The organism is Chitinophaga ginsengisoli (genome assembly GCF_003014595.1).
Taxonomy (GTDB): domain Bacteria; phylum Bacteroidota; class Bacteroidia; order Chitinophagales; family Chitinophagaceae; genus Chitinophaga; species Chitinophaga ginsengisoli.
Genome location: NZ_PYGK01000004.1, coordinates 1 through 115343, shown reverse-complemented (window position 1 = coordinate 115343; position 115343 = coordinate 1). Strand labels below are relative to the sequence as shown.

The following is a 115343-nucleotide window of genomic DNA, read 5'->3' as shown; positions in this document are numbered from 1 at the left end:
TAGTCTCCACCTGGGATTTTGGCCGCGCGGCCAATGAAGCTGCCTGGGACGTACTAAAGAGTGGCGGCCGTGCTCTCGACGCCGTTGAAGCCGGCGTAAAAGTACCGGAGGCAGACCCTAACAACCATACCGTAGGATACAGCGGATTTCCCGACCGTGATGGCCGTGTTACCCTGGATGCCTGTATTATGGATGAACTGGGCAACTGTGGCTCCGTAGCGGCGCTGGAACATGTTGTACACGCTATTTCCGTAGCGCGCGCCGTGATGGAAAAAACACCGCACGTAATGCTCGTAGGCGATGGCGCCCTGCAGTTCGCTTTAGCCAATGGCTTCAAAAAAGAGAACCTGCTCACACCTGAATCTGAGAAGGCATGGCGCGAATGGCTGAAAAAGTCCGAATACAAGCCCATTATGAACATAGAGAACAGTTCCTATGGTCCTGAGAAGGGAACGGCTTTTAACCCGCTTAAACTGCCTGGAAACGTGTATAACCACGATACCATTGGTATGATCGCCATGGATGCCAACGGCAACCTCTCCGGCGCCTGCACTACCAGTGGTATGGCCTTTAAACTACATGGCCGCGTGGGCGACTCCCCTATCATCGGCGCTGGTCTCTACGTAGACAACGAAATAGGCGCTGCCACGTCTACCGGCGTAGGTGAAGAAGTGATCCGCGTAGTGGGCAGCTTCCTGGTGGTAGAACTGATGCGCCAGGGCTATTCCCCTGAAGCAGCCTGTAAGGAAGCCGTAACACGCATCGTAAAGAAGAATAAACAAAGGGCCCAGGGCTTACAGGTAGGTTTCCTTGCCATCAACAAAAAAGGTGAGCATGGTGCGTACTGCCTGCAGAAAGGATTTAACTATGCTGTAAAGTCTGAAAAGGATAATAACATCCTGATAGACGGCAAGCATTATTTCTGATAAACATAGAATGGATAAAAAGATCACACTTGAAATCTGTGCTACCTCCATAGCTTCCTGCATTGCTGCAGAAGAAGGCGGGGCACAGCGAATAGAACTATGCGATAACCTGCTGGAAGGCGGCACTACACCCAGTTATGCCACCATTGCAGTAGCACGTGAAAAGGTGCAGATCGACCTCTACCCTATCATCCGCCCCCGCGGTGGAGATTTTTTGTATGACGACCTGGAGTTCTTACTCATGCAGAAAGACATCAAACTGTGTAAGACGCTGGGATGTGATGGTGTGGTGATCGGCCTGTTAACTGCTGATGGCAAAGTGGACGTAGTCCGTACAAAGGAACTGGTGAAACTGGCCTGGCCAATGGGCGTTACCTTCCACCGTGCTTTTGATATGACAGAAGATCCGTTGCAGGCATTGGAAGATATCATTGAAACCGGCTGTGAACGTATCCTAACCTCCGGGCAACGGAATACCGCTACCGAAGGCATTCCCCTGTTGAAAACACTGGTGGAAAAAGCTGCAGGACGTATCGCTATTATGGTGGGTTCCGGCGTACGCTCGCACAACATTGCCGAACTGGTAAAAGAAACCGGCGCGGCCGAGTTTCACACCACTGCTAAAGCGTATGAGGAAAGCGGTATGCAGTACCGTAATCCGAACGTCAGCATGGGCGGCATTCCCGGCGTACCAGAATATGGCATCTCCAAAACACAGGTAAGTGAGGTAAAGAAGATCCTGGCAGCAGCCAGGGAAGCGGCAGGTATTTAAAACCGTCAACAAGCTTATTCATAGCAAAAGGGCGTCGCGCTAAATGCGGACGCCCTTTTTTTATCGGTTTAGATCTGTTGATTATCGTTATATCGGGTTCTGCTGGATGGCCTTGTTGGCATTGATCTCATCCTGCGGGAACAGGAACTCCCAGCGGATATCATCAATAGGTACTTCCATCACACCCGCTGTCAACGCAATTGTATGATTAGCGCCTGTTCTGTTCAACGGCAGGTGCAGGCGTTTCAGGTCATAAAAACGGAAGCCTTCTCCCCACAGTTCTACACGACGCTGCGTCAGGATTTCCTGCAGCAATGCATCGCCGGTAGCGGTGCTCTTTGTATACTGCGGATCACGGTTCACTGCCAGCGTATACAATGCATCTGCTGCGGCCGCATCCTGGTGAAGATGCGCCCTCGCCTCTGCTTCTATCAGGTACATTTCAGCGGCACGCATTAAAGGAACATCGCCTATGCTGGACGCTGTAGCCACCAGGAATTTCTTATTGATGAAAGGGAACCTTACACCGCCTGTAGGTACAGGTACATCCTGCCCGTCATTACTCCATACCTGTTTCCGTATGTCCGTGTTGGTGATTTTACCATACAATACTGAGTTAATCGCTTTCGGATTGGTCCTGATATTGGAAGAGTTATAATTCGCTGACATAAAGGCGAAGAAAGAGTAAAAATAAGTGGTCTGCTCAGAGATCTGGTGACTGCCCCACATCCACTCTTTATTACCCACATCATTGAAGCCGGTCTTGTAATCGGCATTGCTCATCAACGCCACTCCTGCCCTGGCTTCTGCCGCATAAGTCGCTGCAACCTCCCAGTTCTGCATAGTCAGCGCGATACGTGCTTTAATACCCTTTGCTACGTTAATGCTGATATGTGATTTTGGCTTTTTATTGAATCCTTCCAGGTTTACAATCGCATCATCAATATCTTTCACTATCTGTGTATACACCTGTGCTACTGTCGCTCTTGGCAAACCTTCTGTAGTACTTGTCAGCACCAGCGGTACCCCCCACTGTGAGTTATCGGTAGTAGCATCATAACGCTTGCCATACATCTGCACCAGGTTCCAGTAAGCCCATGCACGATAAGCCTGTGCCTGTCCTTTGATCACTTTCCTGTCGCCGTCATCACCTACTGCCTTGTCAATATTATCAATGATCATGTTGGCATTGGCGATGATCTTGTAATAGAACAGGTAAGTGAATTTCAGGAATGTCGCAGAAGCATTGCGGTGTGTCAACCACTGGTAGTTGGAGTTGAACCAGCCATTACCAGCAGCCGTCATTACCAGGTCATCCCCCAGCATATCGTTGTTGATCATGATACTGCCCTGGCCACCCTGGTCCTGGGCATCATACTGGATGTACAATGCACGGTGAATACCATTGATGGCTGACCAGGCATTTTGTACAGTTGTAAATACAGACTCTGAAGGATAAGAATCCGTCGGATTAGTATCTAAATAGTCCTTGCTACAGGCACTGAAAACTAAAACAGGTATTGCTATGAGTGTGTATAATAATTTCTTCGTCATCTTTTTTCCATTTTTTAGAGTGTAACATTAATACCGAGGGTTACCACGCGGGCAGGCACATATACGTTTGAAGTAACACCAGTGAAAGACTGTGTCACGTTCATTCCTTTACGCGCTGTTTTCAGGAACAGGTTTTCTCCGCTCGCAAAAATGTTGGCACTTGCCAGATGTAATAAGGAAGTATATGCCTTCGGCAGATTGTATCCCAGGCTCACACGTCTCAGGTTCAGGAAAGACGCATCCGTCAGCCAGCGGTCAGACGTACCGGAAGCCAGGTTGGTCGGATTGGCGAAGTTCATTTTAGGAACGTTCGTTACATCTCCAGCCTTCTGCCAGCGCTGCAGCGCATCTTTGTGTAACGCTGTACCATATACGCCACCGAGCATCAGGTTCTGATAGGTCTGATCATATACTTTACCACCTATCTGGTAACTTACCAGGATGGATAATTCGAAGTTCTTATAGTTGAATGTATTGGTGATACCACCATATACATCAGGTATCGCACTACCTGAATAATGATAACGGGCATTGGACAATAACGTAGTGACAGTATCGCCGCCCTTGGTGATACGAGTGGTATTGTTGGCATTAGATGCGGTGTTCAGCGCCCTGTACAGTGGAGAACCATCCGCTTCATCCACACCCATATATTCCCTTACCCAATAGTCATACTGTGAGTGACCTACCATTAGCTTCTTGGTACCGTTTATGATCTCTTCCTTAGGCAGTTTGGTCACCTGGTTCTTGTATGTAGTAGCATTCACATTTACATTCCACTTGAACTCCTTATTACGGATCACATCAACACCTACCTGTAATTCGAAACCCTTATTCCACATAGAGCCTACGTTTGCGTTCTGTTCTTTCAGACCGCTGGACAATGGCAACGGTACACGGAAAAGCAGGTTGTCGGATTGACGGTGGAAGTATTCGATGCTACCACTTACGCGTTCATGTAAAAAGCTGAAGTCAACACCCAGATCAAAACTTTTGTTCTGCTCCCATACCAGGTTGCTGGTGAGTGAGCTCTGTAACATACCAGGTTCGTCAGCATTGGCATAAGGATCATACAATGCCTGCCATGCATAATAGATATCGTTGGCAGATGCATTCAGCAATGCATCATTACCTACAGAACCATAGGAAGAACGTAGCTTTAACAGATCTATCCAGCGGATATCTTTCATGAAATCTTCACCGTTGATCTTCCATGCACCACCTATAGACCAGAAGTTACCCCAGCGCAGGTCTTTAGAGAAACGGCTGGTTCCATCACGACGATAGGAAGCAGAAGCAAAGTACTTCTCATTGTAGCTATAGTTTGCACGGGAGAAGAAGCCTTCTGTGCGGTATTTATCTGTACGGGATGTCAGGCTGTTGGTAGTCGTAAAATTACCCAGCTCAGAGTTACCATTATCGAGGATGATCTGCTGCCTTGAACCATAGAAATAATTGTAGGTCATATCATAGTTCTCATGACCTGCCAATATCTCTACATGATGCAAACCAAAGGCATGACTGTAATTGAGCAACTGGTTGAAGGTAAAGCCTGTCCTCACACGGTTGGTGCGGCTGGCGCGGCCTGCAGGAGCGCCGTCACCGATGCTGGTATTATCAAAAGTAGCTACCAGGTCGTTAGTAACATCCGCACTGATGTTGGTAGTGAATTTGAAGTCACGCAGGAAGGATACCTCACCGAATGTACGTGCAGACAGCGTATTACGTTTGAAGCTGTTGTCATTCAGTTCTGTCTCCATGATCACGTGACGGCCCGCATTGGCGCCCGCAGGTCTTGCGGCCTGTCCGCCCTGTGAACCATCACCGCGATCATAGAGTTGGTTGCCATACTGGTCTAACACAAAAGCTCCTGTAGTGGCATCATGCACATGAATGGGATAAATAGGCCCCATTCCCCTTGTGAAATTAAACGGGTTTATATAGGACGAGCTGTTATCAACAGTATTTCCCTGGTTTGATTTCACATAAGACCCATTCACGTTAATACCGGTCTTGAACCATTTCAGCGGAGTCGTATTGACATTTACACGACCTGTGATCCTTTCGAAATCAGATTTCATTACAAACCCTTTCTCCTTCACATAACCCAGGGAGATGAAATAATCACTCTTGTCTGAACCACCATTGAAACTAATGCCATAGTCACCACGGCTACCAGTACGCTGGATGGCTTTTGTCCAGTCGAGGTCATCTTCATACAGCAGTTTAGCATTATGGTTCAGCGTACCATCAGTACGTACGATGTCATTGTTGGCAACATTAAATGGATTGTATCCCAGACGGGATTTGATGTTGGCGGTAGCAGTCTGGCTGGCCTGCTCCAGCGTTACGGTAGGGGATATTAAACTGTTCCTGTAAGATTCCCACATCAGCGGATAATACTCGTAAGCATTTACGCGATCATATTCGGGAATAGCACGTGAACTAACACCCTGCATGGCTTTGAACTGAATGTGGTTCCCGTTGCGTTTACCTTTTTTGGTAGTGATGATCACTACACCATTGGCAGCGCGGGCACCGTATAGGGCGGAAGAAGAAGCGTCTTTTAACAGGGACATACTCTCTACGTCGTCTGTATTGATACTGGAAATATTACCGGTGAAAGGCACCCCATCCACTACATACAGCGGTTCACTGGATGCGTTAATAGAACCGACACCACGGATGCGGATAGAGGGACCATCACCCGGCTGACCACTACCGGAGTTCACCTGTATACCGGCAGCAGCACCTTCCAGTGCGTTGAACACGTTTGTAACAGGGCGTGTCTGCAGTGATTTTGAATCGATCTGTGTCAGGGAGCCGGTAAAAGTCTTACGGTTGGCGGTACCATAAGCGATCACCACTACCTCGTTCAGGCCCTTGGTATCTGTCTGTAATACCACATTCAGGGCGGAACGGCCGTTAACAGCTACCTCCTGGTCAATATGACCGATATAACTGAATACAAGTGTAGCGGTAGATGGCGCTTCGATCTCGTATTCACCTTTCATATTGGTAACAGTGCCTTTACTGCCTTTTGCAATACGCACGCTTACACCTACCAGCGGAGCGCCCGCAGCATCTGTTACGCGGCCTTTGATATTGATATCTGCTATGACTTCATTCTTGAGAGCAATGCCTACCAGTTTGTCGGACATGACGCGAAACGTAAGCCCGGTGGTGCTTAGCGCCTTGTCTAATACCTGCTCTACAGTCTTATCTGTTACTGCTACCGTCACCTTCGTATCAGCAGCAATTACATCGTTGCTGTACACGAAACGATAATCGCTTTGCTTTTCAATGATTTTAAGCAATTTAGCCAGCTTTACACCTTCCAGGTCAAGGGTGAACCTTTTCTGTGAGTATACACTGGCAGACACCTGCATGCAGGTCACGAGCGTCAGCAAAAAGGCCAGTTTCATCAATAGAATTGCTTTTAGGAAAGACTTCGGTTTAGGTAAAAGAAACAGATTAAGTCTGGTTTTTTCCATACTTTTAGATTGTTTAAGGTCAATAAAATGCCAGACAGGTCTCATCGCCAAATGAAACACCTGTCTCTCGCTGATCTTGGTTGAGGGGGAATGTTGCCACATTTCCCCTTACTTTTTGTGTTTGTTAAATTTTAATAGTTCAATAGTTAAAGTTCAAAAGGTCCCATAGTTTACTTCATAAGTTCAATTATGGACGGTTTATCGCGTTAATGATGATCTTCTTTTTGTCAATGCGGTACTGAAATGGAGATGTAAACCGTAGCGCTTCTAATGTCTGATCGACTGTTTCGTTAATAAAAGTTCCTGTGAAGCGGTAATCTTCTACCTGCTTGTCTTTAAAAATGATCTGTACATCGTACCATCTTTCCATTTTAAGTGCTATGTCGGCAAAGCGCTCATTGTTAAACACAAGACAATTCTCTTTCCAGGCTGTTTCTGCTACAAGGCTGTCGTGCGGATTTACCGTCACTTCTTCCAGCCGGTATGCTTCCCTGTCCGGATTTCCGGGAACAGGTGCTGAAACCACCTTTGGTTGCTGTTCTCCGTTAAATAATACAATCTTTTGGTTGGGGGATAAAATGACCTTCTCCGGTACCTCCCCTTTTATTGTTACTTCTACTTTCCCCTGTATTAATGAGGTTTCTACTGTTTTATCCTCATCATAAGCCCTGACGTTAAAAGTCGTCCCTAATACTGTAATGTCCATCTTTTTCGTATGGATGATAAAAGGTCTTTGTTCGTCTTTAAATACATCAAAAAACGCCTCTCCTTCCAGCACTACCTGCCTGCTGTCGTCTTTTCCGTAATCATAGGTCAGCTTACTGCTTACATTAAGGAAAACAACGGATCCGTCGGGCAATGTAACCGTCGTACGGGACCCATGCCGGGTAGCTATTTCGCTTACCAGTTCTTTATTGTCGGTGTTCGTCTTTTTATGGTCACGCAGGCTCCACCATCCGGCCACCATCACCAGTAGCAGCGAAGCTGCCACCGCCATCACACGGATACCATTCCTTCTCAGCCAGGACCTGTTCTCCGGTATGACCGGAAGTATGGCAGATGGCGTTGCAGTGACCTGGAAATCTTCCGGGTACAGTTCCTGCATACGCTGCATATGCTTTTCCAGCGCGGTTTCCGTTTCCCCCGTATTGTCAGGTGTACGCAGCTCCAGTTCCCTGATCAGGGATGCCTGATAACTCAGTTGTGCATCCTCTTTTAACAACATCTCCAGCTCCCTCAGTTCATCTAACGTGGCTTCACCTGATATCTTTCTTCCCAGCAATATCCAGGTTCTGTCTTGACTCATAAAATTTTTTATGGGCTTTACACTTAATAAGACAAGAGATTTGCAGACATCTACTAAGTCTTTTGAAAAAAAATTTAAAAAAAGTACCGCTAACGTTTGGGCAGGTATAAACGGAGGGATTCACTGATCTTTTTACAGGCAATAGCCATCTGCACATCGATCGTGTTGACAGAGATTTCCAGTATGCTGGCCACTTCTTTATACTTAAGGCCATCTTCCCTGATCAGTTTATAGATGATCTTACAGCGGGGTGGCAGGTTATTGACCGCTTCTGCCATTTTCCGGGCCATTTCACCGGATATCATCAGTTGTTCGGGCGTATTGTCAGCAACAGTCAGTTCTACAGATAGTTCGTCGAGGCTAAAATGCTGTAACTGTTGTTTATTCAGGTAGTTAAGAGCAGTGTTACGGGTAGATACATAGAGGTATATCTTCAGGTTGCCGACTTGTAAGAGCCGTTCCCTGTTCTTCCAGATGTTTACGAAAACGTCTGAAGCTATTTCCTCTGCTGGTTCGCTGGATTTTACGATGGAAGAAGCAAACTGGCACAGCGGCTTGTAGAAAAGCCTGAATAACTGCCTGTATGCATTTTCGTCCCCTGTTGCAATCCTCCCGGCGAGCATCTGTATAGTGGCATGATCTGGCTGCACTACGAAATTGGTTGATATTAGTTGATTGACCCCTGCGTTTACTACTAATTAATGATTCTCTACTGGTGGCGGATAAAGTTAAAATAAAAAATGCTTAATACTAAACACATGTTCAATATTAAGCATTCAAAATAATTTGAAATAAATGGATACTGTCAGGTTATAACATTTCCATACCTGTTACCCAGACAGTCCAGTCTTTATCGAATTTATACCATTCATTTTTGGGGCCTTCCCATTTCCATTCCGGCACTTCTGACCAGCTCGTGCCTTTATCAGCGCTCCACATCAGTTTACTATCGTTTATTTTCAGGCAGTTCCCATCTTTATCGCACCATATACCGTCGTCCACGGCAGTCCATTTCTTGCCATTGGTGCTCGACCAGAGCTTCCCGTCTTTATCTAACTTATACCAGTAGTTTTTCTTGTCTTTCACCCCACTCCAGATACCGTCTTTAGCTTTAGACCATTCCTCGGCAGCATATTTACTGTATACCGGCCGGGGAGTTGCTGCATTTGTGTTTACACTGGCAGCCAGGAAGAGGCAGATGCAAAGCATCGTTAAAGGTGACCTTTTCATAAACATGTAGATTTTAAAGATTGAACTGACCGGGTACGTGACAACAGGGCTGCTTGTAGCGCCCCGGGCGGAATAGCGGAATATTTGAGGTTGGGCAGCGGTTATGCCCTTATAACCGCTTTATTTTTGCAAGGTTCCGATAGTTTCTATCAATAATTAACGCGTTTTAACCACTGATGGTTTTATCTCATTTCCGTGTAGTATGTTAAGGGTATTCTGTACGTTTATCGAAATCTTATGAATATAACTTAAACAAAACCCCGAAATCCTATGTGGATAGAGAGATTTTTTTTAATTTTCCGTCTCGTTTTTAAACCGCATCTAATCCAAAACATAGATCATGACGCTTAATCATCAGGAAATTGAACTGATCGACAGTTTCGAACAAATAGCCGTGGATATATATCCTACTGCTAAAGACGGTTCCAAAGCAGTTGCGCAGGAAATAGCAGCACTGATTAAAGAAAGGCAGGGTTCTAACAAACCAGTTGTACTGGGCCTTGCAACCGGTTCAACTCCCAAATACCTGTATGCAGAACTGGTAAGACTGCATAAAGAGGAAGGGCTTAGCTTTAAAAATGTAATCACTTTCAACCTGGATGAATATTATCCGCTGGAAGCAGATGCACTTCAGAGCTACAACAGGTTCATGAAAGAGCAGCTCTTTAATCACATTGATATTCCTGCAGAGAATTGTCATGTTCCGGACGGCACTCTGCCTAAGGAAAAAGTGAAAGAATATGCCGCTGAATATGAGCGCCGCATAGAAGCAGCCGGTGGTATTGATCTCCAGATCCTGGGCATCGGCACAAACGGTCATATCGGTTTCAACGAGCCTGGTTCTACCCTGACCTCACATACTCGCCTGGTTACCCTGGATAACGCTACCAGACAGGCTAACGCATTCGAGTTTGCCAATATGAGCCAGGTACCTCGTCTGGCCATCACCATGGGTCTGAGCACAATTTTCAAAGCAAAACGCATTATACTGCTGGCATGGGGTACACACAAAGCCAAGATCGTACGCAGGTCTGTAGAAGGCCATAGCACCGATCAGGTTCCTGCATCCCTGCTGCAACAGCATCCTGACTGTAAATTCGTGATCGACGAACAGGCAGCTGAAGAGCTGACCCGCTTCAAAGAGCCTTGGCTCACCGGCGACTGCGAATGGACACCTAAACTCCGTCGTAAAGCAGTAACCAACCTGGCTTTAAAACTGAACAAGCCGATCCTGATGCTCACAGACAGAGACTACAACGAAAACGGTCTGAACGACCTGATCGTACAGTATGGTTCTGCCTATGAACTGAACATCGAAGAGTTCAACGGTATCCGCGACACCATCACTGGATGGCCAGGTGGTAAACCAGGCGCACAGCTGCCTAGCCATCCTGAACGTTCAGAGCCGCTGCACAAACGCGTACTGATCTTCTCCCCTCACCCCGACGATGATATCATCTCCATGGGAGGTACCTTCATCCGCCTGCACGAACAGGGACACGATGTACACGTAGCGTACCAGACTTCCGGTAACATCGCTGTTACAGATGAATTCGTACTACGTTTCATCGACTTCGCCGTAGGTTTCGAAGGTATGTTCGACATCGACCGTAGCAAGAGCTCCCAGATCCTGGAAGATGCGAAAGCATTCCTCCGCGTGAAGAAGCCTAGCCAGAAAGATACACCTGAGATCCGCGCCATCAAAGGCCTGATCCGTCGTGGTGAAGCAAAGGCTACCTGCCGCTATGTAGGTATCCCTGAAACGAATATTCACTACCAGAACCTGCCTTTCTATGAAACAGGTACGATAGAGAAAAAACCAATGGGTGAAGAAGATATCCAGATGACGGTAGACCTGCTCCGCGAAGTAAAACCTCAGCAGATCTTCTGCGCAGGCGACCTCGCTGACCCACACGGTACCCACAAGGTATGTCTGGACATCATCTTTGCAGCATTGGAAAGACTGAAACACGAAGACTTCATGAAAGACTGCTGGGTATGGCTGTATAAAGGTGCATGGCAGGAATGGAACATCCATGAGATCGAAATGGCTGTACCAATGAGCCCTGACCAGGTATTACAGAAACGCCTGGGTATCTTCATCCACCAGAGCCAGAAAGACGTGGTACCTTTCCAGGGTACTGACCTCCGTGAGTTCTGGGAAAGAGCGGAAGACCGTAACGCAAATACCGCTAACCTGTACGATCAGTTAGGTTTGCAGAAATATGCGGCTATGGAGGCTTTCGTGAGATATCATTTCATGTAATCGCCAGCTTTAAAAATACATTTGACCCTCGTTCGGAAACGAACGGGGGTTTTTTATTTGTTTTCCGTAGCTTTATTACATGACACTCGCTACAGCCATATCGATTGCAGTGGAGGCCCATGCCGGCCAGCTGGACAAATACGGAGCCCCTTATCTCAAACATGTGATGCGGGTAATGGAACTCGGTAAAACAGAAGACGAAAAGGTCGTTGGTGTGCTGCATGATGTAGTAGAAGATACCTCCTGGACCTTCGAACAGCTGGTGGAGAAAGGCCTGACGTCCTATCAGCTGGAAGCCTTGCGCTGTGTGACCAAGTTGTCTGAAGATGAAGACTATGATCACTTCATTAACCGTACTATCACCAACCGGCTTGCCTGCGCGGTGAAAATAAATGACCTGACAGACAATATGGATATCAGGCGTATTCCAGAAATATCAGAAAAGGATATCCCCCGCTTAAACAAATACCTCAGGGCTTACAATAAAATTGCCGCTGTCATTTCCGGTAAATAAATATTTGCTACATTTAGACGACATAAATTTTAAACCAATATCTGTCTTAGTTAGTAATGCATTGCTAAACCTATTATGTTTGTAATCTGCATATCCAAATTAAAAACTAGAAGACGTTATGAATCTGGTTCCTGCCGGCAAGGCTGCGACCTATTTGGCCTTATTACGTGCTATTGAATCGAACCGCCCTGAAAATAAGCGCTTATTTTATGATCCTTTTGCGAAACTTTTCCTGCCATCCTCTCTCAGACTGGTTGAAAAACTGTCTCATGTCCCTTTTCTGAATAGCTTCATTGCCTGGTTTATAGACAGGAACTGGAAGGGTGCGCTCACCTGCTGCTCTGCCAGAACAAGACTGGTTGATGTGATGATCGAGAACACCATTCACGATGAAGGCGTGAACCAGGTGATCGTATTCGGCGCCGGCTATGATTCCAGGGCCTTACGCCTGAAAACAAAGAAACGTATACAGTTCGTCGAAATAGACCACCCCAGCTTCCAGGCTGAAAAAAGGGAGATACTGGACAGGAACTGGCGCAGGAATGGCCGGGAAGCAATGGTCAATTATGTGCCCGTAGACTTCGAAACCCAGGACCTGGATAATGTGATCACCCAGATCTTCCAGCAGGGCCACTATAAAACCATGTTCGTCTGGGAAGGGGTAACCAACAACCTGACAGCCCCTTTCGCTACCCGGGCCTTTGACTACTTCAAAAGCTTCCGCCCCGGTACCATCATTGTTTTCACCTATGTAGACAAAGAGATGCTTGACAAGCCCGAAAAGTTCACCGGCGCAGTGAGCGTTACAAAGCTTTTACGCCGCAATAACGAGTTCTGGAACTTCGGTATCGATCCTGCCGGTATAAAGGAATTTCTGGCCTCCTACAACATGGAACTGCTATATAACCTCGATACACCCGCCTTCCGCCGCATGTACTTTGGCGATGACGCCGCTGACATGAAAGGCTATGAATTTTACCGTGTAGCCATGGCACGGGTCAGATAACCATAAGGCTTCCTCTTAATCATCTCCCGATACAGCGCAGACGTCAAATCCTGCGCAGGCTGTCAGCGCCCTTAAACCGGTGTCTGCTATCCCTGCTATCCCTGTCTGCTATTTACTATATCCCACATATAAACTATCTGATACCCACATATGACCCATATATAACCCATATCTTTATAGATATGGATTAAATATGGGTCATATATGGCTTATATATGGGTTATATATGGGTTATCTCAGGGAATGCACTGGGATAGCGGCTTTACAAAGACTGTTTAAAAACATTATTATATACTGATTTTACTACCATTAGATTTTACAGTAACAGAATATTATATATTATGCACATTCACATTTTTCAACATGTCTCTTTTGAGGGTCCGGGGTGCATTTTAGACTGGGCTCATACACATCACCATACGGTTACTTATACCAGGTGGTATGAACATCCGATGCGGACGGATATGGCAAGAGTTGATCTGCTGGTCATTATGGGAGGGCCCATGAGCGTACACGATGAAGCAGCACACCCCTGGTTGCAAGCAGAAAAACAATGCATCCTGGAGGCCATCCAGGCAGGTAAAAAGGTACTGGGCATCTGCCTTGGGGCACAACTCATTGCCACCGCCCTGGGGGCCAATGTATATGCCAACACACAGAAAGAGATCGGCTGGTTCCCGGTGGTGTACGCTACCGCCCTGCTGCCACCTGCCCTGGCGGTAGAACTGCCTGAAGCCCAGACCGTTTTTCACTGGCATGGAGATACGTTTGACCTGCCCGAAGGGGCCATAGGTTTTGCCGCCTCACCGGTTACCCGTAATCAGGCCTTCCTGATAGGGCATAATGTGATAGGGTTGCAATATCATTTTGAGGCAACCCCGGAATCGCTCAGCGCCATGGTGCAGCATGGCATAGAAGAACTCGTCCCTGCGGCTTATGTGCAGGATGCAGATACGATTAAAAGCGAACAGCGATATATAGAGGGAGGTAACATAACGATGTTCCGTTTACTGGATTTCCTGACTAGCAATTACGAATGATCATTCGTAATTTTAAACTCTTATGGACACATACGATATACTCATAGTAGGGGCCGGCCCTATTGGCATAGCATGCGGGCTGGCGGCACAAAAGGCAGGATTAAGTTATGTTATTGCAGAAAAAGGATGCCTTACCAACTCCCTCTACAATTATCCGCTATACATGACCTTCTTTTCCACTTCGGAAAGGCTGGAAGTCGGCGGTATCCCCTTTGTCTCGATCAGCGCCAAACCGATGCGCCCTGAGGCGCTGGAATACTATCGCAGGGTCACTATCTCCAATCACCTGAATGTGCGCTTATTCGAGCCCGTAGAGGACATTAAACGCACGGGGGATGATTATACCATCACCACCGATAAAACGACCTATAAAGCCCGGCATGTGATCATTGCCACAGGCTTTTATGATATTCCCAATATGCTGAACATACCGGGTGAACACCTGGCCAAGGTCAATCACTACTACAAAGACCCTCATTTCTATGCGGCGCAGAAAGTAGTCGTGATAGGCGCCAACAACTCTTCTGTGGATGCTGCCCTGGAAACCTACCGGAAAGGCGCCGACGTTACCATGGTGATCAGGGAAGAAGGGATCGGGAAACGGGTGAAATACTGGGTGAAACCGGATATAGAAAACCGTATTAAAGAAGGTAGTATCAAGGCTTATTTCCACTCCCACGTAAAAGCCGTCAGGGAAAATGAAGTGGATATCTTAACGCCGGAAGGTATGGTTACCATACAGAATGATTTTGTGCTGGCACTGACAGGCTATCAACCTAATTTCAACTTCCTGGAAAAAGTGGGTATTACCCTGAGCCGTGATGCGAAGAAATATCCTACTTACAATCCGGATACCATGGAGACGAATATGCCTGATGTTTACCTGGCAGGTGTGGTTTGCGGCGGGATGGATACGCATGTATGGTTCATTGAGAACTCAAGAGATCATGCAGATAAGATCATTACGCATATAGCAGGGAAGATGCGAGAATAACAGACACCCCGCATGGGCTACAAACAGTCAGCCCGCCTAAATGAGGCGGGCTGACTGAAGCAATTGAGCGCATCGAGGCTCTCTGTAATATGTTCCTGCTGAATAATCAGACGATATTCACTTCTCTTTCCAGCTCCACACCGAACTTCTCCTCCACGCTGTCGAGCACCCGCTGCGATAAACGATAGATCTCATCGCCGCTAGCATTACCATAATTTACCAGCACCAGGGCCTGACGGGCGTGTACACCTGCATCTCCTTCCCTGAAACCTTTCCAGCCACACTGTTCTATCATCCAGCCTGCTGCCAGCTTATAATCGCCGTCAGCTACGGGATAGGCAACGATATTCGGGAATGATGCTTTCAAGGCTGCATGCTTTGCCGCATCTACTGTCGGGTTCTTGAAGAAGCTACCAGCATTACCTATTTCCGCCGGATTAGGCAGTTTGGAACTACGGATATTGATCACCGCCTGACTGATGGCTTTTATACTCAACTCCTGCACACCCATATGTTTCAGTTCTTCTTCGATGGCACCATAGCTGGTGTTGAACTGCGGATGTTTGGATAAACGATAGGTCACAGAAATAATCGCAAACTGTCCCTTGTATTTGCGTTTGAAAACACTTTCACGGTATCCGAACTGACAATCGGCGTTATTGAAGGTAACGAGCGTATGGTCCTGCAAATGATAGGCTTCCAGCTCATGGAAGCAATCCCTGATCTCCACACCATAAGCACCGATATTCTGCATAGGGCTGGCGCCTACATTACCAGGTATGAGCGACAGGTTTTCGAGTCCTGCGCGGTTATGTTGGATGCAATCCATCACAAAGCCATGCCAGTTCTCTCCTGCCCCTACTTTCACATATACGTACTGGTCATCTTCACGTACTACTTCGATGCCTTTTACTTCATTCTTTAAGATGATCCCTTCAAAAAAATTGCGGACAAAGAGGATATTACTACCACCTCCCAGTATCATATGAGGCAACTCCGGTAAAGGCGGATTTTCCAGCAGTTGCTTCAACTCATCTATGGATGTAAAAGTTGCGAAGAAACGTGCCTGGCCACCAATGCCAAACGAATTATAAGACCTGAGCGAAACATTTTCGGATATGCGCATATGATCGTAAATTTAGTATAAAGCTGCGCTGCAGCATTCAACAACCGACAAATATAATAAAACCATGCCTCAAACTGCTGTTGTAATAGGCGCTACCGGACTCACAGGCACGACGCTGGTCACTTTACTGCTGCATGATCCTAACTTCAGTAAGGTAAAGGTGCTGTTGCGCAGCCCTTCTTTCAAACAGCGGCCTGGCCTGGAAGTCGTGCTGGTTGATTTTAATGATGAGGAAGGCCTCTCTGAGGCTTTGCAGGGCGATGTACTCTTTTGCTGCATTGGCACCACCATCCGTCAGGCAGGCTCCAAAGAACGGTTCCGCGAAGTGGATTTCGAAATACCCGTACGCTGTGCTACCCTTGCCCGCAGGCATGGTATACAACAGTTCCTGCTGATCTCTGCCATCGGCGCCAACGCCCATTCCCGCAATTTCTACCTCCGCACAAAAGGAGAAGTAGAGCAGGCGGTGGAAAGGTTGGGCTTCCCCTCATTGCATATCTTCCGTCCCTCTATCCTGATCGGTATACGCAAAGTATTCCGACTCAAAGAATGGCTGGGAATAGTGCTTTCGATGGTATTCTATTTTCTGTGGCAGGGACGCTGGCGGAAATATCGTCCTGTTAAAGCGGCCAATGTTGCCCGTGCGATGCTCACCGCATCAAAGAAAGCACCCGATGGTACACACGTGTATGAATATGATGCCATTAAGGAACTGGCGGCGCAGGGAAGATAAAGATCATGTACAATCCACATCCGGTACAATGATCACCGAACGGAACTGCTTTTCTGCCAGCAGCCTGATAAAATGCTCCTGTAACAGCCGTTTGGTATTGGCGATAACTTTTGAATCGCGGGGTAACTTAATCAGCATTTCCTGCAGGTAATTATTGCGTACACGCCCTACCAATGGTACGGCAGGTCCCACCAGTCTTGGCCCTATATGCGGCCGCAACCAGTTGCCTAATACCTGTGCAGCCTGTTCTACGGTCTGCTGATTCTTATGTTTGAGGGTAATCTTCAGCAAGCGGTAAAAAGGTGGATAGCCAAAACGCTCCCGCTCTGCAATTTCCGCAGCATACATCGCTTTGTAGTCATGGCTGGTGACATAATGCAAGATTGGATGGCGTGTATTGCTGGCCTGTATAATTACTTTCCCTTTTCCATGTTTTCTACCGGCACGTCCACTCACCTGTTCCATCAGCTGAAAAGCCCTTTCATTCACACGGAAGTCGGGGAAGCTCAGTAAACTATCTGCACTTAATATTCCCACCAGGTTCACATTCTCAAAGTCCAGTCCTTTCACCACCATCTGCGTGCCTACCAGGATGTCTATACCGCGCTGTTCCAGCAGCTGGATCATCTTGTTATGACTATCCTTGTTGCGCACAGCATCCATATCCATACGGGCTATACGTGCCTTCGGAAACAGCTGCTGCAGATCGTCTTCTATCTTCTCGGTACCAAAACTTTTCGGAATGAGCGTCTGACTGCCACAGGCCGCACAGGTCTGCGGATAAGGATAGCGGGTACCGCAATAGTGACAATGCAGTTTATCCTGGTTACGGTGATAGGTCAGGGACACGTCACAGTTCTTACAATTGGGTATCCAGCCGCAGGTAGTACACATCAGGAAGGGCGCATATCCACGCCTGTTCTGGAAAAGGATCACCTGTTTATCGGCTGCCATACTGTTGCTGATGGCGGCATTGAGCTGTGGCGTGAAGTTCTCCTGCATATTCTTTTCTGCACGTTCCTTCTTTACATCCACAATTTCTATTTCCGGCATTTCCAGTCCGCCGAAACGCTCCATCAACTCCACCAGTCCGTATTTCCCCTGCTGTGCATTGAAATAGGATTCCAGGGAAGGCGTAGCGGAACCCAGTAATACCTTGGCGCTGAACAATCCGGCGTAATAGATAGCCGCATCTCTGGCGTGATAACGGGGGGCAGGGTCCTGCTGTTTGTAGGAGGTATCGTGTTCCTCATCCAGGATGATCATGCCCAGGTCACGGAAAGGCAGTAATAAGCTGGAACGTGCGCCCAGCAATATCTGCAGTTCGCCGGTCTTTACCTTATTCCAGATCTCTACCCTTTCGTTGTTATTAAAACGGGAATGATAGATTCCGATCTTCTTACCAAAATGTTTCTGCAGGCGACGCACGATCTGTGCTGTCAGGGCTATTTCCGGCAGGAGATATAATACCTGTTTACCACTGGCCACATATTCCTCGATCAGTTTTACATACAACTGTGTTTTACCGCTGGATGTAACGCCATGCAGTAAGGTGACCTGTCTGGCCGCAAAGCTGCTACGTACTTCCGCCAGGGCTTTCTCCTGTGCAGGACTGAGTTCAAAGTCGATCTGTACTTCTGCTTTACCATTGCCAGGCACACGGTCTACCACCCGCTGCTCTATCCACACCACGTTTTTGTCTACCAGTCCTTTCAGCTGTGCGGTGGTAGCGCCTGATTTTTTCAGTAGTTCACTCTGCAGTACACTGCCCTGTGTTTTTACCAGGTGGAGATAAGCCAGCAGCAGTTCCATCTGCTTAGGTGCCCGGGATAGTTCATTGAAGAGCGGCGCCAGTAGTTCTTCGTCTTCGTATTGCGCATGCAGCTGCACATAGTTCTCCTTCTTCTCCTTATAGACCTCTTTCAGCTCTTCATACACCAGCAATACCTTCTTTTCTATCAGCTTCTTGATGGTAGAGTATACGTCTGCCTTATCGAGAATCAGCTGTACTTCTTCTATTCTCAGTTCTTTTCGTATATGCAGGGCTTCTGCCACCATGTATTCATCATCATCGAGGGCAGTGAAATCATCGCCATAGGCGTCGTTAAACAGCAGCAAGGTCTCGCTGGAGAGCTTCAGGTGGGCGGGCAAGGCGGCATTCAGCACTTCCCCTTCACTGCACATATAATAAGACGACAACCATTGCCAGAATGACAGTTGTGTAGGATATACTACCGGATCTTTATCCAGCATATCCAGGAGAGGCTTGGTCCTGTAATCGGCCGGGGCCTGTTCATGGATGGCCTTTACAATACCTGCATATTTCTTCTGTTTGCCCAGTTGTACGGCCACACGGCTGCCTACCTTCAGGGTTTCCTCCATATGGGGAGGCACCGAGTAAGTGTAATTCTTTGGCAGGGCCAATGGCAGTATGACGTCAGCAAACTTCATTTGAAATTGTTATACACTAGCTTTCAATTCCCGTTCCATAATATCAAACACCTGCTGTTTCAGGGTTGGCAGGTCGTCCATTGTCAGTCCGGCAACAGGTACAGGAGGCAGGTATACCACCCGGCAGCGACCAGGATTCAGGTTGAATCCCTGGGCGTGGAGGCGGTCTCCATTATCGAGATACAGGACAGGCTGAATGGGCGTCTGCGTTTCAATGGCTATACGGAAAGCACCGTTATGGAATGGTTGTAGCGGTTGATCGGTGTGATTGGTAGTTCCTTCAGGGAAGATCAGGATAGAGACACCTTCTTTGAGAACGGCTATCATCTCTCTTACGCTACGCGATCGGGCTTTGGCGTCCTTGCGGTCTACCAGTACAACCGACTGTTTATAGATAAACCCGAAAAAAGGGATCTTTTTCATTTCAATCTTTCCCAGCGGACGGAAAGGCAGGCGCATGACCTGTACGGCCAGTGCAGCATCGAGATAGGAACGGTGATTCACCACAAACAGGTAAGGGGTTTTATCCTTCCTGTCATGCTTATAAATTCTTTTCACCCTTATACCTACTGCAGGAAACCAGGTATGAGACCAGAAGCGAAGGAAATAGAAGATGATGTTCCCTCCTTTCACTCTTCCAAAGAATGAAGCCACGAAAATAGGTGGTAGGATGAGGAACATGATAGCAAGAAAAACAATTACAGCGTATATAATATACACTACATGCAACGGTTTGAGCAGTAACTTCATAATAATGCCAGTCTCTTTATTAGTCGGATCGAAGCCGGAAAATTACTGCTTACAGATGGAAATACCTAATTACAGCTGCAAGTCCAGTCCTTGTCCAGATCAATACAGGTAACGACGCTGGTCGTATCTTCACAGGGAGCGAAGACCACCCGGAGGTGCTGTCCTTCTTCAGAATAGCCTTCCAATGCATAGGTAGGGCAAGGCTCATCGTGGGGATTGGATTTCTCTGTATTTACACGCCCTGTTTCCAGGATTTCGATCACCTCGGCTTCAGTGACATGGCGGCAGGCCATCCGGCATCTGGCGTGACGGGTATATTTCAGTGGCGCGTGCCGGTCGAGGATTGCCGGGTAGCTGCCAGTATTAGCTGTGTTTTTGCGGTTTGCCCTGGCGATACTTGTGTTACCGGAAGCAGACACACGCGGAGGCCGCTGAGGTCCTTTCCACCATTGTTGCTGCCAGGCCAGCCACAACAATAGTGCTAATAACAACATAGGTACATACTTGCCCTTAGATTTCATGGTTACGCTCTGTTACAAAATATTTCAGCATTTGCTCTGCCGGGCGGCAATCTATACAATTTTGGCAATATAACCAGTATAAAAAAAAAGGTGGTACCTTTGCCGTCCTTATGACAACAGGTAAAAAAGTAGCATTTCATACCCTCGGCTGTAAGCTGAACTTTTCAGAAACCTCCTCCCTGAGCAGGCTGCTGGAACAGGATGGATTTGTGAAGACCGATTTTGAGGAACAGGCCGATGTATATGTGATTAATACCTGCTCTGTTACCGACAATGCGGATAAGGAGTGCCGGCACCTGGTACGCCGTATCCAGCGGAGGGCCCCTGAAAGCATGATCGTCATTACCGGCTGTTATGCGCAGCTGAAACCGAAAGAGATCGCTGAAATTGAAGGCGTTGACCTGGTACTGGGGGCGGCAGAGAAGTTCAATATTGTCGATCATCTGAAAACACTCACCAAAGGCGATAGCGCAAAGATCTGCTCCTGCGATATCGAAGACGTGAACACCTTCCATGCTTCTTATTCACTGAACGACCGTACCCGTACCTTCCTCAAGGTACAGGATGGCTGTGACTATACCTGCGCTTTCTGTACCATTCCTATGGCACGTGGTAAAAGCCGTAGCGACAGTGTGGCCAGCGTGGTGCAACATGCCCATTCCCTGGCAGCCAGCGGCGTGAAAGAGATCGTACTGACCGGCATTAACCTGGGCGACTTTGGTAAAGGCCTGGAAGGCGGTAAGAAAAGAGAAGAAACCTTCTTTGAACTGATACAGGAACTGGATAAAGTGGAAGGCATCGAGCGTTACCGCATCTCTTCCATTGAACCTAACCTGCTGAGCAATGAGATCATTGAATTTGTAGCCAACAGCAAAAAGTTCATGCCTCATTTCCACATTCCCCTTCAGAGTGGCAGTAATGATATACTCGGCCTGATGCGTCGCCGTTACCGCCGTGAACTGTATGCAGAAAAGGTCGCACTTATCAAACAGTTCATGCCGCATTGCGCCATTGGCGTGGATGTGATAGTAGGCTTCCCCGCAGAATCTGATGCCCACTTCCAGGAAACATATGATTTCCTGCATTCACTGGACATCAGCTACCTGCACGTATTCACCTATTCTGAACGTGCCAATACCGCTGCGCTTGATATTACACCTGTAGTACCTGTGCACGTAAGGAATGAACGCAACAAGATGTTGCGTAACCTGAGCCATAAGAAACAACAGTATTTCAATGAACAACATCTTGGTGAAACAAGAAAGGTACTGTTTGAAAAACATGGCAAGGATGGAATGATGGAAGGATACACGGATAACTACATCAAGGTGACAACACCTTATCGTCTTGAATGGACAAATCAGCTGATAGATTGGGAACTGAAATAGTGTGAGAGAAAATATCTGTTAATAAATTCAGTCGTCTCAAATCCTTTGCAGTAAGGTGTTCTAGCATAATACAAATTGAGAGGTCACTTACTTTTTTCAAAATCTTCTCAAAAAAATTTGGTAGAATAAAAATAGTTTATACCTTTGCAATCCCATCAGACGAAAGGCCTGACGGTAACGAAGAAAAAAAGAGGGAGTTTAGCTCAGCTGGTTCAGAGCATCTGCCTTACAAGCAGAGGGTCGACGGTTCGAATCCGCCAACTCCCACTCTTAAATTTTTCACTGATTTTTTTCTTCAAGGGAGTTTAGCTCAGCTGGTTCAGAGCATCTGCCTTACAAGCAGAGGGTCGATGGTTCGAATCCGTCAACTCCCACATATGAAAGGTCCATCTATATAGATGGACCTTTTTTTTTGCGGATCCCGGGGTTGCACCCCGCGCTACAAACAAAACAACCCCTAAAGGGGTTGATTGATGTTTTGTTATGATTACCGGATTCTCCGATTGTTATTTTCCCCCCTCTTTTTTAAGAATTCCCCCCCCTCCCGATCCGGAATAGCTGGTAATTTTAAGTATTAACGATTAAAACCCACGTGTTATGAAAAAATTACTGAATGTACTGTACATATCAGGGGCTATCCTTGTTGCTGGTAGCTGCACTAAAACAAATAATCAGATAGTTGAAACGCCCAACGCCCCTAATACAAACGTAGTATCCACTGAATCTGTAGGCGCAGCAGGTATCTCCGGATTAAACTGGGCCGATGGAAGAGATAATTTTGTAGATGGCTGGGTGATCCCCTCTGGTTTAACGGCCAGTGACAGCTATAGCACAGTAGCTGCCAAAACAGATGCCATTCTTAACGGTTTTTCCAATGCGGTGAACGGCGTAAATACGATACGTATTCCGGTTAATCCACCTTCCGTAGCCGAAAGTTGGTGGGGAAGTTATACGGCGGCTATTGATAAAGCTACCAGTAAAGGCTGGAAAGTTATTATCGCCTGCTGGGAAAGCGCGTCCTCGAAGGATGGTCTGATTGATAACACCACCGACTTCTGGAATATGTGGACCACTATTGTCAATAAATACCAGGGTAACGGCAACGTATATTTTGAGCCGTTCAATGAACCGCATGGATACACGCTGAGTCAATTGACTGGTATATATGCACAGTTCCTTTCAAATTTCCCTAATGTTCCCAAAGGCAGAATCATATTGGATGGTCAGGGCTATTCTGAAAATGTTACCGGTGTCGGTGCAGATAGCCGGTTCAGCAGCTGTTTGCTGGGCCTTCATAACTATGCTTACTGGGCCACCCATAGTGCCGCTGACTGGAGGACTGACTGGAGGAACCGTATAGGCAGTTATGGAAGCCGCACGGTCATAACTGAATTCGGCGCCACTATGAATTCAGGTAAAGATTATCAAAATGGTCCACAATCTGATAATGAAATTGCCTATATCGTTTCAACCAGCGACGTTTGCAGGAACGATAAAATTGCAAGCGTTTACTGGCCAGGTTTACGCGACAACGATTCCTATAGCTTGCTAAAGCGCGGGGGCAGTGGTACCAATATTACTATTTCTACAGTGAACTCCTCCGGCGTTTTCAGGTTGCGTTACGGTTGGGGTTTATAAATGGCAGGAACGCCATCGTCCGCTTTCACCCAACAAACATAAACATTCCGTTAAAGAATAGAAGCCATCTCAATTACTTTTGAGACGGCTTCCTTCTTTTTTTTGCCATCATCCCGGGATTGCGCCCCGAGCGGTTATCTCATCTCTTTCTGTTAATTCTTTTAATCGCCCCTTTAAAAGCCAACATAATGGTACTTGCCCCGTATCCCAATGCGGCGTAAGTTTTATTATTTAAACGGTCATAAATGTAATATCTGAAAATCGGCTGATGGTGTGTCGATCCCTCATTGCCACTGAAAAATTGGGTTTCCATACGTTGGCTACGCTTTACCAAAGAAATCACCAATGCATATTGATAAACAGTTTTATTACTATACTTTGCTTTTGACCCATATATTTCACTCTGTGCGGCAAATTCATATTTAGATGGATAGTTTTCCTTAAGATACGCTATCATCCTTTTTTTGTTTCTCGTCACAAAATTATTAACATAATCATCTGTTTGATAACTTACATAAACTGAGTTCTTAACTACTGACCTATCCTGATCAGCCCAGTCTTCAATCAATAAAATTCCATCAGATGGATTAAAAGCATCGGGAATGGGTTTATTACCGGCACTTTCGGAATCCAGTTGACTTCTGTACCGTTGTGTACTCCCAGGCACGCTACATCCCCAGATAAAAAGCAGTATGACACACAAAACAGAGAAGAAATTTTTCATGGTTTGAATTTAAAAAGGTTTAGGGGTAGATGTTGTGGGGCGACGATTATATACCCTGGATTTTAAAATACCAGGGTGAAGCTAAATTATTAGTTCCGGGTGCAAACTGACAACAGTGATTGAAATTTCAAGAAAATAATAAGCCACAGGCACCAATGACCTGTGGCTTATCTATTTTAAACGATGGCTCAACGTTTCCATTACTGCGCAACTGCACTCTTAGCATGTGCCGCTATCAGCTGGGCAACATAACCGGTGCTTGTTTCAATCGCATTGTAGATATTTATTTCATCCGCCAACCGGGAGACGTGCGCTTTATAACTACTGTCTGCAAGCACCTTATTCACTGCATCCTTCACCAGCTCTGCTGTAGGCGTATCCGTAGCCAGGTTAAGACCCAGATTAAAGTAACCGATACGGGCACATACTTCACTCTTTCCTTCATGTATACCGGCAGCGACCATCGGTAACTTATGTTTAATGCTCAACAGCGTACCGCCATAGCCTCCATTTGTTACATAAACGCTGGCGTAAGGCATGATCTCATCAAATGGAATATAATCCGACACAATGATGTTATCAAACGGATATCGGGCCCGTAATGCGGCTGTCTGGTTGTTGCCGGTGGCAACCACTACCAGTACATCCGTATCTTTGAAGGCGTCCAGTGTCGGAATGATCAGTTTATTGATGTCTTTCTCTACAGTGCCTTGTGTCAGCAGCACGACTTTCTTATATTTTGTCAGGCGTTCATCAAACCAGGGTGTAGTCTGCTCTCCGGAATATGCCATCAGTGCACCCACAAAACGGACATTCTTTCCAATATCGCTGCGTTCATATTCGAAAGAAGGCGTTCCTATCTGGAGATATAAGGAAGCTTCCCGTATCAGCAGATCAAAGAGGAAACCCCTCTGGTGAGGGATGTTATACCCATTCAGCATATCATCAAAGGTATCAGTTGACTTTTTGAACACAACGGCCGTCATCAGCTCGTGCAACTCTGCATACTTTGCTTTTTCCGCTTCACTGGTAGCAGGAGGTAATGCCATCCCATAAGGTGCAAGATCAACAGAGTTCTCTGCCAGTGGAACGATACCTATTGATAGTACAGGTATGTTCATCCCGGATTTAACAAATGGGGTCGCAGTAAATAGCGAATCTGCAATCAGTATATCAAAAGGGAAAGAGGGATAGATTTCTTTGAGATCTTCATAATACTCCGGTGCCCTTTTAGCGAAAAACTCTATCATGTCAAAGTCCAGCTTTGCTCCCGGATCGTCGATCGACGCCCTTTCAGGAAATATAGTATTAACATTGTCCTGGTTCACGTCCAGGGCTCTTACGAAAGGGTAATGCTGAATGCCCAGCTTCTCCAGTTTCTTTGTAAAGAGAGGGGAAGTATACCATCGTACATCACAGCCAGATGCCTGTAAATGTTTTGCCAGTCCGGTCAGCGGGTTAAAATGTCCGTCGGCAGGTACAGTTCCAAAAAGGACTTTTTTGCCTTTCAATTGTTGGTTGTGCTTTGTCATTACTGAAAAGTTGTTTGCTGATTAAATGAGGTCTGTATATACTAGACAGTTATACCTTATCCGTATCCTGTTTTTGGGGGAATGGGTATGTGCGCAAAGTTATGCTGGGGGCTGCGAAGCGCTTATCCCCGAATGCGGTTAAAAGGCATCCCCTAATTCAGGGCAGATTCACTATCTTATTCCTGATCTTAGTACTACTATATCTATGGGAGAATGAGTAATGGAGGGAATGTAATGGTTGTGGGATGCGAGAGATCTATCCCCTTTCGGTGAAGGGAATGCATTTATTCACATGGAAAGGATGCGTAAATTATTTCTTTCCCCGGAGGATGCGTTTTACTGCTTTACCCAGTTTATTCAGATTAGCCAGCTGTTCCTGTATAGGCGCCAGCGTAAGGTCTTCGGGTTGCACACCTGCTTCAATGTAATCCATCTCCGTCTGTTCAGGATAGATCAGCACTATGCTGTTGGCGGGAAAATGCTTACTTAAACGTCCGGGCATGCCGTCGAGATAAGGATGATGAGAAAGTGTTCCTTTACGGGCAGCTACAACCATGAGGAGATCATTCTTTGTGATGTCCTTCTCAAGCTTTAAAAGTTCTTCAATATTGCTGAACGGTTTGAATGTGATCTCTATATTCAGTTTAAACTGTTGCAGATAAGCTTCCACAGCAGCCTGTGTTTTGGCACAACAGCACAGCAGCAATCTTGCCCCTATCTGTTTACTGAGCAGAAAAACCTTTTGTATATAGTGAAGAAATCCTATTTCATATTCAGCATTCTTAGGCATGACGAGCACCAGTTTACGGGTGGTGTTCAACGGATAGTGGAAATCGCATACATAGACATTCTCCCACACACTCTGTAGTACGTTATCGAATGTGGTACCGAAGATAGAGCCGAAGAGGCGCTCTGTGGTAGTGGTTTTATCCGGCCAGCCCAATACCACATCTGTGATCATCAGTTCTTTTGCAGCACGTGCAATACCATCAGAAACGTTGAGATCAACACGTGTCACTGCCTGTACTTTACTTTCAGTAGCGCCGGCATACATCACAGCGGCATCCATGATCTTGCCCGTCAACGCTACCTTCTGCTTTGCCTCCGCATCATCCTGTACTACAGCCAGCGGATAAATAGGCGTACTCGCATCAGGGTCCTTGATCATTAAAGCAAAGTCCAGCAGTGATTCCATATGCCCCTGCCGGGAAATAGGCACCAGTACTCTTTCCGGCGTCTCTTCTTCTGCAGGTTTACGATCAGCTTCCACAATAGCCAGTTTACGGCCTGCACTCTCTGTCACGAAAGAACTTACCAGGCAGGTAACCAGGATCAGCACCACAGTCCCATTCAGTACATTCTCGTTGATGATACCCATGTTGAAGCCAATGAGTATGACAGCGATCGTAGCAGCCGCATGCGAGCCGCTCAATCCGAAGATAACATTGCGTTGTGTGGGTGTATAACCAAATGAAAGTTGCGTAAAGAAGGCTGCGCACCATTTGCTGGTCAAGGCCATCGTAGTGAGCACACCGGCTATCATCAGGGCTTCAGGGCCTTTCAGCAATACCCGCAGATCGACCAGCATTCCTACACTGATCAGGAAGAAGGGAATGAACAAAGCGTTGCCTGTGAATTCTATCCTGTTCATGAGCGGAGACGTATGCGGTATCAGCTGGTTCAGGGCAAGACCTGCCAGGAACGCGCCGATGATGCCTTCCACACCTGCCAGTTCGGCCAGGAAGGCGGCCAGGAATACCAGCGCCAGTACGAATATGAAGTGGGATGTTTTGTCGTCTTTGATCTTTTTGAAGAACCAGCGTCCTATCATCGGGAATATCCAGAGTATGATAGCACCAAACACAATGAGGGATACGGATAAACGGATCCAGAAATGTGTGTTGAGGTTACCTGCTGCTGCACCGGTGATGATCGCCAGGATCACCAGCACGGCCGTATCAGTAATGATAGTACCTCCTACAGCAACAGTGACCGCTTCATTTTTGGTAATACCCAGGCGGCTGGCCAGCGGATAAGCTACCAGTGTGTGGGTCGCAAACATGCTGGATACCAGCAGCGTGGCCATGAAATTGAAGTGCAGCAGGTAAGTGCAGACAAAATATCCGGAGATAAGCGGAATAAAAAAAGTAAATGCGCCAAAGACGAGACTGCGGTGGCGGTTCTTTCTGAACTCAGTCATATCCAGCTCCAGGCCGGCAAGGAACATAATGTAGAGCAGGCCGGCCTTTCCAAACAGGTCAATACTCCCCTTCTCAATGATCTTGAATCCATGATCACCTATTGCCATCCCCGCTATTATCAGCCCTATTATGCTCGGAATACGGAATTTACGGAGTATGATGGGAGCTAACAGGATGATAAACAATACCAATGAGAAAATCGGAACCGGATCTTTTAATGGTAAGCTGATGTCCATCAATAATTTAGTGCCGTTCAATACATTCATAACCTACGCTTCTAGTGACCACAATAATAATAATTATCATCCAATGCTTACCGATTATGTTAACCCCATGATTCTCAAAATCATTGCTGTAGCGTCGGTTTAAAACTTTCCTATTTAATTTAACGATTATTAGCTGTAGTTTTGTGTAAAGTTTTTACCGGATTATGAGCCAGCGTAAGCAAACAGGCACGCAAACAAAAGAATGGGAAGATGTATTGGTGGCTGAGGATGAGCAGTTCCCTTTCAGCCTCATTGTATGGAATGATGAGGTTAACACCTTCGACTGGGTGATCCAATCTTTGATTGAAGTGTGCGATCATTCCCCGGAACAGGCTGAACAATGTGCTTTGATCATTCATCACAATGGCAAATATGCCGTAAAACAGGGTGAATTCTCCCGCCTTCGCCCTATGTGCGAAGCACTGCTTGACAGGGGCATCAGCGCTACTCTTGAAGAAGCAGTTGAAAGCTAATGCCGGTATTCCAGCTTACCAATGATCTGATTTTCCCACCTGTTGATCTGGCCGAGCCGGATGGACTGTTGGCCTATGGTGGGGATTTGTCGCCCGACAGATTACTGCTGGCTTACAGTGAAGGTATTTTCCCCTGGTATAATGAACCTCCTGCTCTCTGGTGGTGCCCCGATCCAAGATTCGTATTATTTCCCAATGAGTTGAAGATTTCCGCCAGCATGAAACAGGTGCTGAAGAAGGGCATATTCACTTTTACCATCAACAAAGATTTCCGGGGAGTGATCAGGGGCTGTAAAGAGGCGCCCAGGCCTGGTCAGGATGGCACCTGGATCACTAATGAGGTGGAAAACGCCTATACGGTGCTGCATGAAACCGGCTATGCACATTCCATAGAATGCTGGCAGGGTGATGAGCTGGTGGGCGGCTTCTACGGCATACAACTCGGCGACTGCTTCTTTGGCGAGTCTATGTTTGCCCGTGTCAGCAATGCCTCCAAAGCGGCCTTTATCACCTTTGTACAATACGCAGCGCAACAGGGCCTGGAAATGATCGACTGCCAGGTGTATACAGATCATCTGGCCTCGCTGGGCGCAAGAATGATATCCCGCGAAGACTTCCTCCACATCATCAAAAAATCCCAATAAAAAAACTCCGCCCCATTGTACATGAAGCGGAGTCTGTTTTTATACTGATCGTACTTACTTCTTCTTACTATAAGTTCCCTCAAAGAAACAACGCACTCCCCTATAAGCGCCACAGCCGCCTATTTCCCTGATGCTTACCTTACCGGAAGCAAACTGGAAAGCAATACCACAGGATGTTTCCTTGTCTTTGTATTCGCCTTTGTTAGCGCCTGTATAATGTCCTGTTCCAGACAGTTCGCCTTTACAACCTGTCTTTTCTTTTGTGAAGGAAATGAAGAACAGGAATGATTTCGGATCTTCTCCGTCACGAATAGATACGATCGCAGTTTCGCCGGAAAGGTAATCGCCCGACAGTTTATGCTTAGCTGCCAATGTATCGATCGGGTTGAAGATCTGACCAGCAGCGGCTTCTCCGTTGCTGTTGGTCATGATCAGTGTGGTCTTCCCATCTTCTGCAACACCATAGAAGTCTTCCCTGGTGGCAGTATGGCCCGGGCTCAGTTCTTTTTCGTTGGTGATCTTGATCACCTGACGGGTATCTATAGAGAAATAATGCTGATCTGCTTTGTCGTCCACTTTGGCAACGGTCAGGCGGTTCAGGTAATGCCCTTTTTTATCGAGGAAGCATACGTACGCTGTGTTTGTTGCTTTACCCACTGCCTTTACTACAAAATAGTTCACGTTAGCGCCATCTATGGCCGCCAGCGGATAGAACTTAATAACAGTGCCTTCAGGAAAGTCTGATTTACCCAGGGTATCAATCAGGAACTGTTTCATTAATTCCGGCGAAATAATCGTGGAATCAGATGATTTTTCCCGTAATGCTTCCGGGGTCAGTTTGTAAGGTAGTTTGGCCGGAGTAAATAATTGGCGGAAATCTTCAAACGTCAATGCCTCTTTTCCTGAATGCTTCTTTTTTGATCCACAACCGGCCAGTAAACCGATAGTCAACAGCGCTAACACGAGCTTATTCATGCGTATATGCTTGTTTATTACGGCCGAAAAGTTAGAGAAAAAAATGATATGATCAAAATAAGGGTCCTGCTCTGCCCGTTGTATTTGTAATTCTCACACCTTTTATTTAGATTTACCTAAACTTTATTTTAAGGAATGATGAATTTGTCGATAGCAGAGGAGAATTACATTAAGTCAATTTATAAACTGGAAGAAGAGGGACAGGAAGCGGTTTCAACCAATGCACTAGCCGGTGAACTGGATACCAAGCCGGCGTCGGTTACTGACATGGCTAAAAAACTCAAAGAGAAAAAACTCATCGAATACGAAAAATACCAGGGTATCAATCTGACTGCCGAAGGGAAAAAGGCGGCACTATCCATCATCCGCAGGCATCGCCTGTGGGAATGTTTCCTGGTAGATAAATTGTTATTCAGCTGGGAGGAGGTACATGAGCTGGCGGAAGAGCTGGAGCATGTACGGAGCGAAAAGATGACCAATCGTCTCAGCGAATTCCTGGGTAACCCACAGATAGATCCTCATGGCGATCCTATTCCTGACGCCCAGGGTAAAATGGGCAAGCCCCGTACACATACGCCTTTGCATAAAGCCAAAGCGAAAAGACTGGAAGTGGTAGCCGTTTCTGACAAGTCAACCGCGCTACTTGAATTCCTGAATGCCAAAGGTATCAGGTTAGGGACACAACTGGATGTCATAGAACGGTATGAGTTTGACAACTCTATCGAACTGAAGATCCGTAATCAACCTGCCTTTACTATCAGTGAGCAGGTCTCAAAAAATATAATGGTCAAACCGATATAAAGCAGTCAGCAGACGATAACATCCGGCCATTAACACGCATACAGGTCACTCCTGACACATTGTACAAGGAACAACCGGCAGAGGTCTGCGACTGCATAACAGCTAACATATGAATCATCAGCACACAACCTCGTTAGGCGAAGTTCATCAGAGTGTAGATACTACTGTGCCCAGCACCAGCCGCTGGCGTAAACTGCTGTCATTTTTTGGTCCTGCCTATCTCGTCAGCGTAGGCTATATGGACCCGGGCAACTGGGCTACCGACCTGGCAGGCGGCAGCCAATATGGTTATACATTGCTGTGGGTGCTCTTAATGAGTAATCTCATGGCCCTCCTGCTGCAATCGTTGAGCGCCCGTCTCGGCATCGTTCGAGGAAGAGACCTGGCGCAGGCCAACCGCGAAACCTATCCCGCCAGCGTTAATTTCACCTTATACATACTGGCCGAAGTGGCCATTGCAGCCACCGACCTGGCAGAAGTGCTGGGTATGGCCATCGGCATACAACTGCTGACAGGCCTGCCCCTGCAATGGGGCGTAAGCATCACCGTACTGGATACCTTCCTGCTGCTGATATTACAGCGCTATGGTATCCGGAAGATGGAAGCCTTTATCATTACCCTGGTGGCGATTGTAGGCGTATCCTTCCTGGCAGAACTGGTAATGGCCAAACCTGTCATGAGTGAAGTGGTGACAGGCTTTATACCCACCATTCCCGACAATACCGCTTTATACATCGCTATTGGCATCATCGGGGCGACTGTGATGCCACACAACCTGTACCTGCATTCAGCGCTGGTACAGACCCGTAAGATCCAGCGGGATGAAAAGGGTATCCGGCAGGCACTGAAACTCAACTTTATAGACAGCGCTGTAGCCCTGAACCTGGCCTTCTTCGTGAATGCCGCCATCCTGATACTGGCGGCGGCGGTATTCTTCAAAACCGGCCGTACAGATATTGCCGAGATACAGGATGCACACCGTTTGCTGGAAGGGCTGCTGGGCAGTAAATGGGCCCCTGCCCTCTTTGCCATTGCACTGATTGCTGCCGGACAAAGCTCCACCGTTACAGGTACACTGGCGGGGCAGATCGTTATGGAAGGTTACCTGCGACTGCGTATCAATCCCTGGCTGCGCCGCCTCCTTACGCGATTGCTGGCTATCATCCCGGCCCTTTTCGTAATACTGATCGCCGGTCCGGAGAAAGTAGGCGAACTGCTGGTATTCAGCCAGGTACTGTTAAGTTTACAACTCGGCTTTGCCATCATTCCTCTCATACATTTTGTAAGCGATAAAAAAACCATGGGCAGTTATGCCGTGGGACCGCTGGTGAAAATCATCAGCTGGATCATCACAGCCGTACTGGTGTACCTCAATACCCGCATGGTGTATACTGAAGCAGCAAAGTATATCAGCAATAACGGTAATATCTGGGTGGATATCCTGATCATTGCAGTTGGTGTGGGTTTCCTGGCACTTATCGCTGTTACGATAGCCTACCCGCTTATCAGCCGTTATCAGCAGAAGGCATCTTCACGTATTCATACTACACCTGATTTCTCACTGGGAGATATTCAGCCACCTGTATATAACCGCATTGCGCTGGCGCTGGACTTCAGCAGAGACGATGAAAGGATCATCTCTAATGCACTGGCCCATGGAAATCCGATGACGGAATACCTGCTTATACATGTAGTGGAAAGCGCCTCTGCGAGATACCTGGGAAGAGAGTCTGACGACTTTGAAACGAGGAAGGATAAAGAGCAGATGCAGGCTTATATCACGCTGCTGCAAGCAAAGAATATCAGGGCTAAAGGACTATTGGGTTACCGGCACCGTGCGGAAGAAATTGTGAGGATCGTAAAAGAAGAGCGGGCTGATTTCCTGGTACTTGGCGGCCATGGACATACCGGTATCAAAGATTGGATCTATGGTGAAACCACCAACCAGGTGAGGCATAAAGTAAGAATACCTGTATTGGTAGTACAATAAAAAAGAAAGGGAAAGATGGTAAACATCTCTCCCTTGTCTCCTGAAAAAAGCAATATATCTTATAATCCTAATGCTGCTTTCAGCCTCGGATATCCTGTCTTGCTCACCGGTACTTTGGCGCCGGTCTTTAAAATGGCCAGGTGGTTTTCCTTTTCATAAGGTTCAATACGCGTCACCTGGTTAATGTTCAGCATGTAGGAACGATGTACACGCGCAAACTGCTGCGGGTCCAGCGAAGTCTCGAAGAACTGCATAGTCTTGTTCTTCAGGAAAGTTCCTTCCGGCGTTACTATTTTCACATAATCATCCGCCGCTTCCAGGTAGTGAATATCCTGTACGGGAATGATCTTGATCTTACCACTGATCTTCACCACTACTCTATTACTCTGCAATGGTGATGCAGCTGCTGTTTCCAGCACAGCGGCCGTTTGCTGCAGTTCATCTGCTACACGACGGTCCAGCCATTTCTGTACTGCCTTATCAAAACGTTCTTTTGAAAATGGTTTCAGCAGATAGTCTACTGCATTCACTTCGAAGGCACGGATAGCATGTTCTTCGAAGGCAGTAGTGAATATAACAGCGGGCAGTTCTTCCACCAGTTCCAGCATTTCAAAGCCATTAATTTTAGGCATCTGTACATCAAGGAAGATAATATCCGGCTGTTGTTGTTGTATCGCCTTTAACCCTTCAAATCCATCTCCGCATTCCTGCATCAGTTGTACCTGCGGAAAGGATAGCAGGTATTCCTTTACAATCTCACGCGCCAGGGGTTCATCATCAATTATTACTGCTTTTATCATATAGTTGCGGCACTTTAATCAGGGTAGTAAAAATGTTTCCGTCTGCGGTTGCTTCCAGCAGGTCTCTTCTGGCAAATAACAGGTAGAGCCGCCGTTCGATAGACGAGAGCCCAAAGCCTGTACCTCTGTGTGTTTGCAGTTCAGGATCAAAAGGGTTCTGCACCTGTATATAGAGCATGTCATCTGTCTGCCATGCGGTAATTGAAATCGTAATAGATTCTGTTGTATCATACAGTCCGTACTTGATGGCATTTTCCACAACAGGCTGCAGGAGCATTGGTGGAAGCATCAAACGTTCTGTATCATCATCCGCAGTAATTTCCGTAGCTAAACGGTGACCAAAACGCACTTTTTCTATGTCAAGATATAACTGCAGATACTGTAGTTCTTCCGGCAGGAAGATCCATTGCTGATCTTCACGTTTGAGTGTGCCGCGCAGGAAATCGCTCAGCTTCAGTACCATTTCCCTTGCCTGCTGTGGGCGTAAAGCGATCAGCGCATTGATGGAGTTCAGACTGTTGAACAGGAAGTGGGGTTGCAGCTGCTGTCTCAGTTTATACAACTCTGCCTCTCTTGCCAGTCGCTCCGTAGCTTCCTTACGTGCCAGCTCTTCCCGCTGATCTTCCATACTGTACCACATCATGTTTTTAAAACCCAGCGCCACAATCACCAGCCAACCTATGATGAAACGTATGGGGAGCGCAACGATCAGCCAGTGCTGATAATAAGTTACTGAATCAAAGATGTGATACAGGGTACAATAGCTGAAGGTTTCCCATGCGATTGTAAGTCCTGTACAATAGGCCAGCAGAAAAATGTATTTACCTTTTGCCGGCCGGTAATGCGACATACTGAAACAAACAGCTACACCTGTTAAGCCCAGCATCACATTATGCACTACGCTGTCCGTCCATGCTATACTGTCGCTGATGTTAAACCAGCATATCAACAGATAGGCATGCAGGATGGTAAACACGTAGGTAGTACCTATTAAAGCCCATCTGAAAGATTTGTTTGCCAGTAGTGGATTTGCCAAAGAGTCTGAATAAAGATGAATAATGAATTAGGCGCGTACGTCCAGCAGTTGCTGTCCTTTCAGGTGATTCGCCTTTACCTGTAACCAGGAAATATAAGCCTTGGCATCTCCTGGTTCTTCAATGCGTGAATAGAGTTCCATACCATCGCCCAGGTTATCCAGCACATTCACTTCCGGTACGCTGATGAAGCGCCATTCTACCAGTTCCTGTCTTTGATTTCTGAAAGCATATTGTTCCTGAACGCCTATCTCGCTGGCACGTTTCCATGCTTCATCACGGGTATTAGCACTAATCAGTCGTAATTGTTCGTCAAACTGTGGGTGATGATCTCCATTTCCGGTGATGATCTGGTAAACGATCTTCGCTACAAACCATTGCATAAGATATGATTATTAGAGGATGAAATAAAGTTGATCAGATATAGTTTTTAATCTCAATTCCGCCGAAAATGCAGGTGCCTTTGATCACGAAGATCTTGTCGGAATTGTTGGCCAGTAGTTCTACCGGGCGTTTGTCGGTTACGCCACCCATGATGGTGTGCATATCCAGGCGTACGTCCCAGTTGGCCGGCACGATCAGTTCAATACCACCGAAGATGCAGGTGGCATCAAATTCGATCCTGTCCTCGAAATCGGCCTGTATCAGGTTAAAGTCGGCGCCTCCGAAGATGGCTACTACCTTTCCGCCTTTAAACTGTTTGGATACCACGACCCTGTTCTCGCCGCTGAAAATAACGGAAGAGTCAACATAATCTTCTACCGTAGTACCCGGGGGCAATACCCGTCTGTCCTTCATGGTAGATTCCTGTCTTTTCCCGAAGATCAGCGCCAGGCCGACTACAGTAAAGATAGCAGGCCATATGAACCGTGTAACATCGTATGAGAGATACACATATTCTTTTATCATAAAAATGGTGCCCACGAGTATCATGATCAAACCGCCCCAGTTCTTGAAATTGCTCATTACCAGCACAATGACGCCTATCGTCATCAGCAATGTCTGCCAGGAAAATACCCACTCAGGGACATTTGGATCAAGGGTCCTTACGAAGAGGAAAATACCGATCAGTAAAAAGATGATGCCTTTGCCGAATTTATAGCCCTCGTTTCTCTCAGTTCTTCTTAACTCTCTCCCGGCTCTTCTTTCAGCTATCCTTTTCGCCCGCCTTTCGTCTTTCGTATATTCTTGGTTATCCATAGATATTTAACATTTACGATACAAACTTAGGAAGAGCGCGTGGGTTATGAAAGCCTATTTAGGCTAACAGGATGCTCATTCCCGGTAAACGACATGAAAAAGACGGTAAAAATGATCAGTGTAAGATGGCGGCCATTATACCGGCTAATTTACCGGCCCAGATGGCCATTTCCTTACCGGAGTAATGTAGTCCGTCGCTGGCCACCAGGCTGGGATCTGTGGCGGCTTCCCGGCTATCGGCGGTAATATCGAGATAGTGCACCCGGAACTTCTTGGCAATACTCTTATTAGCAGCGTTAAAAGCGTCTATTTCCTCGCCGATCTGTTGTCTGTCGCGACCTTCGGCGAAGGGTACCACCCCCCAATCTGGTATAGACAGGACCACTACCCTGTCGGAGTGATCTCCGGCAAACCGGATGGCTTGTTTCAGCAGGCGGGTGAACTCTGTCTTGTATTCTGCTACACTACGGCCACGGTATTGATTGTTCACCCCAATGAGCAGGGTCACAATACTGAAGGTATCGGTAATGGCCGCCTCATTGACAGCAGCTTCCAGTTCATCGGTGGTCCAGCCTGTTTTAGCGATAATGCGGGGAGCAGCAACGTGAATACCTTTTGCCCCCAGCAGCCCGGCCGCCTGTACGGGAAAACGGTGCTCTTCAGGCACACTTTCTCCGATTGTATAGCTATCTCCCAGGGCCAGATAGGTAAAATTGCTGACAGCAGTGTCCTGGGAATGTTGATTACCCGGTATCATAGGGATCTCTTCTTTTTTAGTAGCTAAAAATAAGAAAAAGACCATAGAACATATATAGTAGCCCATAAGATGTGTGGATTCCGTACCTTTGCGCTCGATTAATATAATTACGAAACTCGTAAAGAAACTGTTTTATGCCGGCAGAAAAAATATCAATGACCAATGGCCAGTTACAGGTGCCTAATCATCCCATTATTCCTTTCATTGAAGGTGACGGAATAGGACCTGATATCTGGCGGGCGAGTGTGCGTGTATTTGACGCAGCTGTTGAAAAAGCCTATGGTGGAAAAAGAAAGATAGAATGGAAAGAAGTGCTGGCTGGGGAGAAAGCCTTTCAGCAAACAGGTGAGTGGCTGCCAAAAGCAACACTGGATGCGTTTAAAGAGTACCTGGTATCCATCAAAGGACCGTTGTCCACACCAGTAGGTGGCGGTATCCGCTCCCTGAACGTGGCAATGCGCCAGGAACTGGACCTCTATGCATGTGTACGCCCTGTACGTTGGTTTGATAAAGTACCTTCTCCGGTGAAACATCCTGAAAAGGTAGACATGGTGATCTTCCGCGAGAATACGGAAGATATCTATGCCGGTATAGAATATATGTACGGAACGCCGGAGGCTGAAAAGCTCCTGAACTTCCTGCAGAACGAAATGGGCGTGAAGAAGATCCGCTTCCCGGAAACTTCCTCCCTGGGTATCAAACCGGTGTCCAAAGAAGGTACTGAAAGGCTGGTACGTGCCGCCCTGAAGTATGCGCTGGAAAAGAAACTGCCTTCCGTGACCCTGGTACATAAAGGGAATATCATGAAATTCACCGAAGGCGGCTTCAAGAACTGGGGTTATGAACTGGCGGTACGTGAGTTCGGTGACCAGGTATATACCTGGGAACAGTGGGAAGCTACCAAAAAAGCCAGCGGTGAAGAAGAGGCTAACAAAGAACTGAATGTAGCCATCGCACATAAAAAACTGATCGTGAAAGACGTTATCGCAGATAACTTCCTTCAGCAGATCCTCCTGGCGCCACAGGACTACTCCGTAGTAGCTACTCTGAACCTGAACGGCGACTACATTTCTGATGCACTTGCTGCTGCAGTAGGTGGTATCGGTATCGCCCCAGGCGCTAATATCAACTACCTGACCGGTCATGCTGTATTTGAAGCTACCCACGGTACTGCACCGCGCTTCGCCAATACAGACACTATGAACCCTAGCTCCGTTATCCTCAGCGGCGTAATGATGCTGGAATATATGGGCTGGAAAGAAGCTGCAGACATCATCACGCACGGCCTCAGCACTGCGATTGCACGTAAACGTGTGACCGTAGATTTCTATAAGCTGATGGACGATGCTACCCTGGTAAAAACCAGTGAATTTGCAGATGAAGTGATCAAGCACCTGTAACCCTACAGGTTAGATAAAATATAGAGTTCCGCTTTTCAAGGTGTAGGTTAGACAGCAATAATTCATTTTTTTGTCAAAGAATTGTTGCAATGCCACCCTGTGAAAAGCGGAACTTGTAAATTATACCCGGTTATCGTATATTTCACGATTATCAAATGAACACTCGTATCTAATTAAAAATCAAAGTCGAAATGGCAGAAAAAATCAAAGTCGCCAACCCGGTCGTTGAACTGGATGGAGATGAGATGACGCGGATCATCTGGAAATTCATTAAAGATAAACTGATCCTTCCTTACCTGGATGTTGATATCAAATACTTTGACCTTGGCATGGAACATCGTGATGCTACCAATGACCAGGTGACCATTGATGCTGCTAATGCTATCAAGGAAGTAGGTGTTGGTATCAAATGCGCTACCATCACCCCTGATGAAGAGCGTGTGAAGGAATTCAAGCTGAAACAGATGTGGAAGTCTCCAAACGGAACTATCCGTAACATCCTTGACGGTACTGTATTCCGTGAGCCAATCGTAACCAGCAACGTACCACGCCTGGTGCCTAACTGGACAGCTCCTATCTGCATTGGCCGTCACGCTTTCGGCGACCAGTACCGTGCTACTGACTTCGTAACTAAAGGTAAAGGTAAACTGACCATCAAGTTCGAAGGCGAGAACGGTGAAGTGATCGAGCATGAAGTGTTCAACTTCAAAGGCGACGGCGTTGCCCTGGCAATGTACAACACTGACGAGTCTATCAAAGGCTTTGCACGTGCTTGTTTCAACCAGGCGCTGATGAAAAAATGGCCGCTGTACCTGAGTACCAAGAACACCATCCTGAAGAAATACGATGGCCGTTTCAAAGACATTTTCGAAGAGATCTACCAGAACGAATTCAAAGCTGAATTCCAGAAAGCAGGCCTGACCTATGAGCACCGTCTGATCGATGACATGGTGGCAAGCGCACTGAAATGGAATGGTAACTTCGTATGGGCTTGTAAGAACTACGATGGCGACGTTCAGTCTGATACTGTTGCACAGGGCTTCGGTTCACTGGGTCTGATGACTTCTACCCTGATCACTCCTGATGGTAGTGTAATGGAAGCAGAAGCTGCACACGGTACTGTAACCCGTCACTACCGCGACCACCAGGCTGGTAAACCAACTTCTACCAACCCTATCGCGTCCATCTTCGCATGGACCCGTGGTCTGGAATTCCGTGGCCGCCTGGACAAAAACCAGGAACTGATCAACTTCTGTCATGCACTGGAAGCTGTTTGTGTTGAAACAGTAGAAAGCGGTAAAATGACAAAAGACCTGGCTGTATGTATCCACGGTAACAAAGTTGAGCACGGAAAGCACTATCTGTACACTGAAGAATTCCTCCAGGAACTGGATAACGCACTGAAGGCGAAACTGAAGAAGTAAACCACGTACGTCATACTGATATAGAAAAGAGGTTGTATCAATGATACAACCTCTTTTTATTTACGCCGGTTTCGGTATGGATTCTCTTAGTGTTTTTTACGCTAAGTAGCTCCGGTTTCAGCATGGGATGGCGGTCGGCGCCTCTCTGGAAGACTATCGGGCGTTGTCAAGCGAATCAGGGTTTGAATATCTATTGGGCAGCATCTGTCGTATCACCGGAGAGCCGAAGGCCCGCCATTCCCATCTGAAACCGCTTGCTACTTCCGCTGTCGCTCTTACTGATTATACGGTTAACTTATCAGATGTCTTTTTTATTTATTCCTCCAATTTTTATCTATTCCTCCAATTGAAAATCCAGTTGGGATATTCAACCGGTAGTTTGCTCACTTCGTCCAATTGTTGTAGTTCTTGTTCTGTGAACTGAACATCTGTAGATTGCAGGTTATCATTCAGCTGGGATAACTTGTTTGCGCCTATTATTACACTGGTCACAGCTGATTGATGTAAGAGCCAGGCCAGTGAAAGCTGGGCAACAGTGACGCCTTTCTCTGCAGCCATCGTGTGTAACACATCCAGGATATTAAAAGCACGTGCTGTATCCACAGGGATGAAGGAATATTGTTTATAACGACCTGCATCCGTTGCTTCACCATTCCGCTTGTATTTGCCGCTCAATAAGCCTGCGCATAAAGGACTCCATACCATCAAACCTACGTGCTGGTCTGTCAGTGCCGGGATTATTTCACGCTCTAGTTCACGCGTAGCGATGGAATAGTGGGACTGCATAGAGATATATGGATGCAGGTTATGTTTTTCTGCACAAGCCAATGCCTTCATCAGATGCCAGGCTCCGTTGTTGCTTGCGCCGATATAACGCACCTTGCCACTGGTCACCAGGTCATCAAAGGCCCTTAATGTCTCTTCCAATGGCGTTATTGGATCATAGGCATGCGCCTGGTAAAGGTCAATGTAGTCCGTATTCAGGCGCTTTAAACTTGCTTCCACCTGTTGCATGATATGCTTGCGGGACAGTCCCTTGTCATTGACGCCAGGCCCCATTGCGGCGCAAACCTTGGTGGCGATCACCAGGTCGTCCCGCTTTAAGCCCAGGTTCCGGATGGCCTGTCCGGTCAGTTCTTCCGACATTCCTTCGGAGTATATGTTAGCGGTATCTATGAAGTTGATGCCCGCTTCTACTGCACGTTTGAACAATTCATTCACTGCCGCCTGTCCCAGCGTACCTACTACCTGGTATATCCCCTTTCCACCAAATGTCATGGTGCCAAGGCATAAGGTGGATACCGACAGTCCTGTGTTTCCTAATACTTTATACTTCATGCGATCTGTTAAATTATTTATCGCACAAAAGTATCCGGCAAAGGCTCTGGAAAAGAGCCGTGATCAAAGGAAAAAGTACAAAAATCAAATAAGTTGTAATGGAGGAGCTACTATGAATGGCGATTCATTTCCTGAATGCGAGCGGGGTGGTGTTGGTGTTTTTTTTAAAGAAATTGTTGAAGTGGTTAGGATATTCAAAGCCAAGACTGTAAGCTATATCCGCTATGGTCCAATCAGTATGTTTCAGCAGCGCCTTTGCTTCATTTAGTAACCTGTCTTTGATATGTGTGGTCGTGGACTTACCCGTGATCTCCTTTACGGCGAAGTTCAGGTGATTCACATGTACGGAAAGCGTCGCTGCATAATCGCCCGCCCTTCTAAGCACCAGTGTACGCTGTGGAGACTCAATGGGAAACTGTCTTTCCAACAGTTCTATGAACAGGGAGGCGATCCGTTCGCTGGCATTCCTATGCCTGGCAGCATTCATTGCAGGCTGCATCTTCATCGCCTCATGGATGATGAGATTGATATAACTTCTGACCATGTCGTATTTATGGACATAATCAGCATTCACTTCGGCGATCATCCTGTCGAATAAATGACGGAATGTAGCCAGTTGTGTTTCATCCGGGTAGTAAACGTTGTCCCCTCCTACCCTGAACAAGGGAGATTCCTGCAGGCTTTCATTCCGTTCTTTGGTCCTGAAGAATTCTTCCGTGAAAACACACCAGTATCCGCGACGTTCGTCGTCTTCCGTTTCAAAGGAATAAGGCACTAAAGGATTAGAGAATACGATGGCTGGTCTGTTTCTTTCAATATTAATAGTCTTGTCGGCAAAGTGTAATCTGCTATCACCAATGATGATCCAGATCTTGAAATAGTCGCGCCGGTGATAAGGCAGAGAGATGGGCACACTCTTCACTTCGTAGTACGCGGCATTAAAATCAGGCGGTGTATTATTATAGAAAACAGGTATCCCTGCTTTCACCCTTTCAGCTACGGTTAGATTGCCAGACATGAGGCGAAGGTACGAAAATCAAATAGCTCTTACATCCCCATTATCTTCCGCAGCACCTTGTCTTCCCCATAGATATCCTCATGGAATACAATGCGGCCGTCCCTTCCCTCTGCGGTAAAGTATCGCAGGTAAATAGGCACTGAACGCTGGATATCGATCTGTTTCTTATTGCCGTTTGCCAGCCACATACGCATACTGTCGCGCGGGTGACGGGCGTCGCCCTTAGTGAGGTACATCGCCAGGCTATCCCATTGCTGTACCCTTACACAGCCATGGCTGAGCGCCCGGTAAGCATTGGAGAAAAGGCCCCTGTTATTTGTATCGTGAAGATATACCGCATATTTGTTCATAAAGTTGAACTTCATGATACCCAGGGAGTTTTCCAATCCGTCCATCTGCCGGAGTACGTAAGGAAAATAATTTTTACTCATACGGCTCCAGTTCACGCTGTCGGGATTGATAGCATTCCCGTCCCTGTCAATGATCTCCAGGCTCTTTTTGGCCAGGTAGGCCCTGTCTCTCTTGATGGCAGGCAGCATTTCCTTGATAGTGATGCTGAAAGGCACCCGCCAGTAGGGATACATGATGAAATTGGTCATACGGGAATTGAGCAGTGGCGTACGTGTACGCGGCGCTCCTACGATGATCTTCGAGGTGAGTGCTACAGACCCGCTATCCCATAGTTCCATCCTGTACCCGGGAACGTTCACCATGATGAAGCGCTCAGGAAGAGTATCCGGCAGTTTACGCCAGCGGTCCATATTCACAGCCACCTGCGCACTCCAGTCGCGGAAGGTCTTATTCAGTGCCTGGACAGTCTTTTTACCGGCCTGGCCATCTTCATACATGTTAAATTCTTTCTGAAAAGCACGGATGCCCTTCTTCAGTATAGCCGTATCAGCACCATGGCCACCGGAAGTATCCAAGTGACCGCTTTGTGCCAGGCGATTGATCAACTGCTGCCGGAAGGCCGGCGTATCGGTGTATGAGACAGGCAGGGAATCCCATTTCATCTCACTATATTTTCCTTTAAAGTTGATCCAGGCTGATTTCAGCTGTTCATAACCCTTCTGCTGCGGCTCCTGACTTCGCAAAGTGGCGCCAACGATATGCTGATGTAGAGCGGTTGTCAGGTAGTTGGCCAGTAGCGTGTCTGAATAAACGGAATCCCTGCGTAAGGTGATACTATCCCTCGGCGCGATACCAAAACGCAGATGAGAGGCCATCTTCATAAAAGCGTCTGTCATCAATACGTCTACCTGTGCCCAGAGCGCGGCATCCTTCCTGGCTGCATCATCTTCTTTAAGGCGTTTCATGGCCTGTGCCAACGCCGCATTGTGATAGATAGCCGGATTCAGCCCCGATTCATCGGCATGAGATACATAAAAGAGCAGGGAATCTGCCTGGGGGTCCAACACTCCTTCTGAAGACCATACGGGATTGTTACTGGTCTGCTGGTAGAAATAAGTCAATGCCCCGCCGCGCAGCGCAGGCACACTATCCTCCATGACATCTTCATTGTCCACTATATATTCGAGACGTTCTGCTATGTTTTCCGGAATTACTTCACTTAGTTGCCGTACATCCTTTACTATTTCTTTTTCCCGGAGCACCCGCTTTCTGTGGCAGGCAAACAATGAAAACAATACAAGTGCAATAGTTAAATTGTCCCTTAGAAACCTATACTTCATTGGCGATTAAAACAATGGGGTAAAGATAGGCATTTGCTATTTGCTATATACAAATTTTGAAAAATATATTGTTTAGCGTTAGAAAGGGGTAAATAATAAAAGGTGTATCGAAAATACGATACACCTTTTTCAGTCTCCTCACGGAAACCTCGGAAGAACAACAATTTACTAATAGATTGGAATAGTTATTTACAACAATTCTTCTTCACAAACAGTGACTGGATAAACCGGAGTACTGTCATCAGTGCCTGCTTCATTTTCTTTTTGTTGAAATATTAAAAATATTGTGCTCGAACCGTAATGTAAAGGTATTAAATACATTGCGAGTCATATCACCAAATAATTGTGTACGGTAAGAAAAATCCAAACGGGTCACACTATTAAAGATGAACTGGATAGCCGGAGCGATATCCAGGTACTGGCTGCGGCTCATTGCGTCTGTATTTGCCTTACCCAGGAATTCCACATAGAGGTTCAGATTGGTCTGCTCATAACTGCGGTAAGTCCGGGGTAATAGTAAATAACCCGCTGATAAACTATAATTTACAGCATTGCCGGGCATATCAGGCGGACGATTGTCTTTGGTATTGTTCATAAATCTGTTGTACCCCAGCGTTGCAGAAAGTGCCAGTTTATGCAGCAATTGGGTGGCTATCAGCCCACCTGCCACACCCGAAGCGCCTCCTTCCAGGTCTAGTTCCTGGTTAGTGTATGGTTTACTGATATGATCCCGCATTACCGGCACAAAAGGATTATTAATAACAGCGCCTTTGACATAGGCTGCCATACGGAAATGGGAATGCACATCATCTTTTGACAGGAAACGGTATTTGGCATAGACGCTTGCGCCCTCCCATTCAATAGAAGGCTGCATCTGGTTGGATGCCAGTCCGGCTACATGTACCATCAGCTTTTTAGAGATTCCCCACATTAGTTCCGGTTCTATACGCATTCCCGTTACTCCTTCAGCTTCCATTTTAAAGAAGCGGTTGGTGACCCGCAAACCCAGGGAATTGGCCGGCATATTACTGGCTGGTTCTGTAGAGACATATAACTCCTGCGCATGCAGCCATGCAGGCATAAGGAAGATGATAAAGAATAAGGTTCTTTTCATTTACTAGTATTACTGTAGCTAAGTGCCGGTGAATCAGATGATAACATGGTAAATACGCGCCGGAGCAGCTTGTCCGCCGGTCTTACAGCAACCCGCCATTTTACCTGTCTGGTAACAAGGCATGGTGGTTTGTGTACTGAACTGCTTAAACTGTTTCGCAGATACGAAGTCCTTGTCAATGACAGTCAGCTGTCGATCACCTGATAGTACCTGCTGTTTGGCATTCACGAAATGAAAAGTAGCACCGGCATACTGGATATGAGCATCCTTCTCCACCGCTACTTTATCAAATGAGGCAGTTAATACCAGTTTGGCTACAGAGAAACCGGCATCTTCCACTTTTGCCTTGATCTGGTCTATGTTCACGGTAGCGCCGGGTTTAAAAGACAGGAGGAACGTGGTGCTGTTCAGGTCTGTATCTATCTTATCAACAAAAGGGAGCGTTTTCAGTGCTTCCAGGGTAGCCCGGGAACACATGGCACAGGTTAAGCCCGAGGCTTGTAAGGACGCTTTGCTGATCTGTGCGGAAGAAGTGAAATTGAGGCCTATAGCCAGGAATATAATTGCCAGGAATGATTTCATGATCTGATAATTTGTACTTGATAATAAGCATATTGTACTGCTTACGCTTGCGGCGCAGCAACTAATAATTCACTCAATGTACATTCAGATCAAATAAGTGCAGTATTGTATATACAGGGGAATACATTCACAGTCAGGTGGACCATGATTATTAATAACAATACGATGGGAAATGGTCAATGCAGACACAGGCACAATGATCACCGGCAGACTGAGTGCCTTGACGGATGGCTCACTGTTTTGCTGCACTTTGCCAACTTCATGAAAAGAAACGTCTGCCTTACAGTATTTGTATTCGTCTTTACAGCATTTACCCTTCTTTCCGGATTTGCTGCACATATTACAAATATCATCGGCATGAGATTTAAAATCTACCGCAGCCAGCTTACCCATGCAGTAATGTGCGTTCACCGTGAACCCACTGGTGAGCGTGACATACAGGAAAGCTAGTAATATGGTTATAAATCTCTTCATGATAGCGGAGGCAAATTTAGCAATTTACTGCCAGATTTGCTTAAACTCCTACGTTCTCTTCGATTTTATCTGCCAGACCCAGTAATAATGACATGCTGGCCGCTTTAGTAGCTTCGGCCCTGACGTGGCCGTCTCCATCATTTTCAAATAGTACGTCCTGCCCGTTTACGTTCACGAGAAAGCGGGGGGAGTGACCGTTCAAAGGTTTCACTACATACCTGTCTGTGTTGATAACTACTGTAAAGGCCTTCATGTTAAAATGCTTTATACAAACTTAAACAAAGAGCACGCCAGAAGGTTGCAGTCGTTATCTGACTGCAACCATTTGACAGTAGTAAAACGGTTTACTTGTTACAGACTTAATGTCTTGATTTAAAGAAGTTTACGGTATCCGATAAACGTAATTTCAGGCAGTTGTTAACGTTTTGTTAGTTAATGAACCACCAGCGGATTCCCAGTCTGAACGTGAAGTTATTGTATGGATAGGCCGGCGCAGCAAAGTTATTTGTCGCAAAAAATGTATTCAGGTTCTCTCCTCTGATAAATGCAGATAAAGACTTGATCCTGAAGTGTACAAATGCCGCCAGATCAGGTGCATAATACTTCACCCGTTGTGTAGTCTGATACACAAATTGACCGGTTACGGGAGAGTAATCGTCTGCATAATAAGCCGTATTATATTTCGCTTCGATACCTGCCATCAGGTTCAGGTTATTAAATAACCTGTTTTCATAGGCCAGCCTGTGACGGGTCCAGATGGTAGGCACATTGATCCTGCCATCGCCGTGTACCTGCTGGAAGGCGAAATCCATATACCAGTTATAATGTTTATACTTGAAATGTTTACTGAAGATAACCTGCAACAGGTTGAACAGTGCTGGCGCTTGTTTACTGGTATAGTAATTTTCGAAGTAAGTATAGTTCTCGATCAGGAAATAATTCACTGCCAGGTTATACTTTAATTTTTTGTTGTCGGCAGCAAACTGCAATTGTGTAATATTCTCCTTTCCAAGCGTGCTGTTATACCAGCTATCGTAAGTACTGCTGAAATATTTGTAGACATACGAGGCCTCACGGTTGGTATTACTGAAGAAGAGATGCACATTTCCCAGTGTTTCATTCAGGTAGCGGCTCAGCATACCGGTGACGTTGTAGTCCCCGGAATTTTGTCCTGCCAGATAGAGTTCACCTTTGGCAGAGAGATCCCATTTCTGGTTACGCGTTTTATTCCGGTATTCACCGTGTACCACAAAGTTGTTGAAGTTGATACCGGCATCCAGGAAGGTACCCCTGATATTTTCATACCTGGCCCCCGCACTGATAAAATGCGCCTGGTTACCCCTCACCGGGAATTGTATGATGGAGAAATCATTGGAGATAATACGCCAGTCGTGCTGTGCTCTGACGGTATCACCAGTGAATCCCCATTTATAGCGGTTGGTATAATAGAACGTATCTGGCTGCCCATCCAGGTAGGATGCGCTGTTGTTATCTACCTTGAAACTATATTGTACGCGGAAGAAAGGGTCAAATTTATAATAGTCCGTAGTATCGTTTACGTGAATCGTATCTCCTTTACCCCAGTCATACTGCTGCACCAGCAGGATACCCGACTGCCTCTGCGATGTTTTCACTGGCAGCGTGGTGCTGAACAGGCCTGTGGTAGCAGAAGAGTAGTTACCCAGGTTCACGTCAATGGTCTTACGGTTATTGTAACGGGGATTATCCAATACGGTATCGCCCTTGCGCAAACCACCGTTTTCACCGTTGTTAAACTTGTTGTAGTAATAGCTGAGGTATGCATTATACCGTTTGTTCCTGCTATTGAAGCGACCTGTAATGCGATATACGTCGTGATTAGTGGATTGAGATCTGAAATAACCAGGGGCATAGATCTTATTGTATTCAAAACCGAAGTTAAAATGGTCTGTACGATTTTGGGTATGCAATACACCTATTTGTTGTTCCTGCTGACTACCAACCATATACAACAGCTCCGAGTACGGACGGTTGGTATTATAAATACGCGCATTTTCATGGGTAAATGCGTAAGGATCAAAGATATGGAAGCCTGCATCAAAACCTGGTTTCATGAAAGGCGTAAACATTACGTTACGGGCAGGAGCGCCATTATTTCCCAGGAACACGAAGCTGCCCGGAATGCGCAGAAAGGTGCTGTTAAAATCAGCTATAGAGGAATCCAGCCTGAAGTCGGTAGGTTCTCCCAGTCTGCGGTAGGTGATGGTAAGTGTATCCAGGTCATGCTTGTGGCTGCCGGTATCTTTTTGCATGGAGGAAGAACCACCGCCGCCCATATTGCCGAAACGCTGGCCTATCTGTGCCTGCAGTTGCTGCGTACCTACCAGCAAACAACATATTAAAATAAATGACCTCATCCTTTGATATATTTCCTGCTTCGTTCTTCTTTTGACTTAGATTACCTTGATCAGTTCCCTGAAAATAAGCGTTAATTTCGGTTCAGCCGCATTAGCAGCTTCCAGCACCTCTTCGTGTGTGATCACATTTTCCTCTTCCCGGATGCCAATATCAGTGATAACACTCATCGCGAATACTTTTAAGCCGCTATGAATGCCCACTATTACTTCAGGTACCGTACTCATACCCACCGCGTCTCCGCCAATGATATGCATATACATATATTCTGCCCTGGTTTCAAAAGTAGGCCCCTGTACGCCTACATACACGCCTGTATGCACATGAATTTCGTTGGCCTGTGCTATTTCTTTTGCTTTGGTAATCAGTGCCTTTGAATAAGGCTCACTCATGTCCGGGAAACGGGGCCCCAGGGTATTGTTATTCGGGCCGCGTAGCGGATGTTCCGGCTGCAGGTTAATATGGTCCCGGATAATCATCAGGTCACCCACTTTAAAAGCCCTGTTCATCCCACCGGCTGCATTGGAAATCAGCAGGGTATGTACGCCAAGTGCCTTCATCACCCTTACCGGGAAGGTTACCTGCTGCATGGATAGGCCTTCATAATAGTGAAATCTGCCTGCCATAGCTATTACCGGACGCCCGTTCATTTTTCCCAGTATGAGACGGCCCTTATGACCTTCTACGGAAGAAGAGGGAAAATGGGGGATATTTTCGTAGGGGATTTCCGTACTGTCGGTAATATCATTCGCCAGGTTACCCAACCCGCTGCCCAGTATGATGCCCACTTCCGGGGTCCCGGACCATGATTTTCTGATGTAGTCCGCGGCAGCAGCTATTTGTTGCAAGAGATCACTCATTATATTATGTCTTTAAAACAGGTTGCCGCAAAGTTATTTTTAATTCACAAAACACTACGGTTTTATATTTAAATCATAATGACCTATTTTAGCGGCAAATTTTTCTCAGATGAACTTACATGAATACCAGGCTAAAGAACTGTTGAAGAAATATAATGTACCGGTACAGGAAGGGATTCCGGTAGATACCCCTGAAGCGGCGGCAGAAGCTTACAAGCAATTAAAAGTGCAATATGGTAATGAGTTTGCTGTGGTAAAGGCGCAGATCCATGCCGGTGGACGTGGTAAAGGTACCATTCGTGGTAAAGAGCAGAGAGGTGTGGCCGTGGGTAAGAATGCCGAAGATGTAAAAACCATTGCCGGTAACATCCTTGGCGGTGTACTGGTAACCATCCAGACCGGTGAGGCCGGAAAATTAGTTAACAAGGTGCTGGTAGCGCAAGACGTGTACTACCCTGGCCCTAACCCCATAAAAGAATTATACCTGTCCATCCTGCTGGACCGTGCAAAAGGTCAGAACGTGATCATGTACTCTACAGAAGGTGGTATGGATATCGAAGAAGTAGCGCACAATACTCCGGAGAAGATCTTCAAGGAGTTAGTACAGCCGAACACTACCCTGCAGCCATTCCAGGCCAGGAAAATAGCGTTCAACTTCGGCCTGAGTGGTGAGGCTTTCAAAAACATGGTGAAATTCGTGACCAACCTGTATAACGCTTACGTAGGTCTGGATGCAGCTATGCTGGAAATCAACCCATTATTCAAAACCAGCGACGACAAGATCATTGCTGTTGACTGTAAACTGAACCTGGACGACAACGCGCTGATGCGTCATCCTGACCTGGAAGCACTCCGCGATATCTCTGAAGAAGATCCAACTGAAGTAGAAGCAGGTAAATACAACCTGAACTACGTAAAACTGGATGGTAACGTAGGTTGTATGGTAAACGGCGCCGGTCTGGCAATGGCTACCATGGATATGATCAAACTGAGTGGTGGTGAGCCGGCTAACTTCCTGGACGTAGGTGGTACTGCCAACGCACAGACTGTAGAAGCAGGTTTCCGCATCATCCTGAAAGATCCTAAGGTAAAAGCGATCCTGATCAACATCTTCGGTGGTATCGTTCGTTGCGACCGTGTTGCACAGGGTGTGATCGACGCTTACAAATCTATCGGTAACATTACTGTTCCGATCATTGTACGTCTGCAGGGTACCAACGCTGAAGAAGCTAAAAAACTGATCGAAGAAAGCGGTCTGACCGTTCAATCAGCTATCCTGCTCAGCGAAGCTGCTGCACTGGTGAACAAAGCGGTTACAGCTTAATAACATGAAGTAGCGATTGACTAAAAAATAGAATAAATAATCCCTGGACGATGTCCGGGGATTTATTTTTTATGCTTCCCCGGTTTTGGTATGTTCCTCTCTCTTGTATTTCTATCACATTTTTTCCGCTTTTGATCACTTAATGGCTCACTGCCGGCGAAAAATCGTACCTTCATAATCCATCCTTAACTATATACCTGCGTCCTGCAGGCGTTGATTTCTTTTTTATATATACCAAATTGTACAATTATCATGAAGCGCTTCCGCGACTTTTTCCTGTTTTGTTCAGGCGCCCATGTGCCTATGTTGAAACGGGCACCATCAGAAACCAATAAGTATGGCGGTATTGGTGCTACGATTTTCTTTACCGGATTACTGGCAGCTTTTTCGGGAGGGTACGCCCTTTGGACAGTATTCAGTTCTCCCTGGGGAGCCGTCGTGTTTGGGCTTGTCTGGGGATTGATGATCTTTAACCTGGACCGTTATATCGTGTCCGGCATGAAAAAACGTAACAATTTCTGGAGTGAGTTTGGTATGGCATTACCCAGGCTTATACTGGCTGTCCTGATTGCCATTGTCATCTCCAAACCACTGGAACTGAAAGTGTTCGAGAAAGAGATCAACCAGGAACTGATTGTCATGGAACAGCAGGTATTCAAAACACAGGAAGACAAGGTAAAAGACCGCTTCCAACAGCGGATCAACGTGTTGAACGCGGAGATCACGCAGCTGAATACAGCTATCCAGCAGCAGGCTACGAAACTTGACACGCTGCAGATCATCGCACAGCAGGAAGCCGATGGTACAGGTGGTTCACGCAAACAAAACCTGGGGCCCATCTACAAGGCAAAAAAAGCTGATGCCGATACTGCAGCCGCCATGTTAAAGCGGATCACAGACCAGAACGGCGCCCTCATTGCACAAAAGAGGCAGGAACTCCTGTCCATTGACTCCACCCAGAAAGCGACGGTAGGAGGACTTAACCGGAGCAGTATAGATGGACTGGCATCCAGGCTGGATGCGCTGGGACATCTGACAGACCGCAGTGTACCCGTACGCTGGGCAAACTGGTTCATTATCCTGCTGTTCATTACTATTGAAACTGCGCCGGTATTTGTGAAACTCATTTCTCCCCGCGGACCGTATGATGACCTGCTGGAGGCTCACGAGCATGCTTATATCATCTTCCGAAAGGAAACGATAGAAAAGCGGGAAAGGGAACACAATAAACGAATGATGATCGGACAACCAGCCGTCAATTCGTAGCCATCCAACTAAGCGAGGGTTTTCGGGTCAGGTGGGTTATAACTGGGTGCCAGTCCCGGGTATAATCCATCCTGACCCATTTTATTTGTAGGAGAATAAGCAGAGAAGATAGTCCCCGTCCATAACAACATAACTTGATAGGATTCCGTCAGAAGTCCCCCTTGTTTGTAGCCGGGTTGATAACCCCGGGGACGGCGAAGCGTCGAACAAGCATCGAACAAGCGTCGAACAAGAAACAGACACAGGTCCACATCTGGTACAGGAAAAATGTTACGCCGCCACCAGTTCCACCTCGTAAACGGGACTAAACAGATACATCCTTTTCGTCGCGACCTCTTCACACCTGTACCGTTTACGTATACGCTCGCCCCGACGAAAAATACGGCCGTCTTTTGTACGGAACAACTGATTGGGCGCCAGTTGTTCTACCAGGAAATGATTTTCCTTCTGCGTATCATAGCGTTTCAGTACACGCATAAGATCATCATCCGCGCAGGAACTGGCTGCCGGGTTCTGAATACTTTGCCGTAAAGCCATTTCCACATCCGGTGGAAGATACCCTTTGCCGACGAACTGTTTCAGTATATTGGAAAAATGCTGTTTCCACTCCTTCCCATGTGAAGCTACCGAATTGGCATACTGCATATAGGTGGTCAGGTGTGAGATTTCGTGCAGGAGCGTGATCAGGAAAGCATATTTGTTAAGATTCCCGTTGATGCTGATCCGGTGTCCTCCCCTACGGTCAGGATGTCGGTAGTCCCCCAGGATGCTTTGCCGTTCACGCGTCACCGTCAGGTGTACCTTATAATCTGTGAGGTAGGCCATTACCTGCTCGAAGGTTCCTTCGGGCAGGTATGCAGCTAATGCATGTAAAGGAGCCTCCTGCTTCACGAATCTTTAATTTTTCTTTCTGGTAATTTTTTGCAGACTGATGTTCTCGCATATAGCGTATACAATGTAGAAGAACATCAATATAAAAATAGTGATTCTGCTTGTATTTGCCCTGTTCGCTACGGCATAAATAGTAATACCGGCCAGGCATAACATCATTCTGCTGATCATGGAGCCATATACCCTTAGCATAAAGATGCTGTTGTTTTCGGATTGTACCCCTTTGCGGCTCATATTGTAGGTGATGCCGGAGATTGTAGCTAAAGCCAGGTTGCCGAAGAGCAGCACATTATGGTGGGCTCCCTTATCCAACAACCAGGCTTTTGATAATAATAAAGCGCCGTTCATTATGATGAATACGCCAATAACTCTAAAGTAAAACCTGTCACTCATTCCTACTGGTATCTTTGATAATTTGGCGCAAAATTAAGACTAAAGCTAATAAAGACAAAATGATCAGAAAGAAGGGGAATGACCATCCTGTCCGCTGGTCTATTTTATAACCAGCAAATACCGCTAAGCCTAATGTGGCCATCATCTGAAAAGCCAGCCCAGTGTACCGTAAAATCAGCCTGTTATCAGGCTTCTTCCGTGGCTTCTTCTGTGAAAACGGGTCTTCCATTTTTTTCTTTCAGGTTTGCGTTTGCACTTGTGCTTGCACTTGCATTTGCAGCTGCCACCTCTTCAGGTTCCATGTAGCAACGACCGTTGAATTTCGCTGTTGGCTCCATTTCAAAATGGGCTGTATACAGATCTCCTTTTACCAGGGCATTGCCTTTCAGGAAAAGCAGATCTTCAACTTTGACAATACCAGTTACTTTACCCAGGATGTCAGCGCTCTGACATACCAGATCACCGATAATCTCCCCTTCAGGACCTACCACAATTTTAGCTTTTGTTGATACCAGGCCTGTCACCTGTCCGTCAATGCGAATATCGCCTTCGCACACGATGTCTCCCTGGATGGAAGTTCCACTGCCGATAATGTTCACATTGGAAGAAGGCATTACTGATTTGCTCTCGCTTCTGGCATTACGATTGTTGTTGCTAAACATAGGATTTTAGGTTTTTCAGCTTTTAGTGTGATGTAAGATAGTATTATTTATTAACATATTATTACATATTGACAATCACTTCTTTTAAGAAGTTATCCACATTACCCCCTTAACGGTGATTCGGACCCTTGGCGTATCTGCTGACAATATATTTTTTAGTCTCAATTATGTTGTGCCCCCTTAATAAGTGCTGTTATCTACTTTAGGAACTTTAATAGTGGTCGTGTCCAGTTTACTGGTAGAAAAATCTCCGTTGATAACCTGCTTGATGTTTTCCAGGTATTTGTCGCGTGCATTAATGGCAGACTCCAGGGAATCGGTACGCATCTTCAGGCGGATGAACTCCCTCCGCTGTTTCAGGTCGCCATACCCGGGAATGTAATACCGCAATGGAGTAAATACCACTGTTGCAACGGTGATCGTTACCAATAGTACAAATAAAGTACTCAGAGCAACATACACACTCATACGGGATAATTTGAACGAAGTTACCTCTTCATAGGTATTGTCATTCATAATTACCAGGCGGTACCTGTTCCCTATCCGCCCCACATTTCTACCTTTTCTATCGCGCTTCTTAGCCATAGCCGCTATAAAACTTGAATAATTTTTCTGATTATCAACCGGCTAAAGTTAAACATTTATATTATTTCGTATTTAAAAAATTAAGTGTTATCCCTTTTTATTCCGGCGGCCCACTTTGCCCCCCTCAAAAAAATTATCCTATCTTTAAAAAATAATTTCCTGACATATAAGTTATATAGGTAAGCCTATACACACCCTGGCATCCATGAATTATCACAGATCAGTTCGCATATATCTACCATATACCTGTTTAGTAGTTTTGTTTTTGTGCTGTATGAATGCTAACAGGGTCTACGCCCAGCGAAGGGATACCACGGTTACTAATCAGTTAAAGAACCATAGTAGCAGGATGCCCCAACGCACCATGCAAAAGCCGCTTGTGCCGAAAGTTGCACAGCCACGCGTGGAAGACCGGCGACCACCCTCAGAATTACTGGCAGAAAAAAAATGGACCATTAAACGGAAACTGGTGCAGAACATGCTGGCCAGGTATAACTACTTATATAATGCCCGGAAGAAACTCCGCCTCATTACCCATAATGTGAGCCGCCAGGGTCAGGACAACTATAATTATCTGCTGCCTTTCTATCCTTACAGTCTCCAGAACCTCGGTCTGAGCGCCGGCGACCTGGATACTGTTATTGAAAAGGCTTCTATCAATATACAGATCCGCGATCCACGCAGCAAATGGATTGATGACAGTTATCTTGTGATCGGCCAGGCCTACTTCTACCAGGGTGAATGGGATAAGGCCAGCCGTACATTCCAGTTCATCAATACCAAATTTGCTCCCAAAAAGAAAGACGAGTATAAAACAGTCATAGGGTCCAGTCAAAAAGACCAGCTCAGCATCGCTTCCCGCGAGAAAAGAAAGCCGCCCTTCGGCTACTTTAAACATACTTATGCCCGTAACGACGCTTTTGTGTGGCAGGCCAAGACCTTCCTGGAGATGAAGGAATTCGACCAGGCCCGTTCCCTGATGAATGTTGTGGAGCATGACCCTTATTTTCCTAAAAGGCTTGCCGGCGACCTGGCCGAAGTAAGAGCCTACGCCCTGTATAAACAGGAACGCTTTTCCGAAGCGATCGTTCCACTGCAGATAGCTGTCAAAAGTAAAGGTAACCGTGACGAGCGGGCACGTATGTATTATATACTGGGACAATTGTATACCAACTACAGTCACCCGGACTCCGCTGTGATGATGTTCCATAAAGTGATCAAACAGAAGCCGGACCCGATGATGGACTTCCAGGCCCGTATGCAGATCGCCAAACTGGATGCCACCAGGGAAGGCGGCTCCTTTGATGAAAGCCTGGCACGTCTGAAAAGGATGGCACGCAGGGAAAAATACATTGAGTTCCGCGACGCGATTTATTATAATATGGCCACCATCGTGCTGCCTAAAGATCAGGATCTGGCCCTCCAATACCTGGGCCAGTCGCTGAAGGTGGAAAGTTCCAATACTATGCAGAGAGCCTTGTCATTCAAGGCGATAGCGGACATTTATTACGGACAGCGCCAGTATCGCCTGGCCAGGAACTTCTACGACAGTACCGCCAGCGTCATGCCGCCTGAATTTACAGACTCAGCTATCGTCAACAAGCGCAAACGTGTACTCAACGACGTAGTGATCCGTGTGGAAGCTATCCAGAAAGAAGACAGCCTGCAGCGCATCGCTGCTATGCCGGAATCTGACAGGAAGATCTTCCTCGAAAAAATGGCCGCTACCATGCGTAAAGAGGCGGAAGAAAAAGCGAAAAAGCAGAAGGATAATGCAGATAACGGGATTGATCAGCAGGAAATGGCTAATAACAATCCGTTAGTGAACAATATGAATAACAGCCCTGCTACTCCCAAAAAGGACGACCAGGGCGACTGGTATTTCTATAACAATGCCAGCAAATCTTCCGGATTCTCCGAATTCAAAAAACGCTGGGGTAACAGGCCGCTGGCCGACAACTGGCGCAGAAGCCAGTCTGGAGCCGCCGCTGCCAATCAGCCTTTGCAAACGGAAGATGAAACCAACAATCCTACTGCTGCTGCGAATGCCTCCAAGGCACCATCAGACAGCGCCACGGCCCAGGCACTGGTTAAAGGACTGCCACTTACACCAGACGACCTCCTGAAATCCAACGTGGTCGTTGAAGACGCCTATTATGACCTGGGTAAACTCTATAACGATCAGCTGGACAATACCGAGCTCGCTATCGAGACTTACGATACCCTGTTGCACAGGTATCCACAGCATCCGCATAAAACAGAGGTCATCTACTCCCTGTATATCTGGCATACCAAACTGGGCCATACCGCCCAGGCCGCGAAATACAAACAGAACGTAATGACCCTCGGGGATTCCAAATTTGCCAGTATTATCAAGTATGGCTCCCTGCAGGATATTAACCAGGAAAAGAAAAAGGAGATCTCTACCGCTTATGATTCTGTTTATGTAAACTATAACAGAGGAAACCTTGAGGGAGCGATGGCTTTGAAAAAGGCCGCTGACTCTACTTTTGGCCTCAATTTCATGCAGCCTAAATTTGATCTCCTGGAAGCCATGATCATTATGAAAATGGACACCTGTGAGTTTGGACGTCAGGCAGTTGTGAATGTCATCAATAAATATAAACAGGATGACGGGATCCAGGAGAAAGCGAAATCTCTGCTGGAAGCACTGGATAACAGGGCAGCCCTGGTGGTATACCTCTCCAGGCTGGAAATTGAGAAAAGCAAGGATAACAACGTAGTAGATGAGAATATTTCCATCCGTTACCCATGGCAGAACCCGGAACCAAAATTTGATACCAAATTTGATTCCGTAAAGATCAGAACTGCCACGGCCGACTCTATCAAGCTGGCAGCCAATGCCGGACTGAAAGTAGCACCGCTGCCGGCACCATTGAAACCTATTACTATTTATAAACTGAATGCCACCAATCCGCATTTTGTGGTGCTCTCTTTCCAGCGTGTCTCAAAGGCCATTATGGACGAGGCACTGACACAGTTCACCAAGTACAATGCAGCCAAACATCCGGGAGAGAATATACAGGTAGCCAATTTTGTGTTGACACCACAGGATGTGATGCTCATCTTCAGACTTTTCCCGAACGAGGATAAGGCGCTGGATTATTTTGACGAGATCAGGATCGGTGCCGATAAGATCATTCCGCGTATCCGGCCGTCGGATTACTCTATGTTCATCATTTCCAGGGATAATTTCATCCAGATGAACAGTACCAAGGATATCACCGGGTATAAAAAATTCTTTGACGATAACTACGTTACTCAGTAACAGACAGTAAGATAGAAAAACATACTAATTTATTGGGGTACATCAATCAGTCTTTTAACAATATTTGGGGGACATCAACCCGTTTTTTTTAATAGTTTTGTCCGCTGTCGTAAGCACGGCGTAATAAGGCCCGTAAATTGCTATATCTTGAGTAAAGCCAATAAAAGCGATGCTGGCCGCGCAAATCAAACATTTAAAGCAAGTATGAAAAAATCGGTTAAAATATTGTGGATCACAGTTTTATCACTGACTGGGATTTTCCTGTTATTGATCCTGCTGGTGAATTTCCGCATTATTGGCTCTATGCCATCCATGGAGACCCTGGAAAACCCAAGGGCTGCCCTTGCATCTGAAGTAATTGCCGAAGATGGTACCATCCTGGGTAAATATTACCAGGTGGACAGGTCTAGCTCTGACTACAACGAAATTTCGAAAAATGTGATCAATGCCCTGATTGCTACAGAGGACGTCAGGTTCTATGAGCACTCAGGAATAGACCCTTATGCAACGATCGCCATCCCTTTTTACCTCGCAGTGGGTAAGAAAAGAGGTTCCAGTACGATCACGCAACAGCTGGCATTGAACCTGCAGGCCGATAATACAGGTGCGGTACGTGCTTCAAACATTATAAGAAGAGGATTCCAGAAAATGCAGGAATGGCTGATAGCCGTAAGACTGGAGCGTAACTTCACCAAACAGGAGATCATTACCCTTTACCTCAATACGGTGCCATTCGGCGATAACGTATACGGTATTGAAAATGGCGCCCGTACCTTCTTCAGTAAAGATGCAGGTCACCTGTCCATTGAAGAAGCTGCTACCCTGATCGCTATGCTGAAAGGTACCAACCTGTATAATCCTCGTCGTAATCCGCAGATGGCATTAAGTCGCCGTAATACGGTGATAGAGCTGATGGAGAAAAACGACTTTATTACAGAGGCGGAGGCAAATGCTGCTAAAAGCAAGCCTATCGTACTGCGTTACAATAAGATAGATCACAATAAAGGACTGGCGCCCTACTTCAGGGAAGTATTGCGTGACGAACTGAAAGATTGGTGTAAAAACCACAAAAAGGCTGATGGCTCCGAATATAACCTGTACCGCGATGGTCTGAAGATCTATACTACCATCAATCCACGCATGCAGCTGTATGCCGAGGAAGCAGTAGATCATCACCTGAAAGATCTGCAGAAAATATTTGCAGCACAATCCAACATCAAATCCGGCAGTGTGTGGAAGAACTGGCAGACATATATAGACCGCTATATGAAGGAATCCGACCGCTACAAGGCAATGAAGGATGACGAAGCCAGCGATGATGATATCAAAAAAGCTTTCAACACCCCTGTAAAAATGAAGGTGTTTGCCTGGAAAAGCTTTACAGAGCCTGAGCTGAATGAAATGGATACTGTCATGACACCGATAGACTCTATCAAATATATGAGAGCTATCTTACAAGCTGGCTTTATGGCGATGGACCCTGAAAGCGGTGAAGTGAAAGCATGGGTAGGTGGACCTGATTTCCGTTATTTCAAGAATGACCACGTAGTCAAGACCCGCAGACAGGTAGGTTCTACCTTCAAACCCTTCCTGTATTGCTTTGCCATTATGAATGGCATGTCTCCCAGCACAGTACTGCCTAACGAACCGGTATCATTCCCTAAATATAACTGGACGCTGAGCCGCAACTCTGAAGGTAGTGTAGGAGGTAGTATAACGATGGCGGGCGCACTGGCCAAGTCGTTGAACCTCGTATCTGCCTACCTGATCAAACAGTTAGGCCCACAGGCCGTTGCTGATTTTGCGAAAAACAAGATTGGCTTCTCCGCTGATATTCCGCCTTATCCATCCATTTCACTGGGTACGCCGGAGATCTCGCTATATGAAATGTTACAGGCCTACACGATGTTCCCGGCCCGTGGAATTATCACGAAACCGATCTACATCACCCGTATAGAAGACAGAAATGGTAACATCCTGCAGACCACCGCGCCTGAGAAGCGTGAAGTGATCAGCGAGAATGAATCTTATACCATGGTGAAAATGATGCAGGGCGTGACTGGTCCCGGTGGTACATCTGCACGTTTGCGTTTCCGTTATGGTATCCAGAGTGAAGTGGCAGGTAAGACGGGCACTACCAACGATAATACCGATGGATGGTTCCTGGGCTTTACGCCCCAGCTGCTGGCGGGTGCCTGGGTAGGTTGTGAAAACAACTTCCTCCATTTCAGCAGCACTGCCAACGGTCAGGGTGCTAATACAGGTCTTCCGATCTGGGCTTACTTCTTCCAGAAAGTATATGCAGATAAGACATTGAAAATAGACGACAAGGCTACCTTTGCTATCCCTCAGTCTATCAACAGTGAATTCTACCAGAATTTTGAAGAGAACTATAAACCACCGGCAGAAGCTGATGACCAGGGTAATGGAGGCGCCAGTGATTATATAGATGTGAATGAGGCAGAGGCAGAAGCTGATAAAGCAGCCAGAGAAAGAGAAAAGGAAAAGCAGAAAGAAGCCAATAAGGACAAACCTGCTGCTCCTACTACTCCCAAAGCGGCTTATCCTACACAACCAACCAAACCACAGTAATTAAGTACCAACAGATAAAAGGCGTCCGGTTTAAAACCGGACGCCTTTCATATATATCAGGCCGTAAGCGGGCTATTTCTTTTCTTCTTCTTTCTTCTCCTCTCCTACATAATGTAGTTCCGTATATTTCATCGCGTTAGTGATCAGTTGTATGCCCAGTTTCAGGATCAGCGCTTCCTCTTTGGCTTTCAGTTTTTCAACATCATCTGTCGGCTTGTGATAATCATCATGCGGACCGGTATGCAGGAAGATCACAGGCACCTGGTGCATAAAGAAGTTATGATGATCTGAAGCGCCCTTGCCGGATCCGTCAGTAAAATAGTGGATACCGGGTTCCTGAGCATCTTTGAATACCGCAGGCCATTCCTGTGCAGTAGCATAACCGCCAATGCCGATGCCGCGTTCTTCATTGTACCGGCCTATCATGTCCATATTCAGCATGAAATGTACGTTGGTCAACGGGATGGTAGGATTGGACGTAAAATACTTTGAGCCCTGTAAGCCCATCTCTTCTCCCCCAAAGGAAATGAACAGGAAATTAAATGGTTCTTTCTGCCCGTTCTCTGTAAAGTAGCGGACCAGTTCCAGCAGTCCTGCCACACCAGATGCATTGTCGTCAGCACCGTTGTGGATCTGTCCTACCGGGTATTTTCCGTCAAACAATGCTGCTGTACCCAGGTGATCATAGTGAGCACCGATAATGATAGTTTTAGCGGCCCCATTGTCCAGGAAGCCGATCACGTTTCTGCTGGTCAGGTTGTGGTGTTCTTTTCTGTCGAAAGTAAAATCCTGGAAGTAACTGTCCCCATTGCCCGGCATGAGTCCTGCCTGCTTAAATTGTTTGGCTACGTAATTACTGGCTTTGATACCGCCTTTTTCATTGGTACCGCGACCTTTCAATTTGTTAGATGCCAGATAGCCTACTGTTTTTTGTATACGGCTGGCAGATGGTTGGTAATCCTGTGCATAAGATGTAGAATAAACAGTTGCGGCTGTAGCCAGAAACAATAGATATTTCATAAGGTCAGATTAAGTTGCATGAATCCTGAAAATACAGAAGGCTTCCTTTGTGGGAAGCCTTCTGCTAATATACTATGTTAAAAAGATCTGATACTATTGCTTTTTACGTTGCTGAATGTCCTGCTGACGCTTCTGCATATCTGCCTGGCGTTTCTGCATTTCTTCCAGTTTACCCTGCCATTTTGATTTGCCGGCAGGTTTCTTTTTATTCTCCTGGATCTGTGCATGGATCTTATCGTGATTCACGAAGAACTTCTGGATCACCCACTGCAGACCAATACTGATCACGTTAGACAGGAAGTAATAGAAAGTCAGCGCTGATGCCAGGCGGTTGAAGATACCCAACAGCATAACCGGGAATACATACGGCATATATTTCATTACCGGATTGCTCTGATCGGCCATTCCACGGTTATTGAACGCCAGCATTAAGCTGGTAGCGGTCATCAGCAATGTAAACAAGCTCACGTGATTACCGTAGAAAGGAATAGTGAACGGCAGGTCCAGGATGGAATCGTAGGCAGAAAGGTCTTTTGCCCAGAGGAAACTTTCCTGTCTCAGTTCTATCGATGATGGGAAGAAGCTATACATCGCTACCAGGATAGGCAACTGCATTACGGCTGGTAAACAACCTCCGAGCGGGTTTACACCAGCGCTCTTGAATAACTTCATCTGCTCCATACCGAATGTCTGCTGGTCATCGGCATATTTTGCTTTCAGTTCGTCTATTTCTGGTTTCAGCACTTTCATTTTAGCCTGAGATACATAACTCTGGTAAGTGAATGGCGCTATCAGCAAACGGATAAACAGGGTAAGCAGGATAATAATGATACCGTAGTTACCAATAAATCCGCTTAGGAAGTTGAACACAGGGATGATCACCCATTTGTTCACATATTTTACGAAAGCGAAAATACCGGAACCCAACGGGATGATACTTTCCAGACCAATATCAAAAGACTTCAGGGTCTTATAGTGGTTAGGACCGTAGTAAATCTCTATCGGGAATGTAAAATCATGTGCACGGTTGTAAGGGATCTCCAGTGTAGCAAAGGTCTGTCCTACGATATTACCACTTTCCGGTACTTTGGTGTTTACCTCTGCACCTGCAAAACGGGCCTCATTTCTGGCTATCAGGGTGGTGTTGAAGAACTGTTGTTTTACACTCAGCCATTCGAGCCTGGTATCCAGTTTCTCGTGACTTGTACGTCCCAGCGTGAAATAGTCATGCTTTCCGTCTGTATTCCGGTAATGTACCTGGTTGTTCAGACGTTCGTTCTGCATGTCTTTTTCCTGCTTGTCGTTCTGGGAATCCCACTGCAGGCTCAGTGTTTTCTGACCCGCTGGTAATACATTTTCCAGGCCGATTGCATGGATATCGAAATCCACGGCATAACCATCCTGTTTTAAAGTATATACAAACTCCAGGTACTGACCAGGGTTGGAGGTAGGCAGACGGTAGGCAATAGCCTGGCTGCCATCTGGCAGTTGCTGTACATTACCCCCGGTAAAGTACAGGTCCGCGGTATTTAATAAGGTATTATTATTAGCAGGGACCTGCAGGGAAATACGGTTGAAAGAGCTGTTTACCAGCATCAGCGGTTTCCCCTGGAAATCCTTGAATTGTTTCAGCTGTACCAGTGAAGGTTGTCCACCGTGGTTGGAGAAGGTGATTTTCACTACCTTATTCTCCAGTACGGCAGTCTGCTGAGTGCCATTGGCAGCACCTGCGAAGGCACCATACGCACCGACAAGCTTGGTGGAATCGGGTACACCTGCAGTGGTGTAACTGGCGGTATCAACAGGTTTCGGCTTGTTAAGATTAGCTATGGAATCCTGGCGGTCCTTCTCTCTTTTTGCAGTAACCTGCTGTTTCTGGTTATAGAAAATGTAACCAACAAACAACACTCCCAGTAGTACAAAGCCAATGACTGAGTTTCTGTCCATGAAATTCAATTAAAATTTAGGCAGCAAAGGTAAGTAAAAGCAACAAGCTTTCAGTTGTAATCAACAAAGTTAATACCTCGTTGTTACTACTGAAAGCCTGCGACTTATAAATATTCATTATTGGTGGGCAATCTTTTCTTCAGCAACTTTTGCCTTATTGGTCTTGTCCTCCGCATACTGTTTGGCGGCAGCAATAAAGTGCACGAACAGTGGTGCAGGTGCCTCCACAGTGCTTTTCAGTTCAGGATGGAACTGGCAGCCTACGAAGAATGGATGATCAGGCAGTTCTACCATTTCCACCAGGCCGCTTTCCGGGTTACGGCCGGAAGGGATCATACCTGCCTTTTCAAAATCAGTCAGGTACTGTCCATTAAATTCGTAACGGTGACGGTGACGCTCGCTAATGGTAGTGCTACCATAAATAGTGGCAGCTCTTGAACCCGGCGTTAATTCGCAGGTATAAGCGCCCAGACGCATGGTACCACCTTTTACAGTGATCTTTTTCTGCTCTTCCATGAGGCCGATCACAGCATGAGGCGTGTCAGGATTCATTTCAGTAGAGTGAGCATCTTTCCAACCTATTACGTTGCGGGCAAATTCCACCACGCTCATCTGCATACCCAGGCAGATACCAAAGAATGGCAGGTTGTTCTCACGGGCATATTGTATTGCAACGATCTTTCCTTCAATACCACGATGACCAAAACCCGGAGCTACCAGCAGGCCATCCAGGTTACGCAGCTTTTCTGCTACGTTCTCCTGTGTAAGGAATTCAGAATGAATATTTTGTACTACCACTTTACATTCATTCATAGCGCCTGCGTGAATGAACGACTCCAAAATGGATTTATAGGCATCCTGCAGTTCCACATATTTACCGATCAGACCGATGGTCACCTTGGATTTCGGATATTTCAGCTTATCCAGGAAGGCGCGCCATTTAGTCATATCTGGTTCTTTCTCAATAGGGATGTGCAATTTCTTCATACAGATCACATCCAGCTTCTCACGCAGCATTTCCAGCGGCACTTCGTAGATGGTACTCATGTCTGTAGCCTCGATCACAGCGTCTACCGTCACATTACAGAACAGCGCTATTTTCTTTTTCAGATCATTGTACATCGGCTCTTCCGTACGGCATACGATCACATCAGGATGCACTCCGTTCTCACTCATCATTTTCACAGAGTGTTGCGTAGGCTTGGTTTTCAATTCCTTAGCCGCACGCAGGTAAGGGATCAGGGTCAGGTGTACCACCAGGCAATCCTGCTCGTCCAGCTCCCATTGTAACTGACGAACCGCCTCAATGTAAGGCAGGGACTCGATATCACCCACAGTACCACCCAGCTCGGTAATAACGATATCATATTTACCGTCTTTACCCAGCAGCAGGATCCTGCGTTTGATCTCATCAGTGATGTGCGGTACTACCTGTACAGTTTTACCCAGGTAGGCGCCTTCACGCTCCTTGTTAATAACAGTCTGATAAATACGGCCGGTAGTGACGTTATTCGCCTGGGAAGTAGGCGTGTTCAGAAAACGTTCATAGTGGCCAAGGTCGAGGTCAGTTTCGGCGCCATCTTCAGTTACATAACACTCACCGTGTTCGTAAGGGTTTAATGTTCCCGGATCCACATTGATATACGGATCAAATTTCTGAATAGTCACTCTAAAGCCACGAGCCTGCAATAATTTCGCCAGCGAAGCAGCTATAATTCCTTTACCCAACGAGGAAGTCACACCTCCCGTAACGAAGATATATTTTGCCATAAAATCTAAAAATTCTGTAGAATATACTTGACCTAAAGAGAAGCGCCGGACGACTTTTGGTGTAACCAGTCAAGTAAAAATAACTTCCGAAGGTCATGCAAAGTTAAGACAAATTTAAAGTGCTCCAAAAGGGTTTTTCATATTTCGTTGCAGCCGTAATTATAATACCTTCATAATAAGCCACTTCCATGCAAAATTGAAGCTCATAATTTTATCTGATACCGAAATCCCACTGTGGTATTGCATTTCTTGCGTCTGTCAGGAAACTTCTTGCTAATTTTGCGCCGTAACAAATCAGCATATGACATTAACGCCCAAGCGAGCGCAGGATTCCGTGATCCAGATGACGGAACTGGTATTGCCCAACGACACCAACACTTTCGGTAACCTGATGGGAGGCCGCCTCATGTACTGGATGGACATAGCAGCCGCACTCGCTACCATGAAACATTGCAGTGCACCAGTGGTAACTGCTTCCGTAGATAACATTTCTTTTGAAACCCCCATCAGGCTGGGTAACGTAGTACATATTGAAGCGAAGGTGAGCAGGGCGTTTTCCACTTCCATGGAGGTACACCTGCGGGTATGGGGAGAAGACCCGGTACAGCAGTACCGTTATAAGTCCAACGAGGCCTTCATGACCTTCGTAGCACTGGACCCCAATGGAAAATCCAGGCAGGTACCCCAGATCATTCCGGATACTGAAGAAGAAAAGCTATTATATGAAGGCGCTATGCGCAGACGCCAGTTGCGCCTGATCCTGAGCGGTAAGATGAAACCTCAGGATGCAGAAGAACTGAGGGCATTATTCATTTAAACCAATCAGCATCTCCCCGGAAATTCCGGGGAGCCCGCTTCTATACTGTCAGCTTTCCCCCTCCCATTCTTTATAAAACTTCTCCAGGAAAGTCTCCATAAAAGCATGTCTCTCCATCGCCATCTGGCGACCAGTTGCCGTATTCATTCTATCCTTCAGCAATAACAGTTTCTCATAAAAGTGATTGATAGTCGGGGCGGTGCTATTCTTGTACTGTTCCTTCGTCATATAAAGATCAGGAGCAATACCGGGGTCGTATAGGGCCCTGTTCTTAAATCCACCGTAATTAAATGCGCGGGCTACGCCAATGGCGCCAATAGCATCCAGCCTGTCGGCATCCTGGACTACGGCCATTTCTGCAGAATGGAAGGTACCGGCATTATGTCCTCCTTTGAAAGAAATATGCATAATGATGTTCACCACATGTTGGATAGTCGCTTCCGGCACACCTACAGATTCCATGTAGGAACGGGCTTTCCGCGGCCCCACACTTTCATCACCATTGTGGAACTTGGAATCGGCGATGTCATGCAGCAGCGCACTGAGTTCCACCACCAGCAGATCTACCTTTTCGCTGGCAGCGATCTTTTTAGCCAGCTTCCATACCCTGTAAATATGCCACCAGTCATGTCCGCCTTCGGCGCCTGCCAGTTCTTTCTTTACAAATTGTTCTGTCTGATTGATCAGTTGCTGTGCATCTGCATTGTATTGGATCATAAGGCCAAATATATTATTTCCCTATGGCAGCAGCAAAATGTAGGGCATGCAATAACAGGAAAAACGAAGAAAAGGAGAAACTGAAAAGAGGTCCCATAGCATAGTTTGGTTTAGATTCTTCATTTTGTGGTAACCTTCTTTCCTTCTTTCGGTTTCTCCCCCCTGTATTCCGGCATGCAATTGTAGAATTAGTCAGGGATCTTGCTTCACTAAGATTTTCTTCGTCTTTCCTTTTGGATGGCTTAAATATCCGATGGATCAATTTGGTGCATGCAGCCACGCTGTTGTTATTGAATTTTAATGGCGGTTTGGTTATTACGATTTAGATTTTAAAAATGTCCCCTTAAAAAAGGGGACAATAGCCTCATCGCTTTTAAGCGATTTAAATTCTGGTTGATAAAACTATAAAGAGCGTTTATTGCTTCCGGAGAGAATACCTTATCGAGGCCCCTTTTGGGCCCCGATATATAAGGTATATACTTCAGGGAAGCGGGAATATTTTTATATTGGCGCGGCGCAAGACGGGGAAAAGTGCGTGAACCCTGACTGCGAGGTCAAAAAATTTACTGGCCTTGCTGACCCTAGTACGGGGCTCTCCCCGTCTCTTACCGCTGAATTGTTTAGTTTTGGACATCCCCTTTCAGTATGTCAATATTGTTTATAAATCTGTTCTTTGAAGCTATTCATATAAGGAGACACACATATTATAAATATTATAATTTATATAACAATCCTGACTTCATTTAAAAAACAGTGATCATAAATCATTATTACATTATAAATGTAGCAATCACCAGTCATATTTCAGAATGATTTAAGCCAAAATATAAATATATTTTTATTCATAATGTAATAAGAAAGTAGTGAAAAGTAGATGAAAGGGGTTGAAACAGGAATACTATTTTAACTGAAACAAATCGAATATTACAGGGAACGGAACACAGGAATGCCCCGATACTTATCGGTAAACGGTGTGATTGGGACGACAAAAGGGGAATAAAATGGGTTAATCTTTCCGCACCAGTACGTCGGTGATCCTGTTCAGTTGCTTTACTTTTTCTGTAAAATCGCCTTTAATACGCTCTCTGATCACCTGCAGCTTATCCAGCACATCATTAATAGAGGCGGGGATCACCTCCTGCAATACTTCTTTCAGACGTTTGGCAACGGTAGGGGATTTTCCGTTGGTGGAGATAGCTATCTTGAGGTGGCCTTTCTGCACAATAGAACCTAAATAAAAATCGCACAGTTCAGGCGTATCGGCTACATTGATCAATACCCGGCTGCATTTTGCCTTTTCCCAGATATACATGTTTAATTCCTTGTCACTGGTAGCAGCAATGGCCAGGTCTTTTCCCAACATATCACCGCAGGAGAATGGTTTCTGGATCAATTCCACATTAGGCGCATGTTTTACCAGTTCTGTCAATTCAGGCTGGAACCAGGTGGCTACTATAGTAATATTGGCCTCCGGACAGTTCTCCAGCAAAGCATTTACTTTTTCATGACCTATGTTTCCCCCTCCTACAACCAATACATGCAGGCGATTCAATTTAAAAAATACCGGGAAAAGATGATTTTCTTCCATGATAGTGCGATTACTGATTACACATGACAAATTACGCATCTGCCCTTTAATCCGGACTTCCCGTAATTTATCACGTGTAATTTATAAGTTATACAGCTATTTTCAGTTGTTCTGCTATCCTTTCCTGTACGGCCTGGAAGGCTTCATGAAAACGCACCACTTCTCCTACTACGATAATTGCCGGATTACGCAGGTTATCGCGTAAGGCTATTTCTTTCAGATCGGCTACATTTCCTATGCCTATCTTCTGGTCAGGCAGTGTGCCATTCTGGATAATGGCGGCCGGCACATTGCCTTTCCCCTGTGCTACGTATGCTGCTGAGATCTCCTCCAATTTGCCCATCCCCATGAGTACTACTACTGTAGTATTTGCCTGGACAGCATACGCCAGGTCACGGGCTAAGCTCCCACGCTGTGTGGTACCGGTCAGGACCCAAAATCCTTCACTCACATTACGCGCTGTAACAGGTATCCTATTGATACCGGGTACAGAGATAGCACTGGTAATGCCAGGCACTACTTCCGTATCGATGTTGAATTGCTGGGCGAAGGCCAGTTCCTCCTGTCCCCGGCCAAATACGAAAGAGTCTCCACCTTTGAGGCGTACCACGCTGCCATAAGTTAGTGCATATTTCACAATCATGCGGTTGATCTCATCCTGCGAATACATATGCATACCCGCACGCTTACCAACGAAGCGCTTCAGACAATTGCCGGGCGCATGCTCAAGCAATTCATTATTGGAAAGTGCGTCGTAAAGGATCACCCTTGCCTGCTGTATGGCCTTCAGGCCTTTTACAGTGATCAGCTCAGGATCTCCCGGGCCCGCCCCTACCAGTGTCAATTTCGGATGTATAGTCTGCATAGTGTACATTTAATAAGATGTGATAACCGCAAGCCTTTATTGTGCTATAACTGTTGCTGTCTGTTGTCTGAGTGACTGCGCCTGCTGGTAGAAATCTGATGCCTGTTGATAATATTGTTTTGCAAAGCTTTCAGAAGGTTCGTTCTGGTTGATCTGCAACACCAGTGTTTTAAAACTACCGTCCAGTGACCATTTGCCGGTTTCAACAAAATGTTTGTCGAAATCGTTGATGATACCTGTCTGTGTATTACAACTTACGCCCTCACCCAGTAACAGCGCTTTCGCAGTCTGTACAAAAGTGGAGTAAGAGTGATAAATGCTGTCGGCATATTGCTTATCATTCAACGCAGTCTGGCTCCATTGCAGCTTTTCCTCCCCTTCAAACAGTAGGGTCGCCACCAGGTCTATCACTACGCTGGCACACTCGCCCACACCAATAGCTGTTGCAAATTGGTCACCCTGGCCCCAGTCAACAAAATCTTCATCAATCAGTGAATTCAGATCTGTTAACGGTTTCAGAAGATCGTAGAAATATTTTTCACCCTGACGGTCGTAATAGTCATTGAATTTCTCTTCTTTCTGACCATTCGTTGCGAAGTCGTTCAGCAAAGAACGCAGCACATCAGGACCTCTTTTACTTGGCACTTTGATCACTTTATCAGCAACACGACCTACACCATTTCCTACAATTCCACCGCCCAGGAGCACCTGCAATGCCGGTAATACTTTACCACCACTTTTCAGTGAACTGCCATGAAAACCAATGGAGGCAATGCCATGCTGGCCACAGGAGTTCATACAGCCACTGATCTTGATCTTAATGTCCTTGTTGTATACCAGTTCAGGAAATTCTTCCTGGATCACCAGTTCCAGTGCTGTAGAGATACCTGTACTGCTGGAAATAGCCAGGTTACAGGTGTCAGTACCAGGACAGGCAGTGATGTCAGCAATACTGTCGAAACCCGGTTCAGCAAAACCTGCAGCTTCCAGCGCACTGAATACATATGGCAGATGTGCAGGCTGGATATATTTCAGTAGTAAACCCTGATTGGCAGTTACACGTACATCATTAGCCACAGCTGGTTTGAGCGCTTCTATCAGCTGACGGGATATTACAGAACTGATGTTTCCCAACGGCACCCGTACATAGGCAGCATAATAGTCGCCCTGACGCTGTTGGAAGACATTCGTCTGTTTCCAGGCTTCATATTTCTTCGGATCCTTAATTGTGTATGCAGGCAATACCGCGTCAGCTGCCGGCAGTTCCGGTGCTGCCCAGGTATCTGCATCTATATGGAAGGATTTTGATTTAATAGCGATACGCTCTTCAGCTACCAGGCGCTGAAATTCTTCAAAACCAATTTTCTGTATGAGGAACTTCATACGTGCCTTGTGACGGCTGGCCCTTTCACCGTGGCGGTCAAACACACGCAAAACTGCTTCGATATATGGAATGAGCTGGTCTTCTGTCAGGAACTCATGACCAACATGCGCCAGATAAGGCTGCGCACCCAGGCCACCACCTACGAGTATTTTAAAACCACGCACTTCCCGTCCGTTTTCCTGACGCACCTTAGGTATTACGCCGATATCGTGCATAAACGCCCAGGCGGTATCAGCATCGCTGCTGGAAAAGGCCATCTTAAATTTACGACCCATATCCTGGCAGATAGGGTTACGCAGGAAATACCTGAAGGTTGCATCTGCATAAGGCGTAACATCAAAAGGTTCCTCGGGGTCAATACCTGCCTTGTCGGAAGCTGTAATGTTACGAACCGTATTACCACAGGCCTCTCGTATGGTGATATCGTCCAGATCCAGTTTACTCCACAGTTCAGGTGTCCTTTCCAGGCTCACAAAGTGGATCTGGATATCCTGACGGGTGGTCAGGTGCAGGTTACCTGTAGAATATTCGTCTGATACGTCTGAGATACGTTTCCATTGTTCCAGCGTCATCTTACCATAAGGCAGTTTGATACGGATCATCTGTACCCCTGCCTGACGCTGGCCATAAATACCTCTTGCCAGACGCAGGCTACGGAATTTTTCTTCCGGGATCTGTCCGGCGCGGAATTGGCGGATCTTCTTCTCCAGTTCTATGATATCTTTCTCAACCACGGGATTTTCCAGTTCGGTTCTGAAGCTTTGCATAGTGAATATTTTCTTGGTGGTAAATTATCAGATGTTAAAACGTTATACTTCCTTATCTTCTATAAAACACAGAGCCCCCGCACATTAAGTCGGAGGCTCTGTATATTTTGATTTGATTCCGATTGATCAATTTCCTTATACATCTACGCCTCCATGGCTACCATCGCAACGGAGCAATGGCATCCACGACACAAAAACCTGCTATTCATTCCTATATTTCCCATTAGTTTAGTAGACTATTACAAAGTTAAAAATATAGGTCAGAATTCCAAAAGTAATTTTGCCCCCTAAAACGGGGAGGGACAGCCCTTTTCAAGACCGGCCGGAACGGTATATTTTCCCGGAATCTGCTGGTATGCCTGCCTGTACTGGAAAGTAGACTCCCTGCACGCTCCTACTGTCATAACCAATGATTATACAGGATAACTATTATTTATGCTGACAACGCGCTGTATTACTTTCTCCCCTCTCTGTCTTAACTTTGCGACGCAAGAACAAATGAAAAGCGCATGATAAATACGGTGATTTTTGATATGGACGGGTTATTGATAGATTCTGAGCCACTTTGGGGAAGAGCCATGAGAGAGGTCTTTGCGACGGTTGGGGTAGAGCTCTCCGCGGAATTGACCAGTCATACTACCGGCCTCCGGACAGCAGAAGTAGTGGATTACTGGCAGAATTATTTTAAGTGGGAAGGAAAAGATAATCAGCAGGTTACCAACGAGATAATTGATGCTGTTATCAACAAGATACTGGCAGAAGGTGAGGCAATGGAGGGACTGGAATACATACTGGACTATTTCACAAAAAAGAACTTCAAAATCGGACTGGCATCCTCTTCTCCCCTACGTCTTATAGAATCTGCAGTTGACCATATGGGTATCAGGGACAGGTTCCATGCTATTTCTTCAGCAGAATTTGAATCGCATGGCAAACCTCATCCGGCAGTATACCTGGCCTGTGCTAAAAAACTGGGCAGCACACCGCTGGAGTGTCTGGCTTTTGAAGATTCAGTAACAGGCATGACAGCCGCTAAAGCTGCACGCATGAAAACGGTGGTTGTACCTGAAGCACATAACCGTCAGAACAAGCGGTATGCATTGGCAGACGTACAGCTGGATTCCCTGCTGGAATTTAATGATGAGATATTAGCTCGTCTGCAGGCCTAAAGCCGGGACGAAGGCAGCAGATAAAGCTACAACATCAGCAATGCTATAAAAGAAGAAGGGTGTCCCGTTACCGGAACACCCTTCTTTGTATTTCAACAACCTAAAAAGCTTATTCACCTTTCTTCTCGTCGCCTTCATCTTTCTTCAGCTTCTCTCTCAGTTCAGCCAGTGCACCCAGGTCGCCAAGAGTAGCTTTTTCTACTTTGCTCTGGATGGTTTTCACAGCCTTACGAGTTTTGTCAGCGTCAGCTCTCTTTTCTTTGGCAACTGCTTCTTTCTCCTCGTTTTTAGCCTGTTCCCACACTCTTGTATGAGATACCAGTATACGTTTTTCGCTGCGGTCGAATTCAATGATCATGAATTCTTTCACATCTTCAACGCTGATAGGTTTCTCATCTTCAGTGCGCAGGTGACGGGCAGGAGCGTAAGCTTCCAGACCATACTGCAGTTGAACAGTAGCGCCTTTTTCATCTTTCTTCACTACAGTACCTTCATGAACGGATCCAATCGGGAAGATAGTTTCGAAAGTGTTCCAAGGATCTTCTTCAATCTGTTTGTGGCCCAGGCTCAGTTTACGGTTATCCTTGTCAATACCCAGGATTACCACTTCGATCTCGCTACCCACTTTAGTGTACTCACTTGGGTGGTTGAAGCGTTTGATCCAGCTCAGGTCAGAGATGTGGATCATACCACCGATACCAGTTTCCAGCTCAACGAATACGCCATAAGGAGTGATGTTCTTCACGATACCTTTGTGACGGCTGTCCAGCGGGAATTTAGTTTCGATAGTAGCCCAAGGATCTTCTGTCAGTTGCTTGATAGACAGGCTCATCTTACGCTCTTCCTTGCTCAGGGTCACTACCACTGCTTCGTATTCTTCACCTAATTTGAAGAATTCTTTAGCATTGATAGGAGTAGAAGCCCAGGAGATCTCAGATACGTGTACCAGACCTTCTACACCAGGCAGAATTTCCAGGAATGCACCGTAATCTTCGATGTTCACTACCTTACCTTTTACGCGCGCACCTTCAGTGATGTGTGCAGGCAGGGTATCCCATGGGTGAGGAGTAAGTTGTTTGTAACCAAGGCTGATACGTTTTTTCTCGTCGTCGAAGTCCAGTACCACCACATTGATCTTCTGATCCATCTGGAGTACTTCGCTTGGGTGAGAGATACGTCCCCAGCTGATGTCGGTGATGTACAGCAGACCATCCAGACCACCCAGGTCGATGAATGCGCCGAAATCCGTGATATTTTTGATAGTACCTTCCAATACCTGGCCTTTTTCCAGTTTGGAGATAATATCCACTCTCTGCTGTTCGATATCGCTTTCGATAAGCGCTTTGTGTGAAACAACTGCGTTCCTGATGGCCTCGTTAACCTTAACCACCTTGAATTCCATTGTTTTGCCTACAAACTGGTCGTAGTCGGTAACAGGCTTAACATCGATCTGAGAACCTGGCAGGAATGTTTCCATACCATAAACGTCTACGATCAAGCCGCCCTTGGTTTTGCTGGTAACAGTACCAGTAACCACTTCGCCGGTTTTGTAAACTTCCACGATTTTTTCCCATGCACGCTGTTGGCGAGCTTGTTTACGGCTCAGGTGCAGGTTACCATCGCGGTCTTCTTTTTCAACAACCAGTACTTCTACTTCATCACCTACTTTCAGTCCCTGCAGATCGCGGAATTCGTTCAGAGAGATCAGACCGTCAGATTTGAAGCCGATGTTGATCACAACGTCCGTTTTGGTCAAGCCAACTACGGTACCTGTGAGCAGGCCGTTTTCTTCGATCACTTTAAAAGTGTTGTCGTACGTTTCATCGTACTTCGCTTTCTCTTCTTTGCTGTAAGAAGATACATTGCGTTTGTCCACGCTCCAGTCGAAGTCATCGTGAGCGGTTTCTACAACAGGCGCCTTTTTTGTCGCTGTTTCTACCTGAGCTGCTGCTGCAGGCACCTGTTGTTCAGCGTTTTGTTCGTTAGTAATGTTGTTTTCTGCCAAAATTTGGTTCCTCCTTTTGTAATAAAATTCTTCCGGATTTTAGGCCCGAAAGTTTTAATTGGACGGCAAAGATACTTAATAATCATTAAAAAATAAGCAATTTTCACATGTTTAACACATTAAGCCCCCTTCTTCCCTCCCCTTCATCGGGGTATAATTTGCTCTAAAAAAATGTGCTGTTAAATAGATTCCCGATTGCAGATTTTGTACTAATTTTCAAGTATGAACGGGACCTCATTCAGCTCTGATATTCGCTATTGGCTTAGACAGGGAAATACAATTAACCATCTTCTTTTCTGGAATGTAATTGTTTTCCTCGTCATGGGAACTGTGTACCTGATCGGCAGAATCGCACCAACCACAGACTTCCTTTCCACTTTTCTTTTTGATAATCTTTCCCTCCACGCAAATGTGTTTGCCTTCCTCCGGAAGCCATGGGGTTTATTGACCTACATGTTCACACATCTGGAATTTTTACATATACTCTTCAATATGCTGAACCTCTACTGGTTCGGTAACATCTTCAGGTCTTTCCTCGGTAATCAGCGGGTATTACCACTTTACCTACTGGGAGGCGTCATGGGGGGTGCTGCCTATCTGCTCGTATACAACCTCGCCTTTGGCGGTGCCAATGCTCCCATGATCGGTGCCTCTGCATCCGTTATGGCCCTGTTGATAGCCTGTGCTACCAAACTGCCCAACTACGAGATCGGCCTGCTCTTTATCGGTTCCATCCGCCTCAAATGGCTCGCACTTGTTGTAATTATACTTGACCTGATCTCCCTTACCCAGGGGAATGTAGGCGGCATCGTAGCCCATATGGGTGGGGCATTGACCGGCTTTGTCTATATCAAATTGCTGAATAATGGTACGGATATCTGCCAGCCGCTTATCTGGCTGTTTAACCGCCGTCTGCAGGTAGAAACACCCAAACGCTCATTTAAGCCTAAAAAGTCTCCCCTTAAGCTCGTAAAGCCCAGCCAGGAGGAAAATAAACAGCTCCGGCTGGACCAGCTGCTCGATAAAATAAACGACAACGGCATAGACAGCCTTAGCCCGGAAGAAAGAGCATGGCTGAAGAAAATGAGCCAGGAATAACCGGCCATGTATACCAGCCATTCAAAATATGTAACTTTGCCGCCAAGATGAAAACATTCAACGTTCCGATTATATATCGCAGTCCGCTGATCACGGCTATCAAAAACCGCCGTAAGCAGCAGGACCGCATGAAGAAGGATTTTACACCTACTGTACTGGATTTTGGTCCCCTGAAGATATTGCTGGCCCGCCACTTTGGCTTTTGCTACGGCGTGGAAAATGCCATCGAGATCGCTTTTAGGACAGTAGATGAGAATCCTGGCAAAAGGATCTTCCTGCTGAGCGAAATGATCCATAACCCGCATGTAAATAACGACCTGCTGGCCAAAGGCGTCCAATTCATCATGGATACCGCCGGTAAACAGCTGGTACCCTGGGAAGAACTGACGCCGGAAGATATTGTGATCATCCCTGCCTTTGGTACTACCCTGGAAATAGAATCGAAACTGACTTCCCTGGGCATTGCTCCACTGCAGTACAATACGACCTGTCCTTTTGTGGAAAGGGTCTGGAATAAGGCAGAACAAATCGGACAACAGTCCTATACCGTGATCGTACACGGTAAACCCGGACATGAAGAAACCCGCGCTACATTCTCCCATAGCCGCAGTAATACGCCTACTGTGGTGGTAAAAGATATGGAAGAAGCACGCGAGCTGGCAACCTTCATTACCGGAGAAAGACCGGTCGACGGGTTTTACTCCCTGTTCAAAGGACAATATTCCGAAGGTTTCGATGTAACACGTGACCTCCAGCGCGTTGGTGTTGTGAACCAGACCACTATGCTGGCTACGGAAACACAGGCCATTGCTGATTATATCAAAAACGTGATCATGGACAGGTATGCCCTCAGTGCGGAGAACGTAAGTGAGCGTTTTGCCGATACCCGCGACACGCTTTGCTATGCTACCAATGATAACCAGAGCGCAGTAACCGGCCTGTTACAGGAAGAAGCAGACCTCGCTATTGTCGTAGGCGGGTACAACAGTTCTAATACCTCCCACCTGGTAGAACTTTGTGAAGTAAAACTGCCCACCTACTTCATCTCTTCAGATGAAAAACTGGTAGCAGCCAATGAAGTATATCACTGGGACTTTCATCACAAACAGGAACTGCATAGCCTCTCTTTCCTGCCTGCAAAGGAACCGGTGACCATCCTGCTGACAAGCGGCGCCTCCTGCCCGGATGCATTGGTAGAAGCAGTGATCAGGAAATTGCTCTCCTTTTATGACCTGGAATATAAAATGGAAGAACTGGCGGCAACCTTTGCCTGAGACTGACTTTATTTACCGTAGATATTACTAAAAAGTAAAAAAGACACCTGGTGGTGTCTTTTTTCTTTGGGGCTAATCAATGCTAGTAATGCAGAGAAAAAAAATTTTATATAGTAATAAGTTTAAACCTGAACCAAAATTAGCTGTTAGGCGATAAGCGCGCAACAGAGACTTATTATCCGGTGGTCTATTTCCTGTAAGTGGCGTAAAACAGATTAAATCTGGTTAGAACTGCATCGCCTTTTTCAGGAAATCTGCTTTCCTCCTGCGGGAGATTTCCACCTGTGTGCCATCACTCATCAGTGCAAATCCGCCCTCACCCTGTATATAGGATTGCATCTGCTGCAAATTGATCAGATGGGAATTATGTACCCTAAAAAAGTCAACATCTGTCAGTAACTCCTCAAATTCTTTCAGTGGTCTTGATACCATCAGGTTCTTCTTATCTGTAAAGAAGATACGGGTATAGTTACCAGTGGATTCACAACGTACAATATTCTGTACCGGCATAAATACCAATCCGTTAATGGTAGGCAGGGCTATTTTCTTATGTGTCTGATGCAGGGTCTTCATATTCTGCAGAAATACTTCCAACGGCGATGTGGATGTTTCTGTTTGTCCGTTACGGCGACTGATGCATTTCTGCACAGCATCCTGCAACTCTTTTACACTGAATGGCTTCAACAGGTAATCCAATGCATTGAACTTGATAGCTTTCAAGGCATATTGTTCATAGGCGGTAGTGAATATTACATCAAAAGTGATCTTATCAAACAGCTTCAACAGTTCGAAGCCATTCTGGTGAGGCATTTCAACATCAAGGAAAACTACATCCGGCTGCAGTTCGGTAATCAGGTCTTTCGCTTCTTTTACACTATTTACTCCTCCCAGTACAGTCACTTCCGGGCATTTTTTCTGAAGCATTGTCTGAAGAGCATCTATACAGTGTTGCTCATCATCAACGATGATTGCTTTAATTTCGCTCATGCTGTCTTTGTAGGTTTTTTTAAAATATGAATTCCACCGGTAAGATGAGTTTCACTTGTGTTCCCAGGGCTTTCCCAGTTTCATCTTCCAGATCGGTGATATTTACATCTGCCTCTTTGGTATTATTGATCTTTCTGATAAGGTCGATTCTTCCTTCCGTTACTTTCATGCCCATTGAGCGATGGGTTTGTCCTTTTTTCTCCTTTATTTCTATTGCTTTTTTACGCCCGATACCATTATCCGTTACCGTGCAGGTCAGGGTTCTTCCTTTTACTGAAATGGCTATTTCCAGTAATCCTTTTCCGGACTTGTGTACCAATCCATGCCAGATAGCATTTTCTACATACGGTTGAATGATCATCGGAGGGATCATTACTTCCTCTTCGTTAACATCTTCGGCCACAGTGATCTGATAGTCAAATACATCATTACAACGCAGCTTTTCAAGGTCAAGATACAAGCGTAAAGATTCCAGTTCCTTATTCAAAGATATGAATGTGTACTGCGTATTATCAAGAATCATTCGCATCAACCGGGAAAATTTGGTCAGATAGTCGGAAGCCTCTTCCTGGTTGTTGCTCCAGATAAACCGGTGAATGGAGCTTAACGAGTTGAAAATGAAGTGTGGATTCATCTGCGCGCGCAGGGACCGCAGCTCCAGTTGCAGGGTTTGTTTATTGGTCTCCAGGTTCCTGTGCCGGATATAAAAGAATCCGCCTATAGCCAGCATCAGCACAAATCCGGCCATGGACAGGGTATATACGACGTTACGTTTCGTACGCAGTTCACTTATCTGCTTATCATGTTCCAACAGTTTGATCTGGTTGTCTTTACGGTCTACCTCATATACGGCTTGCGTCTGAGCCCATGCCAGTGACGATTGTTCCCGCAGCAGACTATCTTTATAAACCAGCGATTTTTCCATGGCTTCCATGGAACGCTTGAAATCTCCCTTTGCCTTATAATTATCCGCTACGGCTTTATAAGCCTCCATCAGCAGGTATTTGAAACGCCAGGTCTGGCAGAGGTCAATACATTGCATGAAATATTTATGCGCTTCATCATATTTTCCCTGCAGGCTCCACAGCTTACCGATGTTCAGATAACTTTCGGCTATATGCACTTTATCATCCACATTCCCATTAACTTCCAGGGCCTTATTCAGATATTCATGGGCGCGTGCATAGTCTTTTTTCTCCTTGTAGGCAGAGCCAAGGGCATTATAACAGATAGCCAGCCCTATACTATTATTCAATTGCTGGTTCACCGCCAGTGATTTCTTGTAATATTCAATAGCGAGGTCCAGCCTTCCCAGTCCCTGGTATGCGTAACCGATATTGCCAAGATTAATGGCTACTCCCAGCGAATTTTTGCTTTGTTTTTCCAGTTCCAGGGCCTTTTCGAAGTGACTGATGGCCTCTGCATACTTGTCAGTGGAGAGTTTAATGTTGCCAATACTGTTAATAGCAATGCAAATATTACGGACGTCATTGATCTTTTCTGCCAGCTGGAGGGCCCTGAAGTGGTAATCAAATGCTTTTTCCAGCTGATCATCCATTCTCCGGTAATCCACCCCCGTATTATTCAGGGCATTACAGAGCCAGAGATCATTTTTTGCTTCCTCAGCATATTTAACAGCTTTCTGATGATAATCGGCAGCGAGCAGGTATTCGGATTTGTTCCTTTTTGAAATGCCGGTCTCAATATATGCATTGAAGATCCCCCGCGTATATTTAATACGCTGAGAGAGGGTTATTGCTTCCTGGAAAAAGAGGTTTTCCATCCCACGTTTGTCAAAGTACCGTCCCAGTGATTTACCCTTATCTATAAGCCAGTCTACTTTACTGGTGTCCCCGGGAAGTGTTCTGGCAGAATCGAGTGTCCGGTATACGATGACGGAATCCTGCGCCAGTGTAATGTTCCCCTTTATAAACAAAAGCAAGAAAAAAAGATAGAAATAGCCTTTAAACATGCACAGCCGAGGTAATACCACAAGTTAGTTAAAAAAGCGAAAGGGCGAAAGAATTCGCCCCTTCTTCCTATTAACCGAATACACCTACTGAAAATATGGAACAAGGCAGGCATCCCCGCCCTGCACCACATTAAGTTTAATAAATATCAGCCCACAAAGCCTGGATATATATGTAATTACTAGCTTCACGGTTAATAGCAACAGGTCTATGGATATAGTTCTAAAAAGACCATTACTGATCCCTTATGACTTCTCTTGACCACGTTGGGAATAATATATTTAGTATCTAGCGGTACACAGTATGGACCGTCAGCACAATACAATAATAAAATTGCAGGAAATTCTAGAGGATGTGGAAAATTATCAATGGGTTTCTTCCTGGTTTGCACCGGGAACATAACAAATTTAACAAGGTTTTCTTAAAACTAAAAATAAATTCAGGAAGATTGCACAAGCACCACATCGTCCACCCATTGCAATACCAGCTTCAACTGTTCATCGGGCGTTAACTGGCTGTTGTCCAGGATAATAGCATCTTCTGCCTTCCGTAAAGGACTGATCTCCCTGTTTGTGTCGATATAATCTCTCAGCTCCAGGTTTTCTTTCACTTCGTGGATGCTGATATTTTTATTTTTAGCATACAACTCCTTGAATCGGCGCTCTACACGGATAGCAGTATCCGCAGTCATGAATATCTTCAGCTCAGCATGGGGAAATACGGTAGTTCCAATATCACGGCCATCCATCACGATCCCTTTTTTAGTGCCCATTTTCTGCTGCTGTGCTACGGCAAATTCACGTACTTCCTTTACCGCGGCCACCTCGCTCACCTTTTCAGCCACCAGCATCTCACGGATCATGTGTTCTACATTTTCCCCGTTCAGCGTAATTTCAGACGCATCCGTGAGGGGGTTAAATTCGAACTCCAGGTGAATATCATGCAGCGCAGCTTTCACTGCCTCATGATCGGCCCAGTCTACCCGGTTCTGAATAAAATACAGGGTTATTGCACGATACATAGCTCCACTGTCAATATACACATAGTCTAGCTCTCCGGCCAGTTGCTTGGCCAGCGTGCTCTTTCCACATGAGGAGTAACCATCTATCGTAATAATAATTTTTTTCAAAGCCCTGTAATTAAATAACTATGAGATGAATAGACGGTGTAAAGTTAAAAGAAATTTGGAAAAATGGAACAAGATTGCCGGTTATATACCGGCAATGATCCACCAGTTACCTCCATCTGACTGGATGGTGTAGGAAATCCTTGCACTGCTGATTAATGACTGGGTGGCCGCACCGTCGATCTGGCCGCCGTTTGTATCAATGGTGAGCGTACCGTTGTTTGGTTTTTTTATGACATATATCCGGCCTTTACAGGTATTGGCGGCAGGTAATGTTATTGTAATATTTGCACCGTTGGTTTTTACAACGGTATAATCGCTCTCAGTTAATGTTGTACTGGCGGTAACACCTCGGATCGGCAGACTGAAAGTTCCATTGACAGACAGTGTAGATGTAGGAGCATTTGTCTTAACCCCTAACTCTTTGCTCGTATTATCCCAGAATAAATTGGCGTTGTCCTGCCCTACCTCTGAAGAGGCATCACTGGTAACACTGCCGAATATAATCGACCCATTGGTAATAGTGTTATTACCATTGGTCATAATAGCCTTATACCAGCCGTTGATGGCGGTCGTACCCAGCGGAGCCGTAATACCCGTCCATTCTTTCAGCGCCAGTGTATTTTTATCGAAATATAACTGAGTAGTAAATCCGCCATTATTTCCCTTAAAGGCCATTACACTCCACGCAAAAGCGGATGTACCTACCGGCCCATTGGTAACCACTCCGGTTACAGGGCTGGCCCATATTTTCATACGGGTAGTAGATCCAGCTACATCTGCATTACCAACATCGTTGCTGGCAAGTGTACCATAGGTTGCACCACCGTCATTATCTGTATTTGTTTCCCAGGCTGTACCATTCCATTTCAGCACTTCACCGCTTGTCGGTGCTTTACCGGATACTCTCAGGCCTACCAGTTTGGAAGCATTCCAGATAGCCAACGAACTGTCTGCATAGAGCGTACCTGCGGTGTTTAATTTAAGACTGTTGTCTAAGGTTACTTCCTGCGGACTACCAGCGCCTGCGGTATATCTCCCCATCAATTTCTGGGTATTGATATTCTGCATTTTTGCAAAGGTCACTGCCTGGTTACTGATAGTGCTGGCTACAGTACCTGTACCTGTTCCGGTAACATCTCCCGTCAGGGTAATAGAAGAACTACCACCTGCGCCCAGGCTTTGCCATTTCCCCAGTGAACGGATATTCAAACTATTATTGAGCGTCAGGTATATCAGCATCCCATCGGGTGAACTTTTAATTGTCGTCGAGGTTGTGTCATTGATGCGCGGCAGTAGCAACCCTTGTGAGGTACTCTCCAGTTCCAGCAATGCAGATTTCTTTATCACACTCGGATTGCTCCCCAGCTTCAGCTGTTGTGCGTAGGATAACAACGGCGCCAATAGCAATATTGGCAGTAATAATGTTTTCATAAGATTCGAAGCGGTTTCCAGAGAATCAGAAAGCACACAGGTAACATCACCTGTGTGCTCTCTTCAATATAATGTCTATTTAATGTATCAATGGTCTATTACAATTACTTTGCAGACGTAGGCCTGTTTCTTTGTCTCTTTATGCGTTAATGTGAGAACGTAAGTGCCTACAGGCATATCCCTGATGTATACTTCGCTCTGGTTAACCATTTCCAACCTGCGGACCTGCTGGCCCCATGTGTCAAATACCTGTACGATCAGCGGTGTCTTAATACCTCTGACGGTTACCTTAAAGTCGCCATGGTTCGGGTTCGGGAATACAGTAGCCTGGATCAGCGGACCAACTTCCCTTACGTCTGTGTATACATATTTTCCGGTAGCAGATACGGCCTTGATGCGGTAATAACTCCATCCGTCATAGTCGTTGGTATCCTGATAATAATAGTCAAGACGGGTAGTACTGTAACCACCCGGCGCCTTTGTCGGGACGGTAGCAATTTTCTTGAACGCCGTTTCGTTGTCCAGCATCCGCTCTATTTCAAATACAGCGTTGTTAGTTTCACGACTGGTTGTCCATACCAGGTCAACCAATGAATAACTTACACGATATGCGTTAAAGTGAATAATATCTGCCGGCAGATAACTATACGCCAGTGAGGTCAGCTTTGCAAAGTAAATGTTCCCTCCAATGCCGGCAATGCCGCGGGAATGCATAGTAGCCTTTTGCAGCATAGGCTGTGTAGTCAGCGTACCAGGCGCCATATTATCGTTCACCGCTTTGCGCATTTCCCAGTCGGTATCTATGAAACGGCTGATGTAGCTACTGCTGCGGTTTATATTATATTCCGGCGCTTCATCGGCATCCATATGCTGTAGCGTTACACTGGTCAACCCGGTGCCGTTCCCTTCCTGGCCGAGGTTCCATGTTTTATATACCACGCTGTCAAGAAGCGTTCTGCCTGTGATAGCCTGCAGGAATACGCTGTCAAAAACTCTCGCTTTAAAGTCTTCCGCAGAGCCTTCATAGCGTACACCGGCAGGTGCGTAGTTGGTAGCGCTGGTACCTACGGGGAACACTACCTGTCCTGCGCTGCTGTTCAGTTTTGCACGATAAAGGAAACCACCTGCGGTCTCTGTTCCGGTAACAATAAAACGTTGATCGCTATACCCCGTAATGGCGCCCGGATTATCAGTTCCGACCATCACGTTCCATCCATTCAGGAAAACGTGACCATTGGTCAACTGTAATGTATTTCGTACATGCAGGTCGTGCAGGTCTGCAAGCACGACGCCATTGGCATTATTTACTTCCAGGTTAGGAAAGCTGGCCCCTGTCTTGGAAGCAACATTGTAACCACCGGCAATGATCTGCTGGCCGTTCTTACGCATAAAACGAAAAGTTCCCCCGGTACCTTTAAGGCCGGAAGGACTTTCATCAGATAACAAAGCCGTATAACTATTTGTCCACTGTTTACCGAGAAAATAAAGTACAGAAGCCGGGCTGGACCCGAGCATACCGTCGTTGGTAACATCGCCGAAAAAGGCCACATTACCATAGCTCCATACCTGACCACCTGGCGGAATGTAAGCTGCGTTTTGTGCAACAATATTTATGGAAAGAACCAGAAAACATAATATGAGTAAATATCTCTTCATGCAGGCATTATGTTTTTAGTTTCGCTTCATTTTGTTGTTATTAATTCGGATTATTGGTTGACCGCTGTAACAATCCACCGGGAATCCGTGCTGGAATAGACCAGGGTTATAGTACCCGTGCCCGTTGTAGCGGCAGCACCCAGCGTCAGAATTCTATTGGCTGCAGTGCCACCACTATTATTTTGCAAGGTCATATTCAGCGCAGTAGTATTGTACAGCGTCACCATACGACCATCAAATCCACCTGCAATACTTGTAATTGTAAAATTTGCGGTAGGTCCCGTTATTCTTATAAAGGAAGCATTGCCAATATTGATGTCATTGTTGTTAGTACCAAGTGTAATGGTGTTTGTCTCCACTGCCAGTGTAGTGAATGAGCCGCTTGCCTGCGTAGTAGCGCCGATAGATACACCGTCAAGCGCAGTGGTCTGTTTAACATCACCGTTTGCTGCTATGACCAGTGGATTACCGGTACCACTGGCGGCCAGGTTTTCCACCCTGAGCGCGTCATTAGCAGCATTTACGTGCAAAGGTTTAACGGGCGTTGCCCCAGCAAGACCAATACCTACCTTGTTGTTCTGCAGTCTCATGATCTCTGTAAAGGCCAGCGTCGTGTAATTATAGCTTTTAAAGGTGATCGGCTCGTCTCCATCATCTCCGATGATAAACTCAAACCCACCGTTGTTGTTGGTCCCGGTAGCACCAAATTCAAAATAATCTGTGCCTGCGGAACATCCCTTCATACGGAAATTACCATCTGAAGTGGTCCACATTTTCGGTTTATAAAAGTTTACTGTTGATGGAACGGAGAACTGCAATGCAGACTTCATGTATGTCACCATCTCATTATCGTCAGTATAATCAGTATAGTTTTGTGTCAACCCCAGCGTTTGTCTGCGGCCGAACTCCAGCAATGATGTGTTGTTGGATTTGATCACCATCTTATTATCATCAGTTGTACCCAGAAACTGAGTAGTGGCATCCACGTTACTATTACCAGTGACCAACCAGTTACTGGCAGCAGCATTTGCCGTTACGATGATATCACCCGTGCTATTAATGGATAATACTTTGCTGTTATAGGCCTGAACAGTGGCAGTGTTGAGGTCTTTCAATCTCAGTCCTGATACGCCGGTGGCGGCTACGGTACCAGCAACTTCCAGCGTATTACCGGGAGTGGTCGTACCCAAACCCAGGCGATTATTGGTATTATCCCAGAACAGATTGGCATTCTTTTGTGAGATCAGCCCACCTGTACCCGCAAACAATACAGAGCCAGGTGTCATAGAAGATAATGTGAATGTCCCCCCTAAACTACCATTACCGCTTATTGCATAACTGGCCGTTTGTGTACCCGAACTGATGTTCTGGATGTAGTTGCCGGAGCCGGCAGGAATATCTCCCGCGCTCAAAACGCTACCTGCTGTAACGCGGCCTTTTGCATCGACAGTTACCTTTGGATAAGTACCAGCAGTAACACCGCTATTAGCCAAAGTTGTTGCAAAGCTGGAAGTACCACTACCCGTTACATCACCTGTTAACGTGATGGTAGCAGCTGCAGTGGGAGCTTTGGGCAGCCAGGTACTGGAAGTATTGTCCCATGTCAGCACATCATTATTTGAAGGTGCTGCGGCGGAAATATTGCGGCTCTGGAGCTGGGAAGCGTTCCAGATCGCGGTGGTATTAAGTGCAGAAATAACGCCTGCACCGGTAATGGCAATACCGGTACCTGCACTGAATGCTGCTCTTGCCCTTGTATCGGTATAATACAAGTTGACAGATTCAGCAATATTGTTGGTGGTTAATGTAACAGCAGGACCTGTTTGTCCATTCACGGATGTAATGCCATTTGTTTCATCGATCAGTTTTCTCCAGATGCCATTCTTCCTGATGTATAATAACTTATCAGGCACATTATAAATAAGCATGCCATCAGGTGCAGCATTCAGTGGTGCTGCAGAAAAATCATTTATACGAGGCAGTAATAAGCCTTGTTTGTCACTGTTCAGATCTAATAACGCCGACTTTTCAATAACAGCAGGAGCTGCTCCCAACTTTAGCTGCTGGGCATGTGCGAGTATAGGCAGTAATAAGGTGCACAAACCTAATAATCCGCCGCGGCAATTTGATATATTCATAGGTGATGTAGGTTTCAGGAGATGTTAGCAATAATAAATTTAACAGGAGTGCCTTTCGCTACTCCTGTTAAATTACATTACATTATTTCCTGATGATATACCAATTGGTGCCATCAGTCTGAATGGTGATGAAGGTCCAGTCGTTGTAGATCATATAGTTGGCGCCACCTTCAATTGTACCAGCACTTGGCTGTACTGTAACTGCGTTGTTAATATCACCTGTACCGATCTTTTTGATGGTGTAGATACGGCCGGCAATAGCAGCAGAAGGAGTAGGCAATGTGATGGTCAGTGCACCGCTGGTAGCATCTGCCAGTACTGTGTTGTCAGTATCGGTAATTGCGTATGAAGTAGTGGTCTTTGTAATTCTCATCTGCACAGAACCATTCACATCCAGAGTAGAGCCGGCCTGAGTGGTTTTACCTACAGCAACAGCAGCTGCGAAGCTCTTGTTACCAGCAAAGCTCTGGTTGCCGGTAGATACCACACCTCGTTGAGCAGCAGTATGAGATGCATCTACAGCGCTTGCGTTAGGCAGGTTGAAAGACACGTCATTGGCAGTTGCCTGTATGTCGAAGTTTGCACCAACACTATCTGTTTTAAATGCAACGTTTACATTGCTGGTAGTACCAGTACCGGCCTGGATAGTACGGATCGCTTTGGCGATAGCATCCAGGTCGAATGGTCTTTTGGTAACAGTGCTACCTTCACGTACCAGCACATCATAAGATGCAGCGGTAGCGGCATTCGCCACACTGTTCAGTGTCAGCGCACCGTTGAGAGTAGTAGCATTGGAAACTGCCAGTGTATTCAATGTAGTAGCACCTGATACGCTGAGGTCATTACCCAGGGTAGTTGCACCGGTTACGCCGAGTGTATTGTTAACTGTGGTAGCACCGTTCAGTACAGAAGCACCTGTTACAGTCAGTGTATTGCCGAGGGTAGCTGCACCGGTAACACCTAAGGTAGTACCTACATTTACAGCACCGTTGAAGGTCTTATCGCCACCGAAGGTCTGTGCACCGGTGGTTACGATACCCGCCAGAGTAGCGCTGGCAGCAGTCAGTTCCAGTTTATAGCTGGCAGTGAGCGGATCGTAAGTAATACGGCCACCCCTGTTTTCCTGACCAGCAGCGATCGCTGTAATGAAGTCAGCAATAGACAGGTTAGTACCGCTTGCCAGGGCCTGTAATTTATCCCAGTCAGTTTTTTTCAGGAAACCATAAGGAGCAGTGGCAGTAGGAGCCATAATAGGCGCATTTACTGTAATTTCTCCGGTAGTGGTGTTTTCAGCAATGTTGAAAGACGCATGTGCGGAATCGGCATTAGCAAAGATATTAGCTGCCAGCGCTTTGAAAGCAGTCTGAGGTAATGTTCTTTTTGAAACGATACCTGTAGCGCTGATCATCAATACATCCAACAGTGTATTGTCCTGGTTTACAGTAGAAAATTTCAACTGTCTGTCAGCCTGTACTCCAATGGCTTCAACGCCGTTTGTACGGATGGAGAGCGGATTAGCATCAGCTGTACCGAGATAATCAGCAGCTGTAGTACCAGTATTTCCTTTCAGACTCCAGTTGGCCAGCGCATCAGCTGTGCTGGCAATTTTTACCCAGGCGCCGCCCTTTCTCATGTATACACCTTCGGTAGTAGTACCGCTGGCCAGGTATACGATCATACCATCTACAGCATCAGTACCGATAGCAGCATCGATAGCTGTGAAGTTTGGAACTCTTGGCAGCAAGAGACCCTGCTTGTTGCTGCTCAGCTCCAAAATAGCTGATTTGGTGATCTGGGAAGGATTGTCACCGATTTTCATCTGTGCCTGAACTGCTGTAGCTGTCAGGACCATGCCTCCAGCTAAAAGGAGTGTGCGTGAAGTGTTGCGTATAACTAATTTCATAGTATAGGGATAGATAGATTTTTTATCCGTTAATAAATAATTACCATGATTTTTTCCTGCAAACGAAAACACGCACCTATTATGCGCATAGCAGCCATTACAGTTTATCCGCTTTTAAGGCAAACCTATTTGACTATTACTCCGTTTGCACAGGCTTTGGTTTTACAGTATGAAGACTGGTTAAAAAAAGGTTGGTTAAGAAAGATTGGATGTGTTCACTTGTCGTTTACGAGTCTTGTACCATCTATTGTGGATGTCCCACTTTGCATAGTGCAAATATCTAATATTAATAATATTATTCTTATGACATGAACGTATGATTTTGACAGCCACAGCAATTTCATATATGATTGATTATCATTTAATTCTTTTCCAAATACAAAAACAAACCGCATCGCTGTCATTCTTATCTCGGAGAGTAATGCCCGAAATACCACGTTTATGTTATAGCGTTGGGTATATTTATCCAGACGATCCAAATAAATAGATAAAAAAAATCCCGGACGTTAAGTCCGGGATTTCTATCAAAAACAATTTCTATCAACTATGGCTTATTGTTTATGCTTCTGATTTTTCGGATTTATTGCTCTTTGGAGAGTTCTTTAAAGTGAAGATCAGTTTCTGATTTTCCTTGTCAAGATCTGCCAGCAATACATCTCCGTTATGAATGTTCATATTCAGTATTTCCTCAGCCAGAGGATCTTCCAGGTATTTCTGGATGGCTCTGTGCAGCGGACGGGCACCGAACTGCTGATCGTAACCTTTCTCTGCCAGGAAGCCTTTGGCCTCGTCTGTCAGTTCCAGGCTGAAGCCCAGGTTGTTCAGGCGTTTCAGCACGCTCTGCATAGTGATATCTATGATAGTATAGATATGCTCTTTGCTCAGCGAGTTGAATATGATCACATCGTCAATACGGTTCAGGAACTCAGGTGAGAAGGTACGTTTCAGTGCTTTTTCAATCACTGATTTGGTATTGTCTTCTTCGCTGGTTGCTTTTGCGCTGGTAGTGAAACCAACACCTGCACCGAAGTCTTTCAACTGACGAACACCGATGTTAGAGGTCATGATGATGAGTGTATTCTTGAAGTCTACCTTACGGCCCAGACCATCAGTCAGGATACCATCATCCAATACCTGTAACAGGATATTGTAAATATCAGGGTGTGCTTTTTCAATTTCATCCAGGAGGATTACAGAGTAAGGTTTACGGCGAACTTTTTCAGTCAGCTGACCACCTTCTTCATAACCTACATATCCCGGAGGCGCACCAATCAGTCGGCTTACAGAGAACTTCTCCATATATTCACTCATGTCGATACGCACCAGGCTATCTTCAGAGTCGAACATATAACGTGCGAGGGATTTTGCCAGCTCGGTTTTACCAACCCCGGTAGGTCCGAGGAAGATGAATGTACCGATTGGTTTCTTAGGATCTTTCAACCCTACCCTGTTACGCTGAATCGCTTTGGTCACTTTGGTGATTGCTTCATCCTGTCCAACTACAGCGCCCTTCAGGTCTTCACCCATGCGGCGGAGCTTTTCAGTTTCAGCCTGTACCATACGTTTAACAGGAATACCTGTCATCATGCTTACTACTTCTGCGATTGCTTCTTCATCGATCGGGTAGCGTTTATGCTTCACTTCTTCTTCCCACACGTTCTTTGCACGCTCCAGGTCTTCTCCCAGTTTCTTCTCTGTATCACGCAGCGCAGCAGCTTCTTCAAAACGCTGGCTCTTTACTACTTTGTTTTTTTCCTGCTTGATATCTTCGATCTGTTTTTCCAGGTCGAGGATATTCTGAGGTACGTTGATGTTTTTGAGGTGCACTCTTGCGCCCACTTCATCCAGTACGTCGATAGCCTTGTCAGGCAGGAGACGGTCTGTCATATAGCGATCGCTAAGTTTAACGCACGCTTCAATTGCATCATCGGAATAACTTACGTTATGGTATTCTTCGTAGCGTGGTTTGATGTTATTCAGGATCTGAATAGTTTCATCCACGGTTGGAGGATCTACCATTACTTTCTGGAAACGGCGGTCTAATGCACCGTCTTTCTCGATATACATCCTGTACTCATCCAGGGTGGAGGCACCGATGCATTGGAGTTCTCCACGTGCCAGAGCAGGCTTGAAGATATTGGAAGCATCCAGGGAACCTGAAGCGCCGCCAGCACCTACGATGGTGTGGATCTCATCTATGAAAAGTATTACGTCGCGATTCTTTTCCAGCTCATTCATGATGGCTTTCATCCTTTCTTCGAACTGTCCGCGGTACTTGGTACCTGCCACGAGGGCTGCCAGATCGAGGCTTACCACACGTTTATCGAACAGTACGCGGGATACCTTACGCTGCACGATACGCAGTGCGAGGCCTTCCACGATAGCTGTCTTACCAACGCCCGGTTCCCCGATGAGGATCGGATTGTTCTTTTTACGGCGGGACAATATCTGCGATACACGCTCAATTTCCTGCTCGCGACCCACTATGGGGTCAAGGCTGCCACTCTCGGCCAGCTTGGTAATGTCCCTGCCGAAATTGTCCAGCACCGGGGTCTTAGACTTCGTATTTGTCTGTTTGGCCTTGGAGGCAAAGCTTTTACGCTCATCTTCAAATTCCTCTTCTCCAGGATCATCAAACTCCGCTTTGGGATCAGCAGATTTTACGAAGCCCAGTTCGTTTTTAAAAGTGTCGTAATCCACGTCAAACTGTTGTAAGATTTGTGTACAAACGTTTTCTTTATTCTTGAGGATCGAAAGCATTAAGTGCTCGGTTTCAACTGTCGGGCTTTTCAGGGCCTTCGCTTCGAGCACGGTAACGCGTATTACCTTTTCCGCCTGCCTTGTAAGCGGTAGACTGTTGATGTTGGCGATATTTTTTCCTGTTTTATCTTTTACGGCCAATTCAACCTCCTTACGCAATTCATAAAGGTCTACATTTAAAGCCTGCAGAATTTTAACAGCTGTCCCTTCCCCTTCTCGAATTATGCCTAGCAGCAGGTGCTCTGTGCCGATGAAATCATTCCCCAAGCGTAAAGCTTCCTCTCTGCTAAACGAAATGATCTCCTTTACTTGCGGTGAAAAATTCTGGTCCATTGTGAGAATATTAAATTATTAAAACCCTTACGGGGACTTGCTTATACAATATTAGCAAATAATTTTGATTTACCTTTACCCTAACACTTTAATAGTATAAGTATACAATTAAGGCCGGTGAAGTAAGAAAGAAGGCTGTTATTTGGCAGGATTCCCGATTACTTATCTACTAACTTATAAAAGAAAATCTTGCTTATGGAATTCAAAATTGATACCAAAGAAAAAATATTGATTGTACAGCCTCAAATTACCACTCTGGATGCTAATTTGTCAGCCAGGTTTACTAAAGAGGTGTCGGAATTACCAGATCTGGAAGGCCGCAACCTTATACTGGACATGGCATTAGTGGAAAAAGCCGATCATGCAGGGCTGGAAGCCATTTTAACAGTATACCATCAGCTATATAACGGCGGAATGTCATGTGCACTTACCGGCCTTAACAGCACTTTAACAAATGAGATTAAAGCAGCGGACGAAACAGTCTATAACCTTGCTCCTACTATGTTAGAGGCTATTGACCTCGTAATGATGGAAGATTATGAGAGAGAACTGATGCAGGATGAAGAATAATTCTTTCACTACTCACATATTGGTGCCATATTTTTCCGTAATGTGGAAATACATTCCATCTCCCGGAATAAATAGGCGATTTTAGTAATTATTTATTTTCGTTCATGTTTGCAGTCACCATTTTAGGCAACAATTCGGCTCTCCCCACGCTAGAAAGACATCCAACAGCTCAGATTATCACTTGTAATGATCAGCTGATACTGGTTGATTGCGGAGAAGGAACACAATTGCAATTTGCGCGCTATAAGATCAAAAGCAGCCGCCTGAGATACATCTTCATCAGTCATCTTCACGGAGATCATTATTTCGGCCTTATTGGCCTTTTAAACAGCTTAAATCTCCTTGGCCGGAAGGAGCCATTGACTATATTCGCCCCGCCCGAGCTGGAGGCTATTATCCAGCTGCAAATGCAATGTTCCGGTACCATATTCCAGTTTGAACTGCAGTTTGTACCCCTGCTGGAAGAGAACCAGGGACTCATCCTGAGCGATAAGGACCTGAATGTCAGCTTCTTTCCTACCATACACCGTATTCCCTGCTATGGGTTTATATTCGAAATGCAGAAACGGAAACGCAAGCTCCTCCCCGAGCAGGCCAAAGTGTATGAGATACCGGCAGCTTACTATTCAAAACTCCAGGAGGGAGCTGACTATCAACGGAAAGACGGATTTCTGGTTAAAAATGACTGGGTGACCCTGCCTCCTCCCAGAGAGAAAAAGTATGTTTTCTATGCCGATACGGCGTATTCTGAGGAACTGGTCCGGTTTGCCCACAACGCAGATCTGGTCTACCATGAAACGACATATTTACATGCCCTGGCGGAAAGAGCGGCAGAACGGTTTCACAGCACCACCGTACAGGCAGCCACCCTGGCATTAAAGGCCCATGCCCACCGCCTGATAGTCGGACACTTTTCTTCCAAGTACACAGACCTGACATGCTTTGAAGAGGAATGCCGGGAGATATTCCCCAATTCCGATGTGGCCACCGAAGGGGCTACCTTTATCATTTAACCACCGCTTAAAATACAGATCCCCGTCCTGCTCAGCAGAACGGGGATCATTATTTCTTACCAATACCTGGTTTTACTTGTAATTTTTCCTGAAAGCAGCTATGCGGCTATGCAATCCGGCGCTTACCGGCACCACCGGCAGGCGGAAAACATTCTCAATAAGACCTGCTTCTGCCATAAATGCTTTTACGCCGGCAGGATTGTTTTCTTCAAACATCAGATCAAATGAGTCCTGCAATTTGTAATGCAGTTCACGAGCTGTAGGAATATCATTTGCCAGCGCAGCCTTCACCATTGCCGCTGTGTCTTTCGCAAAATAGTTGGCGGCAACAGAGATCAGACCATCCATACCGGTAGCGATCTGAGGGAATGCCAATGCGTCATCGCCACTCACCACCAGGAAACCTTTCGGCTTATCCTTGATGATCTGCATGCACTGTATCATATCTCCGCTGGCTTCCTTCATGGCAACGATGTTAGGCACTTCATTTGCCAGCCTCAAGGTAGTCTGCGCTGTCATATTACGGCCAGTCCTGCCTGGTACATTATAGAGGATGATCGGTTTTGGAGAGGCAGCTGCTACTGCTTTGTAATGTTGGAACAACCCTTCCTGGCTTGGCTTGCTGTAGTAAGGCGCAACGCTCAATACCGCTGCAGCCTGATCCAGCGGGCAGGATTCCAACCGCTTGACAACATCGCGGGTATTGTAGTCACCAATACCTATTACCACCGGTACGCGCTTATTTACCTTTTCGAAGGTGAACTTTATAATGTCCAGCTTCTCTTCTGCGCTTAGTGTAGGAGTTTCTCCGGTCGTCCCCAGGGATACTACATAGTCAACCCCGCCGGAAATCACATGATCAATCACTTTTTCCAAAGCATTCCAGTCGATGCTTTCGTCTTTTTTAAAGGGCGTAACCAGTGCTACACCGGTGCCTCTCAATTGTTCCATATTTTGTGAAAATTCCAGATAACAAATTCCAAATCGCCCTCTTTATCCATCTAAAGGTGGTGCAAAGATGACAATTTGGAATGGTATATGACAAAATAATTTTAGCGTTCGTCGAAAAATCCCATGTTGCTGAACTTATCGATACGTTGCTCGATACGGGTATCAGCATCGATCTTTTTCAGTTCTGCCAGGGTGTCTTTGATGGCCTTTTTCAGAATTGATGCCATTTCGTCCTGATTCACATGCGCACCGCCCAGTGGCTCTTTGATAACGCCATCTACCAGGCCAAACCGGCTCATATGGTCTGATGTCAGCTTCAGTTCTTCTGCTGCCTTTTCCTTAAAGTTCCAGCTACGCCAGAGGATAGTAGAACAGTTTTCAGGAGAGATCACTGTATACCAGCTGTTTTCCAGCATCAGGATCCTGTCGCCGATACCGATACCCAGCGCTCCACCAGAAGCACCTTCCCCGATAATGATGCAGATCACGGGCACCCGCAGCTTCACCATTTCGAATATGTTACGGGCAATTGCTTCACCTTGTCCGCGCTCTTCCGCTTCGAGACCAGGATAAGCACCGGGAGTATCTATCAGGGTAACAATAGGCTTATTGAACTTTTCAGCCAGTTTCATCAGGCGCAGCGCCTTTCTGTAACCTTCTGGGTTCGCCATACCGAAGTTGCGGATCTGGCGCATTTTGGTATTGATACCCTTCTGCTGACCAATGAACATGACGGTTTCTCCATCCAGTTCAGCAAAACCACCGACCATGGCCTTATCATCCTTCACATTCCTGTCGCCATGCAGCTCCACGAAATTGGTACACATTTTCTCAATGTACGCCAGGGTATAGGGCCTATCAGGATGCCTGCTGAGCAGTACCTTCTGGTAACTGGTAAGGTGCTCGTATACTTCCAGGCGGGTAGCGGCAATCTTCTGCTCGTACTCCTTTACAGTGGCGGTAACGTCTACACCTGACTTTGCTCCATTCTCTTTCAGTTTTTCCAACTGATCATACAGGTCCTCAATAGGTTTCTCAAAATCCAGGAATTGCATATTTATGTATAAAATTGGTTAAAGAACGATGTAAAGATAAACGCTAAAATATTTTTTAAAAAAGATTTGCATAATTGATGGCTTTGTTCCTATCTTTGCTGCCCCGAAAACAAGGGAAGGATCAGTAGTTCAGTTGGTTAGAATGCCGCCCTGTCACGGCGGAGGTCGCGGGTTCGAGTCCCGTCTGGTCCGCAAGGAACGAAAAAATCCGCTATAGCAGCGGATTTTTTCGTTTTATACAACTCTCTGCTTTTACCCTGATGCCCTTTTAGATATGCCACGAATCCCTCTGATCTGCCTGCCGCTGTTGTTACTTTTCAGCCCTGTTGCTGTCCTCGGACAAACGCAATTATCAGCCACAAACCGGATTTACAATCAAAATGAGTTAAAAGCTGATCTACAGTTTCTGAAAAGAAAATTGGAAAAAATACATCCGGGACTCTACCGTTATACATCCAAACCTGCGCTTAATATTTTTTTTGACAGTCTTTACCATTCCATTGACAGACCGATGGATGAGCAAAGATTTTTTCGTTTAATTACCCTGCTGCATGCTAAGATTGGTGACGGACATACCATGCTTTTACCCAGTGAGGCGACAACTGACCATAACAACAAAAAGGGCAGATTCCTTCCTTTCACCCTGACTTACCTAAATGGAAAGCTTCATATTGTTGAAAATAACTCAGCTGACAGCAGCATTGAAAAAGGAGAAGAGATTGTAAGGATTAATGGAGAAGGGATAGATACCATCATGTCACAACTGTTAAAACGGCAAATCAGGGATGGATACAACCAAACCTACCCTATCTGGATATTGAATCATTATTTCGCTGCTTATTATAGTTTTGCTTACGGCCTCCCTGCTCAATTCTTCCTTGAACTAAGGAACCAGAAAGGAGAGCTTCAAAAAAAGCAGATAACAGCCTTGACAAAGGACAGTATAAAGTTCATCCATCAAAGCCGCTATCCTGTTACAACAGATCGTGGAATTACACTGGAAAAAATTAAAGATGGGACTACTGCCATTCTTACTATTAAAAGTTTCGACCCAGACTTGCTTCAATCACGTTATAAGCAAGACTATACAGCGCTGATAGATAGCGTCTTTACAGTATTAAAACGCGATCAGACCACCAACCTTATCCTGGACTTACGCGATAACCAGGGTGGAGATTTTGAACCAGGGCGTTACCTCTTGTCCTATTTGTTACTCAACCCGGCCAGATACCTATTGAACGGGGAAGAATCGAGAGTCATTCAGCCTAAAACCAATCATTTTACCGGAAAGTTATTTGTGCTCATTAACGGTGGTAGTTTTTCCAATACCGCCATTGTAAGTGCCTGTCTGGAAAGGGATAAAAGAGCCGTCTTCATAGGAGAAGAAACAGGGGGTAATAAGCATATCATCAGCGGCGATCCTACAGAAATCTCACTTCCTAACACACATATAAGAGGTTTTATTTCCACCACTACGTTTCAAATCACCAATGGAAACAACGATGGACATGGTATCATACCTGCGTATCCAATCCTCCCTGCTATAGGAGATGTTTTGATGGGCAAAGATGTGTTAATGGCTCGTGCGCTGGAACTTATTGCTGAGTAGGATCAGGCAAAGGGATCTCCGGGGAAACTAAGACTTACCCTTCTTTTTAGCATCTACCTGCTTGATAACGAGATCAACAATGACACGGCGTTCAACACCGATAAGATTAGCTATGGCAATTAACTGCTCCAATGTAAAGGCAATAGGACGGTTTAACCTGTAGACAAACGTCTGGTAATTCATGCCCAGATCCTTCGCCATGTTGGTACGGGAAACAGTATCGAATATCTGATCAAACTGTTTGATATGATCTCCTTCGATGAGTATCTTAATTGTTTCATATCCTGATTTCTTGGCCGCCATTATAATAGATTCTGAACTATTTTACTTCCATAAAGTAAAAGCAAATGCCTATCCATTACATTTTAACAACATGTTTGTAAGTTTTTTATTTCTATTATCAATAATAATATTTAAGTAATTTATATTTGCTCCAGGCAAGATTGCATAATAGATAGTGTTGAAACTTTGGTGGGACCTGTATTTCTCTTGAGGTAATTCTTAATATCATAACCCTTAACAACTTAGAGCTTTCCTTTTTCATCAAACAATGCTGCGTATGTTCCTGACACTTAAATGGCGGAGAACGTGGACTAGTCCCGTTAAACTATTCCCGTCAATACCCCGGCCCCCATTTTTAAAAGACCTCGGAGAGCCTTCCGGGCCCCGCGTGCTACTTGCCTTAGACAATATAGCCATCTCCAGGATGCTCAAGCAATACCTTGAATGGACCGGAGTGTCTGTTACAATTACGCTCAATGCAGAGGAAACCTTAAAGGTGGCTCTTTCCAGATCAATTGATCTCGTGATCTATTCCATAGCATTGTCAACCGATCCTCTGGCACTGTTAACAGGCATACGGGAGCGAGGGGGAAAAATGCCGGTTATCACGATTGTAGAGAAGGATTTTAATTCCCATGAGGATTATATACGTCAAGGTGTTAACGATATTATTAAAAAACCACTTGAGATTGCGGAACTGCAAAGAAAAATCGAGCAACAGTTAAATAAATCCTGACCCAGGACTTTACATGTGATCTGCCATTCTTTCCTGCTTATGCAGACCAGGAACATGTTATATCTGCCTGCATAGAAACAATATTATTACCTAAACCTATCAGATGAAGAAGAAGGATGAAGTGATCCGGATCATCAGCAAAAGAATATTTATCCGGTATAGTGAATGCCCCATGCTTGAAGACTGTAAAGATATCGAAGTGGATATTCCCCTCCTGCCTTTACCCGGCAATCTCTTTGATGGCGGTTTCTTTTTAAATGAAGATCAACGTGCAAGAATCGATACACAGCATGTTCACCTTTTTGTAGCAGATGTGAAACATGAATTTCACGACATGGTTCAGTATTGCATCATTGTGTTACAGCTTATATCTGTTAAAATGACGCCATTAAACCAATCCCCAAACTGAAAGACTAAATATGCTGTTACTTCACCCATTTCGGCTGATAAACTACCTTCTGTTGCAACACAGTATTCAGCAACCTTTCCGGATCATCATCAAAAACCAGCGACTTCATATGATATTCCGATAAAAATCCTGCGCCGCACATCGTCATCAACAGTTCCTGCAGCTTGTCATAATAGCCGTTCACGTTAAGGATGCCACAAGGCTTACTGTGAAATCCCAACTGCGCCCAGGTGAACACTTCTATGATTTCTTCCAGGGTGCCTATCCCACCGGGTATCGCTATAAAACAATCGGCCAGATTCGCCATCATTGCCTTCCGCTCATGCATGGTAGCCACTACATGCAACTCGGTGAGGTGCTTGTGCGCAATCTCGGTATTGGAGATCTTTTCCGGCAATACGCCAATCACCTCTCCTCCCAATGATAATACCTGGTCGGCCACTACTCCCATCAAACCGACAGCAGCCCCGCCGTAGATCAGCCTTAGCTTGTTCTTTACAATACAATTGCCCAATTCCTTGGTCAGACTAGTGTAAATCGGATCATTTCCGAAATTAGATCCGCAAAATATAGCGATATTGTTCATGGAGCAAAGATTGTGAAAAATAACAGCACAAATAGGACAAATGTCCTGATGGAGGCGCTTTATCAAACAATTTACCCTCACTTATACAATAGAATGTTAGCAGGTATATCTTTCACAAACTGGCATTTCCGGCAGGTGCAAAGATGGTTATAAACAATTAATTTGTCCATTTGAAATATTTATACAATATTTGCACCCCGGCGAACAAAAAGGATCAGTAGTTCAGTTGGTTAGAATGCCGCCCTGTCACGGCGGAGGTCGCGGGTTCGAGTCCCGTCTGGTCCGCCAGAGGGGACAAGTCATCAAAAAAATGACTGTCCCCTTTTTCTTTTCCTGTCCAATCCCTTTGCAGTCGCGCAATCCGGGCAAAAACAAAATTCACTTTTTCGGTTCGATATTGCCCTTTTTCACGATCATAGACAATTCCGTCAGGAAACACCAGCTTTTGTATTTTCTCTTTCACGCCTGTATCGCTGGAATGCCATACTGTAGCGAGCTTCGAGGAAAAATCAACTACATAATCTATCTTTTCTTCGAGGTTCGATATGGTAAAGCTGCATTTTCCCAATTCTTCGGCAATCCCACTCCTTTCCTTATCATACCGGCCAAACAATTCCTGAAATTTTTCTTTGGTCATTTCATCCAGCGCGTAATATTTGTCCTCTATATTGTTTATCCTTTTCTCCACCTCCGCAAGCTGCTCTTTTAATACTTTCTCCTGTTCCCTGTTACCCTCGGTCATTTCATGATAGCTATGGAACATCGCTATTTTTAAAGCCTCCGTCAGCTCTTCACGGATAGTGTACTGGTTCAATAGCTGTTCAAACAGTTTATGCATTTGTTTAGCACTTCTGTTGCACTTACAGCCGATTGTCTGGCATTTATAATACCACAGGTTCTTAGCCTTTACTACATAGCCTGTAAACGGGCCACCGCATTGATCACATTTAATAAATGTCTTCAATGATAGTGTTTCCCTCTCCTTTTTATGAGGCACTCCATATCCACTTGATTGCTCATTGATGCTATTGATCTTTAAAAACATTTCCCGGCTGATTAGCTTTTCATGATTACCTTCCACAACCCTACCTTCCAAAAGCCCATGATTGATAACACCACAGTAGAAAGGATTCTTAAAAATTTTGGTCAGTTGCTGCTTGTACATCTTTACTCCCATTGCCCTTAGCCCTAAAATAATTTCCTCATTCTTCATATCTGCGGCTTTCCACTCAAATGCTTTTCTCAGCTTTTTACCATCCTCGTTTACTACTATCCGGCGCTCACCATTGATCTTAACAACATCATAGCCTTGCGGGGGCTTAGTCACCCAAATACCTGCGGCAAACTTGTCCCTCATGCCGGATACTGCTCTAAGCTTGCGTAGCTGGTTGTCGTGGTGACTAAAAATAAGCTGTACGTCCTGCTGTAATACACCACTTGGGGATGAAGTATCTGCCGGCTGTGTAACTGCATCTATATGCACCCCGAATTCTTCCCGTAGATCATCCTTTAATTTGATGGCAGCGCCACCCGTACGCGAAAACCTGTCCAGGGTAAACACAAAAATGTACTTTACCCTGCCTTTGTTCTTTTTTATAAAATCCAACATCCGCTGGAATTCCTTCCTGCCATCCGTTTTTGCTGATTCATAAGTACCGCCGAAGTAAGCAATAATAGGCACCTTCTTCCGCTCACTATACTGATCTATGGCGGTCCTTTGGGTAACAAGGCTCATGTTATGGTCGGCCTGTTCTTTGGAAGATACACGAGTATAGGCCACAGCTATCTCCTGTGTAACAATAGTCTTATGCTTTTTCGGGTATCTTCCAAATTTGCTAAATGAAGTTATACTACTCATGCGGCTATATCTTTTTGGTCTTTAGGTAATGGGCGTAAAGGGACAACCTTTTCGGTTTTCTGGCCAATGCCTCTACAATTTACAACAAATTGATTATCAATTGAATTTGATTTTTCAGGCAAAGTTGCGGTTAATAATATCCGGGCCAATGCATATAGACTCTCTATAGCCTCCGCAGCCTGTTCATCTGTCAGGTCATGTAAGCCGGAACTGTTGCGCAGCAGTTCCGGTGTCAGAGGTCGAGGTTTATTTGGATAGGAATTGCTTTTTTTATCAATACCATGTTTGTCTGTAGGTTTCATATACCTGTTCTGATTTTCAAAGTGATCAAATTGCACATTAGGAAACTCTTTTTATATAGCAAAAAACAGCAGGTTGCATGCTTTCTGGAATGGAATTGTAAGATGAAAAGGAAAGACAAAGAGCGGCAGCCGCTCTTTATCAAAAGGTAGTTGCCGCTTTGGCTACAGGAGAAATGCCTATTACTCTTCATCAGCATCGTCATCATCCTCTTCTTCATGATCTTCGATTACATTTTCAATATCGCGGATGATATCCCGCTCTTTTTTTGAGTACTCAACCTCCAGCGCAATTGTGTCTTCATCTTCGTCTACCCCGGTTATGGTATGGGTAATCTCATTGTCTGAAATAATCTCCGCAACGGCGAACATTGCACTAGAGGGAACCTGTAACTCTTTTTTTTTTACTGTTGTTTTCATTCGTGTTTATGTTTTATGGTGTAAAAATGCTTGATAATAGCGAATGTACAACGCCCGAAAAAGCTACTGTCGCGGTTTTGATCGATTTTGATCGCTTTTTCCCAAGATTGGTAAAATTTGGCATAGGGTCGTAACTTAGTAGTCGTTTAAAGACGGTATCTGTTTTTAGGGAGTTCCGCAAAGTGGTCAAATCCGAGTAAAAGCAATCACTTTTTAATCATTTTCAAATCACGATCAAATGGAAATCAAATGGAAATCAAATGGTGCTCAAATCGAAATCAAATGGCAGGCAAATGATTTTGACTCATCCTCATATAGGTTTATATCAGTTACAATAAGGGACTGAATAAAAATCCAGTCCCGTTACCTACCATACCATGTACATCATTCTAAAATAGTACAGGGATGGAAATCCCCGCACGGGTCATAACACCCCTTGATATGAACCATAAATAAGCATTCTTGAAAATTCACACAGTAACTTTATCTGCCCTAGTCTTAGTTGGACTCGGAAAAATGTAACGTCTCCTATCATTCACTTTCAACTAGTAGATAGTTAATCTTCGTCCATAAAAAGCTGTTCAAGGTATTCAACTGCTCTCTCGAATTTCTCCTTCTCCGCTGCTGTTCTTCTTTGGGGTCTAAACTGATTGGGCATATCATAGCCGATAAGGAAATTAAGCGGTTTATAGTCGAACACGACCTCTAGCTCCTTCATATAGTCTTCGTATATCTCCTCGTGATACTGCGTAATCACAATCCCGGGCCAGACCGGAGGAACTTTTAATCTCTTATCTCCTGCTTTACCTTTCATGTTCAAACAAGTCCGCTGGGTAGAAATCCAGTGGAGTTTCATACATCCAGCTTGTTAATATTATATGTGATTTAATCAGGTTTGCTGCGATTCGATTTATCTGCACAAGCTCCGATAATAACTTCGAGATTAGCATCCTGCAACTAAAGTTCTATTCAGTTAATAAGTCCTGATATTCGTGCAATAAGTATTGCTGGTAAACCTCCAACACACGAAATGTCAGTTTCAGGATCATCATTTTCTCGGGAACTGTCAACTCTTCTACTATTTTATCTTTTGGATCTCTGTTCTGCATCTTTCTAAACATTACGACAACAGACCAGCCCATCTGCGCCATCAAGGTTTTTCTCCAGAAATAGGGAAAGTTGAATATGCGCCTGTTGATGTCGTCTAACAGATTTTCGGACAATGGCCCTGACGGAAATAATTCTCTGATTCCCTTTGTATCAAGCTCATTAAAAAAGGAGAAATAGGGATCAGTTTTCAGATTTTCGTTTGGCATCTAATTATGGTTTTGGGTGACAAATCGCTTTGAATTATGCTTAAAAGCTCGGTCTGGAGCAATGCTCCTAAGGCTTATTCATTCACTTCAGAACTGTGCAAAATTTGCAATAAAGGCGGCACTATCATATAAGTGGCATCCACAAATTCCTCGATTCTGGAGTAGAAAAACATCATGTTGCTACGGTCGTTGGCACTCCATGTATCTGCATTGGGACTAGCCATAGCAGCTTCCAACAAGTTCCACATAGTCGATTTAACCTCTGCTGCCTCAGGGTACCAATCCATAAACTGTTTTATTTTTTCGATAGATTGTGACATAATGAATGGTTTTAGGAATATTAGTATTATTGTTAGGCAATAGGATGCCTGGCCGCGATAAATATCCCGGCAGTCGTTCACATACGTAGCCATAAGGTTGTACACCATTACAGATACCAGAAGCTCATAAAGTAAAAGGCATTTCCTCAGCTAAGTGGAGCAGTAAGGCGATGGCAAAATGTTGGAATACTCTCCTACAACAAATATGTTGCGAACATTTAGGTTTACGGGTTTGGAAAGCTTGTCTAGCACTTTCATAATTTTTTGCGGCTATAGGTGAGCAATGAGGTAACAGGAAATCCGCAAAAAAAAGCGCGGGTCTCCTTGCCGCCAGGGAACCCGTAGGAAGGGCCGGTTGTACGGACAAGAAGCCCACGCTGTAGCATGGGCTATCCCTGCCTTCAGTACAACCGCTAACGAACGTCCTACTTTTCCCTGCGGTACTGAAAACGAGATGCCTATAAATTACTTAGGGGCAGCAAATATATACATTATACTATTGCTGCTATCACCCTAACTAATAGTTTCTCATTATGATTCCAAATATAGGGAAAATTTTCAAATGAAGTATCATGATACTGCAAACGTGCCAAAAAATTCTTTTGATTTTGTTTAATGGGCGCAAAAGATAAAATAGAACTTCAGGAATTTGGCCAGAAGATCAGGAATATCCGTAAAGAAAAGGGATTAAGCCAGCGGGAACTTGCTGCCTTGGCGGAATTGGAGCATAAACAAATACTGAAAATTGAAAAAGGAGAAAGTGATATAAGATTAACCACTGTTTTAAAACTGATATGGGCATTGGAAATAGAACCGAATAATATCCTCCCTTATCAGCCACGAGAATAATTTCCTATTGTCCCTGGTAAAATACAAGTCTGCTAACATATAATTTGCTAGTTTGCCTGGAATTATTGTAAAATAATCTATCAGAAATCTAATCTTCGCTTGTTGTCACAATGCCAAAGGAAAAAATCGAAATTGATGAGATAAGTCACCTTGTGGCAGTTTGGATCGCTAAGATCGGCATAACAAATGCATTAAATTATTATGATATCAACAAGGCATCAGAAGGCACTTGTCTCCAATTACTTAACCTTGTATACGGCTATGAGCTTATAGATTATAAGGAACAAAAAAGGGGAATTGATCTTGGTGATTCCGGCGAATCTAAAATAGCGTTTCAAGTAACTTCCAGAACTGATTTTTCCAAAATCAAACATACTTTGAAGCTATTTTATGAATCAGACTTATCGAAGGAATTTCCCAATGGAATTAAGTTTTTGATCTTAAGCAATCAAAAAGTCAGAGTAGGCAAATTAGATGAAAACCTGCAACGATATTTCAATACCGAGAGTGACATTTTATATCCAGCAGATTTAATACGAGAGATCACATTAATATATCGAAATGACGCTGCCAGGTTTCAACTCATAAAGCAATTCTTAAATCGTGAATTTGGAGAAAAAGACATTAAAAGTTCGTCCCCGTCTCTTATAGGTTTTCCTGACCTGCGCACCAAGCTTGATCACTTTAAGATGGTAATGCAAGGAACGTTAAATGGCATGGATTCGCAATTGGTACATTTTCCTTGTACTGTGGATAATTCGTCCATCTGGACGAATGAATTGACTTTTGAGTTATTTAAGCACACCGGATACGTTATCAGCGGGATCTCAGGTTGTGGAAAGACAATACTTGCCCTACATTTAACATCTTTGTTCCTTAAACACACAGGAGCCGCCTTATATATTGGAGCTAAGTATTACGAATCGGACTTAAGCGCACTTATTGATAAAGAAGTTAAAGAGTATGGGTTCTCGTCCGGTTACGACTTTTTTAAAGTTTGCCGGGGTTTTAGCGAACGTATACTTATTGTAATAGACGGGCTAAATGAATGTACAAAGTCCAAGCAGTTCAAACTATTGACTGAACTAAAACTAATTATCAACAAGTATAATTGCAATTATCTAATTACCACGCAGGTGTTAGATGAAAACATTCAAGATTTAGCCAGTAACGTAATTAGAGTAGAGCAACCAACATTAGCTACCAAACAAGCAATAGCAGAAAAATTCAGCAACATTTCTCAACGGCTGGTACCTGTACTGGAAATGGTAACAACGAGTTATGAGGCCAAAATGGTTGGAGAGATCGGCATTGGCAATATGACGTCAGTAAGCCGATTTACTATATTCGACTTATTTGTTAGGAAAAAACTAGAACACTTCAACCACAGAGCGCATTTAATATTATCCAGGGTAGCACAGTTTTTATCAGATAAGATTTCTTTTGCGCTTTCTATAAGGCAGACAGATAATTTGATAAACAAATACGGGTTCGATTTTTCCTTATTGGAAGAGTGCCTGAAGTCTGGGTTGATTGTCAAGAAACTCGACAAAATCAGCTTTGCACACGAAATGCTGTTCAACTATTTTACTGCGGATAGTATTAGTCGCTTTTCAGAAAGCAGCGAAAAAATCAGTCTTGCCTTAAAATCGCCCAGGAACTATTATAATCGACTCTTAGCTATTGGTTCAATTGAAGAAACCGACGTGCTACTAAAAGTATTGGACGGTATTTATGATAGTAAACTAATCCTAGCAATTCATGCGGGTGAAGCCGGCGCATTTTGCCAAAAATGGGCTGAGGGTAGATTTACAGAAGTATTACCCAAAATGGCTAATGAGATTAAGGGAATTCAATTTGAAATAACCGACGCTGACTACTGGCCGGTTCGTATTAAAACACAAACCATTTTTGACTGGACCCCTCAAGAATTTGGTTTTATATGCGCCATTCCTACCTTGTTCTATGATGGACTATTCTTAAAAGAAATTTTTGAGCTTACTAATCAGATGGACATAGTTTGCTCCCAACAACTAAAGGATCTACGGGAAGAAGCTAAACAGAAGGGTATTAGTATTAATTCCGATATTTTTCACGCAATTTATATTGGTGTCTCGTCCACAAAATCTGCAATCACTCAAATTTTCTCAGTCTTAAGTTCTGGATTTGCCCGTTTCGGCGGAAAAAACAACATCAACAAGGAAGTTGTCGAAAAGCTTCTTGAGTCAAAATCTTTAAAAAATGGTCAGCTCTATCTTTTGCTTTTACTCTGTCGGTATGACGATTCAGGGAAGTTGCTTTATCCCTATGTTGCAGATGCCCTGGAGAATAAATGGAAATTCATCCCCTACAATTTACAACATCAAATATTAGATACCGTTGGCAGCGTATGCGATTCTGCTGCAGAGGAACAGCGCTTGATAGCAGCGCTGAACAAAATTCATGCAGAAACGAAGCTCCCGATGATCTCCAGTTCTATTTTTGACGCACTGTCTTCGCTGGGGGCTTTAGCTGACGATGCTAACGCTTATGAAGAAACGGTTACAGATCAACTGAACGCCATATTACATGATCCACACAATGAAGAACAGTGGAACATTGCTGCGGGAATATTTTATGCACAGTATGACCATCCTTATGAGTATGCATTTTCTATTGCAATCGAAAAATTAGATTTGGAGCAGAAAAAGTCTTTTTATAAGATGGCATTGGGCGGCTATTATAGTACTTTTTTTACTTGCTCGCTTATTTTCACAGCAGCAAAATTACTCGGCGACGAAATTGCGCCATACCTTTTGAGATATGCCAAAAAAACAATTGAAGCTAATCATAGCGTACAGGATGCAGCTGCTGTTCTTATTATTTCAAACATCTTTTTGGGACAATTCTCTTTTCAGGTACAAATTCACCATGAACAGCAAAGCAATGAATCAAGTAATGCATTACTAGCAATTGGGGAGATCTATTACTGGTTAAACAGGAGCGATATGGACCTGGATGAGCGGAAGGGGAAGTGTAAAAAAGCTTTAGAGTATCTATTTGAAAAATCAGCTGAATATGCTGTTGAGGTCGTATGGGAATCTTGGCTGTCTTTGTCGCACCTTGGATATGGTAGCAGATTTAATAGTATTCCAATAACCTTAAATGATGCATTTCCTGAGCACATTGCAAAAGCATGTAGATCAGCAATCGAAAAGCCATACGAACAAAAAAGCCTATATCCGTTTGAACGTACTCAGGAGACAATACTACATGCGATCAATTTATTGGCTAAACATGGAAATGCAACAGATATCATCTTGCTCAAAAATCTCTCCGAAGACGATCAATTAGGCCGTACGGCAATTGATGCTATAAAAGAACTGGAGTCCATATAGCTCTAATTTTTCGTGGCAGACAAACGCATACAAGAAAAAACAGAATTTAGCAACAGCCTGTTCCATTGATAAGGAAATTCACTTCTTAAGAATTGTCGAATACTGGGCCAATAGCCATTCAATATCGGAGCTTTCCTGGGTTTGGATGTTCAATCCTTTATGATGTAAAACGTATTTGGGCGGCGCGGTATAATGTGTTTCGAATTGCTGTGTATGCAGCATATTTTGCAGCATTTCTATCTCTGGATTAGTACATCTTTCTTCAAAGGCCCTTCTACGTCTATGTCTACACCATAATCAGGTATTTCTCCCTGGAAATGAATCTGTTTTTCCGGGTGAATAAGGTTTTCATTGCATTAACCAGCCCCTCACTTCTCGAAGAATTCTCATCTACCACCGGGTCGTTATAAAAACTCATTTTTTATTTTTTTAAAGATAAACAGACTTTGCCTACTTCCTATTCAAATCCCATACGTTTATAATTTAACTGCTTCATTTCAGGATGCGTATTCACCATTTCCTCTGCCATTCCGAAATTCTTCTCGCTGCAAAATACGGAACGATATGATCGGGAAACCTGAAGGGAATTAAAGTAGATCACGTTTTGCGGATTGTGATGAACAATGATTTCGTTATCATACGGCTCAAAGCCGTTATGATAAGTACGCTCGTAAAGTACCAGCAGATATTGAGAAGAAATAGGCATGGCGATCTCAATGCCAACTGACCTGAACCCTGTATCAGAGCGGTGTGGCCGAATAAGGTGCGCTTGTTTCACTACAGGATGATCCGAAGTATAATACGGAGTGGAGGTGATGTTCTTGCAAACCAGCCAAATATGAGAATTCAGGATGTTACAAAGTTCCGTCTTAAATTCTGTGTCGAATAGGATTTGGCTTAATTGGTTTTTCTTGACATCACTTTCAGATGCACTGAAGGCTGCTTGATCTTCTTGCGGTATCCATCCGCTTTTCGATAGGGAATCCCGGAATCCTTCAAACCCCTGTGTCATTTGCTCCCGGTATTCTTTGGTACGTATAATCTGGATGGCCAAATGATCACACAATATGGATCGCATATCATCATCGATGCGGTCAATCTCTCGCTTCTCTATAGCATCGATGAGCCTTGTAAAAAATGGTGCATGGAGGTTTTCGATCTTACTCAGGTATTTTTCTACAGCCTGGTCTTCCTCCAATGGCCCGTCGATCTCCGGCAAGTCATAAAAGAAATTCTCATTTGCGATGTTTTGAGGAGAGGAAAGGAATGTTCGTTGGGTGGATTTGTCAAATACCCATATTTTCTTTTCAGCGTTCAGAAAATTCTTCAGGTAAAAACGCGGGACATAATGCTGATTCTGCACCAACTGGTTAGTTTTTTTCTTTTTCATCCTAATTAGCGAGCGTTTTAATTACTTATAATTCGATACTTAGTTTAACTTAATATTTTATGCAGCTGTTCCATTTTGTTCTCACTGGAAAACAACTCCTTTAATTCCGCCAACTGACCTATTCTAAAATCAATGCACGCATTAATTTCAGCCACAATTCGGCCAGCAATATCTTCGCTGATCTCTAATGCTAAAATCTGAAAATAAATATCCTTGCTTGTTGCAGGTAGCTTTTTAATATTGTTTTGCAAATCCTGCTCATAGAGGTGCTGGATGATTTCAGGAATACTAATGCCTAAAAATTTGCTCACATGCACAAAGCCGTCTATTCCTTCTTCCGCCTCCTTCACTATGCTCTTCCATAATGGAGTGTTTTTTACAAGCTCAATACTTAATGGCGAGCCGTTAATTTCACCGATGGTTTTGATAATGCCATACTTCTCCAGTTTATACCGTAAAAGTTGCAGGTTATATTTTTCACTATTCAGAAATGCGGCCTTATCCTTACTTACCACTTGCCCGACAGATTTTATCCTGGCCGAGCCGATTAGAGATCGGAACGCTTGGTGTAATATGTCCACGGTGAATTTCTCTCTGTTTATTTCACGCGCACGTTCTTTAAAGTTTTTATCAGACCAAAGTGCAAGGCAGTTGCAGTTCTTAACAGGATCTTTTTTTCTCCAGCCCCGCCCGGCTTGCTGGTAATATTCTTCGACTGAATTGGGGATATGAAAATGCACAATGCTTTCTATGTCAGGGATATTAATTCCCATGCCGAAGGCTGTAGTTGCAAATAGAATCTCTATTTCCCCATTTAGAAATTTATTATAGACTGCGTGTTTTTTTTGAGCGTCAACATCTGCATGAAAGAAGCCCGTTGTATGATTATCAGCAAATGTTTTAGCATACTCCTCACATAGGAACTTGCTATACAAATACACCACTGTTTTACGGGGAGTATACTCTGCTAAAAATGATCTTAATGAATGTTCTTTTTCTTTTTCCTGGCCAACTTTCTGAAAATGGAGGATTAGATTATCTCTGATGACCTGTTTGCTTACGAAAGTGTTTTCTGGCTTTATTTTAAAAGCGGCTGTAATATCTTTTCTTGCAGCGAGAGATAACGTTGCGGTAAGGCAAAGTAAAAAAGGATATTTGTGGTTTGATTTCAGAAAATTGACAAACTGCCCGATCTGTCCATAATCCGGTCGGAAACTTTCTCCCCATTGACTGACACAATGTGCTTCGTCCACAACAATCAACGAAATATCAATACCTGAAGCAATTAGGCAAGCGCGGAAAAATGGGTTCTGAAGTCTTTCCGGGGAAACATAGATTATTTTAAAAGTATCTCCTTTTAGTTTCCTTAGAATTTCTCGCTGTTTATTAAAACGAATGTTTGAGTTTAAAGCCAGCGCACTGATATTACCTTTTGAGTTCAGTTCCTGCACCTGTTCTTCCATTAGGGCCAATAACGGAGAGATTACCAATGTAACGCCCTTTAAATCCAAAGCCATTAGTTGATACAATAAGGATTTACCGCCACCTGTAGGTATTATGGCAAGTGTATGCTCCTTCCGGGTAAGGATATTTAGTACAGTGTCCTGGTAGTCGTACAGCGCATTTATGTCGGGGAAATGCGATTTGTATTTTGAAAGCAAATCCATTCTCTATTTCATTTCTTCCCAGGCGTGAAGCAAATCAATATCCGGTTTGTGCATTTTGTGTATAGCAGACAGGAACATGTTTACATAACCAAACCGAAACTCCGGTTTTAGTTTGATTTTATAAACCGCAAACCACTTTTCCAGCTCATTAGCCAATTCATTCATAATAAAGTTAAATCTGCCATAAGGGTACTGCCAGTTGTGAGATACACGCATAATCCCCTTTCGGTTTTTTTGCTCTATGGTAATAAACTCTTTTAAGCTATCACAGATAAAATACATGGCCCATAAGCTTTTTTGGGTCATAACGGCGAAGTTTGCGGGATAATAGCGATGCAACAATTCTGACCTGATACCGTATCCGATAATTTTATTCATAAACATTCCTTCTTCATCCAGGTACGCCATACGTAAGTCGGCAATTTCAGCAATTGACTTATAGGAAATCGCAGGCGTTACAGTTTTTACATAACTATGTGCAGCATTTAAAATCGCGTTCACGGTATTATAAATATCTTCTGGGTCTGCTTCCCTGAAATCCACTTTATAACGCGCGAGGTCAGGGTTAGGTATTGGTTTTATAGCTGAACTCACTGTCCACAGTATCTTTCCAAAAACATTCTTTTTAAAAATCTCCAGATTGTCTCCAGCAATAACCATCTTTTGCGGATTAAATTTGTCAACCACCTGCTTATTATAGGTAGAAATCTCTTCTTCCCATTCTGCCAATTTGGTCGCGACCTTCAATTTAACCATCATTTCATTTTCCCCGCCAAAAATCTTTTGAAAATATTCAAAAGCTGTTTTTTTCATTTCTAAAATGATAGGAGTGAGATTAGCGTAGTCATTTTCCATAAATGGTTTGGCTTTATTGGTTTCATCAGGGTGTTTTAAAGGCGCCTTTAATATTTGCCCCAATAAATCCTGAAGGTTTATATCATAATCTTTACCGGGCCGCAAGTCAACGTATTTGAAATCCTCTATAAATTCTGGTACACTGGTCGCATGATCACCGCTTCTCAGCACGCCGATGTATTTTTCATTTGTATGAATAACGTTGAATAGCTGCTTGGTGATAATATTATATTCATATCCGACCCCTCCCTTAAGCTCTTCTGCCTTTTCCTTATAGTTTGGTGTGAGGATCATCAGTACCACATCAGCTGCTTTAATATTACGCTCCATAAATAACCGGAGGTGTCCGCCAAATTTCAGCCTCCTGTCTATAATAGCATTACCACCATTGTTATTGATTAGATCGGCCAATTCAATAGCCCAGGATTGGTGTTCTGTACTATCCCAGGAATAAGAGATAAAAACATTGGTCTTATTTACATCAAGCATATTCCGTTTTACTTTGTTTGTCTTGTTATTGGACATCGACCGCTGAATGCTGGAAAACAGCCTATGCAAAGCCCAATACTCGGCAGCATGTACCGCTACGACATTGAAATCCCGCTTCCCGATCTCGCAATATTTTTTTGTAGCACTGTTCAATGATTTCAGCCTTTTATCTGCCTTCCAAATTTCCGAAATTCCAGTAGATTTATAGCCTACTGTCTTGCCGTCGTATCCCTCATTTCATCCCATTGAAACAGCGCTTTGGTGTAATTGCTTTTGTAATCCAGATGATCGATGCGCGGTCTCGGATTGAATGATCTTAACTCTCAAAAGACCCGGGGCCGAATGTTTCTTTCTCCGCTAAAAGGGACTGATTATCGAAAGATGAGCGATCCCCATTTGGGGTTTCTATACAAAAAACCTACTCAACCCCAGCATAACTTCCTGCTATATACTCTATTAATTCCACCATTCCCAATTTCAACGATGATCCCTGCGCTCTGATATAACACTCTGCCTCACTATCACCCTTTGCATTCAATCTCATAATGATCGGATTAGTCATATTTAGATTTTTGCTCACCGTCACCTTAAATATTGTTTTTTCTCCTACCTGCACAAAGCTTGTATCAATCAGCCGATGTGAACTATCTCCTAAATACCTCTTTACCAGATCGTCGAACCGCAATTTGAACTCATCCTGCTTATCCTCCTTTTTTAGTTTCTTAAAGTCTTCTTCTAAACCTAGTATGTTTTTCTGATCATCCACCCCAATAATCAAATACCCACCATCACTATTCGCAAATGCAGCGATAGACTTCATTGCGGAGTGCTGAATATCTCTTTCCGTTGGCAATTTATCTTTTTTACCTCTCGCTTCATTCAGTAAACTTTTATCATTAGTCTCACGTGCTATTTTCATCTGTTCCTCTATTTCTGCCGATCTCGCCTTCAATTCCTCACTAAGCACTGGCGTCATCAAGGTAGATTTAAATTCAATTCTCCTACCTTCTCCTTCAGCTATTAATTTTAATAATTCAATTCTATTCCGCTTTTCTGCATCATCCTCCTGATATTCATTTAGATTCTCTCCATAAATATCATTCAACTTCCCTTTTGTCAAGGTTTCATACATATAACCGAAAGTCTGATCGTATAATTTATCTATATCATTGGGAGCATGGCTAAGTATGAGGTTGTGTGAAAGTACAATTGATGCAAAATTTCTTACTGTATCATTATTAATTGCGTTATTAAATCGTTCATTCAGTAATAACATATTCTCCTGATATTGACCACAATCCAGCAGTAAAAAGTATTTGAAAACAAGCAAATGATTGTTTAGGTCTTTGTATACATTTGATGTCTCCTTCAGCATCTCCTCATTGCCTAAAACATATTTTATCATTTCGGTCAGTTGCCGTACTTGAGAACGATTCTTCGATTTTAAAGCGATGATCAATTCAAGGTACAAGTTATAGACTCTATACCAAAATGATTTACTACTATTTGCCAGGGAATAAAATTGCTTAGCCCAATACAAATAGGCGACTTCCTCATGCATATCCACCGCCAATGAAGAGATGTCTTCAAATGCCCTGCCCAATTCTAGCACATTAGCTTCCGAAGAAGAAACAATAGAATCTTCCTGTAGTAATTCTTGTCCTTTTATAATATTAGCATCAAAGGTACCATCAGCAAACCTTGACGCGTAGTCAAAGTAAGTTAATCGAACAGGCACGATATTACCCCGCTGTAAAGCGCTAGCGAATTGGAGATCCTCCTTGTTCATTTCCTTTGTGCCAACAGAGATATTAAATCCTAAATTGCGGCTCTTAAATAAATACATCTCCTGTCCGTGGAACCGACAATTGGTGCAATGCCATTCATTTACGATTGTATTAATTACCAGCGTACCCATAATTCCGTACTTGTTCTTACAGACGGCGCAATCTGCAATGGCAATACCAGATTCGTCGTTTTCCTCGATTTCGATACCATGATACTCCTTGAGGTAGCTAATATCTATCTTCCTTAAATAGACGGCGTTGGTTACATGCCCAACATATCGTCTTATACCATTCCACCAAGGATCAACAATCTTCTTATTCAATGCCAGTTCCAAACTCTTATTTACTTTTTGAATTGTAAACTCATATACCTTGCCTATTGTAAGAAAATCTTCAACATAAGAAACCGGAGAATAATCAATTTGACTTTTATGTACAAAACCTAAAGTACTACCAACCAATACGTTTGCTCCACTACGCTTAATTGCTATAACAATACCCCTCACCACATCACCGACATTTGTTGTTTGAGAGGAATTAAGCAATTGAGATTTCCGGCAATATTGTACTAGAAAGGATTTTAACGAATGATCTATCGCAATAATCTTAAACTCTGGCAAATCGTGTTCCGGATAAAAGAAGTAGTATGCAGCTTCATATTCTTTCATGAATTCTTTCGCTATATACCCCTTATAATCTTCAAATAGGATATAGAAACCTAAATCATCCTTGCCAGCAATTTTCATCTTGATACTTTCATTGCTTTCATACTTTTGCTTCAATAATTCCCATTTTACGTTCTTCACCTCTTCGCTATCAGATAACTTAAGAATATGCCCCTCCAAAGTTCTATAATACTTTAAAGGCAATAGCTGATATTCCTTTTTGACCGGCCCTAATTGCTGTATCAGTTCTTCCAGCATTTTTTTTGATTGGTGAAAGTTTGGGTTAAAAACAGATAAAGCCCGTATGCATTTCGCATACCAAATGATTGTTTCACCTGGTGCGATCGTTTGTGAAATGTGCGCAAGAAGATTCGAAAGATTGAAAAAGGGAATAAGGTCGGTATTTCCTTTGAAATGACGAATTCTTTCGTTGCGATCAAAAAAGGTTTTAAAGAACAATTTGTTATCAAGCGCTCTAACTTTATATCTCAATACTTTCAATAAAGTGTCAAAATAAAAGTTACTGGTATCAATGTAAGGAAATAGTGATCTATACAAATTAAAAATTGCTTCTCCGGAAAGTATATCAAGTGAACCAATTCTAATCGTATCGTATACATTTCTCAAATAATTATTGGCAGCTAATTCATCATATGAATGCTTTGCTTCAATAAAAAGGGTTATACTTTTTATTAAATAGGCATCATAATTTAAAGTATTTAGTGCAATCAAAGGCGCAGTAAGAGATCTTATTTTTTGACTTCTATACATAGCTCTTTGCTGTATTTCATTTGCCTTATTTGAATTGAAAGTCTTTAGAAATCCTGAATTCAATAAATAATCATAAGCTATCTCAAGATAGACGATAGCTTTTAACGCGAATGAATAGTTCTTGTGTTCTATTGCATTGAAAGTTCCATACTCAAGGATATTGGTAATTGTCAGTAACCATTTATTATCTTCGTTGTTATACTGTCGTCCGTAATCGGCGTACTTTTCGTTGGCTTCCAACTGGCTCTTTAATTCATTATCCTGCAAGGGCGAGCTATCAGCAAATACATCCTTCAGTTTAAGCGCCTTTTTTCGATACAACTTAATCTCGCCATTCTTTTTATATCCGGCAAAGATAAACCGGACCCTTCCTTTTTTAAGTTCATGATAATCATCATTAAATTGTTTCGGTGCAGTATATCCAATTCCTTCTACATCCCGCAATATTAAGAATGTACCATTATCGGTTTTCTTAAATCCATCAAATGAAAATTCATATCCTTCATTTAACTTAAAGTACGGATGTATATTTTCACCTTCGGGAATTTGTAAAAACTTCTCCTGTCCTGCCTTTCTTGAACTATTAAATATCTTTAATTCTTTGGGATAATGAAATTTTGAAGAATATTGCCAGCTCAAGAATGGTAACTGAATTTGTATTCCATTATATTCGCAGACGAAGCTCTTATTTGTTTCCCGAGTATTGACTGTGATAACTTTCACACAGATACTATCATCTTCTTTTAATGTTCCCCCTACAGTGATCTTATTAGTATTCATAATTTGGTTTATGTGACTATGCTATAATCATAAAGCTATGGGTGTAAATAAGGTATATTAGTATATCAATAGTTCGGTAAGTTTTATTCACAAAACATGTGTGGAAAAACGATGTAGATAATTAAAGGGCTCGGAAGGTCGAACCAAAAATAAAAAAA

General features: G+C 44.9%; 93 protein-coding genes, 4 tRNA genes and 1 pseudogene (1 of these 98 running past the window's edge). 35 read left to right on the top strand and 63 right to left on the bottom strand.

The window, feature by feature from the left end:
- A protein-coding gene (locus CLV42_RS11320) for a N(4)-(beta-N-acetylglucosaminyl)-L-asparaginase (protein WP_106602033.1) crosses the window boundary here: on the top strand, window positions 1–926 show its 3' portion. Its footprint begins 127 nt before the window's first position; only the last 926 of its 1053 coding nucleotides appear in the window; the start codon falls outside the window, past its left edge; it ends in the stop codon at window positions 924–926.
- A 10-nt stretch (window positions 927–936) separates the two neighbouring features.
- On the top strand, window positions 937–1698 hold the full coding sequence (locus CLV42_RS11315; protein WP_106602032.1) for a copper homeostasis protein CutC: 762 nt from the start codon (window positions 937–939) through the stop codon (window positions 1696–1698).
- Window positions 1699–1785: 87 nt separating this feature from the next.
- Here CLV42_RS11315 and CLV42_RS11310 read toward each other — a convergent pair whose 3' ends face one another.
- The 5 genes from CLV42_RS11310 to CLV42_RS11290 all read right to left on the bottom strand — a co-directional run bounded on the left by CLV42_RS11310 (window position 1786) and on the right by CLV42_RS11290 (window position 9282).
- Window positions 1786–3252, bottom strand: coding sequence for a RagB/SusD family nutrient uptake outer membrane protein (locus CLV42_RS11310; protein WP_106602031.1), 1467 nt, complete (start codon window positions 3250–3252; stop codon window positions 1786–1788).
- Window positions 3253–3266: 14 nt separating this feature from the next.
- The gene (locus tag CLV42_RS11305; RefSeq protein ID WP_106602030.1) at window positions 3267–6746 is read right to left on the bottom strand and encodes a TonB-dependent receptor; all 3480 of its coding nucleotides are present in this window, start codon (window positions 6744–6746) and stop codon (window positions 3267–3269) included.
- Between the two features lie 187 nt (window positions 6747–6933).
- A complete protein-coding gene (locus CLV42_RS11300; protein WP_106602029.1) occupies window positions 6934–8052 on the bottom strand; it encodes a FecR family protein in 1119 nt (372 codons plus the stop codon).
- 89 nt (window positions 8053–8141) lie between these two features.
- Window positions 8142–8702, bottom strand: coding sequence for an RNA polymerase sigma-70 factor (locus tag CLV42_RS11295; RefSeq protein ID WP_245901612.1), 561 nt, complete (start codon window positions 8700–8702; stop codon window positions 8142–8144).
- 160 nt (window positions 8703–8862) lie between these two features.
- Entirely contained in the window at window positions 8863–9282 is a 420-nt protein-coding gene (locus CLV42_RS11290) for a hypothetical protein (RefSeq protein WP_106602028.1), read from the bottom strand.
- Between the two features lie 340 nt (window positions 9283–9622).
- Here CLV42_RS11290 and nagB point away from each other — a divergent pair, with 340 nt between their 5' ends.
- From nagB to CLV42_RS11265, 5 genes are all read left to right on the top strand, one after another.
- Window positions 9623–11548, top strand: coding sequence for a glucosamine-6-phosphate deaminase (gene nagB, locus CLV42_RS11285; RefSeq protein WP_106602027.1), 1926 nt, complete (start codon window positions 9623–9625; stop codon window positions 11546–11548).
- A 79-nt stretch (window positions 11549–11627) separates the two neighbouring features.
- Window positions 11628–12062: a phosphohydrolase gene (locus CLV42_RS11280; RefSeq protein ID WP_106602026.1), complete on the top strand. Its 435-nt coding sequence runs from the start codon at window positions 11628–11630 to the stop codon at window positions 12060–12062.
- Window positions 12063–12180: 118 nt separating this feature from the next.
- The gene (locus CLV42_RS11275; RefSeq protein ID WP_106602025.1) at window positions 12181–13068 is read left to right on the top strand and encodes a class I SAM-dependent methyltransferase; all 888 of its coding nucleotides are present in this window, start codon (window positions 12181–12183) and stop codon (window positions 13066–13068) included.
- 341 nt (window positions 13069–13409) lie between these two features.
- Window positions 13410–14108 (top strand): type 1 glutamine amidotransferase, encoded by a 699-nt coding sequence (locus tag CLV42_RS11270; protein WP_106602024.1) that lies wholly within the window; start codon window positions 13410–13412, stop codon window positions 14106–14108.
- 22 nt (window positions 14109–14130) lie between these two features.
- Window positions 14131–15102, top strand: coding sequence for a YpdA family putative bacillithiol disulfide reductase (locus CLV42_RS11265; RefSeq protein WP_106602023.1), 972 nt, complete (start codon window positions 14131–14133; stop codon window positions 15100–15102).
- A gap of 106 nt (window positions 15103–15208) precedes the next feature.
- Here the strand turns inward: CLV42_RS11265 and murB are convergent, their stop codons facing one another.
- Entirely contained in the window at window positions 15209–16228 is a 1020-nt protein-coding gene (murB, locus tag CLV42_RS11260; protein ID WP_106602022.1) for a UDP-N-acetylmuramate dehydrogenase, read from the bottom strand.
- Between the two features lie 64 nt (window positions 16229–16292).
- Here murB and CLV42_RS11255 point away from each other — a divergent pair, with 64 nt between their 5' ends.
- Window positions 16293–16961 (top strand): NAD(P)H-binding protein, encoded by a 669-nt coding sequence (locus tag CLV42_RS11255; RefSeq protein ID WP_106602021.1) that lies wholly within the window; start codon window positions 16293–16295, stop codon window positions 16959–16961.
- A gap of 3 nt (window positions 16962–16964) precedes the next feature.
- Here the strand turns inward: CLV42_RS11255 and priA are convergent, their stop codons facing one another.
- From priA to CLV42_RS11240, 3 genes are all read right to left on the bottom strand, one after another.
- Entirely contained in the window at window positions 16965–19412 is a 2448-nt protein-coding gene (gene priA, locus CLV42_RS11250; protein ID WP_106602020.1) for a replication restart helicase PriA, read from the bottom strand.
- A 9-nt stretch (window positions 19413–19421) separates the two neighbouring features.
- Window positions 19422–20162: a lysophospholipid acyltransferase family protein gene (locus tag CLV42_RS11245; RefSeq protein WP_106602019.1), complete on the bottom strand. Its 741-nt coding sequence runs from the start codon at window positions 20160–20162 to the stop codon at window positions 19422–19424.
- A 65-nt stretch (window positions 20163–20227) separates the two neighbouring features.
- Window positions 20228–20683, bottom strand: a complete 456-nt coding sequence (locus CLV42_RS11240; RefSeq protein ID WP_106602018.1) for a DUF4258 domain-containing protein — start codon at window positions 20681–20683, stop codon at window positions 20228–20230.
- Window positions 20684–20793: 110 nt separating this feature from the next.
- Here CLV42_RS11240 and mtaB point away from each other — a divergent pair, with 110 nt between their 5' ends.
- The 4 genes from mtaB to CLV42_RS11220 all read left to right on the top strand — a co-directional run bounded on the left by mtaB (window position 20794) and on the right by CLV42_RS11220 (window position 23709).
- Window positions 20794–22071 carry a tRNA (N(6)-L-threonylcarbamoyladenosine(37)-C(2))-methylthiotransferase MtaB gene (gene mtaB / locus CLV42_RS11235; RefSeq protein ID WP_106602017.1) on the top strand — a complete coding sequence of 426 codons (1278 nt, stop codon included), beginning with the start codon at window positions 20794–20796 and terminating at the stop codon, window positions 22069–22071.
- A 192-nt stretch (window positions 22072–22263) separates the two neighbouring features.
- Window positions 22264–22338, top strand: a tRNA-Val gene (locus tag CLV42_RS11230).
- A gap of 32 nt (window positions 22339–22370) precedes the next feature.
- Window positions 22371–22445 (top strand) — tRNA-Val (locus CLV42_RS11225).
- Between the two features lie 223 nt (window positions 22446–22668).
- Window positions 22669–23709 (top strand): cellulase family glycosylhydrolase, encoded by a 1041-nt coding sequence (locus tag CLV42_RS11220; protein ID WP_106602016.1) that lies wholly within the window; start codon window positions 22669–22671, stop codon window positions 23707–23709.
- 139 nt (window positions 23710–23848) lie between these two features.
- Here the strand turns inward: CLV42_RS11220 and CLV42_RS11215 are convergent, their stop codons facing one another.
- From CLV42_RS11215 to CLV42_RS11205, 3 genes are all read right to left on the bottom strand, one after another.
- Window positions 23849–24433, bottom strand: coding sequence for a hypothetical protein (locus CLV42_RS11215; protein WP_106602015.1), 585 nt, complete (start codon window positions 24431–24433; stop codon window positions 23849–23851).
- 200 nt (window positions 24434–24633) lie between these two features.
- Complete coding sequence (locus CLV42_RS11210; RefSeq protein WP_106602014.1) at window positions 24634–25965, bottom strand: glycosyltransferase; 1332 nt, start codon at window positions 25963–25965, stop codon at window positions 24634–24636.
- Window positions 25966–26275: 310 nt separating this feature from the next.
- Window positions 26276–28432 (bottom strand): cation:proton antiporter, encoded by a 2157-nt coding sequence (locus tag CLV42_RS11205; RefSeq protein ID WP_106602013.1) that lies wholly within the window; start codon window positions 28430–28432, stop codon window positions 26276–26278.
- Window positions 28433–28596: 164 nt separating this feature from the next.
- Between CLV42_RS11205 and CLV42_RS11200 the strand changes: the two genes are divergently transcribed.
- Together CLV42_RS11200 and aat are read left to right on the top strand one after the other, a co-directional pair.
- The gene (locus CLV42_RS11200; RefSeq protein WP_106602012.1) at window positions 28597–28905 is read left to right on the top strand and encodes an ATP-dependent Clp protease adaptor ClpS; all 309 of its coding nucleotides are present in this window, start codon (window positions 28597–28599) and stop codon (window positions 28903–28905) included.
- The gene (aat, locus tag CLV42_RS11195) at window positions 28905–29549 is read left to right on the top strand and encodes a leucyl/phenylalanyl-tRNA--protein transferase (protein ID WP_106602011.1); all 645 of its coding nucleotides are present in this window, start codon (window positions 28905–28907) and stop codon (window positions 29547–29549) included. Before CLV42_RS11200 ends, aat begins: the two co-directional genes overlap by 1 nt.
- A gap of 54 nt (window positions 29550–29603) precedes the next feature.
- On the opposite strand, the gene CLV42_RS11190 is transcribed toward aat, so the two are convergent.
- A complete protein-coding gene (locus tag CLV42_RS11190) occupies window positions 29604–30524 on the bottom strand; it encodes a hypothetical protein (protein WP_106602010.1) in 921 nt (306 codons plus the stop codon).
- 135 nt (window positions 30525–30659) lie between these two features.
- Here CLV42_RS11190 and CLV42_RS11185 point away from each other — a divergent pair, with 135 nt between their 5' ends.
- Entirely contained in the window at window positions 30660–31325 is a 666-nt protein-coding gene (locus CLV42_RS11185; protein ID WP_106602009.1) for a metal-dependent transcriptional regulator, read from the top strand.
- A 109-nt stretch (window positions 31326–31434) separates the two neighbouring features.
- On the top strand, window positions 31435–33315 hold the full coding sequence (locus CLV42_RS11180) for an Nramp family divalent metal transporter (protein WP_106602008.1): 1881 nt from the start codon (window positions 31435–31437) through the stop codon (window positions 33313–33315).
- Between the two features lie 59 nt (window positions 33316–33374).
- Here the strand turns inward: CLV42_RS11180 and CLV42_RS11175 are convergent, their stop codons facing one another.
- The 5 genes from CLV42_RS11175 to CLV42_RS11155 all read right to left on the bottom strand — a co-directional run bounded on the left by CLV42_RS11175 (window position 33375) and on the right by CLV42_RS11155 (window position 37151).
- Entirely contained in the window at window positions 33375–34115 is a 741-nt protein-coding gene (locus CLV42_RS11175) for a LytR/AlgR family response regulator transcription factor (RefSeq protein WP_106602007.1), read from the bottom strand.
- Complete coding sequence (locus CLV42_RS11170) at window positions 34093–35151, bottom strand: sensor histidine kinase (RefSeq protein ID WP_211303432.1); 1059 nt, start codon at window positions 35149–35151, stop codon at window positions 34093–34095. The genes CLV42_RS11175 and CLV42_RS11170 overlap by 23 nt, the downstream gene beginning before the upstream one ends.
- A gap of 27 nt (window positions 35152–35178) precedes the next feature.
- Window positions 35179–35532: a DUF4288 domain-containing protein gene (locus CLV42_RS11165; protein WP_106602006.1), complete on the bottom strand. Its 354-nt coding sequence runs from the start codon at window positions 35530–35532 to the stop codon at window positions 35179–35181.
- A gap of 34 nt (window positions 35533–35566) precedes the next feature.
- Entirely contained in the window at window positions 35567–36349 is a 783-nt protein-coding gene (locus CLV42_RS11160; RefSeq protein WP_106602005.1) for a LiaF transmembrane domain-containing protein, read from the bottom strand.
- A gap of 115 nt (window positions 36350–36464) precedes the next feature.
- Window positions 36465–37151: an SGNH/GDSL hydrolase family protein gene (locus tag CLV42_RS11155; RefSeq protein WP_245901609.1), complete on the bottom strand. Its 687-nt coding sequence runs from the start codon at window positions 37149–37151 to the stop codon at window positions 36465–36467.
- An 89-nt stretch (window positions 37152–37240) separates the two neighbouring features.
- Here CLV42_RS11155 and icd point away from each other — a divergent pair, with 89 nt between their 5' ends.
- Together icd and CLV42_RS11145 are read left to right on the top strand one after the other, a co-directional pair.
- Window positions 37241–38506 (top strand): NADP-dependent isocitrate dehydrogenase, encoded by a 1266-nt coding sequence (gene icd / locus CLV42_RS11150; protein ID WP_106602003.1) that lies wholly within the window; start codon window positions 37241–37243, stop codon window positions 38504–38506.
- 191 nt (window positions 38507–38697) lie between these two features.
- Window positions 38698–39930, top strand: a complete 1233-nt coding sequence (locus CLV42_RS11145) for an NADP-dependent isocitrate dehydrogenase (protein WP_106602002.1) — start codon at window positions 38698–38700, stop codon at window positions 39928–39930.
- A 330-nt stretch (window positions 39931–40260) separates the two neighbouring features.
- Here CLV42_RS11145 and CLV42_RS11140 read toward each other — a convergent pair whose 3' ends face one another.
- From CLV42_RS11140 to CLV42_RS11100, 9 genes are all read right to left on the bottom strand, one after another.
- Window positions 40261–41268 (bottom strand): aldo/keto reductase, encoded by a 1008-nt coding sequence (locus CLV42_RS11140; protein ID WP_106602001.1) that lies wholly within the window; start codon window positions 41266–41268, stop codon window positions 40261–40263.
- 124 nt (window positions 41269–41392) lie between these two features.
- Window positions 41393–42286 carry a helix-turn-helix domain-containing protein gene (locus tag CLV42_RS11135; RefSeq protein ID WP_245901607.1) on the bottom strand — a complete coding sequence of 298 codons (894 nt, stop codon included), beginning with the start codon at window positions 42284–42286 and terminating at the stop codon, window positions 41393–41395.
- A gap of 29 nt (window positions 42287–42315) precedes the next feature.
- Entirely contained in the window at window positions 42316–43977 is a 1662-nt protein-coding gene (locus tag CLV42_RS11130; RefSeq protein WP_106602000.1) for a L,D-transpeptidase family protein, read from the bottom strand.
- A gap of 253 nt (window positions 43978–44230) precedes the next feature.
- Window positions 44231–45091: a transporter family protein gene (locus CLV42_RS11125; protein WP_106601999.1), complete on the bottom strand. Its 861-nt coding sequence runs from the start codon at window positions 45089–45091 to the stop codon at window positions 44231–44233.
- A gap of 33 nt (window positions 45092–45124) precedes the next feature.
- Window positions 45125–45673, bottom strand: coding sequence for a heavy-metal-associated domain-containing protein (locus CLV42_RS11120; protein ID WP_106601998.1), 549 nt, complete (start codon window positions 45671–45673; stop codon window positions 45125–45127).
- 84 nt (window positions 45674–45757) lie between these two features.
- The gene (locus CLV42_RS11115) at window positions 45758–46147 is read right to left on the bottom strand and encodes an HYC_CC_PP family protein (RefSeq protein WP_106601997.1); all 390 of its coding nucleotides are present in this window, start codon (window positions 46145–46147) and stop codon (window positions 45758–45760) included.
- Between the two features lie 40 nt (window positions 46148–46187).
- Window positions 46188–46400, bottom strand: a complete 213-nt coding sequence (locus CLV42_RS11110) for a hypothetical protein (protein ID WP_106601996.1) — start codon at window positions 46398–46400, stop codon at window positions 46188–46190.
- Between the two features lie 175 nt (window positions 46401–46575).
- Window positions 46576–48543, bottom strand: coding sequence for a putative porin (locus CLV42_RS11105; RefSeq protein ID WP_106601995.1), 1968 nt, complete (start codon window positions 48541–48543; stop codon window positions 46576–46578).
- Window positions 48544–48579: 36 nt separating this feature from the next.
- On the bottom strand, window positions 48580–49401 hold the full coding sequence (locus CLV42_RS11100) for a purine-nucleoside phosphorylase (RefSeq protein WP_106601994.1): 822 nt from the start codon (window positions 49399–49401) through the stop codon (window positions 48580–48582).
- Between the two features lie 109 nt (window positions 49402–49510).
- On the opposite strand from CLV42_RS11100, the gene sucC reads away from it, so the two are divergent.
- Both sucC and CLV42_RS11090 read left to right on the top strand, forming a co-directional pair.
- Complete coding sequence (sucC, locus tag CLV42_RS11095; protein ID WP_106601993.1) at window positions 49511–50725, top strand: ADP-forming succinate--CoA ligase subunit beta; 1215 nt, start codon at window positions 49511–49513, stop codon at window positions 50723–50725.
- A gap of 252 nt (window positions 50726–50977) precedes the next feature.
- Window positions 50978–51991 carry a DUF4407 domain-containing protein gene (locus CLV42_RS11090; RefSeq protein ID WP_106601992.1) on the top strand — a complete coding sequence of 338 codons (1014 nt, stop codon included), beginning with the start codon at window positions 50978–50980 and terminating at the stop codon, window positions 51989–51991.
- Between the two features lie 270 nt (window positions 51992–52261).
- Here CLV42_RS11090 and CLV42_RS11085 read toward each other — a convergent pair whose 3' ends face one another.
- The 5 genes from CLV42_RS11085 to CLV42_RS11065 all read right to left on the bottom strand — a co-directional run bounded on the left by CLV42_RS11085 (window position 52262) and on the right by CLV42_RS11065 (window position 54522).
- Window positions 52262–52882: a SprT-like domain-containing protein gene (locus tag CLV42_RS11085; protein WP_106601991.1), complete on the bottom strand. Its 621-nt coding sequence runs from the start codon at window positions 52880–52882 to the stop codon at window positions 52262–52264.
- 6 nt (window positions 52883–52888) lie between these two features.
- Window positions 52889–53275, bottom strand: a complete 387-nt coding sequence (locus tag CLV42_RS11080) for a hypothetical protein (RefSeq protein WP_106601990.1) — start codon at window positions 53273–53275, stop codon at window positions 52889–52891.
- On the bottom strand, window positions 53268–53504 hold the full coding sequence (locus CLV42_RS34595; RefSeq protein WP_089834922.1) for an AtpZ/AtpI family protein: 237 nt from the start codon (window positions 53502–53504) through the stop codon (window positions 53268–53270). The genes CLV42_RS11080 and CLV42_RS34595 overlap by 8 nt, the downstream gene beginning before the upstream one ends.
- Window positions 53461–53937, bottom strand: coding sequence for a bactofilin family protein (locus CLV42_RS11070; protein WP_106601989.1), 477 nt, complete (start codon window positions 53935–53937; stop codon window positions 53461–53463). The genes CLV42_RS34595 and CLV42_RS11070 overlap by 44 nt, the downstream gene beginning before the upstream one ends.
- A gap of 180 nt (window positions 53938–54117) precedes the next feature.
- A complete protein-coding gene (locus CLV42_RS11065; RefSeq protein WP_106601988.1) occupies window positions 54118–54522 on the bottom strand; it encodes a hypothetical protein in 405 nt (134 codons plus the stop codon).
- A gap of 274 nt (window positions 54523–54796) precedes the next feature.
- Here CLV42_RS11065 and porW point away from each other — a divergent pair, with 274 nt between their 5' ends.
- Both porW and CLV42_RS11055 read left to right on the top strand, forming a co-directional pair.
- The gene (porW, locus tag CLV42_RS11060) at window positions 54797–57811 is read left to right on the top strand and encodes a type IX secretion system periplasmic lipoprotein PorW/SprE (RefSeq protein ID WP_170117469.1); all 3015 of its coding nucleotides are present in this window, start codon (window positions 54797–54799) and stop codon (window positions 57809–57811) included.
- Window positions 57812–58015: 204 nt separating this feature from the next.
- Window positions 58016–60403, top strand: coding sequence for a penicillin-binding protein 1A (locus CLV42_RS11055; RefSeq protein WP_146154365.1), 2388 nt, complete (start codon window positions 58016–58018; stop codon window positions 60401–60403).
- A 72-nt stretch (window positions 60404–60475) separates the two neighbouring features.
- Here the strand turns inward: CLV42_RS11055 and CLV42_RS11050 are convergent, their stop codons facing one another.
- The 3 genes from CLV42_RS11050 to CLV42_RS11040 all read right to left on the bottom strand — a co-directional run bounded on the left by CLV42_RS11050 (window position 60476) and on the right by CLV42_RS11040 (window position 65140).
- Window positions 60476–61423 (bottom strand): M20/M25/M40 family metallo-hydrolase, encoded by a 948-nt coding sequence (locus tag CLV42_RS11050; protein ID WP_106601985.1) that lies wholly within the window; start codon window positions 61421–61423, stop codon window positions 60476–60478.
- A 93-nt stretch (window positions 61424–61516) separates the two neighbouring features.
- A complete protein-coding gene (gene yidC / locus CLV42_RS11045) occupies window positions 61517–63370 on the bottom strand; it encodes a membrane protein insertase YidC (protein ID WP_106601984.1) in 1854 nt (617 codons plus the stop codon).
- A 117-nt stretch (window positions 63371–63487) separates the two neighbouring features.
- On the bottom strand, window positions 63488–65140 hold the full coding sequence (locus CLV42_RS11040; RefSeq protein ID WP_106601983.1) for a CTP synthase: 1653 nt from the start codon (window positions 65138–65140) through the stop codon (window positions 63488–63490).
- Between the two features lie 301 nt (window positions 65141–65441).
- Here CLV42_RS11040 and CLV42_RS11035 point away from each other — a divergent pair, with 301 nt between their 5' ends.
- Window positions 65442–65957 (top strand): acyl-CoA thioesterase, encoded by a 516-nt coding sequence (locus CLV42_RS11035; RefSeq protein WP_106601982.1) that lies wholly within the window; start codon window positions 65442–65444, stop codon window positions 65955–65957.
- Between the two features lie 48 nt (window positions 65958–66005).
- Here CLV42_RS11035 and CLV42_RS11030 read toward each other — a convergent pair whose 3' ends face one another.
- From CLV42_RS11030 to CLV42_RS11015, 4 genes are all read right to left on the bottom strand, one after another.
- On the bottom strand, window positions 66006–66674 hold the full coding sequence (locus CLV42_RS11030) for an HD domain-containing protein (protein WP_106601981.1): 669 nt from the start codon (window positions 66672–66674) through the stop codon (window positions 66006–66008).
- 1006 nt (window positions 66675–67680) lie between these two features.
- Window positions 67681–68262 carry a precorrin-2 dehydrogenase/sirohydrochlorin ferrochelatase family protein gene (locus CLV42_RS11025; protein WP_106601980.1) on the bottom strand — a complete coding sequence of 194 codons (582 nt, stop codon included), beginning with the start codon at window positions 68260–68262 and terminating at the stop codon, window positions 67681–67683.
- 88 nt (window positions 68263–68350) lie between these two features.
- Window positions 68351–69127, bottom strand: a complete 777-nt coding sequence (cobA, locus tag CLV42_RS11020) for a uroporphyrinogen-III C-methyltransferase (protein ID WP_106601979.1) — start codon at window positions 69125–69127, stop codon at window positions 68351–68353.
- 36 nt (window positions 69128–69163) lie between these two features.
- On the bottom strand, window positions 69164–71278 hold the full coding sequence (locus CLV42_RS11015; protein WP_106601978.1) for a HEPN domain-containing protein: 2115 nt from the start codon (window positions 71276–71278) through the stop codon (window positions 69164–69166).
- 509 nt (window positions 71279–71787) lie between these two features.
- Between CLV42_RS11015 and hxpB the strand changes: the two genes are divergently transcribed.
- Window positions 71788–72447, top strand: coding sequence for a hexitol phosphatase HxpB (gene hxpB / locus CLV42_RS11010; protein WP_106601977.1), 660 nt, complete (start codon window positions 71788–71790; stop codon window positions 72445–72447).
- 109 nt (window positions 72448–72556) lie between these two features.
- Here hxpB and rpsA read toward each other — a convergent pair whose 3' ends face one another.
- Window positions 72557–74452 carry a 30S ribosomal protein S1 gene (gene rpsA / locus CLV42_RS11005; RefSeq protein WP_106601976.1) on the bottom strand — a complete coding sequence of 632 codons (1896 nt, stop codon included), beginning with the start codon at window positions 74450–74452 and terminating at the stop codon, window positions 72557–72559.
- A gap of 321 nt (window positions 74453–74773) precedes the next feature.
- Between rpsA and CLV42_RS11000 the strand changes: the two genes are divergently transcribed.
- Window positions 74774–75550 (top strand): rhomboid family protein, encoded by a 777-nt coding sequence (locus CLV42_RS11000; RefSeq protein ID WP_170117468.1) that lies wholly within the window; start codon window positions 74774–74776, stop codon window positions 75548–75550.
- Between the two features lie 47 nt (window positions 75551–75597).
- Window positions 75598–76824: a 4-hydroxy-3-methylbut-2-enyl diphosphate reductase gene (locus CLV42_RS10995; protein ID WP_106602471.1), complete on the top strand. Its 1227-nt coding sequence runs from the start codon at window positions 75598–75600 to the stop codon at window positions 76822–76824.
- 225 nt (window positions 76825–77049) lie between these two features.
- Here the strand turns inward: CLV42_RS10995 and CLV42_RS10990 are convergent, their stop codons facing one another.
- From CLV42_RS10990 to CLV42_RS10955, 8 genes are all read right to left on the bottom strand, one after another.
- Window positions 77050–77811 carry a LytR/AlgR family response regulator transcription factor gene (locus CLV42_RS10990; protein WP_089834908.1) on the bottom strand — a complete coding sequence of 254 codons (762 nt, stop codon included), beginning with the start codon at window positions 77809–77811 and terminating at the stop codon, window positions 77050–77052.
- A gap of 19 nt (window positions 77812–77830) precedes the next feature.
- The gene (locus CLV42_RS10985; RefSeq protein ID WP_170117467.1) at window positions 77831–79753 is read right to left on the bottom strand and encodes a tetratricopeptide repeat-containing sensor histidine kinase; all 1923 of its coding nucleotides are present in this window, start codon (window positions 79751–79753) and stop codon (window positions 77831–77833) included.
- Window positions 79754–80220: 467 nt separating this feature from the next.
- Window positions 80221–80910: a (d)CMP kinase gene (gene cmk / locus CLV42_RS10980; RefSeq protein WP_106601973.1), complete on the bottom strand. Its 690-nt coding sequence runs from the start codon at window positions 80908–80910 to the stop codon at window positions 80221–80223.
- Between the two features lie 81 nt (window positions 80911–80991).
- Complete coding sequence (locus CLV42_RS10975) at window positions 80992–82341, bottom strand: hypothetical protein (RefSeq protein ID WP_106601972.1); 1350 nt, start codon at window positions 82339–82341, stop codon at window positions 80992–80994.
- An 87-nt stretch (window positions 82342–82428) separates the two neighbouring features.
- Entirely contained in the window at window positions 82429–83997 is a 1569-nt protein-coding gene (locus CLV42_RS10970; protein WP_106601971.1) for a T9SS type A sorting domain-containing protein, read from the bottom strand.
- Window positions 83998–84047: 50 nt separating this feature from the next.
- Entirely contained in the window at window positions 84048–86135 is a 2088-nt protein-coding gene (locus tag CLV42_RS10965; protein ID WP_106601970.1) for a phage tail protein, read from the bottom strand.
- An 82-nt stretch (window positions 86136–86217) separates the two neighbouring features.
- Window positions 86218–88038: a beta strand repeat-containing protein gene (locus tag CLV42_RS10960; protein ID WP_146154364.1), complete on the bottom strand. Its 1821-nt coding sequence runs from the start codon at window positions 88036–88038 to the stop codon at window positions 86218–86220.
- Window positions 88039–88596: 558 nt separating this feature from the next.
- A complete protein-coding gene (locus CLV42_RS10955; protein WP_106601968.1) occupies window positions 88597–91131 on the bottom strand; it encodes an ATP-dependent Clp protease ATP-binding subunit in 2535 nt (844 codons plus the stop codon).
- A gap of 195 nt (window positions 91132–91326) precedes the next feature.
- Between CLV42_RS10955 and CLV42_RS10950 the strand changes: the two genes are divergently transcribed.
- Together CLV42_RS10950 and CLV42_RS10945 are read left to right on the top strand one after the other, a co-directional pair.
- On the top strand, window positions 91327–91701 hold the full coding sequence (locus CLV42_RS10950) for an STAS domain-containing protein (RefSeq protein ID WP_106601967.1): 375 nt from the start codon (window positions 91327–91329) through the stop codon (window positions 91699–91701).
- Window positions 91702–91805: 104 nt separating this feature from the next.
- Complete coding sequence (locus CLV42_RS10945; protein ID WP_106601966.1) at window positions 91806–92714, top strand: ribonuclease Z; 909 nt, start codon at window positions 91806–91808, stop codon at window positions 92712–92714.
- A 72-nt stretch (window positions 92715–92786) separates the two neighbouring features.
- Here the strand turns inward: CLV42_RS10945 and dapA are convergent, their stop codons facing one another.
- Window positions 92787–93665, bottom strand: coding sequence for a 4-hydroxy-tetrahydrodipicolinate synthase (gene dapA / locus CLV42_RS10940; RefSeq protein WP_106601965.1), 879 nt, complete (start codon window positions 93663–93665; stop codon window positions 92787–92789).
- 101 nt (window positions 93666–93766) lie between these two features.
- On the bottom strand, window positions 93767–94720 hold the full coding sequence (locus CLV42_RS10935; protein ID WP_106601964.1) for an acetyl-CoA carboxylase carboxyltransferase subunit alpha: 954 nt from the start codon (window positions 94718–94720) through the stop codon (window positions 93767–93769).
- Window positions 94721–94838: 118 nt separating this feature from the next.
- Between CLV42_RS10935 and CLV42_RS10930 the strand changes: the two genes are divergently transcribed.
- Window positions 94839–94912 (top strand) — tRNA-Asp (locus tag CLV42_RS10930).
- A gap of 82 nt (window positions 94913–94994) precedes the next feature.
- Window positions 94995–96329 carry a S41 family peptidase gene (locus tag CLV42_RS10925; RefSeq protein ID WP_106601963.1) on the top strand — a complete coding sequence of 445 codons (1335 nt, stop codon included), beginning with the start codon at window positions 94995–94997 and terminating at the stop codon, window positions 96327–96329.
- 27 nt (window positions 96330–96356) lie between these two features.
- Here CLV42_RS10925 and CLV42_RS10920 read toward each other — a convergent pair whose 3' ends face one another.
- Entirely contained in the window at window positions 96357–96632 is a 276-nt protein-coding gene (locus tag CLV42_RS10920) for a hypothetical protein (RefSeq protein ID WP_106601962.1), read from the bottom strand.
- Window positions 96633–96888: 256 nt separating this feature from the next.
- Between CLV42_RS10920 and CLV42_RS10915 the strand changes: the two genes are divergently transcribed.
- Both CLV42_RS10915 and CLV42_RS10910 read left to right on the top strand, forming a co-directional pair.
- Window positions 96889–97347, top strand: coding sequence for a response regulator (locus CLV42_RS10915; protein WP_170117466.1), 459 nt, complete (start codon window positions 96889–96891; stop codon window positions 97345–97347).
- A 103-nt stretch (window positions 97348–97450) separates the two neighbouring features.
- Window positions 97451–97756, top strand: coding sequence for a hypothetical protein (locus tag CLV42_RS10910; RefSeq protein WP_106601960.1), 306 nt, complete (start codon window positions 97451–97453; stop codon window positions 97754–97756).
- Window positions 97757–97772: 16 nt separating this feature from the next.
- On the opposite strand, the gene CLV42_RS10905 is transcribed toward CLV42_RS10910, so the two are convergent.
- Window positions 97773–98342 (bottom strand): LOG family protein, encoded by a 570-nt coding sequence (locus tag CLV42_RS10905; protein ID WP_106601959.1) that lies wholly within the window; start codon window positions 98340–98342, stop codon window positions 97773–97775.
- Between the two features lie 211 nt (window positions 98343–98553).
- Here CLV42_RS10905 and CLV42_RS10900 point away from each other — a divergent pair.
- Window positions 98554–98630 (top strand) — tRNA-Asp (locus tag CLV42_RS10900).
- A gap of 739 nt (window positions 98631–99369) precedes the next feature.
- On the opposite strand, the pseudogene CLV42_RS34590 reads toward CLV42_RS10900, so the two are convergent.
- The 6 genes and pseudogenes from CLV42_RS34590 to CLV42_RS10865 all read right to left on the bottom strand — a co-directional run.
- Window positions 99370–100200 (bottom strand): annotated as a pseudogene (locus CLV42_RS34590) (recombinase family protein); the annotation flags it as partial.
- Window positions 100197–100502, bottom strand: a complete 306-nt coding sequence (locus tag CLV42_RS10885; protein WP_106601957.1) for a hypothetical protein — start codon at window positions 100500–100502, stop codon at window positions 100197–100199. The pseudogene CLV42_RS34590 and the gene CLV42_RS10885, both read right to left, overlap by 4 nt.
- A gap of 180 nt (window positions 100503–100682) precedes the next feature.
- On the bottom strand, window positions 100683–100919 hold the full coding sequence (locus CLV42_RS10880; protein ID WP_106601956.1) for a hypothetical protein: 237 nt from the start codon (window positions 100917–100919) through the stop codon (window positions 100683–100685).
- A gap of 556 nt (window positions 100920–101475) precedes the next feature.
- Window positions 101476–101775: a hypothetical protein gene (locus CLV42_RS10875; RefSeq protein ID WP_106601955.1), complete on the bottom strand. Its 300-nt coding sequence runs from the start codon at window positions 101773–101775 to the stop codon at window positions 101476–101478.
- 109 nt (window positions 101776–101884) lie between these two features.
- The gene (locus CLV42_RS10870; protein WP_106601954.1) at window positions 101885–102235 is read right to left on the bottom strand and encodes a hypothetical protein; all 351 of its coding nucleotides are present in this window, start codon (window positions 102233–102235) and stop codon (window positions 101885–101887) included.
- Window positions 102236–102309: 74 nt separating this feature from the next.
- Window positions 102310–102555, bottom strand: a complete 246-nt coding sequence (locus tag CLV42_RS10865) for a hypothetical protein (RefSeq protein WP_146154363.1) — start codon at window positions 102553–102555, stop codon at window positions 102310–102312.
- Window positions 102556–103170: 615 nt separating this feature from the next.
- Between CLV42_RS10865 and CLV42_RS10860 the strand changes: the two genes are divergently transcribed.
- Both CLV42_RS10860 and CLV42_RS10855 read left to right on the top strand, forming a co-directional pair.
- Window positions 103171–103404 (top strand): helix-turn-helix domain-containing protein, encoded by a 234-nt coding sequence (locus CLV42_RS10860; protein WP_106601952.1) that lies wholly within the window; start codon window positions 103171–103173, stop codon window positions 103402–103404.
- Between the two features lie 110 nt (window positions 103405–103514).
- A complete protein-coding gene (locus CLV42_RS10855) occupies window positions 103515–106781 on the top strand; it encodes an SMEK domain-containing protein (RefSeq protein ID WP_106601951.1) in 3267 nt (1088 codons plus the stop codon).
- A gap of 286 nt (window positions 106782–107067) precedes the next feature.
- Here CLV42_RS10855 and CLV42_RS34435 read toward each other — a convergent pair whose 3' ends face one another.
- From CLV42_RS34435 to CLV42_RS10835, 5 genes are all read right to left on the bottom strand, one after another.
- On the bottom strand, window positions 107068–107199 hold the full coding sequence (locus CLV42_RS34435) for a hypothetical protein (RefSeq protein WP_262509996.1): 132 nt from the start codon (window positions 107197–107199) through the stop codon (window positions 107068–107070).
- Between the two features lie 39 nt (window positions 107200–107238).
- On the bottom strand, window positions 107239–108171 hold the full coding sequence (locus CLV42_RS10850; RefSeq protein ID WP_106601950.1) for a DUF4238 domain-containing protein: 933 nt from the start codon (window positions 108169–108171) through the stop codon (window positions 107239–107241).
- Window positions 108172–108215: 44 nt separating this feature from the next.
- Window positions 108216–109838: a RecQ family ATP-dependent DNA helicase gene (locus CLV42_RS10845; RefSeq protein WP_106601949.1), complete on the bottom strand. Its 1623-nt coding sequence runs from the start codon at window positions 109836–109838 to the stop codon at window positions 108216–108218.
- A gap of 3 nt (window positions 109839–109841) precedes the next feature.
- The gene (locus CLV42_RS10840) at window positions 109842–111335 is read right to left on the bottom strand and encodes a toll/interleukin-1 receptor domain-containing protein (RefSeq protein WP_106601948.1); all 1494 of its coding nucleotides are present in this window, start codon (window positions 111333–111335) and stop codon (window positions 109842–109844) included.
- A gap of 265 nt (window positions 111336–111600) precedes the next feature.
- The gene (locus CLV42_RS10835) at window positions 111601–115185 is read right to left on the bottom strand and encodes an RNA-binding domain-containing protein (RefSeq protein ID WP_106601947.1); all 3585 of its coding nucleotides are present in this window, start codon (window positions 115183–115185) and stop codon (window positions 111601–111603) included.
- Between the last annotated feature and the right edge of the window lie 158 nt (window positions 115186–115343).

What these genes read in the sequence shown, in the direction of transcription:
- CLV42_RS11315 (WP_106602032.1), top strand. Translation starts at nt 937, where the DNA reads ATGGATAAAAAGATCACACTTGAAATCTGTGCTACCTCCATAGCTTCC.
- CLV42_RS11310 (WP_106602031.1), bottom strand. Translation starts at nt 3,252, where the DNA reads ATGACGAAGAAATTATTATACACACTCATAGCAATACCTGTTTTAGTT.
- CLV42_RS11305 (WP_106602030.1), bottom strand. Translation starts at nt 6,746, where the DNA reads ATGGAAAAAACCAGACTTAATCTGTTTCTTTTACCTAAACCGAAGTCT.
- CLV42_RS11300 (WP_106602029.1), bottom strand. Translation starts at nt 8,052, where the DNA reads ATGAGTCAAGACAGAACCTGGATATTGCTGGGAAGAAAGATATCAGGT.
- CLV42_RS11290 (WP_106602028.1), bottom strand. Translation starts at nt 9,282, where the DNA reads ATGAAAAGGTCACCTTTAACGATGCTTTGCATCTGCCTCTTCCTGGCT.
- nagB (WP_106602027.1), top strand. Translation starts at nt 9,623, where the DNA reads ATGACGCTTAATCATCAGGAAATTGAACTGATCGACAGTTTCGAACAA.
- CLV42_RS11280 (WP_106602026.1), top strand. Translation starts at nt 11,628, where the DNA reads ATGACACTCGCTACAGCCATATCGATTGCAGTGGAGGCCCATGCCGGC.
- CLV42_RS11275 (WP_106602025.1), top strand. Translation starts at nt 12,181, where the DNA reads ATGAATCTGGTTCCTGCCGGCAAGGCTGCGACCTATTTGGCCTTATTA.
- CLV42_RS11270 (WP_106602024.1), top strand. Translation starts at nt 13,410, where the DNA reads ATGCACATTCACATTTTTCAACATGTCTCTTTTGAGGGTCCGGGGTGC.
- CLV42_RS11265 (WP_106602023.1), top strand. Translation starts at nt 14,131, where the DNA reads ATGGACACATACGATATACTCATAGTAGGGGCCGGCCCTATTGGCATA.
- murB (WP_106602022.1), bottom strand. Translation starts at nt 16,228, where the DNA reads ATGCGCATATCCGAAAATGTTTCGCTCAGGTCTTATAATTCGTTTGGC.
- CLV42_RS11255 (WP_106602021.1), top strand. Translation starts at nt 16,293, where the DNA reads ATGCCTCAAACTGCTGTTGTAATAGGCGCTACCGGACTCACAGGCACG.
- priA (WP_106602020.1), bottom strand. Translation starts at nt 19,412, where the DNA reads ATGAAGTTTGCTGACGTCATACTGCCATTGGCCCTGCCAAAGAATTAC.
- CLV42_RS11245 (WP_106602019.1), bottom strand. Translation starts at nt 20,162, where the DNA reads ATGAAGTTACTGCTCAAACCGTTGCATGTAGTGTATATTATATACGCT.
- CLV42_RS11240 (WP_106602018.1), bottom strand. Translation starts at nt 20,683, where the DNA reads ATGAAATCTAAGGGCAAGTATGTACCTATGTTGTTATTAGCACTATTG.
- mtaB (WP_106602017.1), top strand. Translation starts at nt 20,794, where the DNA reads ATGACAACAGGTAAAAAAGTAGCATTTCATACCCTCGGCTGTAAGCTG.
- CLV42_RS11220 (WP_106602016.1), top strand. Translation starts at nt 22,669, where the DNA reads ATGAAAAAATTACTGAATGTACTGTACATATCAGGGGCTATCCTTGTT.
- CLV42_RS11215 (WP_106602015.1), bottom strand. Translation starts at nt 24,433, where the DNA reads ATGAAAAATTTCTTCTCTGTTTTGTGTGTCATACTGCTTTTTATCTGG.
- CLV42_RS11210 (WP_106602014.1), bottom strand. Translation starts at nt 25,965, where the DNA reads ATGACAAAGCACAACCAACAATTGAAAGGCAAAAAAGTCCTTTTTGGA.
- CLV42_RS11205 (WP_106602013.1), bottom strand. Translation starts at nt 28,432, where the DNA reads ATGAATGTATTGAACGGCACTAAATTATTGATGGACATCAGCTTACCA.
- CLV42_RS11200 (WP_106602012.1), top strand. Translation starts at nt 28,597, where the DNA reads ATGAGCCAGCGTAAGCAAACAGGCACGCAAACAAAAGAATGGGAAGAT.
- aat (WP_106602011.1), top strand. Translation starts at nt 28,905, where the DNA reads ATGCCGGTATTCCAGCTTACCAATGATCTGATTTTCCCACCTGTTGAT.
- CLV42_RS11190 (WP_106602010.1), bottom strand. Translation starts at nt 30,524, where the DNA reads ATGAATAAGCTCGTGTTAGCGCTGTTGACTATCGGTTTACTGGCCGGT.
- CLV42_RS11185 (WP_106602009.1), top strand. Translation starts at nt 30,660, where the DNA reads ATGATGAATTTGTCGATAGCAGAGGAGAATTACATTAAGTCAATTTAT.
- CLV42_RS11180 (WP_106602008.1), top strand. Translation starts at nt 31,435, where the DNA reads ATGAATCATCAGCACACAACCTCGTTAGGCGAAGTTCATCAGAGTGTA.
- CLV42_RS11175 (WP_106602007.1), bottom strand. Translation starts at nt 34,115, where the DNA reads ATGATAAAAGCAGTAATAATTGATGATGAACCCCTGGCGCGTGAGATT.
- CLV42_RS11165 (WP_106602006.1), bottom strand. Translation starts at nt 35,532, where the DNA reads ATGCAATGGTTTGTAGCGAAGATCGTTTACCAGATCATCACCGGAAAT.
- CLV42_RS11160 (WP_106602005.1), bottom strand. Translation starts at nt 36,349, where the DNA reads ATGGATAACCAAGAATATACGAAAGACGAAAGGCGGGCGAAAAGGATA.
- CLV42_RS11155 (WP_245901609.1), bottom strand. Translation starts at nt 37,151, where the DNA reads ATGGTCTTTTTCTTATTTTTAGCTACTAAAAAAGAAGAGATCCCTATG.
- icd (WP_106602003.1), top strand. Translation starts at nt 37,241, where the DNA reads ATGCCGGCAGAAAAAATATCAATGACCAATGGCCAGTTACAGGTGCCT.
- CLV42_RS11145 (WP_106602002.1), top strand. Translation starts at nt 38,698, where the DNA reads ATGGCAGAAAAAATCAAAGTCGCCAACCCGGTCGTTGAACTGGATGGA.
- CLV42_RS11140 (WP_106602001.1), bottom strand. Translation starts at nt 41,268, where the DNA reads ATGAAGTATAAAGTATTAGGAAACACAGGACTGTCGGTATCCACCTTA.
- CLV42_RS11135 (WP_245901607.1), bottom strand. Translation starts at nt 42,286, where the DNA reads ATGTCTGGCAATCTAACCGTAGCTGAAAGGGTGAAAGCAGGGATACCT.
- CLV42_RS11130 (WP_106602000.1), bottom strand. Translation starts at nt 43,977, where the DNA reads ATGAAGTATAGGTTTCTAAGGGACAATTTAACTATTGCACTTGTATTG.
- CLV42_RS11125 (WP_106601999.1), bottom strand. Translation starts at nt 45,091, where the DNA reads ATGAAAAGAACCTTATTCTTTATCATCTTCCTTATGCCTGCATGGCTG.
- CLV42_RS11120 (WP_106601998.1), bottom strand. Translation starts at nt 45,673, where the DNA reads ATGAAATCATTCCTGGCAATTATATTCCTGGCTATAGGCCTCAATTTC.
- CLV42_RS11115 (WP_106601997.1), bottom strand. Translation starts at nt 46,147, where the DNA reads ATGAAGAGATTTATAACCATATTACTAGCTTTCCTGTATGTCACGCTC.
- CLV42_RS11110 (WP_106601996.1), bottom strand. Translation starts at nt 46,400, where the DNA reads ATGAAGGCCTTTACAGTAGTTATCAACACAGACAGGTATGTAGTGAAA.
- CLV42_RS11105 (WP_106601995.1), bottom strand. Translation starts at nt 48,543, where the DNA reads ATGAGGTCATTTATTTTAATATGTTGTTTGCTGGTAGGTACGCAGCAA.
- CLV42_RS11100 (WP_106601994.1), bottom strand. Translation starts at nt 49,401, where the DNA reads ATGAGTGATCTCTTGCAACAAATAGCTGCTGCCGCGGACTACATCAGA.
- sucC (WP_106601993.1), top strand. Translation starts at nt 49,511, where the DNA reads ATGAACTTACATGAATACCAGGCTAAAGAACTGTTGAAGAAATATAAT.
- CLV42_RS11090 (WP_106601992.1), top strand. Translation starts at nt 50,978, where the DNA reads ATGAAGCGCTTCCGCGACTTTTTCCTGTTTTGTTCAGGCGCCCATGTG.
- CLV42_RS11080 (WP_106601990.1), bottom strand. Translation starts at nt 53,275, where the DNA reads ATGAGTGACAGGTTTTACTTTAGAGTTATTGGCGTATTCATCATAATG.
- CLV42_RS34595 (WP_089834922.1), bottom strand. Translation starts at nt 53,504, where the DNA reads ATGGAAGACCCGTTTTCACAGAAGAAGCCACGGAAGAAGCCTGATAAC.
- CLV42_RS11070 (WP_106601989.1), bottom strand. Translation starts at nt 53,937, where the DNA reads ATGTTTAGCAACAACAATCGTAATGCCAGAAGCGAGAGCAAATCAGTA.
- CLV42_RS11065 (WP_106601988.1), bottom strand. Translation starts at nt 54,522, where the DNA reads ATGGCTAAGAAGCGCGATAGAAAAGGTAGAAATGTGGGGCGGATAGGG.
- porW (WP_170117469.1), top strand. Translation starts at nt 54,797, where the DNA reads ATGAATGCTAACAGGGTCTACGCCCAGCGAAGGGATACCACGGTTACT.
- CLV42_RS11055 (WP_146154365.1), top strand. Translation starts at nt 58,016, where the DNA reads ATGAAAAAATCGGTTAAAATATTGTGGATCACAGTTTTATCACTGACT.
- CLV42_RS11050 (WP_106601985.1), bottom strand. Translation starts at nt 61,423, where the DNA reads ATGAAATATCTATTGTTTCTGGCTACAGCCGCAACTGTTTATTCTACA.
- yidC (WP_106601984.1), bottom strand. Translation starts at nt 63,370, where the DNA reads ATGGACAGAAACTCAGTCATTGGCTTTGTACTACTGGGAGTGTTGTTT.
- CLV42_RS11040 (WP_106601983.1), bottom strand. Translation starts at nt 65,140, where the DNA reads ATGGCAAAATATATCTTCGTTACGGGAGGTGTGACTTCCTCGTTGGGT.
- CLV42_RS11035 (WP_106601982.1), top strand. Translation starts at nt 65,442, where the DNA reads ATGACATTAACGCCCAAGCGAGCGCAGGATTCCGTGATCCAGATGACG.
- CLV42_RS11030 (WP_106601981.1), bottom strand. Translation starts at nt 66,674, where the DNA reads ATGATCCAATACAATGCAGATGCACAGCAACTGATCAATCAGACAGAA.
- CLV42_RS11025 (WP_106601980.1), bottom strand. Translation starts at nt 68,262, where the DNA reads ATGGAAGAAAATCATCTTTTCCCGGTATTTTTTAAATTGAATCGCCTG.
- cobA (WP_106601979.1), bottom strand. Translation starts at nt 69,127, where the DNA reads ATGCAGACTATACATCCGAAATTGACACTGGTAGGGGCGGGCCCGGGA.
- CLV42_RS11015 (WP_106601978.1), bottom strand. Translation starts at nt 71,278, where the DNA reads ATGCAAAGCTTCAGAACCGAACTGGAAAATCCCGTGGTTGAGAAAGAT.
- hxpB (WP_106601977.1), top strand. Translation starts at nt 71,788, where the DNA reads ATGATAAATACGGTGATTTTTGATATGGACGGGTTATTGATAGATTCT.
- CLV42_RS11000 (WP_170117468.1), top strand. Translation starts at nt 74,774, where the DNA reads ATGGGAACTGTGTACCTGATCGGCAGAATCGCACCAACCACAGACTTC.
- CLV42_RS10995 (WP_106602471.1), top strand. Translation starts at nt 75,598, where the DNA reads ATGAAAACATTCAACGTTCCGATTATATATCGCAGTCCGCTGATCACG.
- CLV42_RS10990 (WP_089834908.1), bottom strand. Translation starts at nt 77,811, where the DNA reads ATGAGCGAAATTAAAGCAATCATCGTTGATGATGAGCAACACTGTATA.
- CLV42_RS10975 (WP_106601972.1), bottom strand. Translation starts at nt 82,341, where the DNA reads ATGAAAACATTATTACTGCCAATATTGCTATTGGCGCCGTTGTTATCC.
- CLV42_RS10970 (WP_106601971.1), bottom strand. Translation starts at nt 83,997, where the DNA reads ATGAAGAGATATTTACTCATATTATGTTTTCTGGTTCTTTCCATAAAT.
- CLV42_RS10965 (WP_106601970.1), bottom strand. Translation starts at nt 86,135, where the DNA reads ATGAATATATCAAATTGCCGCGGCGGATTATTAGGTTTGTGCACCTTA.
- CLV42_RS10960 (WP_146154364.1), bottom strand. Translation starts at nt 88,038, where the DNA reads ATGAAATTAGTTATACGCAACACTTCACGCACACTCCTTTTAGCTGGA.
- CLV42_RS10955 (WP_106601968.1), bottom strand. Translation starts at nt 91,131, where the DNA reads ATGGACCAGAATTTTTCACCGCAAGTAAAGGAGATCATTTCGTTTAGC.
- CLV42_RS10950 (WP_106601967.1), top strand. Translation starts at nt 91,327, where the DNA reads ATGGAATTCAAAATTGATACCAAAGAAAAAATATTGATTGTACAGCCT.
- CLV42_RS10945 (WP_106601966.1), top strand. Translation starts at nt 91,806, where the DNA reads ATGTTTGCAGTCACCATTTTAGGCAACAATTCGGCTCTCCCCACGCTA.
- dapA (WP_106601965.1), bottom strand. Translation starts at nt 93,665, where the DNA reads ATGGAACAATTGAGAGGCACCGGTGTAGCACTGGTTACGCCCTTTAAA.
- CLV42_RS10935 (WP_106601964.1), bottom strand. Translation starts at nt 94,720, where the DNA reads ATGCAATTCCTGGATTTTGAGAAACCTATTGAGGACCTGTATGATCAG.
- CLV42_RS10925 (WP_106601963.1), top strand. Translation starts at nt 94,995, where the DNA reads ATGCCACGAATCCCTCTGATCTGCCTGCCGCTGTTGTTACTTTTCAGC.
- CLV42_RS10920 (WP_106601962.1), bottom strand. Translation starts at nt 96,632, where the DNA reads ATGGCGGCCAAGAAATCAGGATATGAAACAATTAAGATACTCATCGAA.
- CLV42_RS10915 (WP_170117466.1), top strand. Translation starts at nt 96,889, where the DNA reads ATGTTCCTGACACTTAAATGGCGGAGAACGTGGACTAGTCCCGTTAAA.
- CLV42_RS10910 (WP_106601960.1), top strand. Translation starts at nt 97,451, where the DNA reads ATGAAGAAGAAGGATGAAGTGATCCGGATCATCAGCAAAAGAATATTT.
- CLV42_RS10905 (WP_106601959.1), bottom strand. Translation starts at nt 98,342, where the DNA reads ATGAACAATATCGCTATATTTTGCGGATCTAATTTCGGAAATGATCCG.
- CLV42_RS10885 (WP_106601957.1), bottom strand. Translation starts at nt 100,502, where the DNA reads ATGAAACCTACAGACAAACATGGTATTGATAAAAAAAGCAATTCCTAT.
- CLV42_RS10880 (WP_106601956.1), bottom strand. Translation starts at nt 100,919, where the DNA reads ATGAAAACAACAGTAAAAAAAAAAGAGTTACAGGTTCCCTCTAGTGCA.
- CLV42_RS10875 (WP_106601955.1), bottom strand. Translation starts at nt 101,775, where the DNA reads ATGAAACTCCACTGGATTTCTACCCAGCGGACTTGTTTGAACATGAAA.
- CLV42_RS10870 (WP_106601954.1), bottom strand. Translation starts at nt 102,235, where the DNA reads ATGCCAAACGAAAATCTGAAAACTGATCCCTATTTCTCCTTTTTTAAT.
- CLV42_RS10865 (WP_146154363.1), bottom strand. Translation starts at nt 102,555, where the DNA reads ATGTCACAATCTATCGAAAAAATAAAACAGTTTATGGATTGGTACCCT.
- CLV42_RS10860 (WP_106601952.1), top strand. Translation starts at nt 103,171, where the DNA reads ATGGGCGCAAAAGATAAAATAGAACTTCAGGAATTTGGCCAGAAGATC.
- CLV42_RS10855 (WP_106601951.1), top strand. Translation starts at nt 103,515, where the DNA reads ATGCCAAAGGAAAAAATCGAAATTGATGAGATAAGTCACCTTGTGGCA.
- CLV42_RS34435 (WP_262509996.1), bottom strand. Translation starts at nt 107,199, where the DNA reads ATGAGTTTTTATAACGACCCGGTGGTAGATGAGAATTCTTCGAGAAGT.
- CLV42_RS10850 (WP_106601950.1), bottom strand. Translation starts at nt 108,171, where the DNA reads ATGAAAAAGAAAAAAACTAACCAGTTGGTGCAGAATCAGCATTATGTC.
- CLV42_RS10845 (WP_106601949.1), bottom strand. Translation starts at nt 109,838, where the DNA reads ATGGATTTGCTTTCAAAATACAAATCGCATTTCCCCGACATAAATGCG.
- CLV42_RS10835 (WP_106601947.1), bottom strand. Translation starts at nt 115,185, where the DNA reads ATGAATACTAATAAGATCACTGTAGGGGGAACATTAAAAGAAGATGAT.